At 63.7% G+C, this 108,937-nt stretch carries 120 protein-coding genes and 1 pseudogene (2 of these 121 cut by a window edge); 68 read left to right on the top strand and 53 right to left on the bottom strand.

Annotated features, from left to right (window positions below):
* Positions 1–362: the beginning of a beta-ketoacyl-[acyl-carrier-protein] synthase family protein gene (locus O7A60_RS01675; RefSeq protein WP_140715392.1), read on the bottom strand. It extends 847 nt beyond the left edge of the window; only the first 362 of its 1,209 coding nucleotides appear in the window; it begins with the start codon at positions 360–362; the stop codon falls past the left edge of the window.
* Positions 363–366: 4 nt separating this feature from the next.
* Positions 367–621: an acyl carrier protein gene (locus O7A60_RS01670; protein WP_027145432.1), complete on the bottom strand. Its 255-nt coding sequence runs from the start codon at positions 619–621 to the stop codon at positions 367–369.
* Between the two features lie 196 nt (positions 622–817).
* Here O7A60_RS01670 and O7A60_RS01665 point away from each other — a divergent pair, with 196 nt between their 5' ends.
* The 5 genes from O7A60_RS01665 to O7A60_RS01645 are packed head-to-tail and all read left to right on the top strand — an operon-like array spanning position 818 to position 3,182.
* Positions 818–1,660: an urease accessory protein UreD gene (locus O7A60_RS01665; RefSeq protein WP_337104729.1), complete on the top strand. Its 843-nt coding sequence runs from the start codon at positions 818–820 to the stop codon at positions 1,658–1,660.
* A 28-nt stretch (positions 1,661–1,688) separates the two neighbouring features.
* Positions 1,689–1,991 carry an urease subunit gamma gene (locus tag O7A60_RS01660; RefSeq protein ID WP_015314510.1) on the top strand — a complete coding sequence of 101 codons (303 nt, stop codon included), beginning with the start codon at positions 1,689–1,691 and terminating at the stop codon, positions 1,989–1,991.
* 10 nt (positions 1,992–2,001) lie between these two features.
* Positions 2,002–2,256 (top strand): DUF1272 domain-containing protein, encoded by a 255-nt coding sequence (locus O7A60_RS01655; RefSeq protein WP_140715396.1) that lies wholly within the window; start codon positions 2,002–2,004, stop codon positions 2,254–2,256.
* Between the two features lie 26 nt (positions 2,257–2,282).
* A complete protein-coding gene (locus tag O7A60_RS01650; protein ID WP_337104727.1) occupies positions 2,283–2,870 on the top strand; it encodes a HupE/UreJ family protein in 588 nt (195 codons plus the stop codon).
* 6 nt (positions 2,871–2,876) lie between these two features.
* A complete protein-coding gene (locus O7A60_RS01645) occupies positions 2,877–3,182 on the top strand; it encodes an urease subunit beta (protein ID WP_337104726.1) in 306 nt (101 codons plus the stop codon).
* Between the two features lie 74 nt (positions 3,183–3,256).
* Here O7A60_RS01645 and O7A60_RS01640 read toward each other — a convergent pair whose 3' ends face one another.
* Positions 3,257–3,751 (bottom strand): hypothetical protein, encoded by a 495-nt coding sequence (locus tag O7A60_RS01640; protein ID WP_027145427.1) that lies wholly within the window; start codon positions 3,749–3,751, stop codon positions 3,257–3,259.
* Positions 3,752–3,865: 114 nt separating this feature from the next.
* Complete coding sequence (locus O7A60_RS01635) at positions 3,866–4,243, bottom strand: hypothetical protein (RefSeq protein WP_140715400.1); 378 nt, start codon at positions 4,241–4,243, stop codon at positions 3,866–3,868.
* 167 nt (positions 4,244–4,410) lie between these two features.
* Here O7A60_RS01635 and ureC point away from each other — a divergent pair, with 167 nt between their 5' ends.
* The 9 genes from ureC to O7A60_RS01590 all read left to right on the top strand — a co-directional run bounded on the left by ureC (position 4,411) and on the right by O7A60_RS01590 (position 11,105).
* Positions 4,411–6,123, top strand: coding sequence for an urease subunit alpha (ureC, locus tag O7A60_RS01630; protein WP_415926793.1), 1,713 nt, complete (start codon positions 4,411–4,413; stop codon positions 6,121–6,123).
* Positions 6,124–6,214: 91 nt separating this feature from the next.
* Entirely contained in the window at positions 6,215–6,676 is a 462-nt protein-coding gene (locus O7A60_RS01625) for a DUF29 domain-containing protein (protein WP_337104725.1), read from the top strand.
* A 38-nt stretch (positions 6,677–6,714) separates the two neighbouring features.
* Positions 6,715–7,308 carry a hypothetical protein gene (locus tag O7A60_RS01620; protein WP_337104724.1) on the top strand — a complete coding sequence of 198 codons (594 nt, stop codon included), beginning with the start codon at positions 6,715–6,717 and terminating at the stop codon, positions 7,306–7,308.
* A gap of 44 nt (positions 7,309–7,352) precedes the next feature.
* Complete coding sequence (locus O7A60_RS01615) at positions 7,353–7,958, top strand: glutathione S-transferase family protein (protein ID WP_337104723.1); 606 nt, start codon at positions 7,353–7,355, stop codon at positions 7,956–7,958.
* Entirely contained in the window at positions 7,955–8,518 is a 564-nt protein-coding gene (locus tag O7A60_RS01610) for an urease accessory protein UreE (protein ID WP_337104722.1), read from the top strand. The genes O7A60_RS01615 and O7A60_RS01610 overlap by 4 nt, the downstream gene beginning before the upstream one ends.
* Complete coding sequence (locus O7A60_RS01605; RefSeq protein ID WP_337104721.1) at positions 8,511–9,182, top strand: urease accessory protein UreF; 672 nt, start codon at positions 8,511–8,513, stop codon at positions 9,180–9,182. The genes O7A60_RS01610 and O7A60_RS01605 overlap by 8 nt, the downstream gene beginning before the upstream one ends.
* The gene (locus tag O7A60_RS01600; protein WP_337104720.1) at positions 9,179–9,619 is read left to right on the top strand and encodes a DUF3995 domain-containing protein; all 441 of its coding nucleotides are present in this window, start codon (positions 9,179–9,181) and stop codon (positions 9,617–9,619) included. Before O7A60_RS01605 ends, O7A60_RS01600 begins: the two co-directional genes overlap by 4 nt.
* Entirely contained in the window at positions 9,616–10,257 is a 642-nt protein-coding gene (ureG, locus tag O7A60_RS01595; protein ID WP_140768391.1) for an urease accessory protein UreG, read from the top strand. Before O7A60_RS01600 ends, ureG begins: the two co-directional genes overlap by 4 nt.
* An 80-nt stretch (positions 10,258–10,337) precedes the next feature.
* On the top strand, positions 10,338–11,105 hold the full coding sequence (locus O7A60_RS01590; RefSeq protein WP_337104719.1) for a class II aldolase and adducin N-terminal domain-containing protein: 768 nt from the start codon (positions 10,338–10,340) through the stop codon (positions 11,103–11,105).
* 3 nt (positions 11,106–11,108) lie between these two features.
* On the opposite strand, the gene O7A60_RS01585 is transcribed toward O7A60_RS01590, so the two are convergent.
* Positions 11,109–11,741 (bottom strand): HAD family hydrolase, encoded by a 633-nt coding sequence (locus O7A60_RS01585; RefSeq protein WP_337104718.1) that lies wholly within the window; start codon positions 11,739–11,741, stop codon positions 11,109–11,111.
* A gap of 241 nt (positions 11,742–11,982) precedes the next feature.
* On the opposite strand from O7A60_RS01585, the gene O7A60_RS01580 reads away from it, so the two are divergent.
* Positions 11,983–12,942: a sugar-binding transcriptional regulator gene (locus O7A60_RS01580; protein WP_337104717.1), complete on the top strand. Its 960-nt coding sequence runs from the start codon at positions 11,983–11,985 to the stop codon at positions 12,940–12,942.
* Between the two features lie 23 nt (positions 12,943–12,965).
* Here the strand turns inward: O7A60_RS01580 and O7A60_RS01575 are convergent, their stop codons facing one another.
* Positions 12,966–13,151: a hypothetical protein gene (locus O7A60_RS01575; RefSeq protein WP_027145414.1), complete on the bottom strand. Its 186-nt coding sequence runs from the start codon at positions 13,149–13,151 to the stop codon at positions 12,966–12,968.
* 110 nt (positions 13,152–13,261) lie between these two features.
* On the opposite strand from O7A60_RS01575, the gene gcvA (O7A60_RS01570) reads away from it, so the two are divergent.
* The 9 genes from gcvA (O7A60_RS01570) (at position 13,262) to O7A60_RS01530 (ending at position 23,293) form a co-directional block, all read left to right on the top strand.
* Positions 13,262–14,167: a transcriptional regulator GcvA gene (gene gcvA, locus O7A60_RS01570; RefSeq protein ID WP_337104716.1), complete on the top strand. Its 906-nt coding sequence runs from the start codon at positions 13,262–13,264 to the stop codon at positions 14,165–14,167.
* 222 nt (positions 14,168–14,389) lie between these two features.
* Positions 14,390–15,700, top strand: a complete 1,311-nt coding sequence (locus O7A60_RS01565; RefSeq protein ID WP_027145412.1) for an ABC transporter substrate-binding protein — start codon at positions 14,390–14,392, stop codon at positions 15,698–15,700.
* Positions 15,701–15,823: 123 nt separating this feature from the next.
* Positions 15,824–16,696, top strand: a complete 873-nt coding sequence (locus O7A60_RS01560; protein WP_027145411.1) for a carbohydrate ABC transporter permease — start codon at positions 15,824–15,826, stop codon at positions 16,694–16,696.
* 11 nt (positions 16,697–16,707) lie between these two features.
* Entirely contained in the window at positions 16,708–17,532 is an 825-nt protein-coding gene (locus O7A60_RS01555) for a carbohydrate ABC transporter permease (protein ID WP_027145410.1), read from the top strand.
* A gap of 50 nt (positions 17,533–17,582) precedes the next feature.
* Positions 17,583–18,587 carry an ABC transporter ATP-binding protein gene (locus tag O7A60_RS01550; protein WP_027145409.1) on the top strand — a complete coding sequence of 335 codons (1,005 nt, stop codon included), beginning with the start codon at positions 17,583–17,585 and terminating at the stop codon, positions 18,585–18,587.
* Positions 18,588–18,597: 10 nt separating this feature from the next.
* Positions 18,598–19,368, top strand: a complete 771-nt coding sequence (locus O7A60_RS01545; RefSeq protein WP_337104714.1) for an L-iditol 2-dehydrogenase — start codon at positions 18,598–18,600, stop codon at positions 19,366–19,368.
* 164 nt (positions 19,369–19,532) lie between these two features.
* Positions 19,533–21,011, top strand: coding sequence for a mannitol dehydrogenase family protein (locus O7A60_RS01540; RefSeq protein WP_337104713.1), 1,479 nt, complete (start codon positions 19,533–19,535; stop codon positions 21,009–21,011).
* A gap of 15 nt (positions 21,012–21,026) precedes the next feature.
* A complete protein-coding gene (locus O7A60_RS01535; RefSeq protein ID WP_337104712.1) occupies positions 21,027–21,710 on the top strand; it encodes an HAD family hydrolase in 684 nt (227 codons plus the stop codon).
* On the top strand, positions 21,707–23,293 hold the full coding sequence (locus O7A60_RS01530; protein ID WP_337104711.1) for an FGGY-family carbohydrate kinase: 1,587 nt from the start codon (positions 21,707–21,709) through the stop codon (positions 23,291–23,293). Before O7A60_RS01535 ends, O7A60_RS01530 begins: the two co-directional genes overlap by 4 nt.
* 9 nt (positions 23,294–23,302) lie before the next feature.
* On the opposite strand, the gene O7A60_RS01525 is transcribed toward O7A60_RS01530, so the two are convergent.
* From O7A60_RS01525 to O7A60_RS01500, 6 genes are all read right to left on the bottom strand, one after another.
* Complete coding sequence (locus O7A60_RS01525) at positions 23,303–24,388, bottom strand: ABC transporter ATP-binding protein (protein WP_337104710.1); 1,086 nt, start codon at positions 24,386–24,388, stop codon at positions 23,303–23,305.
* Between the two features lie 3 nt (positions 24,389–24,391).
* On the bottom strand, positions 24,392–25,438 hold the full coding sequence (locus O7A60_RS01520) for an NAD(P)-dependent alcohol dehydrogenase (RefSeq protein WP_337104709.1): 1,047 nt from the start codon (positions 25,436–25,438) through the stop codon (positions 24,392–24,394).
* A gap of 15 nt (positions 25,439–25,453) precedes the next feature.
* Entirely contained in the window at positions 25,454–26,266 is an 813-nt protein-coding gene (locus tag O7A60_RS01515) for a carbohydrate ABC transporter permease (RefSeq protein WP_337104708.1), read from the bottom strand.
* Positions 26,263–27,129: a carbohydrate ABC transporter permease gene (locus O7A60_RS01510; RefSeq protein WP_337104707.1), complete on the bottom strand. Its 867-nt coding sequence runs from the start codon at positions 27,127–27,129 to the stop codon at positions 26,263–26,265. Before O7A60_RS01510 ends, O7A60_RS01515 begins: the two co-directional genes overlap by 4 nt.
* Positions 27,130–27,267: 138 nt before the next feature.
* On the bottom strand, positions 27,268–28,539 hold the full coding sequence (locus O7A60_RS01505) for an ABC transporter substrate-binding protein (protein WP_337104706.1): 1,272 nt from the start codon (positions 28,537–28,539) through the stop codon (positions 27,268–27,270).
* A gap of 241 nt (positions 28,540–28,780) precedes the next feature.
* Positions 28,781–29,698 carry an AraC family transcriptional regulator gene (locus tag O7A60_RS01500; RefSeq protein ID WP_337104705.1) on the bottom strand — a complete coding sequence of 306 codons (918 nt, stop codon included), beginning with the start codon at positions 29,696–29,698 and terminating at the stop codon, positions 28,781–28,783.
* A 234-nt stretch (positions 29,699–29,932) separates the two neighbouring features.
* Between O7A60_RS01500 and O7A60_RS01495 the strand changes: the two genes are divergently transcribed.
* The 3 genes from O7A60_RS01495 to O7A60_RS01485 all read left to right on the top strand — a co-directional run bounded on the left by O7A60_RS01495 (position 29,933) and on the right by O7A60_RS01485 (position 32,442).
* Positions 29,933–31,336, top strand: coding sequence for an MATE family efflux transporter (locus tag O7A60_RS01495; protein WP_337104704.1), 1,404 nt, complete (start codon positions 29,933–29,935; stop codon positions 31,334–31,336).
* Positions 31,337–31,868: 532 nt separating this feature from the next.
* Positions 31,869–32,156 (top strand): hypothetical protein, encoded by a 288-nt coding sequence (locus O7A60_RS01490; RefSeq protein ID WP_337104882.1) that lies wholly within the window; start codon positions 31,869–31,871, stop codon positions 32,154–32,156.
* 100 nt (positions 32,157–32,256) lie between these two features.
* Positions 32,257–32,442, top strand: coding sequence for a hypothetical protein (locus O7A60_RS01485; RefSeq protein ID WP_023781604.1), 186 nt, complete (start codon positions 32,257–32,259; stop codon positions 32,440–32,442).
* Between the two features lie 81 nt (positions 32,443–32,523).
* On the opposite strand, the gene O7A60_RS01480 is transcribed toward O7A60_RS01485, so the two are convergent.
* The 4 genes from O7A60_RS01480 to speB form a co-directional block, all read right to left on the bottom strand.
* A complete protein-coding gene (locus tag O7A60_RS01480; RefSeq protein WP_337104703.1) occupies positions 32,524–33,171 on the bottom strand; it encodes an amino acid ABC transporter permease in 648 nt (215 codons plus the stop codon).
* Complete coding sequence (locus O7A60_RS01475; protein ID WP_337104702.1) at positions 33,168–33,824, bottom strand: amino acid ABC transporter permease; 657 nt, start codon at positions 33,822–33,824, stop codon at positions 33,168–33,170. Before O7A60_RS01475 ends, O7A60_RS01480 begins: the two co-directional genes overlap by 4 nt.
* Positions 33,825–33,830: 6 nt before the next feature.
* Positions 33,831–34,640 carry a transporter substrate-binding domain-containing protein gene (locus O7A60_RS01470; protein ID WP_337104700.1) on the bottom strand — a complete coding sequence of 270 codons (810 nt, stop codon included), beginning with the start codon at positions 34,638–34,640 and terminating at the stop codon, positions 33,831–33,833.
* A gap of 80 nt (positions 34,641–34,720) precedes the next feature.
* Positions 34,721–35,782 (bottom strand): agmatinase, encoded by a 1,062-nt coding sequence (gene speB, locus O7A60_RS01465; protein ID WP_337104699.1) that lies wholly within the window; start codon positions 35,780–35,782, stop codon positions 34,721–34,723.
* A gap of 211 nt (positions 35,783–35,993) precedes the next feature.
* On the opposite strand from speB, the gene gcvA (O7A60_RS01460) reads away from it, so the two are divergent.
* The 8 genes from gcvA (O7A60_RS01460) (at position 35,994) to O7A60_RS01425 (ending at position 44,787) form a co-directional block, all read left to right on the top strand.
* Positions 35,994–36,965 carry a transcriptional regulator GcvA gene (gene gcvA / locus O7A60_RS01460; RefSeq protein ID WP_337104698.1) on the top strand — a complete coding sequence of 324 codons (972 nt, stop codon included), beginning with the start codon at positions 35,994–35,996 and terminating at the stop codon, positions 36,963–36,965.
* 118 nt (positions 36,966–37,083) lie between these two features.
* Positions 37,084–38,388, top strand: a complete 1,305-nt coding sequence (gene pncB / locus O7A60_RS01455) for a nicotinate phosphoribosyltransferase (RefSeq protein WP_337104697.1) — start codon at positions 37,084–37,086, stop codon at positions 38,386–38,388.
* A 3-nt stretch (positions 38,389–38,391) separates the two neighbouring features.
* On the top strand, positions 38,392–39,825 hold the full coding sequence (locus O7A60_RS01450) for a hypothetical protein (RefSeq protein ID WP_337104696.1): 1,434 nt from the start codon (positions 38,392–38,394) through the stop codon (positions 39,823–39,825).
* A gap of 158 nt (positions 39,826–39,983) precedes the next feature.
* Positions 39,984–41,288, top strand: a complete 1,305-nt coding sequence (locus tag O7A60_RS01445) for an ABC transporter substrate-binding protein (protein ID WP_337104695.1) — start codon at positions 39,984–39,986, stop codon at positions 41,286–41,288.
* 217 nt (positions 41,289–41,505) lie between these two features.
* Positions 41,506–42,387: a branched-chain amino acid ABC transporter permease gene (locus tag O7A60_RS01440; RefSeq protein WP_337104694.1), complete on the top strand. Its 882-nt coding sequence runs from the start codon at positions 41,506–41,508 to the stop codon at positions 42,385–42,387.
* The gene (locus O7A60_RS01435; protein ID WP_337104693.1) at positions 42,384–43,346 is read left to right on the top strand and encodes a branched-chain amino acid ABC transporter permease; all 963 of its coding nucleotides are present in this window, start codon (positions 42,384–42,386) and stop codon (positions 43,344–43,346) included. The genes O7A60_RS01440 and O7A60_RS01435 overlap by 4 nt, the downstream gene beginning before the upstream one ends.
* Complete coding sequence (locus O7A60_RS01430; protein WP_140508321.1) at positions 43,343–44,068, top strand: ABC transporter ATP-binding protein; 726 nt, start codon at positions 43,343–43,345, stop codon at positions 44,066–44,068. The genes O7A60_RS01435 and O7A60_RS01430 overlap by 4 nt, the downstream gene beginning before the upstream one ends.
* A complete protein-coding gene (locus O7A60_RS01425; protein WP_337104691.1) occupies positions 44,065–44,787 on the top strand; it encodes an ABC transporter ATP-binding protein in 723 nt (240 codons plus the stop codon). The genes O7A60_RS01430 and O7A60_RS01425 overlap by 4 nt, the downstream gene beginning before the upstream one ends.
* Positions 44,788–44,867: 80 nt before the next feature.
* Here O7A60_RS01425 and O7A60_RS01420 read toward each other — a convergent pair whose 3' ends face one another.
* On the bottom strand, positions 44,868–46,286 hold the full coding sequence (locus O7A60_RS01420; protein WP_337104690.1) for a sodium:proton antiporter: 1,419 nt from the start codon (positions 46,284–46,286) through the stop codon (positions 44,868–44,870).
* A gap of 34 nt (positions 46,287–46,320) precedes the next feature.
* The gene (gene pncA, locus O7A60_RS01415) at positions 46,321–46,935 is read right to left on the bottom strand and encodes a bifunctional nicotinamidase/pyrazinamidase (RefSeq protein ID WP_337104689.1); all 615 of its coding nucleotides are present in this window, start codon (positions 46,933–46,935) and stop codon (positions 46,321–46,323) included.
* Positions 46,936–47,266: 331 nt separating this feature from the next.
* Here pncA and O7A60_RS01410 point away from each other — a divergent pair, with 331 nt between their 5' ends.
* Genes O7A60_RS01410 through O7A60_RS01385 form a run of 6 tightly spaced genes read left to right on the top strand, consistent with a single transcriptional unit; the run spans position 47,267 to position 54,322 of the window.
* On the top strand, positions 47,267–48,121 hold the full coding sequence (locus tag O7A60_RS01410; RefSeq protein ID WP_337104688.1) for an FAD binding domain-containing protein: 855 nt from the start codon (positions 47,267–47,269) through the stop codon (positions 48,119–48,121).
* On the top strand, positions 48,118–50,871 hold the full coding sequence (locus O7A60_RS01405; protein WP_337104687.1) for a molybdopterin-dependent oxidoreductase: 2,754 nt from the start codon (positions 48,118–48,120) through the stop codon (positions 50,869–50,871). Before O7A60_RS01410 ends, O7A60_RS01405 begins: the two co-directional genes overlap by 4 nt.
* Positions 50,868–52,403, top strand: coding sequence for a 6-hydroxynicotinate reductase (locus O7A60_RS01400; RefSeq protein ID WP_337104686.1), 1,536 nt, complete (start codon positions 50,868–50,870; stop codon positions 52,401–52,403). The genes O7A60_RS01405 and O7A60_RS01400 overlap by 4 nt, the downstream gene beginning before the upstream one ends.
* Complete coding sequence (locus tag O7A60_RS01395; RefSeq protein WP_337104685.1) at positions 52,403–53,287, top strand: UPF0280 family protein; 885 nt, start codon at positions 52,403–52,405, stop codon at positions 53,285–53,287. Before O7A60_RS01400 ends, O7A60_RS01395 begins: the two co-directional genes overlap by 1 nt.
* Entirely contained in the window at positions 53,280–53,864 is a 585-nt protein-coding gene (locus tag O7A60_RS01390; protein ID WP_337104684.1) for an amino acid synthesis family protein, read from the top strand. Before O7A60_RS01395 ends, O7A60_RS01390 begins: the two co-directional genes overlap by 8 nt.
* Positions 53,861–54,322, top strand: coding sequence for a MarR family winged helix-turn-helix transcriptional regulator (locus tag O7A60_RS01385; RefSeq protein WP_337104683.1), 462 nt, complete (start codon positions 53,861–53,863; stop codon positions 54,320–54,322). The genes O7A60_RS01390 and O7A60_RS01385 overlap by 4 nt, the downstream gene beginning before the upstream one ends.
* Positions 54,323–54,368: 46 nt before the next feature.
* Here O7A60_RS01385 and O7A60_RS01380 read toward each other — a convergent pair whose 3' ends face one another.
* The 3 genes from O7A60_RS01380 to O7A60_RS01370 are packed head-to-tail and all read right to left on the bottom strand — an operon-like array spanning position 54,369 to position 58,230.
* Positions 54,369–55,337 carry a substrate-binding domain-containing protein gene (locus tag O7A60_RS01380; protein ID WP_015314453.1) on the bottom strand — a complete coding sequence of 323 codons (969 nt, stop codon included), beginning with the start codon at positions 55,335–55,337 and terminating at the stop codon, positions 54,369–54,371.
* Positions 55,334–56,647 (bottom strand): ABC transporter permease, encoded by a 1,314-nt coding sequence (locus O7A60_RS01375; protein ID WP_337104682.1) that lies wholly within the window; start codon positions 56,645–56,647, stop codon positions 55,334–55,336. The genes O7A60_RS01380 and O7A60_RS01375 overlap by 4 nt, the downstream gene beginning before the upstream one ends.
* Positions 56,644–58,230, bottom strand: coding sequence for a sugar ABC transporter ATP-binding protein (locus tag O7A60_RS01370; RefSeq protein WP_337104681.1), 1,587 nt, complete (start codon positions 58,228–58,230; stop codon positions 56,644–56,646). The genes O7A60_RS01375 and O7A60_RS01370 overlap by 4 nt, the downstream gene beginning before the upstream one ends.
* Before the next feature lie 219 nt (positions 58,231–58,449).
* On the opposite strand from O7A60_RS01370, the gene O7A60_RS01365 reads away from it, so the two are divergent.
* Positions 58,450–59,469, top strand: a complete 1,020-nt coding sequence (locus O7A60_RS01365) for a LacI family DNA-binding transcriptional regulator (protein WP_337104679.1) — start codon at positions 58,450–58,452, stop codon at positions 59,467–59,469.
* 52 nt (positions 59,470–59,521) lie between these two features.
* Here O7A60_RS01365 and O7A60_RS01360 read toward each other — a convergent pair whose 3' ends face one another.
* The 4 genes from O7A60_RS01360 to O7A60_RS01345 form a co-directional block, all read right to left on the bottom strand.
* A complete protein-coding gene (locus O7A60_RS01360) occupies positions 59,522–60,316 on the bottom strand; it encodes an inositol monophosphatase family protein (RefSeq protein ID WP_337104677.1) in 795 nt (264 codons plus the stop codon).
* Positions 60,317–60,396: 80 nt separating this feature from the next.
* The gene (locus tag O7A60_RS01355) at positions 60,397–61,398 is read right to left on the bottom strand and encodes an LLM class flavin-dependent oxidoreductase (protein WP_337104676.1); all 1,002 of its coding nucleotides are present in this window, start codon (positions 61,396–61,398) and stop codon (positions 60,397–60,399) included.
* Positions 61,395–62,228, bottom strand: a complete 834-nt coding sequence (locus O7A60_RS01350) for an arylamine N-acetyltransferase family protein (RefSeq protein ID WP_337104675.1) — start codon at positions 62,226–62,228, stop codon at positions 61,395–61,397. Before O7A60_RS01350 ends, O7A60_RS01355 begins: the two co-directional genes overlap by 4 nt.
* A 71-nt stretch (positions 62,229–62,299) precedes the next feature.
* Positions 62,300–63,478: an AI-2E family transporter gene (locus O7A60_RS01345; protein ID WP_337104674.1), complete on the bottom strand. Its 1,179-nt coding sequence runs from the start codon at positions 63,476–63,478 to the stop codon at positions 62,300–62,302.
* A 295-nt stretch (positions 63,479–63,773) separates the two neighbouring features.
* Between O7A60_RS01345 and O7A60_RS01340 the strand changes: the two genes are divergently transcribed.
* Positions 63,774–64,340 carry a carboxymuconolactone decarboxylase family protein gene (locus O7A60_RS01340; protein ID WP_337104673.1) on the top strand — a complete coding sequence of 189 codons (567 nt, stop codon included), beginning with the start codon at positions 63,774–63,776 and terminating at the stop codon, positions 64,338–64,340.
* A gap of 124 nt (positions 64,341–64,464) precedes the next feature.
* The gene (locus O7A60_RS01335; RefSeq protein WP_337104672.1) at positions 64,465–65,277 is read left to right on the top strand and encodes a helix-turn-helix domain-containing protein; all 813 of its coding nucleotides are present in this window, start codon (positions 64,465–64,467) and stop codon (positions 65,275–65,277) included.
* A gap of 56 nt (positions 65,278–65,333) precedes the next feature.
* On the opposite strand, the gene O7A60_RS01330 is transcribed toward O7A60_RS01335, so the two are convergent.
* Positions 65,334–66,395: an LLM class flavin-dependent oxidoreductase gene (locus tag O7A60_RS01330; RefSeq protein WP_337104671.1), complete on the bottom strand. Its 1,062-nt coding sequence runs from the start codon at positions 66,393–66,395 to the stop codon at positions 65,334–65,336.
* 221 nt (positions 66,396–66,616) lie between these two features.
* Here O7A60_RS01330 and O7A60_RS01325 point away from each other — a divergent pair, with 221 nt between their 5' ends.
* Complete coding sequence (locus O7A60_RS01325; RefSeq protein WP_015314444.1) at positions 66,617–67,045, top strand: DUF6481 family protein; 429 nt, start codon at positions 66,617–66,619, stop codon at positions 67,043–67,045.
* A 203-nt stretch (positions 67,046–67,248) separates the two neighbouring features.
* Here O7A60_RS01325 and sugE read toward each other — a convergent pair whose 3' ends face one another.
* Both sugE and O7A60_RS01315 read right to left on the bottom strand, forming a co-directional pair.
* Positions 67,249–67,563, bottom strand: a complete 315-nt coding sequence (gene sugE, locus O7A60_RS01320) for a quaternary ammonium compound efflux SMR transporter SugE (RefSeq protein ID WP_127278272.1) — start codon at positions 67,561–67,563, stop codon at positions 67,249–67,251.
* 201 nt (positions 67,564–67,764) lie between these two features.
* Positions 67,765–67,890 carry a hypothetical protein gene (locus O7A60_RS01315; RefSeq protein ID WP_023772267.1) on the bottom strand — a complete coding sequence of 42 codons (126 nt, stop codon included), beginning with the start codon at positions 67,888–67,890 and terminating at the stop codon, positions 67,765–67,767.
* A gap of 211 nt (positions 67,891–68,101) precedes the next feature.
* Here O7A60_RS01315 and O7A60_RS01310 point away from each other — a divergent pair, with 211 nt between their 5' ends.
* From O7A60_RS01310 to O7A60_RS01300, 3 genes are all read left to right on the top strand, one after another.
* Complete coding sequence (locus O7A60_RS01310; RefSeq protein ID WP_337104670.1) at positions 68,102–68,911, top strand: transglutaminase-like domain-containing protein; 810 nt, start codon at positions 68,102–68,104, stop codon at positions 68,909–68,911.
* A 119-nt stretch (positions 68,912–69,030) separates the two neighbouring features.
* The gene (locus O7A60_RS01305) at positions 69,031–69,984 is read left to right on the top strand and encodes a cation diffusion facilitator family transporter (protein ID WP_337104669.1); all 954 of its coding nucleotides are present in this window, start codon (positions 69,031–69,033) and stop codon (positions 69,982–69,984) included.
* Positions 69,985–70,107: 123 nt separating this feature from the next.
* Positions 70,108–70,512: a GFA family protein gene (locus O7A60_RS01300; protein ID WP_337104668.1), complete on the top strand. Its 405-nt coding sequence runs from the start codon at positions 70,108–70,110 to the stop codon at positions 70,510–70,512.
* A gap of 3 nt (positions 70,513–70,515) precedes the next feature.
* Here the strand turns inward: O7A60_RS01300 and O7A60_RS01295 are convergent, their stop codons facing one another.
* Complete coding sequence (locus tag O7A60_RS01295) at positions 70,516–71,766, bottom strand: DNA recombination protein RmuC (RefSeq protein ID WP_337104667.1); 1,251 nt, start codon at positions 71,764–71,766, stop codon at positions 70,516–70,518.
* A gap of 103 nt (positions 71,767–71,869) precedes the next feature.
* Between O7A60_RS01295 and def the strand changes: the two genes are divergently transcribed.
* From def to truA, 6 genes are all read left to right on the top strand, one after another.
* Positions 71,870–72,400 (top strand): peptide deformylase, encoded by a 531-nt coding sequence (gene def, locus O7A60_RS01290; protein WP_337104666.1) that lies wholly within the window; start codon positions 71,870–71,872, stop codon positions 72,398–72,400.
* Positions 72,401–72,472: 72 nt separating this feature from the next.
* Positions 72,473–72,760, top strand: coding sequence for a plasmid stabilization protein (locus tag O7A60_RS01285; RefSeq protein ID WP_337104665.1), 288 nt, complete (start codon positions 72,473–72,475; stop codon positions 72,758–72,760).
* A complete protein-coding gene (locus tag O7A60_RS01280; protein ID WP_337104664.1) occupies positions 72,757–73,182 on the top strand; it encodes a type II toxin-antitoxin system VapC family toxin in 426 nt (141 codons plus the stop codon). Before O7A60_RS01285 ends, O7A60_RS01280 begins: the two co-directional genes overlap by 4 nt.
* A 41-nt stretch (positions 73,183–73,223) precedes the next feature.
* A complete protein-coding gene (gene fmt / locus O7A60_RS01275) occupies positions 73,224–74,177 on the top strand; it encodes a methionyl-tRNA formyltransferase (RefSeq protein ID WP_337104662.1) in 954 nt (317 codons plus the stop codon).
* Entirely contained in the window at positions 74,174–74,680 is a 507-nt protein-coding gene (locus tag O7A60_RS01270) for a GNAT family N-acetyltransferase (RefSeq protein ID WP_337104661.1), read from the top strand. The genes fmt and O7A60_RS01270 overlap by 4 nt, the downstream gene beginning before the upstream one ends.
* 23 nt (positions 74,681–74,703) lie before the next feature.
* Complete coding sequence (gene truA / locus O7A60_RS01265) at positions 74,704–75,453, top strand: tRNA pseudouridine(38-40) synthase TruA (RefSeq protein WP_337104660.1); 750 nt, start codon at positions 74,704–74,706, stop codon at positions 75,451–75,453.
* Between the two features lie 32 nt (positions 75,454–75,485).
* Here the strand turns inward: truA and O7A60_RS01260 are convergent, their stop codons facing one another.
* The gene (locus O7A60_RS01260) at positions 75,486–76,118 is read right to left on the bottom strand and encodes a transporter (RefSeq protein WP_140715492.1); all 633 of its coding nucleotides are present in this window, start codon (positions 76,116–76,118) and stop codon (positions 75,486–75,488) included.
* A 2-nt stretch (positions 76,119–76,120) separates the two neighbouring features.
* Positions 76,121–77,314 carry a succinyl-diaminopimelate desuccinylase gene (gene dapE / locus O7A60_RS01255; protein WP_337104659.1) on the bottom strand — a complete coding sequence of 398 codons (1,194 nt, stop codon included), beginning with the start codon at positions 77,312–77,314 and terminating at the stop codon, positions 76,121–76,123.
* 125 nt (positions 77,315–77,439) lie between these two features.
* Between dapE and O7A60_RS01250 the strand changes: the two genes are divergently transcribed.
* Positions 77,440–78,477, top strand: a complete 1,038-nt coding sequence (locus O7A60_RS01250; RefSeq protein WP_337104658.1) for a 2-dehydropantoate 2-reductase — start codon at positions 77,440–77,442, stop codon at positions 78,475–78,477.
* On the opposite strand, the gene O7A60_RS01245 is transcribed toward O7A60_RS01250, so the two are convergent.
* From O7A60_RS01245 to dapD, 4 genes are all read right to left on the bottom strand, one after another.
* Positions 78,377–79,153 carry a hypothetical protein gene (locus O7A60_RS01245; RefSeq protein ID WP_337104657.1) on the bottom strand — a complete coding sequence of 259 codons (777 nt, stop codon included), beginning with the start codon at positions 79,151–79,153 and terminating at the stop codon, positions 78,377–78,379. The two genes, O7A60_RS01250 and O7A60_RS01245, sit on opposite strands and share 101 nt — an antisense overlap.
* An 85-nt stretch (positions 79,154–79,238) precedes the next feature.
* Complete coding sequence (locus O7A60_RS01240) at positions 79,239–79,622, bottom strand: DUF805 domain-containing protein (RefSeq protein WP_337104656.1); 384 nt, start codon at positions 79,620–79,622, stop codon at positions 79,239–79,241.
* Positions 79,615–79,977, bottom strand: a complete 363-nt coding sequence (locus tag O7A60_RS01235; RefSeq protein ID WP_337104655.1) for a DUF805 domain-containing protein — start codon at positions 79,975–79,977, stop codon at positions 79,615–79,617. Before O7A60_RS01235 ends, O7A60_RS01240 begins: the two co-directional genes overlap by 8 nt.
* A 72-nt stretch (positions 79,978–80,049) precedes the next feature.
* On the bottom strand, positions 80,050–80,904 hold the full coding sequence (dapD, locus tag O7A60_RS01230; protein ID WP_140508383.1) for a 2,3,4,5-tetrahydropyridine-2,6-dicarboxylate N-succinyltransferase: 855 nt from the start codon (positions 80,902–80,904) through the stop codon (positions 80,050–80,052).
* 142 nt (positions 80,905–81,046) lie between these two features.
* On the opposite strand from dapD, the gene O7A60_RS01225 reads away from it, so the two are divergent.
* A complete protein-coding gene (locus O7A60_RS01225) occupies positions 81,047–81,892 on the top strand; it encodes an LOG family protein (protein WP_337104881.1) in 846 nt (281 codons plus the stop codon).
* A 95-nt stretch (positions 81,893–81,987) separates the two neighbouring features.
* Here the strand turns inward: O7A60_RS01225 and O7A60_RS01220 are convergent, their stop codons facing one another.
* Complete coding sequence (locus O7A60_RS01220) at positions 81,988–82,692, bottom strand: pyrimidine 5'-nucleotidase (RefSeq protein WP_337104654.1); 705 nt, start codon at positions 82,690–82,692, stop codon at positions 81,988–81,990.
* A 161-nt stretch (positions 82,693–82,853) separates the two neighbouring features.
* Between O7A60_RS01220 and O7A60_RS01215 the strand changes: the two genes are divergently transcribed.
* Positions 82,854–83,615, top strand: coding sequence for a GGDEF domain-containing protein (locus O7A60_RS01215; protein ID WP_027143831.1), 762 nt, complete (start codon positions 82,854–82,856; stop codon positions 83,613–83,615).
* A gap of 217 nt (positions 83,616–83,832) precedes the next feature.
* Here the strand turns inward: O7A60_RS01215 and O7A60_RS01210 are convergent, their stop codons facing one another.
* Complete coding sequence (locus O7A60_RS01210) at positions 83,833–84,003, bottom strand: hypothetical protein (protein ID WP_337104653.1); 171 nt, start codon at positions 84,001–84,003, stop codon at positions 83,833–83,835.
* 94 nt (positions 84,004–84,097) lie between these two features.
* On the opposite strand from O7A60_RS01210, the gene O7A60_RS01205 reads away from it, so the two are divergent.
* On the top strand, positions 84,098–84,610 hold the full coding sequence (locus O7A60_RS01205; RefSeq protein ID WP_337104652.1) for a MarR family winged helix-turn-helix transcriptional regulator: 513 nt from the start codon (positions 84,098–84,100) through the stop codon (positions 84,608–84,610).
* Here O7A60_RS01205 and O7A60_RS01200 read toward each other — a convergent pair.
* The 3 genes from O7A60_RS01200 to O7A60_RS01190 all read right to left on the bottom strand — a co-directional run bounded on the left by O7A60_RS01200 (position 84,607) and on the right by O7A60_RS01190 (position 87,714).
* Positions 84,607–85,575, bottom strand: a complete 969-nt coding sequence (locus O7A60_RS01200; protein ID WP_337104651.1) for an amino acid ABC transporter permease — start codon at positions 85,573–85,575, stop codon at positions 84,607–84,609. The two genes, O7A60_RS01205 and O7A60_RS01200, sit on opposite strands and share 4 nt — an antisense overlap.
* Positions 85,572–86,876 (bottom strand): NAD(P)/FAD-dependent oxidoreductase, encoded by a 1,305-nt coding sequence (locus O7A60_RS01195; protein WP_337104880.1) that lies wholly within the window; start codon positions 86,874–86,876, stop codon positions 85,572–85,574. The genes O7A60_RS01200 and O7A60_RS01195 overlap by 4 nt, the downstream gene beginning before the upstream one ends.
* 73 nt (positions 86,877–86,949) lie before the next feature.
* Entirely contained in the window at positions 86,950–87,714 is a 765-nt protein-coding gene (locus O7A60_RS01190; protein WP_245262126.1) for a transporter substrate-binding domain-containing protein, read from the bottom strand.
* A 430-nt stretch (positions 87,715–88,144) separates the two neighbouring features.
* On the opposite strand from O7A60_RS01190, the gene O7A60_RS01185 reads away from it, so the two are divergent.
* Positions 88,145–88,591 carry an Lrp/AsnC family transcriptional regulator gene (locus tag O7A60_RS01185; RefSeq protein WP_198028776.1) on the top strand — a complete coding sequence of 149 codons (447 nt, stop codon included), beginning with the start codon at positions 88,145–88,147 and terminating at the stop codon, positions 88,589–88,591.
* Between the two features lie 65 nt (positions 88,592–88,656).
* Here the strand turns inward: O7A60_RS01185 and phhA are convergent, their stop codons facing one another.
* The gene (gene phhA / locus O7A60_RS01180) at positions 88,657–89,493 is read right to left on the bottom strand and encodes a phenylalanine 4-monooxygenase (RefSeq protein WP_337104650.1); all 837 of its coding nucleotides are present in this window, start codon (positions 89,491–89,493) and stop codon (positions 88,657–88,659) included.
* Positions 89,494–89,632: 139 nt separating this feature from the next.
* Here phhA and O7A60_RS01175 point away from each other — a divergent pair, with 139 nt between their 5' ends.
* The 3 genes from O7A60_RS01175 (at position 89,633) to O7A60_RS01165 (ending at position 92,340) form a co-directional block, all read left to right on the top strand.
* Positions 89,633–90,109, top strand: coding sequence for an Lrp/AsnC family transcriptional regulator (locus tag O7A60_RS01175; protein ID WP_027143838.1), 477 nt, complete (start codon positions 89,633–89,635; stop codon positions 90,107–90,109).
* Positions 90,110–90,218: 109 nt separating this feature from the next.
* Positions 90,219–91,772, top strand: a complete 1,554-nt coding sequence (gene bchE / locus O7A60_RS01170) for a magnesium-protoporphyrin IX monomethyl ester anaerobic oxidative cyclase (protein ID WP_337104649.1) — start codon at positions 90,219–90,221, stop codon at positions 91,770–91,772.
* Between the two features lie 109 nt (positions 91,773–91,881).
* A complete protein-coding gene (locus O7A60_RS01165; RefSeq protein ID WP_337104648.1) occupies positions 91,882–92,340 on the top strand; it encodes a RidA family protein in 459 nt (152 codons plus the stop codon).
* A gap of 27 nt (positions 92,341–92,367) precedes the next feature.
* Here O7A60_RS01165 and argB read toward each other — a convergent pair whose 3' ends face one another.
* From argB to O7A60_RS01150, 3 genes are all read right to left on the bottom strand, one after another.
* Positions 92,368–93,261: an acetylglutamate kinase gene (gene argB / locus O7A60_RS01160; protein WP_027143840.1), complete on the bottom strand. Its 894-nt coding sequence runs from the start codon at positions 93,259–93,261 to the stop codon at positions 92,368–92,370.
* A gap of 161 nt (positions 93,262–93,422) precedes the next feature.
* The gene (locus tag O7A60_RS01155) at positions 93,423–94,919 is read right to left on the bottom strand and encodes an amidase (RefSeq protein ID WP_337104647.1); all 1,497 of its coding nucleotides are present in this window, start codon (positions 94,917–94,919) and stop codon (positions 93,423–93,425) included.
* Positions 94,920–95,025: 106 nt separating this feature from the next.
* Positions 95,026–95,457, bottom strand: coding sequence for an SgcJ/EcaC family oxidoreductase (locus O7A60_RS01150; RefSeq protein WP_337104646.1), 432 nt, complete (start codon positions 95,455–95,457; stop codon positions 95,026–95,028).
* 183 nt (positions 95,458–95,640) lie between these two features.
* Between O7A60_RS01150 and O7A60_RS01145 the strand changes: the two genes are divergently transcribed.
* The 3 genes from O7A60_RS01145 to msrB all read left to right on the top strand — a co-directional run bounded on the left by O7A60_RS01145 (position 95,641) and on the right by msrB (position 97,670).
* Positions 95,641–96,180, top strand: coding sequence for a sigma-70 family RNA polymerase sigma factor (locus O7A60_RS01145; protein ID WP_337104645.1), 540 nt, complete (start codon positions 95,641–95,643; stop codon positions 96,178–96,180).
* On the top strand, positions 96,177–96,899 hold the full coding sequence (locus tag O7A60_RS01140; protein ID WP_337104879.1) for an anti-sigma factor: 723 nt from the start codon (positions 96,177–96,179) through the stop codon (positions 96,897–96,899). Before O7A60_RS01145 ends, O7A60_RS01140 begins: the two co-directional genes overlap by 4 nt.
* 267 nt (positions 96,900–97,166) lie before the next feature.
* Positions 97,167–97,670 carry a peptide-methionine (R)-S-oxide reductase MsrB gene (gene msrB, locus O7A60_RS01135; RefSeq protein WP_337104644.1) on the top strand — a complete coding sequence of 168 codons (504 nt, stop codon included), beginning with the start codon at positions 97,167–97,169 and terminating at the stop codon, positions 97,668–97,670.
* Positions 97,671–98,201: 531 nt separating this feature from the next.
* On the opposite strand, the gene O7A60_RS01130 is transcribed toward msrB, so the two are convergent.
* Positions 98,202–99,797: a DHA2 family efflux MFS transporter permease subunit gene (locus O7A60_RS01130; RefSeq protein ID WP_337104643.1), complete on the bottom strand. Its 1,596-nt coding sequence runs from the start codon at positions 99,795–99,797 to the stop codon at positions 98,202–98,204.
* A gap of 74 nt (positions 99,798–99,871) precedes the next feature.
* Entirely contained in the window at positions 99,872–101,062 is a 1,191-nt protein-coding gene (locus tag O7A60_RS01125) for an HlyD family secretion protein (protein WP_337104642.1), read from the bottom strand.
* Between the two features lie 127 nt (positions 101,063–101,189).
* Here O7A60_RS01125 and O7A60_RS01120 point away from each other — a divergent pair, with 127 nt between their 5' ends.
* From O7A60_RS01120 to O7A60_RS01110, 3 genes and pseudogenes are all read left to right on the top strand, one after another.
* Positions 101,190–101,909 carry a TetR/AcrR family transcriptional regulator gene (locus O7A60_RS01120; protein WP_337104641.1) on the top strand — a complete coding sequence of 240 codons (720 nt, stop codon included), beginning with the start codon at positions 101,190–101,192 and terminating at the stop codon, positions 101,907–101,909.
* A gap of 140 nt (positions 101,910–102,049) precedes the next feature.
* Positions 102,050–102,235, top strand: a pseudogene (locus O7A60_RS01115) (tetratricopeptide repeat protein); the annotation flags it as partial.
* A 138-nt stretch (positions 102,236–102,373) separates the two neighbouring features.
* Entirely contained in the window at positions 102,374–102,862 is a 489-nt protein-coding gene (locus tag O7A60_RS01110) for a tetratricopeptide repeat protein (protein ID WP_337104878.1), read from the top strand.
* A 69-nt stretch (positions 102,863–102,931) separates the two neighbouring features.
* Here O7A60_RS01110 and O7A60_RS01105 read toward each other — a convergent pair whose 3' ends face one another.
* From O7A60_RS01105 to yidC, 7 genes are all read right to left on the bottom strand, one after another.
* On the bottom strand, positions 102,932–103,492 hold the full coding sequence (locus O7A60_RS01105) for a hypothetical protein (RefSeq protein WP_337104640.1): 561 nt from the start codon (positions 103,490–103,492) through the stop codon (positions 102,932–102,934).
* Between the two features lie 140 nt (positions 103,493–103,632).
* A complete protein-coding gene (gene yihA, locus O7A60_RS01100) occupies positions 103,633–104,292 on the bottom strand; it encodes a ribosome biogenesis GTP-binding protein YihA/YsxC (RefSeq protein ID WP_337104639.1) in 660 nt (219 codons plus the stop codon).
* Positions 104,289–104,927 carry a CatB-related O-acetyltransferase gene (locus O7A60_RS01095; RefSeq protein WP_337104638.1) on the bottom strand — a complete coding sequence of 213 codons (639 nt, stop codon included), beginning with the start codon at positions 104,925–104,927 and terminating at the stop codon, positions 104,289–104,291. Before O7A60_RS01095 ends, yihA begins: the two co-directional genes overlap by 4 nt.
* A 355-nt stretch (positions 104,928–105,282) precedes the next feature.
* Complete coding sequence (locus tag O7A60_RS01090; RefSeq protein WP_027143854.1) at positions 105,283–105,843, bottom strand: fasciclin domain-containing protein; 561 nt, start codon at positions 105,841–105,843, stop codon at positions 105,283–105,285.
* Positions 105,844–106,058: 215 nt separating this feature from the next.
* Positions 106,059–108,026, bottom strand: coding sequence for a protein-L-isoaspartate(D-aspartate) O-methyltransferase (locus O7A60_RS01085; RefSeq protein WP_337104637.1), 1,968 nt, complete (start codon positions 108,024–108,026; stop codon positions 106,059–106,061).
* Positions 108,027–108,082: 56 nt separating this feature from the next.
* Positions 108,083–108,301 (bottom strand): hypothetical protein, encoded by a 219-nt coding sequence (locus tag O7A60_RS01080; RefSeq protein WP_337104636.1) that lies wholly within the window; start codon positions 108,299–108,301, stop codon positions 108,083–108,085.
* 486 nt (positions 108,302–108,787) lie between these two features.
* A protein-coding gene (yidC, locus tag O7A60_RS01075) for a membrane protein insertase YidC (protein ID WP_337104635.1) crosses the window boundary here: on the bottom strand, positions 108,788–108,937 show its end. Its footprint extends 1,671 nt past the window's final position; only the last 150 of its 1,821 coding nucleotides appear in the window; its start codon lies off the right edge, out of view; it ends in the stop codon at positions 108,788–108,790.

Below are 108,937 nucleotides of genomic sequence, written 5' to 3'. Positions count from 1 at the left end.
AGGATGGCGCGATAGTTCTCCTCGACTGTCTCGAACCCGCAGACGCCAACACCGACGATGGTGCCCATCCGATAAGTATTGTCCGCATGCGGGATCAATCCGGACTGCCGCATGGCTTCTTTCGCCGCGATCACCGCCAAGAGGCTGAAGCGATCCATCGACACCAGTTGCTTGCGCTCGATGCCGTGATCCGGCAGCGCTTTGATCTCGCAGCCGGTCTTGACCTTCAGGTCGTGCAGGAAGGGATTGTCGATCGGGCCGATCGCTGACCGGCCGGCCCGCATCTCGGCCCAGATTGCCTGCGCATTGGTGCCCAATCCGCACAACCCGCCGATGCCGGTAATGACGACGCGCTTCAGCATTCGGTCAGGCTTTTTTCGCGATCAGCGCGCGAACGGCCTCGACCATGTCGCCGACATTCTTCAGATTGCTCCAGGCATCGACCGTGTTCATCTCGATCTCGATGCCATATTGCTCCTCGAGGTCGAAGATGATCTCGGTCAGCTCCAGCGAATGGATGCCGAGCGCCGTCAATTCGGTCGTGGTGGTGATTTCCTCGCCGCCCGGCTCGGCATGGGCCTTGATCTTCTCGATGATGTCCGTTGCCAGCTGGTCAGCCATTCGGTTTCTTCCCCACTTGTCGTTTCCGACGCTGAACAGCGCCTTCTTGTCCTCGATATCAGGTCGCGATCTTCGCCTTCTACCCCCGCCAAGCGTTGCCTGACCGTACCAAGGTGGTTCCCTCTATAGAAACGGAAACGTCATCAAGCAACAAGCTATATGTCGACAAAAGCGCCACAGTGCTTAACCTGATGGCGTGGATACGATCAAAAATACGAAGTTCTCAGGTCAACCGGCCCAGCGCGCGGCGGGCAAGGCGCAGCTTGGTTGCGCCAGCATCGGCGGACGCACGCGGCTGCGGCGCCTCTATCAGGACGGCTCCGCCAAGATAAGGCTGCCGGCCGTTCCAGCCGGCCCGCTGGAGGCCGTCCTGATCAACACCGCCGGCGGGCTGACCGGCGGCGACCGTCTCGGTTGGGATGTCGATATCGGCGTGGATGCCAGCGCCGCGATAACGACCCAGGCCTGCGAAAAAGTCTATCGCGCCGCGTCGGACCATGCCGAAGTGCGGGTCAAGCTGACCGTGGGTGCGAACGGCAGCATCGCCTGGCTGCCGCAGGAAACCATCGTCTTCGACCGCGCCGCCTTCGCCCGCACATTGGATGTCGAACTCGCGGCTGGAGCCGAGGCGCTGGTGCTGGAAGCCACTGTCTTCGGCCGCCTGGCCATGGGCGAACGTGCCGCACAGGGCACTTTTCGCGACCGCTGGCGTGTTCGCAGGGAAGGAACCCTCATCCATGCCGAGGATTTCCGCATCGGACCTGCCATCGCCGACACCCTGGCCCGTCCGGCGATATCGGGTGGCGCGATCGCCGTGGCTACGCTGCTGCTGGTGTCGCCGCGCGCGGAAGCCTTGCTCGACCCGGTCCGGGAGATCATTGGCGACCGGGGTGGCGCCAGTGTCTGGACCGTGAAGACATCTGGCAAGCTTCTTGCGAGGCTTTACGCCGGGGACGGCTACCACCTGCGCCAGCGGCTGGTCCCGCTCGTCGAATTGCTCAACGGAAGGGCGGGGTTGCCCAAATTATGGTCACTGTGACTGTGTCCGCATCATTTCAGGAAGACGCATGAACCTGACGCCAAGGGAAAAGGACAAGCTGCTGATCGCCATGGCGGCGATCGTGGCGCGCAAGCGGCTCGAGCGCGGCGTCAAGCTCAACCATCCGGAGGCCATCGCGCTGATCACCGATTTCGTCGTCGAAGGCGCCCGCGATGGCCGCCCGGTGGCCGAGCTGATGGAGGCCGGCGCCCATGTCGTCAGCCGCGCGCAGGTGATGGAAGGCATTGCCGAGATGATCCATGACGTGCAGGTGGAAGCGACATTCCCCGACGGCACCAAGCTGGTGACCGTGCACGAACCGATCCGGTGAGGAGAGAGAAATGCTGGAGCTGCGCCCGAACTGCGAATGCTGCGACAAGGATTTGCCGCCCGAAGCGAAGGATGCGTTGATCTGCACCTTCGAGTGCACCTTCTGCGCGGGCTGTGTCGAAAACGTGCTTGGCGGCGTCTGCCCGAACTGCGGCGGCGATTTTACCGCCCGGCCGATCCGTCCCGCCGCGATGCTGAAGAAATATCCGGCTTCGACCAAACGCGTGCTCAAGGCCGAGGGCTGCGGCTCCCGCAAGGCCGCCTGACACCGCATAACGAAAGGCAAAATAAAATGGTCCCTGTCAAACGCCTGTGCCTCTCGGTGATCCTGCTCGTCGCGGCAGCCATGCCTGCCTACGCCCATGTCGGCATCGGCACGACCTCCTCCTTCATGGCCGGCTTCACGCATCCGCTGTCGGGTCTCGACCATATGACAGTGATGCTCGCTGTTGGCCTTTGGGCAGCCCTCAAGGGCGGCAAGGCGATCTGGGTTTGGCCGGCGGCGTTCGTCGGCGTCATGCTGGCCGGCGGTGCATTTGGCATGCTGCACGTGCCGCTGCCCTTCGTTGAGCCGGGCATACTGGCCTCCGTCGTGGCGCTTGGGCTGCTGGTGGCGCTGGCGATCGATCTCCCCGTTTCGGCCGGTGTGGCCATCATCGGCCTGTTCGCTCTGTTTCACGGCCATGCCCATGGCACGGAAGTGCCGGAAAATGCCGGCGGCCTCGAATATATGGCCGGCTTTGCCGTTGCCACCGTGCTGCTTCATGCAATCGGCATCGCCGCTGGTATGAGCCTCGGCCTCAGGTTCCGCGGTGTGGCCCGTATCGCGGGTGCCGCCTGCGCGGCGATCGGCGTCGGCCTCGCCTTCGGCGTCGTGTGAGATCCCATGATCCCCGGCGAAATCATTCCCGCCCAAGGCGACATCGAACTCAACAAGGGTCTGCCGACCGTCATCCTGAAAGTCGCCAATAGCGGCGACCGGCCGGTCCAGGTCGGCAGCCACTACCATTTCTACGAAACCAATGAGGCGCTGAAATTCGACCGCGAGCGCGCGCGCGGCATGCGTCTCGACATCGCCGCCGGCACCGCCACGCGCTTCGAACCGGGGCAGGAACGCGACGTCACGCTGGTGCCGCTCGGCGGCAAGCGCGAGGTCTATGGATTCCAGCAGAAGGTGATGGGCAAGCTGTGAGGGTGTCTCATGTGTGGTGCGCAAGGCCGGCGAATGGCTTCGGGGCAAGCCTGCACACAGGCGATGCCTTCGGCTCAGCCCGACGGCTTGGCGGCCGCATAGATCACGATCTTTCCGGGATCATCGAACTCCACGGCGAGCACATCATCGGCAAGCACGCGCCGCGACTCGATGGCATTGTAGAGCAGGGCGTTGGCCTCGATCTCCTTGCGCAGTTCCGCGACATCGTCCTGATGCTGCCTAACCTTGTTCTCGATGGCCGGCGGCGGGCCGCCCTCGCTGCGCGCCGCGTCGGTCAGGAACACGATATCGACCTTGTCGAGCTTGGACGTCTTACGCACCGTGCTGATGTTTTCGCGCGTGCGGTCGATCGCCGAATTGACCTTTCCGATCTCAGCGGTCGTCTTGGCCTCTTCCTGGTTGACCTGCGAGCCGACAATCCGGTCGACAGTCTCCGGGCTTTGAAGGCCCTGCGCGTTCAGCGCTGCCTGGGGAACGCTCGCCGCGACAAACGCAGCCGCGGCAACGGCGTGCAGCCAACGGGCATCGGGCAAGGTGGTGTCGGTCATCGTCCACTTTCGCGGTTTGTTTCGACGCTCAGGAAACGAAACGACTCCGGCCCTGCCACGGTTCCCGTCATGATTCGGCGGGCGGACCGGATACCGGCCCGCCACGCCGGGTCCTTAACTCGCTTTCTTGGTGATCAGGGTCAGCGCGCCATTCGGCTCCATGCTGGCCGCGACCACCTGAGCCGAGGTCATTCCCTTGGCCTGGAGCGCGGATTTCACCTTGGGGGTGGCGTCGATCGAACTGCGCAGTTTCTGCAGGCCGGCGTCACCACGCTGCGCGATCACCTGGTTGACCTGCGTCTGCGTGTCCTTCGGCAACTCGCTGATGTCGATGACGTTGACGCTCTGGATTGCTGGCGCGGCCTGCTGACCGCCAGGGGCGGCTGGAGCCGGCGTGGTCGGAGCGGGCTGTTGCGCGGGCTGCTGCTGGGCACTGGCGGCACCCGCCAGCATCAGGCTGGCGGCGGTTGCAAGAACTATCGTTTTGCGCATGGATTTTCCTTCCATCGATTTGGCAAACGGTCGCTTTGGGGTGGCGTCCCAACCTCAACCGCCAAATGGGATCAGAAGGTGTCGCCCAGCGGGTCATTGCGTGACCATTGGAAGGCGACAATGTGCAGACGGGCTTCGACTATACCGCATTTCGGGAGCAATCGCTGATGGCCAGACTAACCCGTGCCGCCTACGCCCAGATGTACGGCCCGACCGTTGGCGACAGAGTGCGGCTTGCCGATACCGAGCTGATCATCGAGGTCGAGAAGGACTTCACCATTCATGGCGAGGAGGTGAAATTCGGCGGCGGCAAGGTCATTCGCGACGGCATGGGCCAGAGCCAGGTTTCCCGTGCCCAGGGCGCGGTCGACACCGTCATCACCAACGCGCTGGTGATCGATGCAAGTGCCGGCATCTTCAAGGCCGATATCGGCCTCAGGGATGGCCGAATCACCGCAATAGGCAAGGCCGGCAATCCTGATACGCAGGATGGCGTCACTATCGTCATCGGTCCCGGCACCGAAATCATCGCCGGCGAGGGCAAGATACTCACCGCCGGCGGCTTCGACGCGCATATCCACTTCATCTGCCCACAGCAGATCGAGGAAGCGCTGATGTCGGGCATCACCACCATGCTCGGCGGCGGCACCGGCCCGGCGCATGGCACGCTGGCGACCACCTGCACGCCGGGGCCATGGCACATGGCGCGCATGATCCAGTCCTTCGACGCTTTCCCGATGAATATCGGCCTGTCGGGTAAAGGCAACGCCTCGCTGCCCGCCGCACTCGAGGAAATGGTGCTGGGCGGCGCTTGCTCGCTCAAACTGCACGAGGACTGGGGCACGACGCCGGCCGCGATCGACTGCTGCCTGTCGGTCGCCGACGACTACGACGTGCAGGTGATGATCCACACCGACACGCTCAACGAGAGCGGCTTTGTCGAGAACACGGTGGCGGCGATCAAGGGCCGCACCATCCATGCCTTCCACACCGAAGGTGCGGGTGGTGGCCATGCGCCTGACATCATCAAGGTCTGCGGCCTTCCCAACGTCATTCCGTCCTCGACCAACCCGACGCGGCCCTACACCGTCAACACGCTGGCCGAGCATCTCGACATGCTGATGGTCTGCCATCATCTGTCGCCGTCGATCCCCGAGGACATCGCCTTTGCTGAAAGCCGCATCCGCAAGGAAACCATCGCGGCGGAGGACATCCTGCACGACATCGGCGCCTTCTCGATCATCTCGTCCGACAGCCAGGCCATGGGCCGCGTCGGCGAGGTGGCGATCCGCACCTGGCAGACCGCCGACAAGATGAAACGCCAGCGCGGGTCGTTGCCGCAGGAGACCGGCGACAACGACAATTTCCGCGTCCGCCGCTATATCGCCAAATACACGATCAATCCGGCCATCGCCCACGGCCTCTCGAAGGAGATCGGCTCGATCGCGGTCGGCAAACGCGCCGACCTGGTGCTGTGGAACCCGGCCTTCTTCGGCGTCAAGCCGGACATGGTGCTGATCGGCGGCATGATCGCCGCCGCCCCGATGGGCGACCCCAACGCCTCGATCCCGACGCCGCAGCCGATGCACTACCGGTCGATGTTCGGCGCCTATGGCAAAGCCCGGACCAATTCGTCGGTGACCTTCGTTTCGAAGGCCGCGCTCGAATCAGGTTTGCACGGCAGGCTTGGCGTCGACAAGCAGTTCGTCGCCGTCGAGAACACGCGCGGCGGCATCGGCAAGCACTCGATGGTGCTCAACGACGCCACGCCCCATATCGAGGTCGATCCGGAAACCTACGAAGTTCGCGCCGACGGCGAGTTGCTGACCTGCGAGCCGGCGACCGTGCTGCCGATGGCGCAGCGCTATTTTCTGTTTTGAGCCTCACCGGTGCCCGCGCCAACAAGCCGTTTAAACGCGGCGCGCTTTAGGGCATTATGCGCATATGAATAGGATTGACCGTCTCAGGGCCATGACACCCTATGAAACAGACTACGCCCAGTGGTGCGCCGAGCAGGGTGCGTTGCTGCGCGAGGGTCGTCTCTCCGATCTCGACCGCGAGAACCTTGCCGAGGAGATAGAAAGCTTGGGGAGAAGTGACCGGAGAGAAATTCGCAGCCGGATGCGGGTGCTGATTGCACACCTCCTGAAATGGGAATTCCAACCTGGCCACAGATGCCACAGCTGGCAATCGTCGATTTCCGAGCAGCGTGTCTGGGTCGAAGGTATCCTCAAGGATAGTCCGAGTCTTCGTCGCTATCCCGCTCAAATCTTCGATCAGTCCTACAAAGACGCGTTGCCCATTGCCATTCAGGAAACCGGCCTGCGGAAATCGCAATTTCCCAGTGAGCCACCGTTCAATGCCAAGCAGGCGCTCGATGGGAGATTTTGGCCTGGCGGCCCCCTTTCGATGGATGATTTCCTGCGAGACTAGCAGCCTCTTTTTCCCCACCAGCGTTTCTTCCAAGATCCATGGCCACCGAAATAGCCTCCGCCCACGACATCTTCCCGCATATCCGCATCGTCATGGGCATGGTGATCGGGCTGGGCGTCGCCCGCCTGCTGTCGGGGGTAGCGCGCATCGTCCAGCATCCTGGCCAATATCGGCTCTATCCCGTGCATCTGGCCTGGGTCGCCTCGGTGCTGTTGATGCTGGTGCATTTCTGGTGGTGGGAGTTCGACCTCTACGCCATCGAAACGTGGACCTTTGGCAAATACCTTTTCATCATTTTCTACGCCATCACGCTGTTCCTGCTGTGCGCGCTGCTGTTTCCGGATTCGATGATGGACTACACCAGCTACGAGGATTTCTTCTATTCGCGCCGCGCCTGGTTCTTTGGACTGCTGGCGGGGAGCTACCTGCTCGACGTCATCGACACCCTGTTGAAAGGTCCGGAGCATTTCGCCCGCTTCGGCAACGAATATCTGTTCCGCACGCCGGTCTTCGTCGCGCTCTGCATCGCCGCGATCCTGGTGCGCGACCGCCGCTTCCACATCGCCTTCGTCGCGGCCGCGCTCATCTACCAGATATCGTTCATCCTGCGGCTCTTCGACACGATCGTATGACACCTCCCGATGATCTAGTGTTCCGGGGAAAGGCAGGTTCAACGATGTACAAGGCCGTCGGATCGCGCGGATCCCGGGTCAGCCGCGTCCTCTGGATGCTCGAGGAACTCGGGGAGCCCTATGAATTCATCGAGGTCAAGCTCCGCTCGCCGGAAGCCTATGCGCTCAACCCGTCGGGCAAGGTTCCGATCCTCATCGATGGCGAGCTGACGGTGACGGATTCGGCGGCGATCTGCGTCTATCTGGCGGAGAAGCACGCCGACAAGGGGATGGGCGCCAATCCCGGTCTCGCCGGCCGTGCCGAAATCGATTCCTGGATGCACTTCGCCCAGTCGGAGTTCGAAGCGCCGCTGTGGAACAAATTGCGCCACCGCTTCCTCCTACCCAGGGAAGTTCGGGTCGATGTCGGTCCTGCCGCGGCCTATGACTTCGCCACCGAGGTCAAGGCGCTGGACCGCCGGCTCGGCGACAGGCTGTTCGCGCTGGGCGACCGGTTCTCGGCTGTCGACGTGCTGCTCGGCGACATGGGCGGCTGGGCGCGTGCCGGCCGGTTCCCGATCGACTCCGACCGCGTCAACGCCTATTTCGACCGCGTGTTGTCGCGGCCTGCCCGTGCGCGGGCGCAAGCTAACGGAGGCTCCATGAAATGAAGCTCAACCTCAACACCGACTTCACCAAATTTCCGCGCGCCGTCTCGGTGCTGCCTGCGGGCAGTGTTGGAGTCACCGCGCCATCCGGCCGTGCGGTTCTCTCCCATGACGAGCGGCATCTGCGCCGCCGCGCCATCGAACTTGCCGACGGCAGCAAGGTGCTGGTCGACTTGCGCGAGCCTGTTGCCCTCAACGATGGCGACCGGCTCGTGCTGGAGGATGGCGGCCATATCGAGATCGTCGCGGCGCCCGAAGCGGTTTATGACATCCGCGCCCGCGATGCCGTGCATCTGACCGAACTCGCCTGGCATATTGGCAACCGCCATCTCGCCGCCGGCATCGAGGCGAACCGTATCCTCATCCTTCGCGACCACGTCATCAAGGCGATGCTGGAGGGGCTCGGCGCCACGGTGCGCGACGTCTCGGAACCGTTCAAGCCGGTCCGCGGCGCCTACTCCGGTGGGCATGGCCACGCCCACGCCGAGGCGCACAGCCATGGCCGCGGCGAATCCCATTCGCACAGCCACGCGCATTCGCATCACGATCATCATCATGACTGACCAGCCCTCCGGCATCGCCCTGCTGCGGCTGATGGCATGGCTGTCGCCGGCTTTTCCGGTCGGCGGCTTTGCCTATAGCCATGGCCTTGAGCGGGCGGTGCATGATGGGTTGGTGACCGATGCCGCTGGCCTTGCCGGCTGGCTGGAGACGCTGATCGAGATGGGTTCGGGCTGGAACGATGCCGTGCTGTTCGCCGAGAGCTGGCGCCGCGCCCGCGAAGGCGGCGATCTGGCCGAAGTCGCAGCACTGGCCGAGGCGTTGGCCGGCTCGCGCGAGCGCCACACCGAGACCATGCTACAAGGTGCGGCCTTTCTTAAGGCCGCCGCCGCCTGGCCCAATCCAGTGCTGGAGCGCTTGCCGGCCGAATGCGCCTATTGCGTCGCTGTCGGCACTGTCGCCGGCGGCAACGGCATTGCGCTGCAGGACGCGCTGTCCGCCTTCCTGCAAGCCTTCTTCTCCAATCTCGTCCAGGCCGCGATCCGGCTTGGCGTCATCGGCCAGAACGAGGCCACGACGCTGCTGGCAAGGTTCGAGTCGCTGGCGCTCTCGACCGCTGCCCGCGCGTCCCGCTCGATACCGGACGATCTCGGCGGCTGCGCCTTCATCTCCGACATCGTGGCGATGAAGCACGAAACCCAGTACTCACGACTGTTCCGCTCATGATCCTCCTCGCCTTCGTCCTCTCATTCGTCCTGCTGCTGATCACGGCCCTGCACGTCTATTGGGGCATAGGCGGCATCTGGCCGGGCAGGGATGCGGCGTCCTGCGCCCACGCCGTCGTCGGTTTTCGCGGCGTCGACGAAATGCCGACGCCATTCGCCAGTTTCGCCGTTGCCGCTTGCCTTGGCCTGGCAACGCTGTGGCCGCTGGCGCTCATCGGTTTCTTTGCCTCGCCGTTTCCAAGGGAGGGGCTTGCCGCCACGTCGATGCTGATCGGTCTGGTGTTCCTGGGGCGCGGTATCGCCGGTTTCACGCCCTGGTGGCGCCGGCTGGCACCCGAACAGCCTTTTGCGCGGCTCGATACCAATCTCTATTCGCCGCTGTGCCTGCTGATCGGGCTCGGCTTCGCGGTTCTTGCCATTATGGAGTTTCCGACATGACACAAGCGAACGGTCCTCTTCGTATCGGCATCGGCGGCCCTGTCGGTTCCGGCAAGACGACGCTCACCGAAAAACTCTGCAAGGCACTGCGCGACGAGTTTTCCATCGCCGTCGTCACCAACGACATCTACACCCGGGAAGACGCCATGATGTTGGCCCGGCTGCAGGCGCTGCCGGAGGACCGCATCGTCGGCGTCGAGACCGGCGGCTGCCCGCACACCGCCATCCGCGAGGACGCCTCGATCAATTTGCAGGCTATCGCCGAGCTGAACCGCAAATTTCCCGATCTCGACATCATCTTCATCGAATCCGGCGGCGACAACCTGGCCGCCACCTTCTCGCCGGACCTTGCCGACCTGACGCTCTATGTCATCTCGGTCTGCCAGGGCGAAGAGATCCCGAGAAAGGGCGGCCCGGCGATCACGCGTTCCGATTTCCTCATCATCAACAAGAGCGACCTGGCGCCCTATGTGAACGTCAATCTCGATGTCATGGAGAGCGACGCCGGCCGCATGCGCGGCAAGCGGCCGTTCGGCTTCACCGATCTTTCGCGCGGCAAGGGCCTGCAGGAGGTGATCGATTTCATCGTCGAGCACGGCGGACTGCGGACTGTTGGCGCCGCAAGCACGGCGGCATAGCTGGCGGTCTGCACCAAGCGAAAGCGGTTGCGGGCACCAGCGGAGCGCGGCATTCTTGCCGAAACCGGAGGATTTCTAGGATGAGCATTGCCCGCCTGCAGAAGGAAACGCTGACCAATCTGCCCTTCTACGAAGAGCGCGTCGATCTCGCATGCGCCTTCCGTTGGACGGCGCGGCTCAACATGCACGAAGCGGTGGCCAACCATTTCTCGCTGGCCGTCAACAACGACGGCACCAGGTTCCTGATGAACCCGAACCAGGTGCATTTCTCGCGCGTCAAGGCGAGTGACCTGATCGAAATCGACGCCAACGACCCCGACACGCTTTCAGGGCCGAATGCACCCGACCCGACGGCATGGGGGCTGCACGGAGCCGTCCATCGCAACGTGCCGCACGCGCGCTGCGTCATGCATGTCCATTCGATCCACGCCACCGTGCTGGCCTCGCTTGCCGACTCGACGATGCCGCCGATCGACCAGAATTCGGCGATGTTCTTCAACCGTCACGTCGTCGACGCGCATTATGGCGGGCTGGCCTTCGAGGAAGAGGGCGAACGCTGCTCGCAGCTTCTCGCCGACCCCAAGGTCAAGGTGATGGTGATGGGCAACCATGGCGTGCTGGTCATCGGCGACACCGTCGCCGATGCTTTCAACCGCATGTTCTATTTCGAGCGCGCCGCCGAGACCTACATCAAGGCGCTGTGGACCGGCCGGCCGCTGCGCACGCTCTCCGACGCGATCGCCGAGAAGGCGGCGAGCGAGATGGACGACTATCCAGGCCAGGCCGAACGCCATCTCGCCGAGTTGAAGGCGATCCTCGACGAACAGGAGCCGGCGTACCGGAACTGAGGGCTACAGTCCGAGCTGAGCCCGCAATTCCGCGGCGCTGTTGATAACGACCGCGCCGGGCGGTCCTTCCATCGGCTTTTCAGGCCAGAAGATGGTCTTCATTCCCGCCGCCAGGCCCGCCATGGCGCCCGGCCAGCTGTCGTCGACCGCGACGGCGTGCGCAGGATCGACCTCCGCCAGATAGGCGGCGCGCAGGAAAGGCTCGGCGTGCGGCTTGCCTTCGCGCACGTCGTTGCGGCTGATCGTCTTCATGCCGGGGTAAGTCAGCCCCACCATGTGCAGGTTGGCGTCGACGATCATCCGGTCCGAATTGGAGACCACCGCCTGCTGCACACCGAGCGCGCGCAGTTCGTTGAAGACCTCGATCGCGCCTGGGCGCGGCTTCAGCCCCTCGACCAGCGGCAGGTAATGCTCATATTTGTGAACGATCCATTCGTCGAAGGGCAGTTGCAGCGCGAACTCGTCGCGCATCATTTCGTAGACCGGCCAGGCGGCGACGCCGAGCACGCGCTCATGCAGATCGTCAGGCGGCGTGAGGCCGACATTGCGCATCGCTGCAATGAGGGCTGCCTCGTGCAGCGGTTCGCTGTCGACCAGCGTGCCGTCCATGTCCCAGAAAACCGCCTTCGGTGTCATGCAGCGCTCCTTTTTGCGATCCCTTAAAGGGTTTGCGACGGGAGATAAACTTTTAGCGGCCGCAGAACATGCCTTCCGATGAAAACGGAACCCGCCGGGCTTTCTCCAGCCGGATGATAGTGAAGAAAACTCCGCTGTATCGATGTAAGCATTTGCTCTTGAGATTGACAATTGCGCAGGCGGTCATTCCCTGCGAAACTGATATGACCGCCTGATGATCGGCGGTTTCGGGAGGCAGGACGTGAATACCCGGCAGGATGGCGGCACCAACAGGCTGGACGACGCGGCGCGCGCCGGCTGGCTATACTATGTTGCCGGCAACACACAGGACCAGATCGCCGCCACGCTCGGCATATCGAGGCAGACGGCGCAGCGGCTGGTGTCGCTGGCGGTGTCGGAAGGCCTGATCAAGGTCCGCGTCGATCATCCGATCGCCAACTGCCTGGACCTTGCCGCGCGGCTGAAATCGCGCTTCGCGCTCGACCTTGTCGAGGTGGTGCCGAGTGACCCCAGTTCATCCTCCACGACCATCGGCATCGCCGAAGCGGCGGCCGCCGAGATCGAGCGGCGGCTTCGGTCGCCGACACCGATCGTCATGGGCATCGGCACCGGACGCACGCTGAAGGCGGCGATCGAACAATTGCCGCCGATGGAATGCCCGCAGCACAAGGTGGTGTCCTTGACCGGCAACATCTCGCCGGATGGTTCGGCCGCCTTCTACAACGTCATCTTCACCATGGCCGACAGGGTCAAGGCGCGGTCCTTCCCGATGCCGCTGCCGGTCATCGCGTCCTCGCCGCAGGAGCGCGAGATGCTGCTCAACCAACCGATGATCCAGCCGACGCTGGCACTAGCCGCCGAGGCCGATGTCACCTTCATCGGCATTGGCGACCTTGGGCCGAAGGCGCCGCTCTACGAGGATGGCTTCATTTCCGAAAGCGAACTGAAAGCCCTGCAGAAGGCCGGCGGCGTCGCCGAAATCGTCGGCTGGGTGTTCGATCGCGAGGGCCGCATGATCGAGGGCATCACCAATGACCGGGTGTCGTCGGCGGCGCTGCCGTCGCGTGAGAAGTCGCTGGTCATTGCGCTTGCCATGGGCGAGCGCAAGCTGCCGGGTATCATGGCGGCCGTGAATCGCCGACTGGTCAATGGCCTCATCACCGACGAGCGGACGGCGGCCGCCCTGCTGGCCGGCATCTGACTCCTGCGATAAAGCCAACAAGGCTATTGGTGCCGGCCGAAAGGGTCGTTGCCGTCGAGAAAACCGAGGTCGCGCAGCAGATGCGGCGACAGGTCCCTGATATCAAGATGTGCCTTTTTTCTGGTCGCGAACCAGCCGAACCCGTCCACAAGCCACGAAATCCAGCGATGATCGGGAGCGGGAGTGCATTTTTGCTGCGCCATGGTCATGATCGTCAACCTTCGTTATCCTGAACCCGAATGACGGGTTAAGCATCAATGTCGGCCTTGCCGGCCGCCTTTGCCAATCGAACGTCGATAACGACCCATAAGGACGCCTTATGCCTGACCTCGGCGCGCCACAGCTTTCGCAACTCCCGCCGCTGCAGGCGATCCGGGTGTTCGAGGCGGTGGCGCGGCATCTTTCCTTCACCAAGGCCGCTGGTGAACTCGCCATGACGCAAGCGGCGGTCAGCTATCAAATCAAGGTGCTGGAAGAGCGCGTCGGCGCGCCGCTGTTCCTGCGCCGGCCGCGACAGATCGAACTCACGGAAGCCGGCCAACGCCTGGCGCCGGCCGTCAGCGAGGCCTTTGCCATTCTTAGCCAGGCCTATGCTGCGGCGCGCGGCGGCGCGGACGGGCTGCTATGTGTCACCACGGTGCTGACCTTTGCCTCCAACTGGCTGGCGCACCACCTCGGCGCGTTCCAGATCGCGCACCCGTCGCTTGCCGTGCGGCTCGAGACGTCGAGCCGGCTGACGGATTTCGCCCGCGAGGATGTCGACCTTGCCATCCGTTCGGGCGGTGGCAAATGGCCGGGGCTGGAAGCCCACAAGCTGCTCGATGCCGATTTCACGCCGATGCTGAGCCCGAAGCTCGCGGCGAGCATCGGCGGCATCAACGAACCGGCCGATCTGCTCAAGCTGCCGATCCTCGATCCCAGCGATATCTGGTGGACACAATGGTTCGAGGCCGCCGGCGTGCACAGCCATGACCTTGCCAAGCGTCCCGGCAGCAGCATGGGCGCGCAGGCCTATGAAGCCAACGCGGCCATATCGGGCCATGGGGTGGCGATCCTGACCAGGGCGCTGTTCAAGGCCGAACTCGCCGACGGCCGGCTCATCCAGCCGTTCGACCTGGTTGGCGACGACGGGCACGCCTACTGGCTGGTCTACCCCGAGGCGCGCCGCAACGTGCCCAAGATCCGCGCCTTCCGTGACTGGCTGCTGGCCGAGATCGCCTGCTGACCGCAGACCGGACAAGAAAACCACATCTCGTTCGAGAGGCTTTTGGCCCGTCGCCCGCACTCCAGGCGGCGACAATTCGAGCCCTGTCGCCAACCCTCCGTCGCCATTCGCCGGGTCGCGTGCTGCGCTGCAGCATCGAATCCGGCTTGACATAATTCACACCAAATGAATAATTGCTCACAGCCAAGGCAAATGCTCATCTTGGTTTATGGGAGGAATTTGATGAAACTTCGCACGCTCACCCTGGGCTTGTTGTCCGCCAGCGCGCTTGCGTTCGCCGCACACGCCGAATCCATCACCATCGCCACTGTCAACAATGGCGATATGGTCCGCATGCAGAAGCTGACCGACGACTTCACCAAGGCCAACCCCGACATTCAGCTCAACTGGGTCACGCTCGAAGAGAACGTGCTGCGCGAGCGCGTCACCACCGACATTGCCACCAAGGGCGGCCAGTATGACGTGATGACCATCGGCACCTACGAGGTTCCGATCTGGGCCAAGCAGAGCTGGCTCTTGCCGCTCGACAAGCTCGGCGACGACTACGACGCCAAGGATATCATCCCGGCCATCGCCGGCGGCCTCTCGGTCGACGGCAAGCTCTATGCCGCGCCCTTCTACGGCGAAAGCTCCTTCGTCATGTACCGCAAGGACCTGATGGAGAAGGCCGGCCTCAAGATGCCCGACGCGCCGACCTGGGACTTCATCAAGCAGGCCGCCGACAAGATGACCGATCGCGCCAGTGGCGTGAACGGCGTCTGCCTGCGCGGCAAGGCCGGCTGGGGCGAGAACATGGCCTTCCTGACCGCCATGTCGAACTCATTCGGCGCCCGCTGGTTCGACGAGAACTGGAAGCCGCAGTTCGATCAGCCCGAGTGGAAGAAGACGCTGCAGTTCTATGTCGACCTGATGAAGGCCGACGGTCCCGAGGGCGCCTCGTCCAATGGCTTCAACGAGAACCTGGCGCTCTTCCAGCAGGGCAAGTGCGGCATGTGGATCGACGCCACCGTGGCGGCGTCCTTCGTCTCAGACCCGAAGAACTCGACCGTCGCCGACAAGGTCGGCTACGCCCTGGCGCCCGATAACGGCCTCGGCAAGCGCGGCAACTGGCTGTGGGCGTGGTCGCTCGCGATCCCGGCCGGCACGCAGAAGGCCGACGCCGCCGAGAAGTTCGTCTCCTGGGCGACCAGCAAGCACTATGCCGAGCTCGTCGCGTCGAAGGAAGGCTGGGCCAACGTACCTCCGGGCACGCGCTCCTCGCTCTATGCCAATCCCGAGTACCAGAAGGCGGCTCCGTTCGCCAAGATGACGCTGGACTCCATCAACGCCGCCGACCCGACGCATCCGACCGTCAAGCCGGTGCCCTATGTCGGCGTGCAGTTCGTCGCCATCCCCGAGTTCCAGGGCCTCGGCACCACCGTCGGCCAGCTCTTCTCGGCGGCTCTTGCCGGTCAGTCGAGCGTCGACGATGCACTGAAGCAGGCCCAGGACGCCGCGACCGCGGCGATGACCGAGGGCGGTTATATCAAGTAAGGCTCCTCCCGGTGCCGAAAGCCGGCCGACGATCATGACCGGCAACGGCCGCCCGAAACCCAGTTCGGGCGGCCGCCTTCAACGCCTCTGATAATTCAGTTTGATCCTTGAAGGGTGACCGTCATGGCTACTCAGCAGACCCGTTCGCTTGCCCGATTTATGATGGCGCCATCCGTGGTGCTGCTGCTGGTCTGGATGGTTGTTCCGCTCGCTCTCACGCTGTGGTTCTCCTTCCAGCAGTACAATCCGCTTAATCCGATGCGCGATGGCTTCGTCGGCCTCTCGAACTACGCGCTGTTCTATTCCAACCCGGCTTTCCTGCAGTCGATCCTCAACACGCTTGTCCTGGTGGTCAGCGTGCTGCTGATCACGGTGATCGGCGGCATACTGCTGGCGCTGCTCATCGATCAGCCGATGTGGGGCCAGGGGATCGTGCGCATTCTCGTCATTTCGCCGTTCTTCGTCATGCCGCCGGTGGCAGCGCTGGTGTGGAAGAACATGATCATGCACCCGCAATATGGCGTCTTCGCCGACATAGCCCGCTTCTTCGGGGCGCAACCGATCGACTGGTTCGGGCAGCATCCGATGACGGCGATCATCATCATCGTCGCCTGGCAGTGGCTGCCTTTCGCGACATTGATCCTCCTGACCTCGCTGCAGTCGCTCGACGGCGAGCAGAAGGAGGCCGCCGAGATGGATGGCGCCGGCTTCATCAGCCGCTTCATCTATCTGACGCTGCCGCACATGTCGCGGGCGATTACCGTGGTCATCCTGATCCAGACGATCTTCCTGCTCTCCGTCTATGCCGAGATCCTGGTCACCACCAATGGCGGCCCGGGCTATGCCTCCACCAACCTGCCGTTCCTTGTCTACCAGAAGGCGTTGCTGGAGTTCAAAATCGGCCAGGCATCCGCGGGCGGTGTGATCGCCGTCATTCTCGCCAACATCGTCGCCTTCTTCGCCATGCGCGCCGTCGGCAAGAACCTGGACAAGTAAGGGAGGTCAAGATGGCACGCGCAGTCACTACCCAGCACAAGACAATCGCGACCGTCGCCGCCTGGATCGTCGCCCTGCTGATCTTCTTCCCGATCCTCTATACGATCATCACCTCGTTCAAGTCGGAACAGGAGGCGATCCAGGGCTTCAACCTGATCCCATCGGGGACCTTCGAAAGCTATGCCGAAGTCCAGGCGCAGAGCGGCTATTTCAAGTTCTTCCTGAACTCGGTGCTGCTCTCCGTCGGCTCGACCATCCTGGCGCTGCTGGTCGCCATTCCGGCGGCTTGGTCGATGGCGTTTTCGCCGACCAAACGGACCAAGGACATCCTGATGTGGATGCTGTCCACCAAGATGATGCCGGCGGTCGCCGTGCTGTTTCCGATCTACCTGATCTTCCGCAATCTCGGCCTGCTGGACTCGCGCATCGGCCTGATGGTCATGCTGATGCTGATCAACCTGCCGATCGTGGTGTGGATGCTCTACACCTACTTCCGCGAGATCCCCGGCGAGATCCTGGAAGCGGCCCGCATGGACGGGGCATCGCTGTGGAACGAGATCATCTACGTGCTGACGCCGATGGCGGTGCCGGGCATCGCCTCGACCATGCTGCTCAACATCATCCTGGCCTGGAACGAGGCATTCTGGACCATCCGGCTGACCACCACGGACGCGGCTCCGCTGACCGCCTTCATCAGCTCCTTCTCCAGCCCGCAAGGCCTGTTCTGGGCCAAGCTTTCGGCGGCCTCGACACTGGCCATCGCGCCGATCCTGATCATGGGCTGGTTCAGCCAGAAGCAGCTGGTGCGCGGCCTGACCTTTGGTGCGGTGAAGTAACGGAAATTGCCTGAAGCAATCGGCGAAAAATAGCTCTCGGGGAGGAAACCATGGGAAACATCACGCTCAAGAACGTCTCCAAATCGTTTGGATCGACGTCCATCATCCCCGGTCTCGACCTGGTGATCGAGAATGGCGAGTTCGTCGTCTTCGTCGGCCCGTCGGGCTGCGGCAAGTCGACATTGCTGCGGCTGATCGCCGGCCTCGAGGACACCAGCGGTGGCACCATCAACATCGATGGCCGTGACGTCACCGGCGAGGCGCCGGCCAAGCGCAAGCTCGCCATGGTGTTCCAGTCCTATGCGCTTTATCCGCACATGACGGTCGCCAAGAACATCGCCTTTCCGCTGAAGATGGCGGGCGAGGACCAGGCGACCATCGACAGGAAGGTGAAGGACGCGGCGCGCGTGCTGAACCTCACCAACTATCTCGAACGCCGTCCCGGCCAGCTCTCCGGCGGCCAGCGCCAGCGTGTCGCCATCGGCCGCGCCATCGTGCGCCAGCCCTCGGCCTTCCTGTTCGACGAACCGCTGTCCAATCTCGACGCGGCACTGCGCGGCACCATGCGGCTCGAGATCAGCGAGCTGCACCACCAGCTCAAGACGACAATGATCTACGTCACCCACGACCAGGTCGAGGCCATGACCATGGCCGACAAGATTGTCGTCTTGAACGCCGGCAACATCGAGCAGGTCGGCTCGCCGATGGAGCTCTACAAGACGCCGCGCAACCTGTTCGTCGCCGGCTTCATCGGCTCGCCGAAGATGAACCTGATCGAGGGTGCGCCGGCAGACAAATACCGCGCCAAGACGATCGGCATCCGGCCCGAACATATGCAGATCTCGACCACGGCGGGCGACTGGAAGGCGACCGTCGGCGTTGCCGAGCATCTGGGCTCCGACACGTTCTTGCATGTCCAGGCCGATGGCGTCGGACCGCTGACGGTGCGCGCCGACGGCGAACTGGCCGTGCATCATGGCGACACGATCTACCTTACACCCGACAAAGCCAAGCTGCATCGCTTCGGCGCTGACGGCAAGGCGATGGCCCAGTGAGGGTGGGGTAGTGAGGCTGAAAGGCAAATCGGCGCTGATCACCGGGTCGGCACGCGGCATCGGCAAAGCCTTCGCCGAAGCCTATGTGCGCGAAGGCGCCACGGTGGCGATCGCCGATATCAACCTGGAGGCGGCGCGCAAGACCGCGGCTGAAATCGGCGACCATGCCTATGCGCTAAAACTCGACGTCACCGACCAGGCATCCATCGATGCCGCGGTCAAAGCGGTGGAGGACAAGACCGGCGGCCTCGACATCCTGATCAACAACGCCGCTCTGTTCGACCTGGCGCCGATCGTGGAGATCTCTCGGGCGAGCTACGAAAAGCTTTTCTCCGTCAATGTCGCCGGCACGCTGTTCATGCTGCAGGCAGCCGCCCGCTCGATGATCGCGCGGGGGAAGGGCGGCAGGATCATCAACATGGCGAGCCAGGCCGGGCGTCGCGGCGAGCCGCTGGTCGCGGTCTACTGCGCCACCAAGGCCGCGGTCATCTCGCTGACGCAGTCGGCCGGGCTCGACCTGATCAAGCACCGCATCAATGTCAACGGCATCGCGCCCGGCGTCGTCGACAGCGACATGTGGGACGAGGTCGATGCCCTGTTCGCCAAATACGAGAACCGGCCGAAAGGCGAAAAGAAACGGCTGGTCGGCGAGGGCGTGCCGTATGGCCGCATGGGCAAGCCGGAAGACCTCGCAGGCATGGCCGTGTTTCTCGCCAGTGACGAGGCCGAATACATCGTCGCCCAGACCTACAATGTCGATGGCGGCCAATGGATGAGTTGAAAAGGACGAGTTGAGGGGGAAGGCGCTTCTCTCATTTCCTCCGGAGAGACGCCACGGGGGCGGATGAGGGGCAGCATACTGGAAAACCAGGTGCGGCCCCTCATCCTCGCCCTCCCGAAGGAGGCGAAACAGTCGGGCTGCAAATCGGCCAAAGGGTAAAGCAGATGACCGTGAAACTCTCTTCCTCGAGCCTCGCCGCGCTTCCGTCCAAGGTCGCAGGTCCGAACTATGACCGGTCGGCGTTGAAAGCCGGCATCGTGCATTTCGGCGTCGGCAATTTTCACCGCTCGCATCAGGCCGTCTATCTCGACGACCTGTTCGGTCAAGGCGTCGGTCATGATTGGGCGCTGGTCGGCGCTGGCGTGTTCGACGGCGAGAAGATCGGCCGCGGCAAGCTCGAAGAGCAGGACTGGCTGACCACTGTTGTCGAGCAGGACGAAGGCCACATGAGTGCCCGCGTCACCGGCGCGATGATCGATTTCCTGATGCCGGGCGACGCCGCCGGCATCATCGACCGGCTTGCCGACCCGGCAATCAAAATCGTATCGCTGACCATCACCGAAGGCGGCTATTTCATCGATCCGGCTTCCGGCGTGTTCAATCCGACCCATCCCGATATCGTCGCTGACGCACAGCCGGGCGCCACACCGAAAACCGTATTCGGCATCATCCTGGCCGGGCTGGCGCGACGCCGCCAGGATGGCATCGTGCCGTTCACCGTCATGTCCTGCGACAACATTCCCCACAACGGTCATGTCACGTCGGATGGGGTGATCGGTCTCGCCCGCCTGATCGACGAGGATTTGGCGAGCTGGGTCAGCGAACACGTCGCCTTCCCGAACGCCATGGTCGACCGCATCACACCGGCGACCAGCGACCGTGAGCGCAAGATCCTTGCCGATGATTTCGGCCTCGAGGACAATTGGCCGGTGTTCTGCGAGCCGTTCCGGCAATGGGTGCTGGAAGACCATTTCACCGATGGCCGCCCGCCGCTGGAAAAGGTCGGCGTGCAGTTCGTCAGGGACGTCGCCCCTTACGAGCTGATGAAGATCCGCATCCTCAATGGCGGCCACGCCACCATCGCCTATCCGGCCGGGTTGATGGACATCCACTTCGTCCATGAGGCGATGCAGGAGCCGCTGGTGCGCGGTTTCCTCGACAAGCTCGAGCATGACGAGATCATCCCGACAGTGCCGCCGGTGCCGGACACGGTGCTGGAAGATTATTACCAGCTCATCGAGAAGCGCTTCTCCAATCCCAAGATCGGCGACACGGTGCGCCGCCTCTGCCTCGACGGCTCCAACCGCCAGCCGAAATTCATCATCCCTACCATCGCCGACCGGCTGAAGGCCGGCAAAGGCGTTGCCGGTCTGGCGCTGGAATCGGCGCTGTGGTGCCGCTACTGCTTCGGCACGACAGACAGCGGGGCGGTCATCGAGCCCAACGACCCGAGCTGGGACCGGCTGCAGGCAACGGCAAAGGCGGCAAAGGACGCGCCCGCCGCCTGGCTTGCCATGGACGATATCTATGGCGATGTCGGCCGCGCCACGGCCTTCGTCGAGGCCTTCGTCCACGTGCTCAACGTGCTCTGGGCCAATGGCACGCGCGCCACGCTGATGCGCTACCTCGCCGGCAAGCTCTGAGAGCCAGCCGGCATCATGACGCCTGAACTGGTCATCTTCGACTGCGACGGCGTGCTGGTCGACAGCGAGGCGCTCTCCGTCTCGGCGCTGCTCGGCATGATCGAACTTGCCGGCGGCAGCGTCGGCGAAGACGCCGCCTACGAGCATTTCCTCGGCAAGAGCATGAAGAGCGTGCGCGAAATCCTTGGCCGCGACTTCGGCCTGGAGATCACCGATCAGCATCTCACCGCCATGCGCGTCGACCTCATGCGAAAGTTCCGTGAGGAGCTGAAGCCGATCGCCGGCGTCAAGGCGATGCTGCCGAAGCTCGGCCTGCCGTACTGCGTCGCTTCTTCCGGCACGCTGGAACGTATTCGTTACGCGCTCGACGTCACCGGCCTGCTCACGCTGATGGAGCCGCATCTGTTCAGCGCTGCCATGGTTGCCAGGGGCAAGCCGGCACCGGACCTTTTCCTCCACGCGGCCGCCGCCATGCGGGCGCAACCGCGAAATTGCCTGGTCATCGAGGACAGCCCGGCCGGCGTCGCGGCCGCGCTCGCGGCGGATATGCGCGTCTTCGCCTTCACCGGTGGCGCACACGCCAGCAATCCGGGATTGAAAGCGCGGCTTGCGTCGACCGAACCGGACTTTATATTCGCTGACATGCTGCAATTGCCCGATTTGATTGCAGGCCTGGGAGCGAGAGTTAGAGCATCTTGACGAAACAGTTTGTCTGCGCGGTCGATGTCGGCACCGGGAGCGCTCGCGCGGGCATTCTCGACGCCAGTGGTACCTTGCTTGGCCGCGCCGAGCGGCCGATCGCCATGAACCAGCCAAAGCCAGATCATGCCGAGCATGATTCACGCGATATCTGGGCCGCCGTCTGCACCGCCGTGCGTGCCGCGCGGGAAAAGGCCGGCGTCGCCGCCGAGCATATTGCCGGTATCTCCTTCGATGCCACCTGTTCGCTGGTCGTGCGTGACAGGCAGGGCGGCCAGCTCAGTGTGTCGACCAGCGGCGACAGGCGCTGGGACACCATTGTCTGGCTCGACCACCGTGCCATCGCCGAAGCCGACGAATGCACCGCGAGCGGCCACGAGGTGCTGAACTACATCGGCGGCGTTATGTCGCCCGAGATGGCGACGCCGAAGCTGATGTGGTTGAAGCGCAATCTGCCGAAGACGTGGAACGAAGCCGGCTATTTATTCGACCTGACCGATTTCCTGACCTGGCAGGCGACGGGCTCGCTGGCCCGCTCGCAATGCACGCTGACGGCGAAGTGGACTTATCTGGCGCACCAGGACACCGCGTGGCAGCGCGATTTCTTCGAACTCGTCGGCCTCGACGATCTTTTTGAGCACGGCAATCTGCCGGAGCGGGCCAGTCCGGTCGGCGCCGATATCGGTCCGTTGACGGCGCAGGCAGCGGCAGAACTCGGGCTGACCGAAAACTGCCGCGTCGGCGCGGGCGTCATCGATGCCTATGCCGGGGCGCTTGGCGTGCTCGGTGGCTTTGCCGGCGACGACCAGAATATCGGTCGCCATCTGGCGCTGATCGCCGGCACCTCATCCTGCGTCATGGCAATGTCGCCCGACCCGCAGCCTTTCGCCGGTGTCTGGGGCCCCTATTACGGCGCCGCACTGCCGAAGCTGTGGCTGTCGGAAGGCGGTCAGTCGGCGACCGGGGCGCTGCTCGACCATATCATCCGCTGGCACGGCGCCGGCGGCGAGCCGAATGCGGCCATGCATGCCAGGATCGCCGCGCGCGTCGCCGAACTGCGCGCCGCCGAGGGCGAGAGCCTTGCCGACCGGCTGCATGTGCTGCCGGATTTCCACGGCAACCGCTCGCCGCTTGCCGACCCACATGCCGTTGGCGTCGTCAGCGGGCTGACGCTGGATTCGTCCTTCGACAGCCTGTGCAAGCTTTACTGGCGCACCGCCGTCGGCATCGCGCTCGGCGTGCGCCATGTGCTGGAGGCGCTGAACGAGAACGGCTATCTGATCGACACGCTGCATGTCACCGGCGGCCATACCAAGAACCCGCTTTTGATGGAGCTCTATGCCGACGCCACCGGCTGCACGGTCGTAGAGCCGCTGGCCGACGAGGCGGTGCTGCTCGGCACCGGCATGGTGGCGGCGACCGCCGCCGGGCTTTTCCCCGATCTCAACGCCGCCTGCCTTGCCATGCAGCAGGGCGGCAAGACACGCGCCGCCAACCCGGCGGCCGGCGTCCGCTTCGATCGCGACTACCGGATTTTCCTGGAAATGCACCGGCAGCGGCAGATGCTTGACGCGATCCGGTAGGCTTTTGCGCTATTGCTTGCGCAGGGACGCGCCCGATGTCGCGTCGAACAGGTGAATGTCATTCTCCTCGAATGTATAGCGGACGGGAGCACGCACTACCGGGCAGTCGCGTGCCGGAACGAGCGCGCTGATCTCCTTGCCGCCGGAGCCGAATGTCACCAGCGCGTCATTGCCGTGGAATTCGATGAGATCGGCAGTGCCTTGCAATAGGCCGGTGGCGCCGGCACCGGCCGTCTTCAGGTCCGGGGGCCGGATGCCCAGCACGGCGCGATCGCCCGGCTGGAGATGAAAGCCCGCCCCGTCTATCGAAAGCACCGTCCCGGCGCCGGTCAGCGTCCAGCCGTTCCCGGCCCGGCCGACCGTCACCTCGACAAAATTCATGTTCGGCGTGCCGATGAAACCGGCCACGAAAATATTGCCCGGCCGCCCGTAGATTTCCGCCGGCGAGCCGATCTGCTCGATGATGCCATCCTTGAGCAGCACGATACGGTCTGCGAGCGTCATCGCCTCCAGCTGGTCGTGCGTGACATAGACGGTGGTGGTCTTCAGCGACTGGTGCAGCCGCGCGATCTCGACGCGCATATGGTTGCGCAATTTGGCGTCGAGATTGGACAACGGCTCGTCGAACAGGAACACCTTGGGCGTCTTGATCATGGCCCGCGCGATCGCCACGCGCTGCTGCTGGCCGCCGGAGAGTTCGGCTGGCTTACGGGCGAGATAGGGGTCGAGCCCAAGCGTCCTCGACACCGCTTCGACCCGCTTGCGGATCTCGGGCGCCGGAACCTTCTGGCGCCGCAGCCCGAAGGCGATGTTGTCGAAAATGCTCATGTGCGGATAGAGCGCGTAGTTCTGGAACACCATGGCGATGCCGCGGTCGCCCGGATCGAGGTCGTTGACCACCTTGCCGCCGATCGAGACCTCGCCGCCGCTGATGTCCTCCAGCCCCGCCAGCATCCTGAGCAAGGTGGACTTGCCGCAGCCGGACGGGCCGAGGAACACGACGAATTCGTGCTCCTCGATCGAGAGATTGAGATCGCGGATCACCGTGGTGGCGCCATAGGCCTTGTCGACATGGGAGCAAACGATCGCGGACATTGGTCAGCCCTTTTCTCCGGTAAGCAGGATCTGCAGCTTGACGTCCTGCGGGTTGCCTTCGGCCGCCCGTTCGAACGCCTCGATGCTGTCGGCGAAATCATAGGTTCCGGTGATCAGCGGCTTGAGGTCGACCTTGCCGGAGGCGATGAGCTGCAGGGCGCGGTCGAAGATGTTGGCATAGCGGAACACCGTCTCGATGCGGACTTCCTTCGAGATCGCCGCCGGCACGTTGAGGGCCACCGGTTCCACCGGCAGCCCGACCAGCACCACCGCGCCACCTGGTCGCACGACGTCGAAGAGATCGGCGAAAGCCTTGGGGCTGCCGCTCGCCTCGAAGACGATGTCGGCACCCCAATTGTCGGTCGCTGCCGCGACCGCATCGACCAGCGACTGCTCGCCGACATTGACCGGCACGATGCCGGCATATTGCGCGGCGATCTTCAGCTTGGGCGCGGAAAAATCGGAAATCAGCACTTTCGAACAGCCGCCGGCAAGGGCGGCAAGGGCGATCATGATGCCGATCGGGCCGCAGCCGACGACGACGGCGACATCGCCCGGGACGATGCGGGCGCGGCTAGCCGCCTGCATGCCGATGGCGAAGGGCTCGACCATCGCGCCCTCGGCGAAGGAGACATTGTCCGGCAGCTTGTAGGTGAAAGCGGCCGGGTGCACGGCATAGGGAGCAAGGATGCCATGCACCGGCGGGGTCGCCCAGAAAGTGACGTCGGGGTCGACATTGTAGATGCCGAGCTTTGTCGCGCGCGACGACAGGTTCGGCACGCCCGGCTCCATGCAGACGCGGTCGCCGACCTTCAGACTCCTGACATTGGCGCCGACCTCGACGATTGTGCCCGCAGCCTCGTGGCCGAGCACCATCGGCGCCCGCACGACATAGCTGCCGATGGCGCCATGCGTGTAATAGTGCACGTCGCTGCCGCAGACGCCGACCGTGTGGATGGCTATCCTGACATCGTCGGGTCCGACATCGAGCGGCAACGCGATCTCGCGCAGCGACAATTCACCTTTTTTCTCAAGCACCAAAGCCCGCATCGGGTAGTCCTCACTTCAAGTCTTTTTTTGCCGGAAAACAGAATTCAGGAAGCCGCTGAGCACGCCGAGGAACAGCAGCGGCGGCAGCGACAGGAGCACGACCGAGGCGTTGAGAATGCCCCACGGCACGTTCATGCCTTGCTGGGAGAGTTCGGAGGCGACGATCGGCAAGGTCTTGGCGTTGGAACTCGACAGCATCAGCGCGATCAGGAATTCGTTCCAGACCAGCACGAAGCTGAAGGCGACCGCGCCGATCAGCGAGCGCGCAGCCACCGGCAGCGCGATCCGCCAGAACACCGAATAGGCGCCGTAGCCGTCGACGAAGGCAGCTTCCTCGATCTCCTTCGGCACGCCCTGGAAAGCGGGGATCGCGAGCCACATGATCACCGAGATGGTGAGCAGCGAATAGGTGACGATCAGCGCCGGCAGCGTGTCGTAGAGACCGAGTTGCAGCCAGATCACCATAAGCGGGATCGCCACCGCCACCGGCGGCAGGAAGCGCAGCGACAGCACGAAGAACTGGATGTCGCCGGCCCAGCGGTTGGGATAACGCGCCACCGCGTAAGCCGCGGGCAAACCGAGCACGACGCCGATCAGTACGGCTGTGCCGCAAGCGACGACCGAATTGTAGAGGCCGGTGATGACGCTGTCGCGGCCAAGGATGTAGCTGATGTTGGCAAGCGTCGGCGTGAACACCAGGCGCGGAACGCGGGTGATGATATCGACGCTGTTCTTCAGCGAATTGAGCGCTGTCCACAGCAGCGGAAACACCGCGACGAAGCCGGCGAAGGCCAGGACGGCCTTGGCGATGATGCGGCCGGGCCTCATGCCTGCACCCGTTTCCACAGCATGGTGAAGGTGATGACGGTGGCGATCATCATCAGCACGGCCATGGCCGAGGCATAGGAAACCTTGCCGGATTCGATGAAGCCTTGCGAGAAGGCATACATGTCGAGCGTTTCGGTCGCGACCCCCGGCCCGCCCCGGGTCATCACATAAATCAGTTCGAAGGAGCGCAGCGACTCGATCATCTTGACGAACATCAGGCTGATCAGCGGCGCCTTCAGCATCGGCAAGGTGACATAGGCATGGATCTGCCAGCGCCGGGCATGGTCGAGCCGGGCCGCCTCGATCGGCTGCGGCGGCAAGGTTTCCAAGAGCTTCAGCACGATGACCGCGAAGAACAGGCCCCACTGCCAGACATCGACCGAAGCGACGGCGAACAGCGCCGTCGACGGCTTGGACAGCGGGTCGAAGATCAGCCCGCCGGTCAGCAGCCGGTAGGGGTAGGTGGCGATGCCGTAGAGCGGGTGGTAGGCGAACTTCCAGACGAAGGCCGCCGAGACGCGCGGCAGCAGCACCGGGATGATGAACAGCAGACAGTAGAGGTTGCGCAGGCGCGGCGAGGCGACCTCGAACATCAGCACGCCGAGCCCGATCGCGACGACCATCGTTGCGACGACGGTGACCACCTCCCACTTCACCGACACCCAGACGGCGTTGAGGAAGCGGCGGTCGGAGAACAGGTCGACAAAATTCGACAACCAGACCCAGGAATAGGCAGCCGAGCTCAGCTCGCGGTTCTGCAGCGCGATGATGATCGCGTAGAGCGTCGGCACCATCGACAGGATCAGCAGAATGACCAGTGTCGGCACGACAAAGGTGACCGGCAGGGATGAACGTCGAGGCATTGGTCTCAGGCCTTGCTGTGTCTCTGATATCTGGACATGGCGGAACCCGCGCGCGGGACAGGGCAGGCCCTCCTGCGACACACAGGTCGCGGCATTCCCAGGGAATGCCGCGAACCGCGCGCCGCAAGAGGGAGGGGCCTATTTCTTCACCAGCTCATTGGCGTAGGCCTCGAGCTCGTTGAGGCTGCCCTTGACGTCGGTGCGCGTGCCGGCAATCAATTCCTCGAGGATGATGCCCCAGCGGTCGCCGAGATCCGGCCAGCGCGGATCCTGCCAGAAGTTCACCGCCGTGACCTTGCCGGTTTCGGCAAGCGCCTGGCCGAGATCGGCGCCGTAGATATCGGCGAACTCCTTGCTGGACAGGATGCTGGTGCGGTTCAGCTCACCGAACTGGTGAGCGTCGAGCCGGCGCTTCTCATTTTCCTTCGAGGTTGCCCAGGCGATGAACAGGCCGGCGCATTTCTTCGAAGCGTCGTCGGCATTGGCCTTCGCTGCGATGGCGAGGCCATGGCCGTAACCGCCGCCGGGAAGCGGCGAGGGCGGAGGCAGGAAGCCGATCTTGCCGACCACTTGCGAGGTCTTCGGGTCGACCGCCATGCCCGAAAGCGGCGTCGATTCGACGAGGATCGCGACCTGGCCCGATAGGAAGGCGCCGGTCGATTCGTCCCAGCTGCCGGTCTGGGTCCCCGGTGCCGAATCCTTGAAAAGCTTCAGATAGGCCTCGGTCGCCTTGACGGCCGCGTCCGAATTGAAGGCCGGCTTGTCGCCGTCGAACCACTTGCCGCCATAGGCCTTGAAGAACGGCATCCAGCGCCAGACATTGGCGCCCGACCCGCGTGCGCCGCGCAGCGCGATGCCATACATGCCCTTGTCGGCGTTGGTCAGCTTCGGCACGTCGGCGATCAGCTCGTCCAGCGTCTTGGGCGGCTGGATGCCGGCGGCTTCCAGCACGTCCTTGCGGTAGACCATCAGGTCGCCGCCGCCGGTCAGCGGCGCGAACCAGACCTTGCCGTCATAGGTGGCGACCTTCTGGCGGCCCGGATCGAAGTCGGCATAGTCGTAGTCAGCCGGATAATAATCGGCCAGCGGCACGATCCACTTCGACGAGGCGAAAAGCGCCACATTGGCTTCATCGACATAGTAGACGTTGTAATTGCCGACGGTGGACGCGTCGGCGCGCGACTTGGCGCGGCGGTCGTTTTCGTTCAGATAATCGATCTTGAAGCTCGCGCCGGAGAGCTTCTCGAACTCGGCCTTGGAGTCCTCCAGAAGCGTCAGGCCATCGCGGGGCTGCGCCAGCACCTTGACCGGTGCCGAGCAGACCGGCGCCTGCGCCAGGGCTAGGGTTGAAACGGTAGTGGAAAGCACGAAAGCTGCGCCAAGGCTGGCCGCGAGCCGAACTGGTTTCATGATCTTTTCTCCTCCAGGAATACGTCGCAGGAAGCGCAGGTCCTCGGGTTACGCGATCCTCACCATCGCCCGAACGACATGCCACCCATCGCCAAAATGGGCAGTTGCGTTGGGCGACGCTAGAAGCCCCGTTGCAGCTGACTTGTACTTTTATGCATTGTGCAGCGCAAAAACCGGCGCACCCGTATGGAGCGCGTCACATGAGTATCGATCTGGTCCAAAACGATGATTCAGGATGCGCTTATGCGCGCATCGCCAGACGCTGCCGCGACAGCTTGCGATAGGATGACGGCGTCATCTTGTGCTTGCGCAGGAAGGCGCGGTTGAAGTTGGAGATGTTCATGTAGCCGACCTGGAAACAGATGTCGGTGATCGGGATATCGGTGTCGGCTAGGAGCTTGCACGCCTGCCACAGCCTGAGCTTGGCAAGATGGTCGCTGAAGGAGTTGCCGGTGTTCTTCTGGAAGAAGCGCGAGAAGGTGCTTTCGCTCATGCCGGCCAGCTCGGCCACCTCAGGCAGCTTCAGATCTTCGGCGAAATGCTGGAACAGATAGGTCAGCGTGCGCTGGACGATGTCTAGCGAGGCGGCGTCGAGAACCGGCTGGAAGTCCGGCGATGACAACAGCTCATACTCGTCGGTCCTGGCCAGCAGATCGACCAGTTCGAGGAACAGGCAGAACCGGGTCAGCCCTTGCACCGCGCCCATCCGCTCCATGAGCGCGGCGCCTTCAAGCGCGGTTCCGCCGTGGAAGACGATGCCGCGCAGAGACCGTTCCAGGAACGGCTCCAGTTCGCGCAGTTCGGGTAGCATGTCAGCCGACCCGCGCAGCCGCTCGGGATCGAATTGCAGCACGATGTCGCGGCCATCGATCAATTCGCCCGGCTGCACCGCGGTGACCCAGTCATGCGGCAGGCCGCCGCCGACGATGGTGAGGTAGCCCGGCCCGAACTCGCCGATATGGTCACCGACGAGGACCACGCCGGAGGATTTCCGCAGCAGATGGATCTCGTACTCCGGGTGGAAGTTCCAGACATTGCGCTCCCAGGGATAGTCGTCCAGTCGCCACAGGAAACTGTCGTTCGCCTCGGTGACGATATGCTCGAAGGAAGGCGCCGTGCGCGGGATCGCTGCCGTGTTCTTTCTGCGTCTGAACGCCATCCTGCCTCCCACAATTCGCCGGTTGCCGATGTCTGATCCGTAGCAGTCCCTGGCCGGCAAGGGAACGAGGCGGCGGTTCCCGGGCAAGGCGCTGGCTCAATCTGTTCTGACGCCTCCTCCCTTGCCTTCATGTCGCATTTCGTTCAATAGACGGCGCAAACGGTGCCATTTCGTGCCGTTGCTGTGCGGCTTCCGGGCGTGGCCCGACGCGCCGTGTTCTGAAAGAGCAGGACAATGTCTGCGATCGAAGCCGGCGCTCGCGCGCCGGAAAATCTTTGGCGTCGGGAAATCAGGGCGACGCTGGCGCTGGCCTGGCCGATGGTGCTGACCAATCTCGGCCAGACGGCGATGACCGCCACCGACGTCATGATGATGGGACGCCTCGGCGCGGACACGCTGGCCAGCGGCGCGCTTGGCGCCAACCTCTATTTCATGCCGCTGATCTTCGGCCTCGGCCTGATGCTGGCGACTTCGCCGATGATCGCCACCGAGCTTGGCCGCCGCCGCCATTCCGTGCGCGATCTGCGCCGCACCGTGCGCCAGGGCCTGTGGCTGGCGATTCTGATCGCCATCCCGATCTGGCTCGTGCTTTGGCAGGGCGAGGCCATTCTACTGGCCATGGGGCAGGAGCCCGCGCTGGCGCATCAGGCCGGCATCTACCTGCGCTGGCTGGAATGGGCGGTGCTGCCTTTCTACGGCTATATCGTGCTGCGTTCGTTCATCTCGGCGCTGGAGCGGCCGGGCTGGGCGCTGATCATCGTTTTCGTCGCCGTCGCCTGCAACGCCTTCTTCAACTGGCTGTTCATGTTCGGCAATCTCGGTGTGCCGGCCATGGGCATCGCCGGCTCCGGCCTTGCCACCTCGCTGTCCAGCACGCTGATGTTCGTCGGCATGGCTGTCGTGGTGATGCTGGAGAAGAAATTCCGGCGCTACCATCTGTTCGGCCGTTTCTGGCGGTCCGACTGGCCGCGCTTCAAGGGCCTGCTGCGGCTCGGATTGCCGATCGCCGGCATCCTTGCCTTCGAAGTGACGATCTTCAACGCGGCAGCCCTGCTGATGGGCCTGATCGACGCGGATTCTCTGGCCGCGCACGCGATCGCCATCCAGATCGCCTCGATCTCCTTCATGGTCCCGCTCGGCCTCAACCAGGCGGTGACGGTGCGGGTCGGGCTCGCGCATGGCGCCGGCAATCCCGAGGGCGTCTCGCGCGCCGGCTGGACCGCCTTCGTCATCGGCGTCTCGTTCATGGCGCTGATGGGACTGGTGATGGTGCTTTGGCCGCATCTCCTGATCAGCGCCTTCATCGACCTCGGCAATCCGGCCAATGCCAGGGTGATCGCGCTTGCCGTGTCGTTCCTGGTGTTTGCTGCCCTGTTCCAGGTCTTCGACGGCGCGCAGGCGGTTGCCGCCGGCATGCTGCGCGGCCTGCACGACACCAAGGTGCCGATGATCTATGCCGCGATCGGTTACTGGGGCGTCGGCCTGCCGCTTGGCGTGCTGCTCGCCTTCCATTTCGGCTTCCACGGCGTCGGCATCTGGATCGGCCTGTCGTCGGGACTGGCCGTGGTGGCGGCCCTGCTCCTGGCCCGCTGGCTGCGGCGCGACCGCATCGCGCCGTCGCTGGCGCTCGGGCACTGAACGCAAGACGGCCGTCGGTTCGGCGGTCGCTCGTCCCAACATTGTGGCGCATCAAATGGCGCCTTCAGAGCTGCCGCGAAACGACCGCTGGGCACGATGAGCCGACGCTTAGAACCGAGGAACGTCTCAATAGGGGCCGTGAGCAGACCGTCTGTTTTCGGGATGGCGGGACTAGAAAGCGGAAGAGCTGTTGCTGCGACCGACACGCCGGGAACAACGACGCCTGGCAGCATCTATCTGCGCAAAAGCCTGGATCGCATGGTTGTTGGTAGCATTTGGTGAGGCGGGAGGCTGCCGGACCCTGGCCGCCAATGCAGGGCACCTGAGCCTCGCGCTGCTCAAGGTCAGGTCGGCGGCTGGACGAGCAACGGCAGGACTTCGGTTCAGGCTGAGTCTCCGCGCCCTTTGCGTCCAAACTGCATTTCCGGAATAGAATTCCGCCTTTCGACGCAGGCGGGCAACCTTTCCTGCACGATGACGTTTCGAGAGATGATCGTTGCATACGATCGACGTAAATCGTGAGGAGATGAAAGTGACCTTCAAAATGCTCACTATGGGCGCGATGGCGCTCGCAATGATGACTGGCTCGGCGCTGGCTGGATCTGCTGGCGGCACCTCCGCGCTCGACGATCCGGCAAAGATGTCGCCGTTCTTCACCGATGCCGGCATGAAAACACTCAGGTCGGAAGCGGATTTCAAGACCTCATGGATGTCCATGAAGCCAGATGAACAGAAGGCGGTGTTGAAAGACTGCGGCGACACCACGATCAACAAGTCGCATGCGGATTTCTGCGCGATGGCCAAGAAGATGGGTGGCTGAATTTGCGCGAAAGGCGGCCGTTTCGCGCCGCCTTTTGGCCACAGACGCCGTTTGAAGGTACCGGTAAGAGCGCCTATGGTGCCTCGAATGGAGGCAGCGAATGGCGTTCACCGTTATTTGGTATGGAAGACAGGGCATCATCGACAAGGTGATCTTTGACGCCGAAAAGGTGGCAAAAGATCACGCAATCTCCATGTTTCAGACCCGAAGGGGTGACGAGGGGATCATTTGCGTTGAAGTTCGCAAGGACAATGGAACTGTCGTCTTCAGCCATGCTGAAAATTAGGATGGCTACTTACGCTCCAACAGCACACAGCTTCCCAGCTTCGGGTCGCGTCGATGTTGGTCAACACAAGATGCTTTCGGTTCAGCGCGCCGCCGCCCGCTTCTCCAGCGACCGCGCATATTGCGTCAGCGGAAAGCACATGACGAAGAAGATCAGCGCCACCAGCCCGTAGACCTTGAACGGTTCGAAGGTGGCGTTGTTGATGGCATTCGAGGTCCGCACCAATTCCTCGAAGCCGATGATCGAGGTCAGCGCGGTCGATTTGATCAGCTGCACCAGGAAGCCGACCGTCGGCGCGCGTGTGATCGAGAACGCCTGCGGCAGGATGATCAGCCTGAGTTCCTGCAGATAGTGCAGTCCGAGGCTGGCTCCGGCGTCCCATTGACCCAGCGGCAGCGCGTCGACACCGCTGCGCCAGATTTCGGCGAGATAGGCGCTGGCGAAGAAGGTCAGGCCGAGCACCGCCGCGGTCCAGGGCTCGATGCGCAGGCCGAGCATCGGCAGGCCGAAGAACATCAGGAAGAGCTGCATCAGGAGCGGCGTTCCCTGGAACAGGGCGATATAGCCGGAGGCAAGGCGCCGGCTCCATTTATTCTTGGCGATCCTGAAGAAGAGCACCGCCATTCCGACCAGCGCGCCGCCGACGAAGGCGGCCAGCGACAAAAGCACTGTCCAGCGGGCCGCAAGCAGAAGGTTGCGTACGATGTCCCAGAGCGTGAACTCGATCATGACACGCCCGCTCCGAGCGCGCGGCGTCCGCCTGACACCAGCAGCCGCCGCAAGGCCATTGACATCAAGAGATAGACCAGCGTCACGACGAAATAGGTCTCGAACGAGCGAAAAGTGCGCGCCTGCAGCATGTCGGCCTCATAGGTCAGCTCGCGCACCGCGATCTGCGACACCACGGCGGATTCCAGCATCATGATGACGATCTGGCTGGTCAGCGCGGGATAGATGATCTTGAGCGCCTGCGGCAGCACGATCTTGATGAATACCTGGCGCGGCCTCAGCCCGAGCGCCAGGGCCGCTTCCGTCTGCCCGTGCGGCACCGCGTCGAGCCCGGCGCCGACGATCTCGATCGTGTAGGCCGCCATGTTGAGCGTCATCGCCAGCATGGCGGCCAGGATCGGCTCAAGCCTGATGCCGAGGCTCGGCAGGCCGAAGAAGATGAAGAACAGCTGCACAAGGAACGGCGTGTTGCGCATCACCTCGACATACCAGCCGATGGCCCGGCGCAGCAGCGCGGGGCCGTTTCGCCGCCCGGCAGCACCGAGGATGCTGAGCAGCGTTCCCGCCAGCGTGGTGACGGCGATCAAAAGGATCGTCGTCGCCGCGCCGTGCGCGATGTCGCCTACGGCACCTGGAAGCCAGCCGAAGGCCACGGCAACTCAATCCTTGAGGTTGTCGGGGTTGAGCGGCGTCTTCAGCCAGGCCTTCGAGCTTTCGTCCAGCTTGCCGTCGGCCAACATCTTGGCGACGGCGTCGTTGACCGCCTTCTTGAGGCCGTCCTCATTCTTGTTGAGGCCGATATGCGAGGGCGAGGTCAGAAGCTGGAACTTCTGCTCGGGCTTGAGCACGTCCTGCTTGGCCAGCACCTGCGCGCCGACATCGTTGCCGACGACCATCAACTGGGTCTGGCCGGAGATGAAGGCCTGGATCACCGAATTGTAGTTGTCGAAGCGCTTTATGTCGGCCGATGCGGGTGCTGCCTCGGTGAGCGAGGTATCTTCCAGCGTGCCGCGATTGACGGCGATCGACTTGCCGGCGAGGTCTTCCTTGCCTTTGACCGACATCGCCGCCGGGCCGATGACCGCGATGTAATAGGGCGCGTAGGCGGCGGCGAAGTCGATGACCTGCTCGCGCTCCTTCGAGTAGCCGACGCTCATCAGGATATCGACCCGATGATCGTTCAAATAGGGGATGCGGTTCTGGCCGGTGACGGCGATCGGATTGAGCTTCACCTTGAGCGTGTCGGCGATGTACTGCGCGACATCCATGTCATAGCCCTTGAGGCTCATGTCGGCGCTGGCCGAGGAGAAGGGCGGGAAATCGGCGAAGACGCCGACATTGATGGTGCCGGCCTTGGTGATATCGGCCAGCGCGTCGGCATCGGCAGCCTGTGTGCCAAGGCCGAAACCTGCCGCGCCCAGGACCAGGACGGCGGCGATGGATGATTTGAATCTCGAGCGGATTGTCATTGTCATTCCCCTTCTGGAGGCTTTTTGATTGTTTGGATCGGCCGCCGGCTCCAGCGCGGCGGCCGCCTTGGCTTTGATCGTCAGGCGCCCTTGCTTGTGACGGCCGGGCTGAACACCATCAGGCTCAGGATCTCGAACAGCACCTGGGCGCCGGCATGCGCGGTGTTGGTGGTCGCGTCATATTGCGGCGCCACCTCGACGACGTCGCCGCCGACGATGTTCAGGCCCTTGAGGCCGCGCAGCAGTTCAAGCACTTCGCGCGTCGTCAGCCCGCCGACTTCCGGCGTGCCCGTGCCCGGCGCGAAGGCCGGGTCGACGCTGTCGATGTCGAAAGACACATAGGTCGGGCCATCGCCGACTATTCTGCGCGCCTTCTCGATGATGGCGGGAATGCCGAGCCCGGTCACCTCCTCGGCATGCACCACGGTCATGCCGGATTCGTAGGTGAACTCCCACAAATATTCGGCCGAGCCGCGGATGCCGATCTGGATGGTGCGCGTCGGATCGAGCACGCCATCGAGCACAGCGTTGCGGAACGGGCCGCCATGGTGGAATTTGGTCAGGTCGAACAGGCCGCTGGTGTCGCAATGGGCGTCGATGTGAATCAGGCCGACCGGCGCCTTCTTGCCGACCGCCTTCAGGATCGGGTGCGTGATCGAGTGGTCGCCGCCGACCGACAGCGGAATGACACCGGCGTCGACGATCTGGTTGATGCGCCGCTCGATATCCTCATGGCTGGTCTCCAGCCGGTAGCGGCTCTGGAACGGAACGTCGCCGATGTCGGCCACCCTGAGCTCATGCGTCGGCGCGCATTCCAGCACATGGTTGTAGGGGCCGATGCGCTCAATGGCCCGCAATGCGCGCGGTCCGAAGCGCGAGCCCGGCCGGTTGGTGACGCCAAGATCCATCGGCACGCCTGTTATCGCCACCTGCAGATCGCCGAAGTCCGGATTCTCGGCGGCGACTTCGCGGTAGGGCGCGGTGAGGAAGGTCGGGATGCCGGAATAGGGCGCCAGCCTAGTGCCGCTCTTGGAAAAAATCTTGTCCGCGACCTTGCGGAATTTCGGGTCGAACATTTCGCCGCCATGGCTCTCGCCATATTTGCGACGCAGCGCGTCGAGCTTGCCGCGATCGTATCCCATATCCGCTCCTCCTCAGCCGATGCAGTGTTGCCGGTCGGTGGCCTCGGGCGAACCGACCGTCATCCGGCCGGGCCGCTGTCCCGCTGGCTGTCCGCAGATTTCACGTCTTGATGTTGTCTTGGGGCAAAGTGTCCGGCAGCCGCTTTGAAAAAGCAATTGATATTGTTAAGGTGTTTTCTGTGAGAAAATCTCACAATGAAGCCGAGCATCCATGGCCAAGCGCTTGCCACCTCTCAACCCGCTGCGCGCCTTCGAGGCAACGGCGCGCCATGCCTCGTTGACCAAGGCGGCGAGCGAACTGAATGTCACCCATGGCGCCGTCAGCCACCAGATCAAGGCGCTGGAGCAATCGCTTGGCGTCAAGCTTTTCGAACGCGTCGGCCAGCGGGTCAAATTGACCCCGCACGGCGCCGAGCTCTTGCCTGCGGTATCGGTTGCATTCGACGGCATCGCCGCCGCCACGCAACGGCTGACCCGGCCGGCAAGCAGTGGCGCGCTGTCGGTGTCCTGCGTGCCGGCGCTGCTGCTTTTGTGGATGACGCCGAGGCTGGGCAGCTTCACCGCGCAATACCCCGACATCCAGCTGACGCTCATTCCCTCCAACGATCCCAGGGATATCCGGGCGCCGCATATCGATGTCTGCGTGCACTATGGCGATGGCAGCTGGGCCGATTGCTGGATGCGCAAATGGTCGGGCCTCGAACTATTTCCCGTGGTCAGCCCGACGCTGATCAACAACCGGCCGATCCGTAACGTTCGCGACCTCGCCGACCACGTCTTGCTGCATGGCGACGACGGCCGCGAGTGGCACACCTGGCTGGCCGCCGCCGACGCGCTGGACCTCGAGCGCGGCCGGCGCCATCATCTCGGCGATGCGCGCATGACGGCGGAAGCCGCCGTGCACGGCCATGGCGTGGCGCTGGGTGACTCTGTGACGGCAAGCGCGCTGCTGGCCAGGGGCATGCTGGTCGCGCCGTTCAGCCTGTCAGTGCCGGCGGTCGACGATTTCTATGTCGTTTGCCGCAACGAGATGCGGGCGACGCCGATCGTGCAGGTGTTCATGGACTGGCTGTTCGCCGAGAAGGCCGGGGATGACGGCCGCGCCGACGCCCCGGTGGCGGGCCGCCTCGTCACCCGCCGCAAACGTCCCGCGCTCAAGGTGATGGGTGGCAAACCCTCGTAGCCGCACGCAGGACTTTCTTTTTGTCGGGCCAGCCTGAAAGCGGGCAGCGTTTTGGCCAATTCGATGCTATGAGGCCTGTCGCTATTGTGGTGGCAGGCAGCGAAGGCGGTAACGAGACATGGCCAAGACCGATATTGCGCGGCGCGTCTACAACCACACCTGGAAGCTCGACCCGATCGTACGCAGCCTGCTCGACACCGACTTCTACAAGCTTTTGATGCTGCAGATGATCTGGGGCATGTATCCCAAGGTCGACGCCACCTTCTCCCTGATCAACCGCACCACCTCGGTGCGGCTCGCCGACGAGATCGACGAGGTCGAGCTGCGCGAACAGCTCGACCATGCCCGCACGCTGCGCTTCTCCAAGAAGGAGATGATCTGGCTGGGTGGCAACAATTTCTACGGCCGCAAGCAGATTTTCGATCCGGAATTCCTCGCCTGGCTGGAAGGTTTTCGGCTGCCCGACTATGAGCTTTCCAAGCACGACGGACAATACGAACTAACGTTCTCCGGCCCCTGGATGTACACGACGCTGTGGGAAATCCCGGCGCTCGCCATCATCAACGAACTCCGATCTCGCGCGGCCATGCGGGCCTATGGGCCCTTCGCGCTCGACGTGCTCTACGCCCGCGCCAAGGCCAAGATGTGGGCCAAGACCGAACGGCTGAAGGCGCTGCCCGGCATCCGCATTTCCGACTTCGGCACGCGCCGGCGCCATTCCTTCCTGTGGCAACGCTGGTGCGTGGAGGCGCTGAAGGAAGGCATCGGCGAAGCGTTCACCGGCACCTCCAACGTGCTGCTGGCCATGGACAACGACCTCGAAGCGCTCGGCACCAACGCGCATGAACTGCCGATGGTGTTCGCGGCACTCGCCAATTCGGAAAAAGAGCTGAAGCAGTCGCCCTATAAGGTGCTGCAGGACTGGCAGCGCTACTATGGCGGCAATCTGCTGATCGTGCTGCCCGACGCCTTCGGCACCGCTTCCTTCCTGCGCGACGCGCCGGACTGGGTCGCCGACTGGACGGGCTTTCGCCCCGACAGCGCGCCGCCGATCGAGGGCGGCGAAAAGATCCTGTCCTGGTGGCGCGAAAAGGGCAAGGACCCCAGGCAGAAGCTGCTGATCTTCTCCGACGGGCTCGAGGTCGAAACCATCGAGGAGACCTACCGCCACTTCAAGGGCAAGGTGCGCATGTCCTTTGGCTGGGGCACCAACCTGACCAATGATTTCGAAGGCTGCGCGCCGACCGAAACCAAGAGCCTCGACGCCATATCGCTGGTCTGCAAGGTCACCGAGGCCAATGGCCGGCTGGCGGTGAAGCTTTCCGACAATCCAGCCAAGGCGACCGGCGATCTCAAGGAGATCGAGCGGTATTTGAGGATTTTTGGGCAGAAGGATCGCGTGGAGCAACTGGTCAAGGTTTGAGGGATGGGCGGACTCTTGGACAGGTCGAGTTCCGTCGCCGTAGAGTTCCGTCGTCCGCCGTTGGCCGTATTCCTTGCAGCCTTCTGCGCCTCACCCTCCCCCGCCTTCGCTCACGCCTCCGACCGCGGCCACGTCCTGCTTCTCCCCACCGGCTACTACCTCATCGGCGGCGCCTTCGCTGTAGCAGCCAGTTTCCTCGTGCTGGCGCTGTTGCCACCCGCCTCCCTCGACCGTGTTTGGCGCCGGCGCCTGCCGCTATTCGCCTTCGGCGACAGCGCCCGCGCCACCATCAGCCTGATATCCTTTGCCGGCTTCGCAATTCTCATCGCCGCAGGCTTGCTCGGCAGCCGCGACCCCCTCTCCAACCCGCTGCCATTGGTGATCTGGACGCTGCTATGGGCCGGCCTGACCCTGCTGCAAGGCCTGCTCGACGATCTGTGGTCGTGGCTCAACCCCTGGTACGGCCCGTGGCGGCTGCTGTCGCGCGGCAGAAGCGATGAAGCGCAACTTCCGCAGTGGCTTGGCTGCTGGCCGGCCGTCGTTCTGTTCTTCGCCTTTGCCTGGTTCGAACTCGTCGACCCGGCGCCCGACGACCCGGCGCGGCTAGCCTTTGCCGCCGGCCTCTATTGGCTGCTCACCTTCATCGCCATGCGGGTGTTCGGCTACGACAAGTGGAGCCGCAGCGGTGAATTCCTCGGCATCTTCTTCTCGATAGTTGCCCGTTTCGCGCCGGTCGAGCGCGGCGACAAAGGCCGTCTTGCGCTGTGCTGGCCGGGCGCCAAGCTGCTCACGGCCGAGCCATTGCCCGCCAGCGGCATCGCCTTCCTGCTGCTCGCTTTGTCCTCGGTCTCCTTCGACGGCCTGTCGAAGACCTTTTTCTGGCTCGGCCTATTCGGCATCAATCCGCTGGAATTTCCCGGCCGTACGGCGGTGATCGGCAGCGGCAGCCTTGGCCTCGTCCTGGCATTCGTGCTGCTCGCGGGAGTGTTTCTGCTCGCCGTCCTCCTCGGTCAGCGCCTTGCCGGCAGCGATCGGCCTCTGGCTCAGGCAGCGGGCCTGCTGGTGTGGTCGATCGTGCCGATCGCGCTCGCCTACCATGTCGCGCACTATCTGACGGTGCTGCTGGTCGACGGCCAGTATGCATTGGCCTCCCTGTCCGATCCGTTCGCGCTGGGCTGGAATCTGTTCGGCGCCGCCGACATGCAGGTCGAAGCCGGCGTCGTAGCCGGCGCGGGTTCCGCGTGGTGGCTGTGGAATGTCCAGGCCGGCGCCATCATCCTTGGCCATGTGCTCGCGGTACTCGTCGCCCACGGCCTTGCCTGGCACCTGCATCCACAGCCTGCCCGCGCCGCGCTCAGCCAGTTTCCGCTCACCGTCTTGATGATCGCCTACACCATTTTCGGTCTCTGGCTGCTTGCCACGCCGACGGTCGGATGAGACAAGCCATTTCCTATGGGTCATACCCTGACGGAAAGCTCGCTTGCCAGGCCAAGCCTTTGGTGATTTAGTTTGTACACATGCAATTTTGCATCCTCTTGCCGAGGATGTTCGAGCCGCCTTATCGTTGGTCAAAACGCAAAAACAGGGGAACGAACGTGACTGACAAGAACGGATTTTTCGACCTCTCAAAAACCACACTCACCCGCCGCACCGCGCTGAAGGGGATCGCCGCTGGCGCCGGCCTCGCCATGGCGCCCGGTTTCGTCCGTTATTCCCAGGCGCAAAGCTCCGCGCCGATCAAGATTGGCTTCCAGTCGCACCGCACCGGTATCGGCGCCGCCTATGGCCGCTGGTACGAGAAGACCACCGCCGCCGCCATCAAGGCGATCAATGCCGCTGGCGGCATCAACGGCCGCCAGGTCGAGGTGATCATCGAGGATGACGGCACGGATCCCGGTCGCGGCGCCGAGGTGGTCGGCAAGTTCGCCACGCAGCACAAGACCGACATCGTCTTCGGCACGCTGTTCTCGCACGTCGTCATCGGCTCGGCTCCGGCCGCCGGCGAAGCCAAGATGCCCTATTTCGTCGTCAGCGAAGGGCATCACGTCGCCTCGACCAAGCTCAACCGCTACGTCTTCCAGCCCGGCATCACCGATGTGAAGAGCCAGATCAAGTCGATGGCGCCGTGGATCGCGGCCAATGCCGGCAAGAAGGTGACGCAGATATTCCCCGATTTCGCCTTCGGCTACGACCATCGCGATTACCTGCCGCCGGCGCTGAAGGCGCAAGGCGCCGAGGTGATCGCGCAGATCGCCATTCCGCCGACGGAGAGTTCCTTCACCAAATACTTCCCGCAGATACCGGCCGAGACCGAGGTGATTTACCACGTCATGGTCGGTCCGGCGGTGCTCACCTTCGTAAAGGAGCTCGGCGAGTTCTACGGTTCGAACCGGCCGCAGCTGTTCGGCTTCATCGATTCGCTCGAAGCCGTCGACATCAACAGCCCCGGCCTCGAATTCCTCGACGGCAGCCATTTCTGGGAAGGCTCGCCGCGCTACGCCCAGCCCGATGACACCGAAGCGCAGAAAGCCTATCGCGCCGCCGTCGGCATCGACGACAATGGCGCCGCCGTCGGCGACCCCAAGGACGTCTCCACCGCCGCGCACATGTTCGGTTGCTGGGAAACGCTGTACGTCGTCAAGAAGGCGATGGAAGGCGCCGGCTACAAGGGACCGGAAGATCGCGCCAAGCTGGTCGAGGCGACCGAAGCGCTGAAGGAATTCGCCGAAGGGCCGGAGCATCCGCAAGGACCAAAAACCTTCAACGGCAAGATCCACCAGTGCTTTGGCATCCAGAACATCTCCAAGATCGAGGGCGGCAAGCTGAAGGTCGTCCACAAGACCAAGATCGAGGACGGGCTTTACGAAGCCGAAGGGGATTACACGACGCAGGCGCTGTGAGCGAAGCTGTTTTAGCGGCGTGAGCGCCAAGCCAACCTCCTCTGTCCTGCCGGACATCTCCCCCGCAAGGGGGGAGATTGGCAGTTCGTGCGCCGGCATTTATCTCCCGACGCTGGCTATTGGCGAAACCAATCGTGACACCCGATTTCCCCCCTTGCGGGGGAGATGCCCGGCAGGGCAGAGGGGGGTGCCTCGCGCATCCGCTGGTGCCTAACCAATGCACTTCGGCCCCCACCTCCTCCTCGCCGCCTTCGAAGGCCTCGTCACCTCGGCCGTGCTGGCGCTGACCGCGCTTGGCTTGTCGCTGGTGTTCGGCGTCATGCGTGTCGTCAACGTCGCCCATGGCGAGTTCTTCATGCTCGGCGCCGTGCTTGCATGGGCGATCACATCGGCAATCGGCGGCCACCCGGCCCTCGGCTTCCTGGCGGCGCTGGTGATTGCGCCGCTGATCGTCGGCGCCATCGCGCTGGTCGCCGAGCGGCTGGTGCTGCGCCGGCTCAATTACAATCCGGAAGCCACCATCGTCGCCACCATCGGCATGCTCTACATCATCCAGCAGCTGGCGCTGACTTTCTATGGTCCCGAGGCGCGACCCGTCGAGCCGCCTTTCAGCTACCGCATCCTTTTGCCGTGGTTCGGCTATTCCGGCTACAAGCTGTCTGTTGTCGCCGCATCCGCTCTCTTGTTGATAGCGACATGGCTTGTGCTGACGCGCACGAAAATCGGCCTGATCATGCGTGCCACGCAATATGACAGCGAAACGGCGCGGGCCTTCGGCATCCCTGTCGGCCGTGTCTATGGCGGCGTCTTCGCGCTCGGCGCCATGCTGGCGGCCATCGCCGCGGTGCTGATCGTGCCGATCAGCCAGGCGCACTACCTGATGGGGCAGGACCCGCTGCTGCTGTCCTTCATCGTGGTCATCATCGGCGGTCTCGGCTCGCTGCGCGGCACCGTCGTCGCCGCCGTGCTGATCGGCCTGTCCGACGGCATCATCTCGATGTTCTTCTCGCCGACGTTGGCCAAGATCATCGCCACGCTGCTGGTCGCCATGGTGCTGGTGTTCCGGCCGCAAGGCCTGTTTGGGACGGCATCGCGATGAGCGAAGCTTCGCCGGCAAAGGCGTACGCGCTGCACCTCGGCGCGATTGCCCTGCTCTTCCTGCTGAGTTTCCTGCTGCCGGAGTATTATCACGGCCTGCTCGCCCGCATCATGGTGCTGGCGGTCTTCGCCATGGGCTACAACATGCTGTTCGGCTATGTCGGCCTGCTCAGCCTCGGCCATGCCATGTTCTTTGGCGCCGGGCTTTATGGTGCCGGCCTTGCGGTCATCCAGCTCGGCTGGAGCGTGCCGGCGGCATTCGCCGCGGGTCTCGGCTGTGGGGCCGTTCTCTCCCTGATCATCGGCCTCTTGGCGCTGCGCACCACGGGCGTCGCCTTCATGATCGTCACCATGATGTTCGCCCAGGTGTTTTATCTCGCCATCCTCTATTTCGCGGCCTGGACCGGGGGCGACCAGGGCATGGTCGTGCCGCAGCCGGCGCGTGTCCTCACTTTCGGCGGAACCTCGCTCGACCTCACCGATCCGACCGTGCGCTACATGAGCGCGCTGACGCTGTTCTCGCTCGTGCTTCTGATGATGCTCGCCATCGTCCGCTCCCGCTTTGGCCGCGTGCTGGTCGCCATCCGTGAAAACGAAGAGCGCACGAAGATGCTGGGCTACGACACCTTCTCCAACAAGCTCGCAGCCGTCGTCGTCTCCGGCACGATCTGCGCGGCGTCCGGCGCCGCCTACGCGCTGCTGTTCGGCTATGTCGGCTCGAGCTTCGCCTCGGTGCAGTATTCGATCCTGCCGCTGCTGTGGGTCCTGCTCGGGGGTGCTGCCACAACGCTTGGACCGCTGATCGGCACGCTGTTCATGTACTATGTCATCGACGTCACCAGCGGCTACACATCGACCTATCTGCTGATCGTCGGCATCGCGTTGATCCTGCTTGTGCTGTTCTTCCCGAAGGGCATTCTCGGCAGCATCCGCCAGCGCTGGCTCGGGTGGTTGCCATGACGCCGCTTTTGACCACCAAGGGTCTGTCGCGCAATTTCGGCGGCCTGCGCGCCGTCGACAGCGTCGACTTCACCCTGATGCCCGGAGAAATCCGCGCCGTCATCGGCCCCAACGGCGCGGGCAAGACCACCTTCGTCAGCCTTGTCAGCGGCCGCATCCAGCCCTCTTCGGGGGCGATCCTCTTCGACGGCGCCGACATCACCGGCCTGCCGGCCTATGTCAGGGTCCGCCAGGGCATCGCCTACACATTCCAGATCACCAGCGTCTTCGCCAACCTCAGCGCCTATGACAATGTCGCGCTGCCGGTGCAGCGCACGCTGAGCGACGGCCGCTCGAAGGGTGCGGTACGGGCCGGCGTCATGTCGGCGCTCGAACGCACCGGGCTGGCCGGCCGCGCCCATATGCCGGCCGGGCAATTGTCCTACGGCCATCAGCGATTGCTGGAAGTGGCGATGGGCCTGGCGCTGAAGCCGCGCCTGCTGATCCTCGACGAGCCGACGCAAGGCCTGGCCGATAGCGAGATCGATAATTTCATCGAGCTGGTGCGCGACATCGCCAAGAACGCCACCGTGCTGCTGATCGAGCACAACATGCCTGTCGTCATGCAACTCGCCGACCGCATCACCGTCTTCAACGCCGGCAGGATCCTGGCCGAGGGCACGCCGGAAGCGATCCGCGACAACGCCGCGGTGCAGGACGCCTATCTGGGGACGGCCCCATGAGGGAGACGAGCAAGACCGATGCACTGATGATCTCGGGGCTGGACTGCTTCTATGGCGCGGTCCAGGTGCTCTACGGGCTCGATCTCGTGCTGAACAAGGGCGAGGTGCTGTGCCTGTTCGGCCGCAACGGCGCCGGCAAGACGACGACGCTGAAGGCGATCATGGGCCTGGTTCCAGCGAGTGCCGGCTCGATCAGGCTCGCCGGGCAAGAATTGACCGGCCTGCCGGCGCATGAAGTGCCGAAGGCCGGCATCGCCTACGTGCCGCAGGGAAGGCGGCTGTTCGCCGAGATGACGGTGGCCGAGAACATCGAGATCGGCCTGATGGCGCGCGGCAAGGGCAAGGCGACGCGCGAGAACGTCCTCGATCTCTTCCCGCTGCTGCGCCAGCGGCTGCGGCAGCGCTCGGGCACCTTGTCCGGCGGCGAGCAGCAGATGCTGGCCATGGCGCGGGCGCTCTGCCTCGAGCCGCAGGTGCTTTTGCTCGACGAGCCGACCGAAGGGTTGATGCCGTCGATGATCGCCAAGATCCGCGAGACGGTGTCGAAGCTGCGCGAGATGGATGTCTCCACCATCCTGGTCGAGCAGCGGGTCGACGCCGTGCTGTCGGTCGCCGATCGAGTCTCGTTCATCGAGAACGGCCGCAACCGCGAGACGGTCGAAGTCGAGACCCTGCGCGCCGACCCGTCGGCGGTCAGGCGTTATGTCGGTGTCGGCTGACGGGAGCAATTCCAGGAAAGGTGTGCAGCAGTTTCCGGAAAAAGCGCGTAGCGCATTCCCTTGGGAATTGCGTCGAATATCTAGCCGAAGAACAAAAAACCCGCGATCAAAAAGGTCGGGATCAGCACCAGCCCGGACCACAGCATGTACCCGAAGAAGCCCGGCATTTTGACGCCGCGATGCCTGGCAATGGCATAGACCATGAAATTGGGTGCGTTGCCGATATAGGTGTTGGCCCCCATGAACACGGCACCCGCTGAGATCGCGGCAAGCGTCGAGGCGAACTCGGTCATCAGGTGCTGAGGGTCGCCGCCCGCCAGCTCGAAGAACACCAGATAAGTCGGCGCATTGTCGAGGAAGGACGACAACGTCCCGGTCAGCCAGAAATAGGCGAGGTCGTTTGGCGTTCCTTGCGCCGAGGTGACGAGCGCGACAAGCGGCGCCAGCGCGCCGTCATGGCCGGCCCTCAAAATGGCGACGACCGGAACGATGCAGGTGAAGATGCCGGCGAACAATTTGGCCACTTCCGCGATCGGACCCCAATTGAAGCCGTTCGCTTCGCGGTGGCTCTTATAGGAGAGGGGAAGCGATAGCAGGGCCAGCGCGAGGATGATCGCGTCGCGTATAAGGTTCTGCAGCTCGAGACCGACGCCGAACACCAAAAAGCTCACGCCCGGTCTCCAGGCCGCCGACAGCAGGATGGCGCCGATCACACCGGCCAACAGTGGAAGGTTGGCCAGGCCGCGCAGGCGCACCTTCGTATCCGGGGTCGGATCCTTGATCTTCGGCGCGCCGGCCTCGCGCCGATGCAGGATGAGGTCGATCGCCAGGAACGCCGCCAGCACGACGACGCCGACGAACAGCGTCTCCCGGTAGAGGTTGGTGGTCGTCCAGAAGAAATCGACGCCGCGCAGGAAGCCGACGAACAGCGGCGGGTCGCCGAGCGGCGTCAGCGAGCCGCCAATGTTGGACACCAGGAAAATGAAGAAGATGACGACATGGGCATTGAAACGCCTGTTGTCGTTGGCGCGCAGGATCGGCCGGATCAGGATCATCGAGGCGCCGGTCGTGCCGATCACCGAGGCAAGCAGCGCCCCGACGATCAGCAGTCCGGCATTGACCAGCGGTGTGCCGTGAATATTGCCGGCAAGCAGGATGCCGCCCGAAATCGTGTAGAGCGCAAACAGCAGGACAATGAACGACATGTATTCGGTGAGCAGCGCGTGCAGCACCGCCTCGGTTGCCGCCGGGGCGCCGAAGGCGACCGCGAGCGGCACGATCACCAGCGCCGCCCACAAGGCGGTGATCTTGCCGTAGTGGTGTTCCCAGACATGGTGGAACAGCAGGGGCCCGGTGGCGATCGACAGGAGCAGCCCGGCAAAAGGCAGCGCCCACCAGAGCGACATCGTGGCGCCAGGCAGGCCGTGTTCTTCGGCCGCGAAGGCCGATACCGGAAACAGCATCGCGACGACGATCGCACCGGCCGTCCCGATCGCCATCGGCAAAGATCCCCTTCTGCCCCCCACGGTGCGGTCAGCCGGACGTGTGATCTTCGAGCGTCACGCCGGCATCGCGCATTTTCGCCAGCATTGTCTCGAGCGATCCATTGAGATCGATGCCACGGCAGGCATCGAGCCTGACCGTGGTTCTAAAACCCTGTTTGACCGCATCCAGCGCCGAGAAGGCGACACAGAAATCGGTCGCCAGGCCGACCAGGGTCAGCGTGTCGATGCCGCGCTCCCGGAGATAGCCGGCGAGCCCGGTCGGCGTCGTGTGATCGTTCTCGAAAAAGGCGGAGTAGCTGTCGATGGCGGGACGAAATCCCTTGCGGATGACGAGTTCGGCCTTTGTCCACGCAAGGCCGGAATGGAAATCCGAGCCGAGACTGCCCTGAATGCAATGGTCCGGCCACAGCGTCTGTGGACCGTATGGCATCTCAATCGTCGAAAAGGGCTGCGCGCCGGGATGGCTGGAGGCAAAGCTGGAATGGCCGGCAGGGTGCCAGTCCTGCGTCAGCACGACATGGTCGGTTCGCCGGATCATGTCATTGACCAGCGGCACGATCTCGTCGCCGCCGGCCACCGCCAGCGCGCCGCCCGGGCAAAAATCGTTCTGCAGGTCGATGACAACGAGCGCTTCGTCGGCCATGGGGTTTCCTTCCTGTCAGGCTAGGGCTCGGGCTCCGAACGAGGGGCTCGGCGAAAGAAAAAGCCGCTGGCGCGACCGGAGGGAGAAACTTGACCAGATGGCGGGCCGCGTCAACCTCCAGCGGCATAACAAATGCGTGGCGATGCCAGCCACATGAGTACCGGCGTAAACTCTGGCTTTGACAATTTCCGCCGTCTTGATATCATTTGCATACGAATGAATTTGCCGGATTGAAACCGGCAAGATATTCCCGGGGGTAAGCTCCTTGGGAGGGCCGGTTTCGGGAAAGGCCCATTTTATTGGGAAGGCCCATCTTGTTGGAAGGCAAAGCGTGATCCGTTACGCGAAACCCACCACGGTCGACGAGGCGCTCGCGCTGCTTGGCGAGGGCGCCTGGCGTATCCTTGCGGGCGGCACGGATTTCTATCCGGTGCAAGGCAGCAAGCCGTTTCGCGACAATGTCCTCGATATCAACGGCCTGACAGCTCTGCGCGGCATCGCCGAGACCGGCAGTCACTGGATCATCGGCGCGCGCGCGACCTGGACCGACATCATCCGCCATCCCTTGCCCCCGGCCTTCGATGCGCTGAAACAGGCCGCGCGCGAGGTCGGCTCGGCGCAGATCCAGAACGTTGCCTCGGTCGCTGGCAACCTCTGCAATGCTTCGCCGGCCGCCGACGGCGTGCCGGGATTGCTCGTGCTCGACGCCGAGGTCGAGCTGCGCTCGGCGGCGGCGACACGCCATCTGCCCTTGTCGGAGTTCATCCTGGGCAACCGCCGTACGGCCTTGCAGCCTGGCGAGATGGTGATGGCCATCCGCGTGCCGAAACCCACCGGCACATCGGCCTTCGTCAAGCTTGGCGCCCGGCGCTATCTCGTCATCTCCATCGCCATGGTGGCGGTGCGTCTGGTTGTCGAGAATGCCACTGTCGCGGATGCGGCCGTCGCCGTCGGCTCCTGTTCCGCCGTTGCCAGGCGGCTTGCCGGTATCGAGGCGGCGTTGCGCGGGCTTCCCCTGGATGCCGGGCTTGTTGCCGCGGTCCGTTCGGCGCCGATGGCTGAGCTGTCGCCGATCGCCGATGTGCGCGGCAGCGCCGAATACAGGCTGGACGCGGTGCGCGAGATCGTTGCCCGCGCCGTGCTCGAGGCCGCTGGAAAGCCGGCAGGCGACAAGGTGGCCGCATGAGCATGGATCGCGCCGATATCGCCCTCACGGTCAATGGCGCCGCCGTCTCGGTCAACGTGCCGCCGCTGCGCCGGCTGTCCTCGGTGCTGCGCGATGAATTGCGGCTGACGGGAACAAAGGTCGGCTGCGACGCCGGCGACTGCGGCGCCTGCACGGTGCTGGTCGACGGCGCCCCCGTCTGTGCCTGCCTGATGCCGGCGGCCTCCGCTGCCGGCACCGCGGTGACGACGGTCGAGGGCCTCGCCAATGGCCGGCTGTCGGCGCTGCAAGCCTCGTTCCTGGCGCATGGCGCCGCGCAATGTGGCATCTGCACGCCGGCACTGCTGGTAGCGGCAACCGCGCTGCTGGACACGAAACCCAGGCCGACCGAGACCGAGGTGCAGGATGCGCTGGGCGGGATCCTCTGCCGCTGCACAGGCTACCGGAAGATCATCGCGGCGGTGATGGAGGCTTCCCACCAGGCCGCGAGCCTGGATTTCCGTCTGCCTCGGTCCGGTCACGCCATCGGCGCGTCACCGGTCAGGCTCGACGGTGTACCAAAAGTGACCGGGGCCGAGAAATTCGGTGGCGATTCTTTCCCGGCCGATGCGCTTGCCGTGCTGGTGATCCGCTCGCCGCATTATCATGCCGGCTTCGCCTTCGGCGACATCGATGGCTGGGCAAGCAGCCGTCCCGGTATTGCGGGTGTTTTTACGGCCGCCGATATCCCGGGCAAGAACTGCTTTGGCGTTATCGGCCCGTTCGCCGACCAGCCGGCGCTGGCCGAGGGCGTTGCCCGGCTTCGCGGCGAGGCGGTCGCCCTGGTCGCCGGCGAGCGCGAGGCGATGCTCGATCTCGATCTGTCGGATTTCCCTGTCCGCTGGACCGAGCTGCCACATGTTCTCCAGCCTTGCGACGCGCAGGCCGCAGGTGCGGCGCTGATCCACGAAAGCCGCCCGGCCAATTTGTTGACCAAGGGCTTCGTCGAACGCGGCGATCCTGAGTTAGCACTTGCCAGTGCGGCCTTCACCGCGAGCGGCACGATCGACACCTCCTATGTCGAGCACGCCTATATCGAACCGGAAGCCGGCTATGCCTATCTCGACGGCGACACGCTGGTCGTCGTCGGCTGCACACAGGCGCCCTATATGGACCGCGACCAGACGGCGAAGGTGCTTGGCCTTGCCGTCGACAAGGTGCGCATCGTGCCGACCGCGACCGGCGGCGGCTTTGGCTCCAAGCTCGACGTTTCCCTGCAACCTCTCATCGGCCTTGTGGCGCTGAAGACCGGGCGGGCGGCGGCGCTCGCCTACACCCGCAACGAATCCATGATGTCGACCACCAAGCGCCATCCGGCGCGGATGAAGGCCACCATCGGCGCCGACGCCGACGGTTACGTCACCGGCATGGTCTTCGAAGGCGATTTCAACACCGGTGCCTATGCCAGCTGGGGGCCAACGGTCGCCAACCGCGTGCCGGTGCACGCCTCCGGCCCCTATGCGACGCCGAACTACCGCGCCGAGGGCCGCGCAATCCACACCCATGGCCCGATTGCCGGGGCCTTCCGTGGCTTCGGCGTGCCGCAGGCGACGATCATGCAAGAGACGCTGTATGACGAACTCGCCGGCAAGCTCGGCATGGACCGGCTCGACTTTCGCCTGAAGAACTGTCTTCGGAACGGCTCCGAAACGGTTACCGGGCAGCTTCTGGAGTCTGGCGTCGGCATTGCCGAATGCCTTCAAGCGCTGCGGCCGCATTGGACGCGGGCGACGGCCGATGCGGATGCTTTCAACAGTGCCGGTATCGATAGAAAGCGTGGCGTCGGCATCGCTTCGTGCTGGTATGGCTGCGGCAACACATCGCTGCCCAATCCGTCGACCATCCGGGTCGGCATCGCGGCCGACGGCGCGGTCATCCTGCACCAGGGCGCGGTCGATATCGGCCAGGGCTCCAACACCGTCATCACGCAGATTTGCGCCGACGCGCTCGGCCTGCCTCTGGAAAAATTCCAGTTGAAGAGTGCCGATACCGCGATCAGCCCCGACGCCGGCAAGACTTCGGCCTCGCGACAGACTTTCGTGACCGGCAAGGCGGCCGAGAAGGCGGGCCGCGCCCTGCGTCAAACAATCCTGCGCTTTGCCAATGTCTCGGACAAGGCTTCCCTTCAACTGGATGGCCCGGCGATCGTCATCCGTGAAGGCGAGGCGACGCGCCGTATCGATCTTGCCTCGCTCGAAATGGACGCCGACGACTTCGTCTTCCGCGCCGAGGAGACCTATGACCCGCCGACGCTGCCCCTCGATGCCAAGGGCCAGGGCAAGCCCTACGCGGTCTATGGCTATGGCGCGCAGATCGCCGAACTCGAGGTCGACCTCAAGCTCGGCACGGTCAAGCTGATCAGGATCATCGCCGCGCATGATGTCGGCAAGGCGATCAATCCGCTGCTGGTCGAGGGCCAGATCGAAGGCGGCATCGCGCAAGGTATCGGCATGGCGCTGATGGAAGAATACATACCCGGCCGCACCGAGAACCTGCACGACTATCTCATCCCGACCATTGGCGATGTGCCGCCGATAGAGACCATCCTTATCGAGGTCCCCGATCCTGAAGGGCCATTCGGCGCCAAGGGCCTGGGCGAGCACGTGCTGATCCCGACGGCGCCGGCGATCCTCAACGCCATCCGTCACGCCACCGGCGTGCTCGTCACCAAGGTGCCGGCAACGCCAAGCCGCATCCTGGCGGCCATCCGCGAGAAGGAGGCACGCACATGAGCGAGCTTGCCGAACGCTTCGAAACCCATGATCCCGGCGAGAAGCTGGTGGCGGAAAAGATCCGCTGCGATGCCTGTCCCGTCATGTGCTACATCGCTGCCGGCCGCACCGGCGCCTGCGATCGCTATGGCAATGTCGCGGGCCGGATCGTGCGCATGGACCCGCTGACCATCCTGGACCATGCGGCCGAGACCGGCGCCGCCATGGTGCCCTTTGTCGCCGAGGGCGAGCAGTGGGACGGCGAACTCATCAACACCGGCCGCCGCTTCGTCACGGCAATCGGCGCCGGCACCACCTATCCCGACTACAAGCCCGCTCCCTTCATCGTCAGCCAGGAAGTCGAGGGCGTCGATCTCGTCACCGTGGTCACCGAGGGCATCTTCTCCTATTGCGGCGTCAAGGTGAAGATCGACACCGACCGCCATATCGGACCCGAAACGGCTATTGTGCGGGCCGAGGGTGAGGCGATCGGCCATGTCACGACGGGAGAATACGGCTCGCAGATGCTGTCGCTGGGCGGCGTGCATCATCTGACCGGCGGCTCCAAGGGGGAAGGCCGCGCTACCTGCGACGCGCTGCTCAATCTGTGCAACCGCAAACCGGTGGAGCTCAGCATAGACGGCGGCGCCACGGTCGTTGTCGAAGCCGGCAAACCGCCCGTCATCGACGGCAAGCAGGAACATCGCATGCGCGTCGGCTGCGGCTCGGCGACCATCGGCATGTTCGCCACGCAATGGCGCGGGCTGGTCGACGAGGTCGTGGTGGTCGACGACCACATCACCGGCGTCGTCTCCGAACACCAGGCGGGAAAGGTGCTGGGCTGGCAGGATACCGGCATCAAGATCATCGGCCGCCGGTCGACACCGGGCCGTTATTTCAAGGTCTCGGAGCCAGGCCTAGGCTGGGGCGGCACCAGCATTTCCGATCCGCTGTCGATCCTCGGCGAGTGGAATGCCAAGAAGGGCGCGCGCCCGGGCCTGTCGCTGCTGATGGTTTCGACCACCGGGGAGCAGTTCGCCTATTACGAGCTCGACGACGAGCTGAAGCCGGTGCAGAAGCCGTTTCCGGAGCGGCTGCGGAAATCCGTCAACCTGATCGAGGAGAATTGCGAGCCGGCCTTGTGCACCGTGCTGTTCATTGGCGGCGCCGGTGGCTCGCTGCGTGCCGGCGTCACCGAAAACCCGGTCAATCTCACCCGCTCCGTGCAAGGCCTGACCACCTACGTCACCGTGGGCGGCGCGCCGGTCTATGTCTGGCCGGGCGGCGGCATCACATTGATGGTCGATGTCACCAGAGTTCCGGAAGGCGCCTTCGGCTATGTGCCGACGCCGGCGCTGGTGGCGCCGATCGAATTCACGCTGCGTCGCGACGACTATGTCAGGCTCGGCGGCTACGAGGCCGAAATCCGCAGCGTCGCGGACATCGTCGCCAAGGGTGGCGAGTATCTCAATCCCCGGCGCGGCACGGGTGCTGCAACCCAAAATCCATGGCCGCCACTGGCGCAGTTGCGCCGTGCGGGGGGAGCCGGATGATGGAAGGCCCGCAAGCGCATTGGCTGCAGGACGGCAAGCGGCTGCATCTCAACCATGGGCCGATCGACCTGATCGTCGAGGCCTTCGGCGAGGCCGACGAGTGTCGTGCCGCCTATGCCCAGGCCGTCGCGCGTTTCCAGACGATCCTGATCGAGTTGGTCGAGGAGCTTCCCGAACTGCGCCTTCCTGCATTCTTCCTGGCGCCGCGCGCCTTCGCCGGCCCGACGGCGCGTCGCATGGAAGCAGCCGTCATGCCCCTGGCGGAATGCTTCATCACCCCGATGGCGGCCGTTGCCGGATCGGTAGCCGACGAAATGATCGCCACGCTGCTTGCAGGCCGCAAGCTCGATCGCGCCTATGTCAACAATGGCGGCGACAGTGCCATCCATCTCGACAACGGCCGGTCGATGGGATTGGCGGTCGCCGGCACCGGCAACGGCATGGCCGACCGGATCACGATCCGCGCGGAAGATGGCGTGCGTGGTGTCGCAACAAGCGGCTGGCGTGGCCGCTCCTTCTCGCTTGGCATTGCCGATGCCGTCACCGTGCTCGCGCGAACCAGCGCCGAGGCCGACGCGGCGGCGACGCTCATCGCCAACGCGGTGGACCTGCCCGGCAATCCCGCCATCAGGCGCATCCCCGCACGCGAGCTGTCGCCCGACAGCGATCTTGGCGCGCGGCTGGTGACACAAGGCGTCGGCACGCTTGCACCTGATGAGGTGGTGCGGGCGCTGGACAATGGTCTTGCCGTCGCCGAAGATTTTCGTCGGCGCGGCCTGATTGCCGCATCGGCGCTGTTTCTTGGCGGGGAAGCCCGTATCAGCGGCTCCGTTGCACTGGCCGCGTCCAACAAGCATGAACCGGAGGAAGTTGCCCATGCCTGAATTTCCGATCCGCAAGATCGCGGTGCTGAGCGAAGAGATCTTTCACGAAGGCGGGCCAGTCGCAGAAGTGCCGCGCCGGCGTGCCGCCGCCATGGCCGTGGTCAGGAACCCGTTCGCGGGGCGCTATGTCGAGGACCTGCAAAGCGCCATGGACGATCTGAAGCCGCTCGGCCTGCTGCTCGCCGACCGGCTGATCGCCGCACTCGGCGGCGACATCAAACAGATTGACGGTTACGGCAAGGGCGCCATCGTCGGCACGGCTGGCGAACTGGAACATGGTGCGCTGTGGCACGTGCCGGGCGGCTACGCGATGCGCGAGCGGCTGGGTGATGCCAAGGCGATCGTGCCCTCGGCCAAGAAGGTCGGCGCCTTCGGCTCAAAGCTCGACGTGCCGCTCGGCCATATCAATGCCGCCTATGTGCGGAGCCATTTCGACGCCATGGAAGTGGGCATCAGCGACGGCCCGCGTCCTGACGAGATCCTGTTCTGCCTCGCCATGACCTGCGGCCCTCGCGTCCATAACCGCATGGGTGGCCTCGCGGCGGACGACATAAAAGCCTGGGACGGGCTGCGGTGAGCGGCGGGGACAATCTGCTCAAGCTGGTCGAGGCCGAAGAGGCCGACGATCACGACTACCTCCTGCAGGAACAGGTCGGCTTCATCCTGCGCAAGGCGCACCAGCGCCATGTCTCGATCTTCGCCGCCCGTATCGCCGATCTGACGCCGCCGCAATTCGCGGCCCTGGCCAAGCTGCGCGACGTTGGCGAGACCTCGCAGAACCAGCTCGGCACGCTGATCGCCATGGATGCGGCGACGGTAAAGGGCGTCATCGACCGGCTGAAGGCGCGTGGCTTTGTCGAGCTTTCCAGGCATGAAGTCGACAAAAGGCGGCTGCTGGTCAACCTGACGGCCGAGGGCCGCGACGCGATCGAGCGCCTGATCCCGCTTGCAAGGGAGATCACGCAGGAAACGCTGGCGCCGCTCACGGCCAAGGAGGCCGCCACTTTCATGAAGCTGCTGGCGAAGCTGGCGTAGATTGATTCTGCCGGGCGCCATCAGCGCCCGGCAGAAGAGCATCGCCTCAGAGACCGTTGTCCTTCAGCACTTGGGCGGCGTTTTCCTTGGTGATCTTCTGCGTCGGCAGAGTGATGGTCTTTTCCACCTTCTCGCCGTTGAGGAACTTGATCGCCTGGCGCAAGCCTTCCGCACCTGGGGTGACATAGGTGAACGTCGCCGTCAGCTCACCCTTGTTCACCATTTGCACGCCTTCGTTGGGCAGGCCGTCGATGCCGATGAACTTGATGTCCTTCTCGCGGCCGACATCCTTGGCGGCGAGATAGGCGCCGTAGGCCATCGGGTCGTTATGGCCGTAGACGAGATCGATCTTCTCGTTGGTCTTCAGCGCGTTGGCCATCAAATTGTAGGCCTGGTCCTGCTTCCAGTCGCCCGACTGCTGGTCGAGCAGATATTTGATGCCCGGCTCCTTGTCGGTGAATTCATGGAAGCCGTCATGACGGTCATGCGCCGGCTGGGTGCCCATGCCGCCCCAGATCTCGACGACATTGCCTGCCGCCTTGCCCTTGCCGCCGAGCAGTTCGACGGCATATTCACCGGCCGCACGGCCGATCAGCTTGTTGTCACCGCCGACGAACTGCGTGTAGTCCTTGGTGTCGACATTGCGATCGAGCACGAAGACCGGGATCTTGGCGTCGATCGCCTGCTGCACGACGCCGGTCAGGCCAGCCGATTCCTTCGGCGATACCAGCAGCGCGTCGACCTCCTGGCGGATCAGGTTTTCGACGTCGGCGACCTGCTTCTCGGTCTTGTCCTCGCCATCGGTGATGATCAGCTCGACCTCCGGATGCTTGGCGGCCTCGGCAATGATGTCCTTGTTGAACTGGGCGCGCCAGGGCTCGATGGTGGTCACCTGCGAGAAGCCGATCTTCCACTTCTTATCCTGGGCGAAGGCATGGCCGGTGGAGAGCAGTGCCGTGGTGGTCAGCAATGCCGCGCCGAGTGCGGCAAGCTTCAGCATGTCACGTCGTTTCATTTCTTGTTTCCTCCGAGATTGAGAGACGGTGTCTCTTGCGACGGCCGTTTTGCGGCGGCCGTTTCCTTGTGCGCCGCTCCAGGCAGGCGCAGATAGGCCAGCAGATCACCGGCATTGCGCTCCTGCACGAGCACGGTGCCGATGATGATCATCCCCTTCAGCACCAGCTGAAGGTTCGAATTGATGTTGTGGAGCTGCAATATGTTGGAGAGCAGCCCGAAGATCAGCACGCCGCAGAAGGTGCCTATCAGGCTGCCGCGTCCACCCATCAGGCTGGTGCCGCCAATGACCACGGCGGCGATGGCGTCGAGCTCCAGCCCGGCGCCGGCGTCGGGCTTGCCTTGTCGGTACTGCGCCACGTAGAGCACGGCGGCAATACCGGCGAGCAGGCCTGATATGGCGTAGGTGGCGATCTTGACGCGCCCGGCGGCGATGCCGGAAAGCCGGGCCGCCTCCTCATTGCCGCCGATGGCATAGACATAGCGGCCGAACGGCGTGAAGCGCAGCACCGCGCCATAGATGACGATGGCGCCGAGGAAGAACAGGCCGGGCATGGGGATGACGCCGAACACCAGCGAGCGCAGCAGCTCGAAGTCGGCGGTGGCGTTGGAACCGGTATAGACCGGCAGCACGGCATTGTTCTGGCCGGCGGTGAGCCGGGCGATGCCGAGCGCCGTCACCATCATCGCCAGCGTGACGATGAAGGGTTGCAGCCGTCCGCCGACGATGATGAAGCCATTGATGGCGCCGAACAGCAGGCCGACGCAGGGCGCCACCAGCAGCACACCGAGAACACCGAATTTGGGCTCGATCTGCGGCAGCAGGTACCAGAGCGAAAGGCAGCACAGGACGACGCCGACGATTGCGGGCGTGACCAGGCCACGAGCGGTGTCCAGCCTGACATCGCGCGCGGCGGCATCCGCGCCGGCGCGGGATTTCTCCAAATTGAGGAACATGAAGCGCGTGACGACGATGCCGAGGCACAGCGCGACCAGCGCAACGGTCGGCACGCCCAGCACGACGCCGGGCGTCACGCCGGGAACCGTCAGCAGCATGGCGCACACCACAGAGCAGATGGCCATCAGCGAACCGACGGAAAGGTCGATGCCGCCGGTGATGATCACCGCCGTCATGCCGGTCGCGATCAGCCCGGTGGTCGACACCTGGCGCAGCACGTCGAGAAGATTGCCATAGGACAGGAAGATGTTGTTGCCCTTGGAACTCACCGGCGAGCCGAGAACGCCAATCAGGAAGATGGCGATCAGGCCCCAGTAGAGCTTGGTGCGGGACAGGAGTTTCAGTGCGGTCATGCGGCGGGTCTCGATAGGGTCCGGCGCGGCGCCGCGAGGCGCATGATGGCCTCCTCGCTCGCCGCGTCGCGGGAAAGGATGCCTGTCTGGCGGCCATCGGCCATCACCAGGATGCGGTCGGAAAGATGCAGCAATTCCGGCAGCTCGGAGCTGATGACGGCGATGGCAAGGCCATCGCGCGCCAGCCGGAAGATGAGGTCGTAGATCTCGCGCTTGGCGCCGACATCGATGCCGCGCGTCGGCTCGTCGAGCAACAGCACCCTCGGTCCCGTCGCCAGCCACTTGCCGATGACGACCTTCTGCTGGTTGCCGCCCGACAGCGTGCCGGCGGGCTGGTCGATGTCCCGGCAGCGGATGCCGAGCGCCTTGACCGCCTGCCGCGCCAGCCCCTGTTCGCCGGCCAGCGAACGGATGCCGAAGCGGGCCAGCGCGCCGACCAGCGGCAGCGCCACATTGTCCGATATCGAGGCCTGCAGATGCAGGCCTTGCGTCTTGCGGTCCTCGGTGACCAGCGCGATGCCCAGCCGCCGCGCGTCGCGTGGTGAGCGGATATCCACCGGCTGGCCGTCGAGCCTGATCTCGCCGCCGGCACGGCCATCGCTCGCGCCGAAGATCGCTTCCATGATCTCGGTGCGGCCGGAGCCCAGCAGGCCGCCAATGCCCAGAATCTCTCCGGCGGCCAGATCGAAGCTGACGCCGCCGATCACCTGCCGCCAGCCCTGGCGGTCGGGTTTCGACAGCGACAGGTCGCTGACCGAAAGCACGGTCCTGCCGCCGGGATCCCGCTCGTCGTGGGAGGATGCGAGCAGGTCCCGTCCGACCATCGCCGAAATGATGGCATTCTCGTCAAGCTCGGCCATCGGCCGCGTCAGCACATGGCGTCCATCGCGGAAAACGGTGACGCGGCCGGCCAGATGCATGACCTCGTCGATGCGGTGCGAGATGTAGACGATGGCGACGCCGCTATCGGCAAGCTGGCCGATGATGCGGAACAGCCGCTGGCATTCGGCCGGCGACAGCGCCGAGGTCGGTTCGTCCATGATCAGCATGCGCGCCGACATCGACAGCGCCTTGGCGATCTCGACCAGTTGCTGTTCGCCGACACGCAAGGCACCGACGCGTGCGTCCGGATCGAGTTCTATGCCGAGCCGCTGCAGGAGGGCGCTTGCCGCGCGGCTGCTCGCCTTGCGGTCGACGATCAGTCCCGCGATCAGCTTCTCGCGGCCGAGAAAGATGTTATCGGCTACGCTCAGTTCCGGCACCAGGTTGAGTTCCTGGTGGATGATGGCGATGCCCGCGTCCTCGGCATCGCGCACGCCGGCGAAGCTGACCGGCCGGCCGTCGATACTGACCGTGCCTTCGTAGCTGGTATAGACGCCGGACAGGATCTTCATCAGCGTCGACTTGCCGGCGCCGTTCTCGCCCATCAAGGCATGGACTTCGCCGCGCCGCAATTCGAAGCCGACGTCGACCAGGGCGGCGATGCCGCCAAAACTCTTGGAAATATGCTCGGCACTCAGAACGATGTCCGGGCGATCCCACGCCGCACTGCGCGTCGAGGAAAGGGAATTGTTCTGTTCCATGACAATAGCGGCCTCCCTTCCGTCCTCGTCAGCTACGCGAACGCTAATCTAAACGTTTCGATCATGTCAAGCCGATATGGGGGTGGCGCAACTTTGATGCATTTCGATTCTTGCCTAAAACGGCAAGATTCCGTAGGTATTGGCGGCAAGGGGTGGCGAAACGTTTCGAAAATGACAGCGGCAGGGCGAAAAAAACAGCGCAAATCCACCGCACCCACCATGCTTCACGTGGCTGAAGCGGCGCGTGTCTCGGTCGCCACCGTGTCGGCGCTGATCAACGGCACGGCGACCGTCAGCCCCGAGCTCAGCGCCCGCATCGAGCAGGCGATCCGCGATATCGGCTACAAGCGGAACGCCATCGCCCGCAGCCTGAAGATGGGCACGACGCGCACCATCGGCCTGACCGTTCCGCACATCACCAACCCCTTCTTCACCGATGTCGTCTCGGTCATCCAGCAGGCCTTCGACCGCGCCGGTTACGCCGTCATGCTGTGCTGCACCGACGAGGATTTGAACACCCAGGACGATCAGATCAGGCTGCTGCTCGACCGCATGGTCGACGGGCTGATCGTGGCGCGCGTCGGGGACGGCGCGATCCTCAAGCGGATCGTCGCCGACGCCAATGTGCCGGTCGTGCTGATGGATCGTCTGTGTGAGGGCGTCGACACCGACGCCGTGGTTCTCGACAACCAGCGCGCGGTGTTCGACGCCATGAGCTATTTGATCAATCTCGGCCACCGCCGCATCGGTTACATTACCGGCACCTCGGACATTTCACCCATGCATGACCGCATGACCGGATATCGCGAGGCGCTCCAGGCCGCCGGCTTGCCCGTGGCCGAAGAGCTGGTTCGCTCCGGCAATTTCCACGAGATCGACGGCTACAACGCAACCATGCAGCTGCTGTCGCTGCATGACCGGCCAAGCGCGATCTTCTCGGCCAACAACCCGATGGTGATCGGAACCATGAAGGCGATCCGCGACATCGGGCTGTCCTGTCCGGAGGATATTTCGGTAGCCTGCTTCGACGATTTTCCCTGGTCCGACGTGTTCCAGCCTCAACTGACCACGGTGGCGCAGCCTGTGCAGGCGATCGGCGAACAGGCGGCCAATCTGCTGCTCGACCGTCTCGCGGGCAACCGGGATGCGCCACCGCGCATGCTCGTCCTCAAGGGCCGGCTGATGATCCGCAACTCATGCCGGCCGCTGGGCGCGGTGGTGCACAGCGTGAGTGCCTAAATGCCGAAAACGTGAAGCGGTTTTCGGATAACGTCGTGCTTCCTGAGATTGATCAGGACGTGAAAACACCAGAACACAGTTCCTGCAGTTTCGAAAAGACGCCCCTGCCGCCCGTGATGACCTGTGTGCCGCTCTGCAGCACCGTCTTCGGATCCGCCTTCAGGATCGTGCCGCCGGCTTCCTCGATCAGCAGCATGCCGGCCACGCAGTCCCACGGGTTCATGTGTTCTTCCACATAGCCGAGCAGCCGCCCCGAGGCGACATAGGCAAGCATCAGCGCGCCGGACGCGTTGCGGAAGAAGACGCCGCCCTCGGCCAGGATTTTCTTGATCAGCACGGCGATGTTTTCGGCCTCCGCCCGGTTTGAGAAGCCGGTGCCCACCGAGCCCTCTTCCAGGCTGGCCGCCGCACTTGTCTTGACCGGCCTGCCGTTGACGAAGGCGCCGCCGCCCAGCCTTCCGTGGAAGGTCTCGCCGGTCGACGGTTCGTGGATGACGCCGACGATCGTCTCTCCATCACGGGCGCAGGCGATCACCACGCACCAGGCCGGAATGCCGCGGACGAAATTGGCGGTGCCGTCGATGGGGTCGATCACCCAGACATGGCCTGTCGAGCCGGCGACCGAGGCGTGCTCCTCGCCGACGATGCCGTCTTGCGGATAGTCGGCGGCGATTGCCGCGCGGATGAACAGCTCGACCTCGCGGTCCGCCTGCGAGACCAAATCCTGATGGCCCTTGCTTTCGATGGTCAGGCTGTCGAGATCGCGGAAATATTTCAGGCCGAGTTCGCCGGCACGCCGCGCCAGATCAATGGCAAACTGCTCGCGTCTATCGAGATCATGGGGCAAGGCAAGGCTCGCTGTTGCGAAGGATACCCGCATTTAGCAGAGCATCGACGTCGGCAAAAGCGGCTGGCGGCTTATTCGCTTCAGGCGGCCTGTGACAGAGATTTGTGAGCCTCGGCTAAAATCTCGAACGACCGCACACGGGCGGCATGATCGAAGATCTGCGCGGTGACCATCAGCTCGTCGGCACCGGTACGGCGCACGAAGGCATCGATGCCCGGGCGGACCGTTTCCGGCGAGCCGACGACGGCGCAGGACAGCGCCTGGCCGAGCATGGTCTTGGCCATCGGGTCGAGATCGCGATCATAATTCTCGACGGGCGGCGGCAATCGTCCGGGCCTGCCGGTGCGCAGATTGACGAAGGCCTGCTGCAGCGAGGAGAACAGCAGCCGTGCCTGGGCGTCGGTGGGTGCTGCAAAGACGTTGAGGCCGAGCATGACATGCGGCTTGTCGAGTTGCTCGGACGGCTGGAAGCGCGAACGGTAGATGTCCAGCGCGTGGTCCAGTTCCGCCGGCGCGAAATGCGAGGCGAAGGCGTAGGGCAGGCCGAGCATGGCGGCGAGCTGCGCGCCGTAGAGGCTCGACCCAAGAATCCAGATCGGCACCGTCTGGCCTTCGCCGGGCACGGCGCGCAGGCGCTGGCCCTCCTCGGCGGGCAGGAAATACCCCATCAGCTCGACGACATCCTGCGGGAAATTGTCGACGCCGGCCTCGAGGTTGCGGCGTAGCGCCCGCGCCGTGTTCATGTCGGTGCCGGGCGCCCGGCCGAGGCCAAGATCGATCCGGCCGGGAAACAAGGCGGCCAGCGTGCCGAACTGCTCGGCGATCACCAGCGGCGCATGATTGGGCAGCATGATGCCGCCGGCGCCGACACGAATGGTCTTGGTGCCGCCGGCGACATGGGCGATGACGACAGCCGTTGCCGCACTGGCGATGCCTGGCATGTTGTGGTGCTCGGCCAGCCAGTAGCGCTTGTAGCCGAGCCGCTCGGCGTGGCGAGCGAGATCGAGCGAATTGGCAAGCGAGTGCGAGGCATCGCTGCCTTCGACGATCGGCGACAGGTCGAGAACGGAAAGTTCGGTCATATGCTGGTCTCCACGATCTTCTTCTCGCGCACCCGGACCTCGAAGGCCGTGCGGTCGGGAATGGTGACGCCGAGCTGGCCTTCCAGCGTGTCGGCAAGCTCGGCGGCAGTGGCGATATGCTTCTGCTCGGTGCGGCCATCGATGTGATGGATGGACAGGCGATCGCCGCGCAGCCCATAGCGCCGGTCGGGCGCGGCGCGCGCCGCCGAAACCGAGGTCAGGAAATGCGATGCCGGATTGGTCGACAGGAAATAATTGGCGACGGAATAGTCGACCTCATATTGCGGCTGCAGGTCGAAGCGATACAGCGAGCGCCAGTCGCCGCCGATGGCGGCCTGCAGGCGAAAGTGATCGCCGGTTTCGGCGATGCGGAACGTTTCATGCGGGGTCGTCTGTTCGAGGCCAGGCTCGAACAGCAGCGGGGCGGTCAGGGTCAGGCCGCCGAAGCCGACATCGGCTATATAGGTCCGGCCATCGAGCTCGACGCGCAAAAGCATATGGCTGCGCGCAGTGATCGCGTCCTCGCTCTGACCCCAGAGCACACGCGCGGCAAGGCCACCGACCTCGAAGCCAAGCGCCTTCAGCGCGTGCATGAAGAGGAGATTGTGCTCGAAGCAATAGCCACCACGCCCGGCGAGGACGATCTTGTCCTGCAGCGATGCGGCGTCCAATCGGACCGGGCGCCCCAGAAACGGATCCATGTTCTCGAAGGGGATCGCCTGCGGATGCAGGAAATGAAGCGTCTTCAACGTGTCGAGCGAAACATCCCTGGACCCGGCATGGCCGATCCGGGCGAAATAGGCGTCGAGATCAAAGGGAGCGTCGTTCATCGGGAAGGGGCACCGGGCACTGATCGGGCGGATATAGGCATTCGAACCCGCCGCAGCAAACCGTACGCCGGTTAGCCGGCGACCGTGCCGTCCTGCTCGTCGGTTTCCTCCTCGATGACCGCCGTATGTTGGGCGGCGAGAAAATTGCCGACATGGCTAAGGCTCTCGAAATGGTCGCAGAACACCTTGACGACGACCAGCAGTGGCACCGCCATCAGCGCGCCGACGAAGCCCCACAGCCATGACCAGAATGCGATGGCGATGAAGATCGCCACGGCGTTGATCTCAAGCCGCCGCCCGACCACCATCGGCGTCACGAACTGGCCTTCGATGATGTCACACAACACCAGGAAGGCAGGCGCCAACAACGCATAGGCGATCGTGTCGAAGCTGATCAGCGCGATGACCGTGACCAGGACAAGCGTGATCATGGCCCCGACATAGGGCAGGAAATTGAGCAGGGCGGCCGCCGCGCCCCAGACCAGCGGATTGGGCATGCCGAGCGCCCACAAGCCGAGGCCGATGACCGTGCCGAGGCCGGTGTTGATGATGGTGACGGTGAGCAGGTAGTGCGAGATTTCCCGCTCGACATCGTAGACGACGCGCAGCGCCCGCTTCTTCTCGGTGAGGCTGGCGAAGGACTGGATGATCTTTTCGTAGAACATCGTGCCCGAGGCGAGCAGGAACAGCGACAACACGAAGATGATGGTCAGGGTTGTTCCGGCCGACAGAATGTTGCTCGCCGCCGATGAGAGGAAGCCCGACTGCGCTACCGCGACCTTTTGCACACCCGGTTCCTGCGATGTCTCGGTCAGCCCTTCGATCTGGTGCGCGATGTCCATGATCCTCTCGACCGGCCGCCGCAACTGCGCCAACCGTTCGGTCAGTTGCTGGCCGATGGACGAGGTGTTGTTGATGAGGTCGATGACGGGGCCACTGAGCACATAGCCGGCGCTCGCGAAGACGATGATGGACACAAGCACCAGAAGCGTCGCCGAAACCACTTCGGGAATGCCGCGCTTGCGCAGCAGCCGCACGATCGGCGTCAATGTCAGCGTCAGCAGGAAGGCCAGCATGACCGGCATGAAGAAGGCACGCGCAAAATAGAGCGCATAGACAGTCATGAACAGGAAGATGCCGATGAGCAGCGAGCGCATCAGGCGCGTATCGGCCCGCGCATCGGAGCGCGTCGCCACACGCTCGTCAGCTTCGGCAACGCCTGCGCCCAAAGCAGCGGATTCGGCTTTCATCGTGGTCCCTCGGCGGCACACCACAACTGATGCAATCCGCACACGGAAAACGCCGGCACGGCTTCAAGGTTCCGTTAGCCGGCAGCGATGGCACGGCCGTCGTTGCGGGGTCCTGCCGCCGATAGCTCAACGGACGGCTCGGCTGCGAGTGTTCCGTATTACATGCCGTGTAATTGAGTCCGGGCACGTGGCGGGCCTAGTACGGGAGCAGGCCTTCGCCACCGTGGGATCGCAAGGCTGGCGCGGCGAGGATATCGCCGCGCGATCACGCCCTACCCTGAAAGAGGACACCACGATGCAAAGATTTACCCTTCAAACAACCGAGTCGGCGCCGGAGAAATCCAGGCCAGCGTTGAAGGCGCTTGAGGAGAGGTTTGGCTTTCTTCCGAACGTCATGGCGACGATGGCCAACAATCCGGTTCTGCTCAACGGTTTCGTCAGCAGCTTCGGCAGTTTTCACGGCGGAAGCTTCGACGAGATCGAGAAGCAGGTGCTGCTGCTGACCAACGCGGTCACCATCAAATGCCCCTGGACCGTCGCCGCGCATTCGACATTCGCCATCGAGGACGGGATTGCCGAAAGCGAAGTCAAGGCGATCCGGGATGGCAGGGTGCCGTCGGACCCGAAATATGCGGCACTCTCGGCGCTGACGAGGACGCTGATCGAAAACAAGGGAAACGTGAGCGATGCGGACATCGATGCGTTTACTTCGGCGGGCTATTCGAAGGCCCAGATCCTGGAAGTGGTAACCGGTGTCGGCGTCTCCACCATGGCGGCGACCACCACCAACATGGCTGGCACGCCGATCGAGGAACGCTTCCAGCCGCAGGCATGGTCTCCCGCCGCCGCGATGGCGGCCTGACCCGATCGACGGCGCATGGACCGGCTGGTGCCATGCGCCGTCGAGCAATACTTGATCGCATCGGCGTGTATCGTTCGAGGGACTGCGAGGACAGCGGGCTATGAAGACAAATCCCGGAACGGCCATGACACCCGACCTGGGCACGCTCTTGCGTTACTGGCGCGATGTGCGTGGCAGAAGTCAGCTTGATCTATCTCTCGATACCGGCATTTCGCAAAGGCAGATCAGTTTCATTGAAAGCGGACGCAGCGTTCCCGGCCGCGAGACCTTGATGGCGATCGCCCGGGCGCTCGATGTCCCTTTGCGCGAGCGCAACGCCTTGCTTCTGGCGGCAGGCTACGCGCCGATGTTTTCCGAAGGCGCCTGGGATTCCGTGGAAATGAAGAGCGTGACCGATGCCCTGACGCGCATCTTGCGGCAGCATGAACCCTATCCGGCGCTGGTCATGGACCGGTACTGGAATGTGCTGATGACCAACGAAGCCGCGCCGCTCTTCTTCGGCTGTTTTCTCGACATGGCCGCTCGTGAAGGGCCGCGCAACATGCTCCACCTCATGTTCGATCCCGAAGGCATGCGCCCGTTCGTCGCCAATTGGCCTGACGTGGCGCGGAGCCTGTTCGAGCGGGTCTATCGCGAATCCATCGGCCGCGTCGTCGACGAAAAGACCAAGGAGTTGCTGGCGGCGCTGCTCGCCTATCCGGACGTGAACAGTGATTGGAAAAATCCGGTGGCGATCGGCTTCATGCCGGTCATTCCGCTCGGCTTCATCAAGGACGGTCGCCGCCTGAACTATTTTTCGATGGTCACCACGGTGGGTACCCCCCAAACCGTCGCCGCCCAGGAACTGCGCATCGAGTGCATGTTCCCGGCCGACGAGGCGACCGAAATCCATCATGCCGCGATGATGGATACGGCCTCGCACCGGGCAATGCGATAAGCAGGCCTATCCGAGGGCCCATGGAACAAGGTCCTGTCCTTGCGGAGCCATTAAGTTCACGCGACAGGCGCCGCTACGGCCGGCGCGGGTTTCGCCGTTTCCTTGCGCACTACCGGCGCCACCTTGGTGCCGTAAAGCTCGATCGCTTTCATGATCTTGGCGTGCGGCATGGCGCCGATCGACATTTGCAAGAGGAAGCGGTCGTTGCCGAAGATCCTGTGCTGGGCGACGATCTTTTCCGCAGCCTGCTCCGGACTGCCGACGAACAGGGCGCCATTGGGACCACGCGACTGGTCGAAATGCGCGCGCGATGTCGGGCCCCAGCCGCGCTCTCGACCGATACGGTTCATCACTTCCGCCTGCGGGCCGTAGAAGTCGTCCGCCGCCTGCTCGGTCGTCTCGGCGATGAAGCCATGCACGTTGATGCTGGTGGCCAACCCTGCCGGATCGCTGCCGGCCAGCTTGGCTGCCTCACGGTAGATGTCGAACAGCGGCGCGAAGCGCGCTGGCTCGCCGCCGATGATGGCAAGTGCCAGCGGCAGGCCGAGCGCGCCGGCGCGGGCGGCCGATTGCGGCGTTCCGCCAATGGCGATCCAGACCGGCAGCCTGTCCTGGAAGGGCCTGGGATAGATGCCGCGATCGTTGATCGGCGCGCGCAGATTGCCTGACCAGGTCACCTTCACCTGATCGCGGATGGCGAGCAGCAAGTCGAGCTTTTCGGCGAACAGCTCGTCATAGTCTTCGAGATTGTAGCCGAACAGCGGGAAGGATTCGATGAACGATCCGCGCCCGGCCATGATCTCGGCGCGGCCGCCCGACAACAGGTCGAGCGTGGAAAACTGCTGAAAAACGCGCACCGGATCGTCGGAGGACAGGACGGTGACCGCGCTGGTCAGTCTGATGCGCTTCGACCGCTCCGCCGCCGCGGCCAAAGCCACGACCGGCGCCGAGGCGGCATAGTCCGGCCGATGGTGTTCGCCGAGGCCAAAGACATCGAGGCCGACCTGGTCGGCCAGTTCGATCTCGTCGATCAGGTTGCGCAGCCGCTCATGCGGGCCGATGGCGCCGGGACCCGGCACAGGGCTCACATCGGCAAAAGTGTAGAGGCCGAGTTCCATTTGGATGTCATCCCAGTGTGTTGATTGTCGCGCTAGACCTAGCGACCTGTCCGCCACGCCGCCAGAGGGCGGCTGGTGAACAGTGCATGTCGATTTCGGCGTGAAATGCGTCTCCCCGGTGCAACATCCCGGAATTTCATGGCTGGCATGCCGTTTTGGCGCTTGAACTCCCGGTTTTCGCGCGTATGTAAGCGTCGCGAATAGACTTCAAGGAAGTGGACTTGGCTATCTACAGGGAAAAAGACATTTTCGAGCGGCGCAATGCCGCGACCGAGGCAAAGAAGGCGCTTCTGGAGCGCTTCAAGTCAAAGCCGGCAGCAGACGATCCTGCGGTGCTGGCACGACAGGCCGAACGCAAGGCGATCCTTGCGGCTCGGGAGATCCGCGAGGCCGAGAAGGCCAAGCTGAAGCAGGAAAAGCTGGCACGCGAGGCGATTGAGAAGGCCGAGCGTGAGGCCGCAGCCGAAGCGGCGCGCATTGCCGCCGAAGAGGCAGCGCAAGCGGATGCCAAGCTTCGGGAAGCCGAAGAGAACGAGCGTATTGCTCGTTTGCTTGCCGATGAAGCCGAGCGCAAGGCAAAGCGCGACGCGCGCTATGCGGCACGCAAGCAGCGCACCGGCAGGACACCTCCCGGCTTTACGGGTCGCTAAGAGCGCACTCGCCGCGACGGATGATGAACAAGGGACGCGCCAAGGCGCGGCCCTTTTCGCGTTTGTCCATATTGCCCACCGGAAGCCCCTGCATTCCTGGATGTCGGCTTGACGTCCAGGGATGTCGCTTGACATCCAGGGATGTCGGTTTGTCGTCCAGAGATGTCGGCGTGATCGAAACCGTCTGCCGGCGGACGGGCCGTTCAAGCCGCGAATTTCAGCCCCATGATACCGCAGACGATCAACGCGATGCAGCCGAGCCTGATCGCTGTGGCGGGCTCACCCAGCAGCCAGATGCCGAGCAGCGCCGTGCCGACGGTGCCGATACCGGTCCACACCGCATAGGCGGTGCCGACAGGCAGCGCCTTCAGCGCCAGGCCGAGCAAGGTGAGGCTGACGATCATCGACGCGACCGTGAGCACGGTCGGGACAAGCCTGGTGAAGCCGTCGGTATATTTGAGGCCGATCGCCCAGCCGATTTCGAACAGGCCGGCGAAAAACAGAAACGTCCAGGACATCGCAACGCTCCACCGGAACATCCAGCCTCTCCGGCCTCGGATGCTCAGTCGACATGGCGGGTCGTCCCGACCGAATTTTTCGGAAAGTGCGAGGTCGTCCCCGCGTCGTCGACATAGGGCTGTCCGAACGCCCGATCAACACGTGCCGGCGGCATTGTCGAATGCCGCCGGTGAAGTCCCGCCCCGTCGGGTTGCCGAGACTTACTTTTCCTTGATCCTCATTGCCTTGACCGGCGGCGCCTTCAGGGCCGGAGCGGCTACAGGCTTCTTGGCGTCTTTCTTTGGTTTGCGGGCTTCCTTGCCTGCCTTCATCGCACCTTTGGCCATGATTCGTTCCTCCTGTTGCGGGAGACGGAGTGAAACAAGACAAACGCCGGACTGCAAGAGGCTAGTGCTTGCTGCCAACGCCGGCAGGCCGCTTTCAACCGGTTTCTAATTTGCTCGTAAACCCGGGCGGTCCATGCCATGGTTGTCTTCGCACTGCAGCATCGACCCGTGCACCGCCGGGTGATCGTCAGGCAGGCCGGTCAGGACGACAATGCGGATCCACATCGGCTGCGAGATGAGCTTCGACTTTCCGCAGGAGACGCCGCTCATCGCAATGCTCAATGTCCATTATTCCCGCGCTTCCGATCTTGAGCGCCCGGATTTTCTGACCTCCAGCCCGCCGGTGCCGATTGAAAGTTATCGCGACAGTTTCGGAAACTGGTGCAACCGGTTCGTCGCTCCGCCCGGGCGTTTCACTTTCGGTACCGATGCGGTGATCCGCGACCCCGGCACATTCGAGATGGGCGAGCTGATGGCGTGGCAGCACGAGGTGCGCAACCTGCCGGCGGAAACGCTCCTGTTCCTGCTGCCCAGTCGGTTTTGCGAAAGCGACCTCCTGGCAAGCGAGGCATGGCGGCTGTTCGGCCATACGCCGCCCGGCATCCCGCGCGTGCAGGCGGTGTGCGATTTCGTCCACAACCACATCGCCTTCGACTACGGCAACGCACGGGTGACGCGCACCGCCGCGGAAGCCTGGCGTGAACGGAGTGGCGTGTGCCGCGATTTCGCGCATCTCGCCGTCACATTCTGCCGGGCACTCAATATCCCGACGCGCTACTGCACAGGCTACATCAGCGACATCGGCATGCCGAAGCCCTGGGCGAGCATGGATTTCTGCGCCTGGATGGAGGTCTACCTCGGCGGCCGCTGGCACGCTTTCGATCCGCGCAACAACGCGCCACGTATCGGCCGCATCCTGATCGCCTCGGGCCGTGACGCGGCGGACGTGCCGCTGACCCATATTTTCGGGCCAGGCACGCTTGCGGGCTTCAAGGTATGGACGGACGAAATCCAGGAATAGCTGGCATTGTTGCCAGCAGGTTTCGAAGACGTTGAACGACCCGACGATTGGCGCGTTGTGATGGCTGTGCAGCTCCGCGGCAGGGCCGCTACATTGTACCTCAAGGAGGATAGACCTGCATGGCAGGGCATGGCGGCTCCAGAACGGTCATCTATGCGGCGCTCGCCGGCAATCTCGCCATAGCGCTGACCAAGTTCGCCGCGGCCTTTTTCACCGGCAGTTCGGCCATGCTGTCGGAAGGCGTGCATTCGCTGGTCGATACCGGTAATGGCGGCCTGCTGCTTTACGGCATGCACCGGGCCGCACGCCCGGCCAGCCCCACCCATCCGCTCGGCCACGGCCGTGAACTCTATTTCTGGAGCTTCATCGTCGCCCTTCTGGTCTTCGCGCTGGGCGCCGGCGTGTCGTTCTACGAGGGCATCATCCACATCATGGCGCCGGAACCGGTCGCCAACGTCAAGGTGAACTACGTCGTTCTCGGCCTGTCCTTCCTGTTCGAAGGCAGTTCCTGGCTGGTGGCGCTGAAGGAATTCCGCAAGCAAAAGGGCAAGCAAGGCTGGCTGGAAGCCGTGCAATCGAGCAAGGACCCGAGCGTCTATACGGTGCTGTTCGAAGACAGCGCGGCCCTTCTCGGCCTGACGGTTGCCTTTGCCGGCATATTGGCGGCGGAGATTTTCGAGATGCCCGAACTCGACGGCGCCGCCTCGATCGGCATCGCGCTCATCCTCGGCGCGACAGCGATCTTCCTGGCGCGTGAAAGCAAGGGCCTGCTCATCGGTGAGCCGGCCTCACCCGAAGTGCAGAGGAAGGTGCTGGCGATCGTCCAGCAGGATCCGGCGGTGCAGCGGGCGAACGGTGTGCTGACCGTGCATTTGGGACCGGAAGAGATCGTTGCCGCCCTGAGCATCGAATTCGAGGACCATCTGGCGGCGCCGGACATTGAGGCCTGCGTCGAGCGTCTCGAGGCCCGGCTAAGGAAGGAAATGCCTGAGATCACGCGGCTGTTCGTCAAGCCGCAGACGTCAGGCACCTGGGAAAAGCGGCGCAAGCTGATCGAATCCGCGTCCGGATAGAGTTTGGCCATGATCCGAAAATCCCCTCTTCCCGATCATGCCTTGGCCCCTGGACCAGCGCCGCGCCGTTGCTTCGCGTCGCCGCGCCGCTAAGATTACCTGATCGATGTTGGAGGAATGACGATGAAGATCGACGGCGGTTGTCATTGTGGTGCCATCACCTATGAGGCGGAGGTCGATCCGGAAAAGACCTCGATCTGCCACTGCACCGATTGCCAACAGCTGACCGGTACGGCCTTTCGCGTCACTGTTCCCGCGCAGGAAGATCACTACCGGATCACCAGGGGCGCGCCGAAAATCTATATCAAGACCGTGGCGAGCGGCGCCAAGCGCGCCCAAGGTTTCTGCGGCGAGTGCGGCTCGCATCTCTACGCAACGTCGGTTGGCGACGGCCCGAAGGTCTACGGCATCCGCGTCGGTACGGCGCGGCAGCGCCAGGACCTGGTTCCGAGACACCAGAAATGGCACCGCTCGGCGCTGCATTGGCTTCCGGAATTCGAGGGCATGACGACAGTGGAGGAGCAGTAGCGTTCAGTCGTCGCCTTCGACGACCCTCAGCCTCAGCTGTCCCGTCTTGGAATCGGCCACGCGCGGTGCGGCCTCAACCTTGGCGCCGCCGTGTGGGGCGTCGGGCTCGCCTTCCCCGAATTCCAGCGCCTCGATCTTCTGGCCGCGCCTGGTCACTTTCGAGGTCGAGACGAGGATGTCTTCGATGTCCTTGGCCGACTGGCCGAAATGGCCCTGCAATTTGCGCACCCGCTCGTCGACACGCTGGACGTCTTCCATCAGCCTGATGACTTCGCCCTGGATCAGATGCGCCTGTTCGCGCATGCGGGCATCCTTGAGGATCGCCTGGATGACCTGGATCGACAGCATCAGCAGCGAAGGCGAGACGATGATGACCCGGGCGCGGTGCGCCTTCTGGACAACCGCTTCGAAATTCTCATGGATTTCGGCGAACACCGATTCCGACGGCACGAACATGAAGGCCGTGTCCTGCGTCTCGCCCTGGAGCAGGTATTTTTCCGAAATGTCGCGGACGTGGACCTCGATGTCGCGGCGAAAGGCCTGGGCCGCGACCTTCTGCAGGTCGGCCCCGTCGGCGGCGCGGATGGCGTTCCAGGCTTCCAGCGGAAATTTGGCATCGATGGCAAGCGACGGCGCGCCGTTCGGCATTTTCACCAGGCAGTCCGGCCGGCTGCCGTTCGACAGCGTCGCCTGGAATTCATAGGCGCCATGCGGCAGGCCGTCGGCGACGATCGCCTCCATGCGTGACTGGCCGAAGGCGCCGCGCGTCTGCTTGTTGGAGAGGATGGCCTGCAGCTGCACGACCTGGCCGGCCAGCGACTGGATGTTGCCTTGCGCGGTGTCGATGACCGCCAGCCGCTCCTGCAGCTTCGCCAGGCTCTCATGCGTGGATTTGGTCTGCTCGGTCATGGTCTGGCCGATGCGGCCGGTCATGGCGTCGAGACGCTGGCCGATCGATTGCGTCAATTCGGCCTGCCGGGCGCCGAACACTTCGGCAATAGCCCCCATGCGGCCCTGCATTTCCGCCTGCGCCTGCAAAATACCAGCCATGCGTGTCTCGGCGTCGCGGGCATGGTCGGCGGCTTCCGCGGCAGCGCCCGCGCGCGCCTTGGCCGACCGCCACAGCGCAGCGACGAGCGCCACGAACAGACCGAGAAACAGCAATGCGCCGAAGGCCAGCGCGTGGCCGAGCGTGATTGTCGAGGCGCCGAGCCGTACGACAGGCTCCGAAAGGATGGTGCTCAGATCATTCATATGGACAGCATAGCCGATTCGGCAGGCTGGCACAGATCAAAACGTGAACGAGGCTCAGGCCTACCGGTTGACGCCTTTCTTTTGAGGTCTTAGGTGAAACCCCATGCCGATCAAGCCGCTCATCATCCTTCCCGACCCCATCCTGCGCCAGGTTTCCAAGCCGGTGGAGCGCGTCGACGCGCCCTTGCGCAAACTGGCCGACGACATGCTGGCGACCATGTATGACGCGCCCGGCATCGGGCTGGCGGCTATCCAGATCGGCGAACCGCTGCGCATGCTGGTGATCGACCTCGCCAAGGAAGACGAAACGCCGGCGCCGCACGTCTTCATCAACCCGGAGATTCTCGAAAGCGCCGAGGCGCGGTCCGTCTACGAGGAAGGCTGCCTGTCGATCCCCGATTACTATGCCGAGGTCGAGCGCCCGGCCTCGGTGCGGGTCAAATATCTCGACCGCGACGGCACGCCGCAGGAGATGGAGGCCGAAGGGCTGATGGCGACCTGCCTGCAGCACGAGATCGACCATCTCAACGGCGTGCTGTTCATCGACCACATCTCGAAGCTGAAGCGCGACATGGTGGTGAAGAAGTTCAAAAAGCTCGCCAGGGACAAGGCGCCAGGCAAGCTGGCGGGATAGGGCACCGAGCGCAGAATCCATTGAGCAACAATCTTCGCTGTGATATCATTGATATCAACATTGGAGAATTGCATGGGCGATATGCTGATCAGGGACGTCCCCGAGCCGTTGAAACGAGAAATCGAACAGGCCGCACGAAGCGGCGGCCAGAGCCTATCGGGAAAAGCAATCGATCTGTTACGCAAAGGCATGGTCGCCGAAAAGGAGGCCAAGCCAGAGCCCGGTCTGTCGGCATGGGACAATATACGCTCCGCATTCGCGACGGAGAATGCGATCGACGACGAATTCGCCGAGATCATGGACAAGATCGAAGCGGATAGAAAACGCGACTTTGGGCGCCCGTCCGAGGATTTCGAGTGATCGTCCTCGACACCAACGTCATTTCCGAAACGAGCAGGACGGCACCCGATGCGAACCTGGTCGAATGGTTTCGCAAACAGGAGTTGCTCGACCTGTACCTGTGCGGCCCTGTCGTCATGGAGCAATCCTTCGGTGCCGAACGATTTCTGAACAAGACCGGCTCCGATCGCCATGTCCGTGCTCTCGATCACCTGATCTCGAAGCAGTTCTCCGGTCGCGTCGTGGAATTTGCTGGTTCTATCCCTCGCCTTGCCGGCAAGCTCCGAGCGACGCGGGAACGGCTCGGGCGCCCAATCAGCCTTGCTGATGCCATGATCGCCGCGATCTGTCTCGCGCATGACGCCACGTTGGCAACCCGCAATGTTCGCGACTTCGACGGGCTTGACCTTAAGCTCGTAAACCCGTTTGAAACGAGTACCTGAGCCGGGTCACGGCAAGGCAGGAACAAGGCCGCAAAAGAAAAATGCCCCTTCGCGTCATCTTCATGGGCACGCCGGAGTTTTCGGTGCCGACGCTGCGTGCCATCGCTGAAGCCGGACATGAGATAGCAGCTGTTTATACGCAGCCGCCGCGCGCCGCAGGCCGGCGCGGGCTGGAGTTGACGCCGTCCCCCGTGCAGCGCGAGGCCGAGCGGCTGGGTATCGAGGTACGCACGCCGACATCGTTGAAGGGCGAGGCCGAACAGGCCGCTTTTGCCGCCCTTGGCGCCGATATCGCCGTGGTCGTCGCCTATGGCTTGCTCCTGCCCAAGGCGGTTCTGGAGGCACCCCGGCTTGGCTGCGTCAACGGCCACGCTTCGCTTTTGCCGCGCTGGCGCGGCGCGGCACCCATCCAGCGCGCCATCATGGCCGGCGACACCGAGACCGGCATGATGGTGATGCGCATGGAGGAGGGCCTCGACACCGGTCCGGTGGGATTGGTTGAAAAATGCGCCATCCACCCCGATATGACAGCCGGCGATCTGCATGATCGGTTGATGAGTGTTGGCGCTGCCCTGATGGCGGAAGCGCTGGCACGGCTGGAACAGAACATCCTGACGTTTACCGCGCAAGCGGCCGAAGGGGTGACTTACGCCAGGAAAATCGATAAATCCGAGACGCGCGTGGAGTGGACACGGCCCGCGGCCGAGGTCCACAACCACATTCGTGGCCTGTCGCCCTTTCCTGGCGCCTGGTCCGAGATTGACATTGGCGGCCGCATCGAACGGCTGAAACTGCTTCGCTCGACGCTATCCGAAGGCCTGTCGCTTTCGGAAGATTTGGGCGAGTCGGGAGGAATTCTCGATGACCGGCTGACGGTCGCCTGCGGAAAAGGCGCGATCAGGGTGGTCGAAGTTCAACGTGCGGGCGGAAGGCCCGCTGCCGCGTCGGAGTTCCTGCGCGGAGCCAAGATCGAAAAAGGACTGAAATTCTCATGAGCATGATGTCGATACGCGCGGCGACGCCGCGGGACCGCGAGGCCATTCGCCTCGTCGAAGAACACGCATTCGGCCAGCAGACGGAGGCCGGACTGGTCGACGCGTTGGTGACCGGCGGTGACGCCGTCGTCGAACTGGTGGCGGAAGAGGACGGCCAGGCCGTTGGCCACATCCTGTTTTCGCGGCTGTTCGTGCAGAACGGCGGCAACAGTTTTGCCGCCGTGGCGCTTGCCCCGCTGGCGGTGGAGCCGTCTTTTCACGGCTCCGGCATCGGCGGCGCGCTGATCCGCGAGGCCCATATCCGGCTCAGGGATGCCGGCGAGACGCTGGCTGTCGTGCTGGGCGATCCGGCCTATTACGGCCGTTTCGGCTATAGCCATGCCCGGGCTGAAAAGTTCGAAAGCGAATACCAAGGCGAAGCGCTGCAGGCGCTGGCCTGGGGCGACGCACCCGAAGCCGGCAGACTGGTCTACGCCTCCGCCTTTACCGCTCTCGCCGCCTAGGCGAGGGCGTATAACCGACCGGCATGCCGCGTTTTCGCCTCGATATCGAATATGACGGCAGCCTGTTTGCCGGCTGGCAGCACCAGGCCGACCAGCCTTCGGTGCAGCAGGCGATCGAACAGGCGATCGAGAAATTCTGCGGCGAGGCGGTCCGGCTGCGCGCCGCCGGCCGCACCGATGCCGGCGTGCACGCGACCGCGCAGGTGGCGCATGTCGACCTTGCCAAGGCGTGGCCCGACGACAAGGTGCGCGATGCCATCAATGCACACCTGCAGGTGGCCGGCGCGCGCATCGTCATCCTGAAGGCCACGATCGCCCCGGACGATTTCGATGCCCGTTTCTCGGCCATCGGCCGGCACTATCTCTACCGCATTCTCAACCGGCGGGCGCCCTCGGCGCTGGAGAAGGGTAAGGTGTGGTGGGTGCCGAAGCGGCTCGATGCCGCCGCCATGCATGAGGCGGCGAAGCTCCTGCTCGGCCGGCACGACTTCACCACCTTCCGCTCCACCCAGTGCCAGGCCAACAGCCCGGTCAGGACGTTGGAGCGGCTCGATGTGAGCCGGACGGGCGACGTGATCGAGGTGAGAGCCTCGGCGCGGTCCTTCCTGCACAACCAGGTGCGCTCCATGGTCGGCTCGCTCAAGCGGGTCGGCGACGGAAGCTGGACATCAGGCGATCTCAAGACCGCGCTCGAGGCGCGAGACCGCGCCGCCTGCGGTCAGGTAGCGCCGCCCGATGGACTTTTCCTGATAGGCGTCGATTATCCCGGATAGAACACGGTTCTATCCCGGATAAGAGCCTCGCTCTATCCGGGATAGAGCCCGGAAAGGCTCTGGGCCCCGACATCGTCCGGTACGCTGATCCCAAGCAGCATCTGCAGCCCGAACAGCGCCAGCAGCGAAGCGATGAACATGCCGACGAAAACGGCGGTGCCGACCGCCGCGCCCCTGCCGATCGTGGCGGTGGTCATGCGCCAGGTCAGCACCATCGACAGGGAAAACAACAGCAGCGACACCAAGCTCGCGACCTGGCTTGTCGACGACAGGAAAAGCCTGATCAGCGCCGATGGCAGCATCAGCCAGGCTGTAATGGCCGAAGCCCAGTTGCTGGCGACGACATAGTGGACGAAGCGCCCGCCGATGCCGGCGCGCGGCGCCACCAAGGCGAGCGCGACCAGCGGCAGCACCCAGGAGCCGATATCGACCGTCGCCAGCCGCACCAGCATGCTGAAGCGGCCGGCGAAGGCATCGGGATCGCTGATCTCGTTGGCGATGCCGACCCAGCCGACGATCAGCGCCGGTGCCGCGACGATGATGGCGAAGAACGAATTCCAGAAACCGTCGGCCGACAGGTCGAGCAGGCGCAATCCGTCGACCTTGCCGAGCATCAGCCGCCAGGCGCCGGTCAGCGAAGCTTGGGTTTCGTCCGCGGTAAGCATGCTCAGCCCTGTCCGAACCAGTCGTCGATGAAGCGCTGGTAGATCCGCGTCAGCGTTTCCAGATCGGCGATGGCGACGCGCTCGTCGACCATGTGCATGGTCTTGCCGACCAGGCCGAATTCCACCACCGGGCAATAATCCTTGATGAAGCGCGCATCCGATGTGCCGCCGGAGGTGGACAGCGCCGGCGTTTTGCCGACCACCGCCTTGACCGAGCCGCTCAGCGTCTCGACCAGCCTGTCGTCGCGGGTCAGGAAGACATGGCTCGGCCGGTCGCGCCAGACCAAGTCATAGTCGACCGGCGTCTTCTTGCCCGGCCGGTATTTCTTGCGCCCCGCGGCCTGATCGAGGCGGTTGTGGATTTCCGCCTGGACCGTCTCGGCCGTCCAGCTGTCGTTGAAGCGGATGTTGAAGGTGGCGGTCGCCTTGGCGGGAATGACGTTGGTGGCCGGGTTGCCGACATCGATGGAGGTCACCTCCAGGTTGGTCGGCTGGAAATCCTTGGTTCCCTTGTCGAAGACGGGATGCAGCAAGGCGTCCACCAGGCTCATCAGGCCGCGCACCGGATTGTCGGCAAGCTGCGGGTAGGCGGCATGGCCCTGGCGGCCATTGACGGTGATGCTGCCCGACATCGAGCCGCGCCGGCCGATCTTGATCATGTCGCCGAGCGTGTCCGGATTGGTCGGCTCGCCAACGATCGAAGCGTCCCACCTTTCGCCTTTGGACGCGGCCCATTCGAGCAGCTTGACCGTGCCGTTGATGGCCGGACCTTCCTCGTCGCCGGTGATCAGCAGCGACACCGAGCCCTTCGGGCCGCCATTTGCCTCGACATGGCGCGCCACCGCGGCGATGAAACAGGCAATGCCGCCCTTCATGTCGACGGCGCCGCGGCCATACATCTCGCCATTGGCGATCTCGGCGGCGAAAGGCGGATGCGTCCAGGCGGCTTCGTCGCCGATGGGCACGACGTCGGTATGGCCCGCGAACATCAGATGCGGGCCGTTGCCGGAGCGCCGTGCATAGAGGTTCTCGATATCGGGCGTGCCGTCCTCGGAGAACACCGGCCGATCGACCAGAAAGCCGAGCGGTTTCAGCATAGCCTCCAGCGCGCTCAGGGCGCCGCCTTCGGCTGGCGTCACCGAGGCACAGCGGATGAGAGAGACGAGGTTTGCGGCGGGGTCAGTCGGCAGCGTCATGGCAAAAGCGATAGTCGAAAGCGAAAGGCCTGTCACTGCCAGACATAGGGCCAAGCCAATGGCCGACGATACCGCCGACATTATGGTTTTCGTGTCGTATAGTTCTGGCCGACGCGGGGTAAGAGATGGCAAACAGCGAAAAGAGGATCGTCATTGCCGGCGCCGGCAGCATTGGCTGTTATGCCGGCGGCTGCCTGGCGCTCGCCGGGCGGCGGGTTGTCCTGCTCGCCAGACAGCGCGTCGAGGCAGCGCTGCGGCAGGGCGGATTGCGCGTCGGCGACCTCGACGGCCGCGATCGCCTGATCAAGCCGGAAGCGCTTGCGGTCACCACCGATCCTGCCGCCGTCTTGCCGGAGGCCGACGTGATCCTGGTCACTGTCAAGAGCGGCGCGACGCAGGATATGGCAGCACTCATCAAGGCCCATGCCCGTCCGGATGCCGTGGTCGTGAGCCTGCAGAACGGCGTCGACAATGCCGACAGGCTGCGCGCGGCGCTTGGCCGGCAAACGGTGCTGGCCGGCATGGTGCCGTTCAATGTCGTGCAATCAGCCGATGGAGAGCTGCCGCTGCGCGTCCACCGCGCCAGCGACGGAAAGGTGATGGTCGAAGATGCCGGCCTTGCCGGCCTTCTCGACGTCGAAGGTCTCGCGGTCCAAGCGCATGGCGACATGAAGGCCGTGCTGTGGGGCAAGCTTCTGATGAACCTGAACAATGCGCTGGTGGCGCTGTCAGGCCTTCCGCTGGCAACCGAACTCGCCGACAGGCGCTGGCGGCTGATCCTCGCCGACCAGATCGACGAAGCGCTGCGGGCCATGAAGGCCTCCGGCGTCGAGCCGGCGCGCATCGCCGGCCTGCGCCCGGCGCTGCTGCCGAAGGTGCTCAGGCTGCCCGACTGGCTGTTCAAATTGCTGGCGCGGCGCATGCTGGCGATCGACCCCGAGGCGCGCTCGTCGATGTGGGACGATCTTCGGCGCGGCCGGCCGACCGAGATCGGCGACCTGCAGGGTGCTGTTTTGCTGCTCGCTGAAAAAGCCGGCACGCCGGCGCCGACGGTCCAGCGGATCAGCGCCCTGGTGCGCGTGGCGGAAGCCGAGCGGCTCGGCTCGCCGGGCCTGGCGCCGGAGAAGGTTGTGGCGCCTCCGGCCGGCCGTCGATCAACGTGATCTTCTGCCAGATTTTGCGCGACAGGTTGGACGCCAGGTTCTCGACGTCGTTGACGCCGTCGATGACGACGGCGTCATTGACGGACTGGGCGAACAGCGCCGCGATCTTGCCGGTGATGGACAGCATTTCGGAGCAATAGTCGAGATAGCGCGCGAGATCCGCGGCATTGGTGATGCGGGCCGGCGAATGCGAGGTCGGTTTGAAACTGGCCGACAGCGCCGCCGGATCCTTGGTGAGCTGATGCATGTCGATGACGTGGATCAGCGAACGCAGGCCGTGCAACTGGCGAAACACCCGCTTGCGCTTGATGCGCTCCTCGGTGCGGGTCAGGGCGAGGAAGCCGAGCACGGCGAGGATGATCATGTTGATCGTGGCTTCGATGCCTTGCACCGACTGCACCGCGTCGTCAGCCTGGGAGATGTGAATGAGGGGCAGGATGGTGCCGACGAAGACGAAGATCAGCCCACCGCCGATCACGGCTGCGACAATGATGCCACGCAGCCACCAGATCGGCGCTTCCAGGGCCTTGGCGGCCTTGGCCAGATCGCGCGACAACGACACCAGTTCGGCGGCGACGCCGCGCAACCCGGCGTCCGGGAAACGGTCAGCCACGCGGCCTTCAAGCCGCTCGGCGGTTTCGATGATCAGTTTCGGATCAAGCGTGCGATAGCGCATGGCGAGATATCCGATCGGCCCCCTTATCGGCCCCCTTAGAGCGTGATGCCGAAAAGTGTGAAGCGGTTTCGGACGACATCATGCTCTATTTCTTTAATTCAGCCGGCTCGTTGGTGCGCCGGCCGTAGCGGTTGGGCCCAGGCTGCCCTGGAAACAGGCACAACAAAAGGAAGGCGACGATCGAGACGACCGGCACGAACAGGATCAGCGCGGCGATGCCCGGCTTGTCGAGGTCGTGCAGCCGCTTCACCGCCAGCGCGATGTTCGACCACAGCGAGGCGATGAAGGCGATGAAGAAGATGAACGACCACATGTTGCTCTCGGCCGAGCCCTCCGGCACCAGCGTGAAGCGGTACAGCGGGAACGCCTGGATGATGGCGACGAGCAATCCGCCGAGAAAATAGGCCGCGCGGCTGACGCGGCCCGAGGTCTTGAAGAAAAGCCAGTTGAGATCCGATCTTTCAGGCAAGCGGGTCCGATCCATATTGATTGGCACCCCTGGTGCCTTCGAGGATGCCGAGTTCGACCAGCAGCCAGATGCCGCCGATGACGGGTACGAAGCCGATCAGCGTCCACCAGCCCGACTTGTTGCGGTCGTGCCAGCGTTTGGCATAGAGGGCAATCGCGAAATAGATCGATGCCAGCGCGAAGAGGATGCCGATGATGCCGATCTGGGCACCGCTGGCCGTGGTGAAACGCGTGCCGGGGATCGCATCGAGAATGAAAGCAATAACGCCGATAACGATGAATACGCCGATGCCAGCCCAGAACTTGCCCCGGTTGATGCGACCGTCAAAGCTTGTGAGCAGATATTTCCAGTCCATGTCACCCCTCCATGTTGAACCAGCGCGACCGATCGTCGCGCCGGCGGAAGGTGCACCTGCCCGGCTGAAAGATCAATCGCGCAGCAACTCGTTGATCGAGGTCTTGGACCGGGTCCTGGCGTCGACCCGCTTGACGATGACGGCGCAATAGAGGCCTGGGCCCGGTTCGTTGTTGGGAAACGCCTTGCCCGGCATCGATCCGGCGACGACAACGGAATTCGGCGGCACCTCGCCGTAGAAGACCTCGCCGGTGGCGCGGTCGACGATCTTGGTCGATTGGCCGATGAAGACACCCATGCCGAGCACCGAGCCTTCGCGCACGATGCAGCCCTCGACCACTTCGGAACGCGCGCCGATGAAGCAATTGTCCTCGATGATGGTGGGGCCGGCCTGCATCGGCTCCAGCACGCCGCCGATGCCGACGCCGCCCGAAAGGTGGACATTCTTGCCTATCTGGGCACAGGAGCCGACCGAAGCCCAGGTATCGACCATGGTGCCGCTATCGACATAGGCGCCGACATTGACGAAGGACGGCATCAAGACGGCGCCGGGCGCGACATAGGCCGAACGGCGCACGATCGATGACGGCACGGCGCGGAAGCCCGCCTTCTCGAAATCGACGGCGCTCCAGCCGTCGAACTTGGACGCCACTTTGTCCCACCACACGGCCTCGCCGGGGCCGCCCTTGATGATCTCCATCGGATTGAGCCGGAAGGAGAGCAGCACGGCCTTCTTCAGCCACTGGTTGACGTGCCATTTGCCGTCGGCCTGCCGCTCGGCGACGCGGGCGGTGCCGCGGTCGAGCAGGTCGAGTGCCGACTGGATGGCGTCGCGCACCTCGCCGCGGGTCGCGGTCGAAATGGCGTCGCGTTCCTCGAAGGCCCTGTCGATGGTCTTTTCGAGGCTCGCCAGATCGGGCTTCGACATGAATTTGCTCCATTACCAAGCTGTTAAGGGCTGCGCCTTAACCTGTTTAAAAGTCGCGCGGACCCTATGTTAAGGCTCAATGGGGGTCAATCGCGGCTGCGTCACGGGACGACGCAAGTAAAGGAATGGACGGGTGGATTCGATGACTCCCATGGAAAAGGCGGGATGGACGCCGCTGCCGCATTCGGACGAGGATCTGGAGCGGTCGAAAAGCGTGCCGGACACGCCGCAGACGCGGGCCGAAACCTACCGCCTGGCCTGGAACGATCCCGACTTCATGACGCGGCGCGAATTGCGAGCGGTCAGGCTGCAACTGGAACTGCTGAAGCCGGAAATGATCCTGGCCGAGCGCGGCATCCGTTCGACGGTGATCCTGTTCGGCGGCGCGCGCCTGCCCGAACCGGGCGGCGAGGCCTGGGCCGCCAAGAACGAGACGCAGAAGAAGAACCTCGAGGAAAACAGCAAATATTACGAAGAGGCGCGCAAATTCGCCCGCCTCTGCTCGCAGCAGTCGGCCACGTCATATTATCGCGAATATGTCGTGGTGACCGGCGGCGGGCCTGGCGTGATGGAGGCGGGAAACCGCGGCGCCGCCGATGTCGGCGCGCCGTCGATCGGGCTCAACATCGTGTTGCCGCACGAGCAGGCACCGAACCCCTATGTTACGCCGGAGCTCTGCTTCAACTTCCACTATTTTGCCATCCGCAAGATGCACTTCGTCATGCGCGCCAAGGCCGTGGCGGTATTTCCCGGCGGCTTCGGCACGATGGACGAGTTCTTCGAGACGCTGACGCTGATCCAGACCGGGCGCATGGAGCGCGTGCCGGTGATCCTGTTCGGCAAGTCCTTCTGGAAGCGGGCGATCGACCTCGACTTCCTCGCCGAGCAAGGCACCATCAGCCCGGGCGATCAGGACATCATCGATTTCGTCGACACAGCCGACGAAGCCTGGAGCATCATCGGCCGCTTCTACAAGCTAGGGGAATAGAAATTGAGGGAACTGGGAAATGGGAAATGAAGAGGAACTGGGGAAATGAAGAATTGAAGAAATGAGGGGCATGGTCTTGCGTCCCGACCAATTCCTCAATTCCTCACGACTATGGTCGTGAGGAACGTGGCGAGATCGTCGGTGACGAAATCGACGTCATCCTCGTTGGCCGGGTCGCGTTCCCAGATTTCCGAGAAGGTCGGCTCGAAATTGCGCGGCACCACGAGAACCGTGGTCATGCCCAGCGACTTCGGCACGGAAAGGTTGCGGGCGAGATCCTCGAACATTACCGCATTGTGGCCGGTGACGGCGTGCAGTTCTGCGAACTTCTCGTAGGTCTGGCGCGCCGGCTTGGGGTTGAGGCCGGCGGCGACGATATCGAAGATGTCATCGAAATGCTCGAGGATGCCGAGCTGGCGCGCGGTGCGCTCGGCGTGTCTGCGGTCGCCATTGGTGAAGATGAACTTGCGGCCGGGAAGCTGGCGGATGGCGGTGCCGAGAACGGGATCGGGCACCAGCCACGAATAATCGATGTCATGGACCTTCTCGAGGAAGTCGTCGGGATCGATGCCGTGGCGCGTCATCAGCCCGTTCAGCGTCGTGCCGTATTCGCGATACAGCTCCTTTTGCAGCTTGCGCGCCTCCTCGCGCGGCAGCGCCAGCAGTTCCCCGACATAGGCGGTCATCTTGACGTCGATCTGCGAGAACAGATTCGAGTGGTGCGGATAGAGCGTGTTGTCGAGGTCGAATACCCAGTCGGTGACATGGGCGAAGCGGGCGGGGTCGGGAAGCGTGGTCATGCGCTCCTTATGGCATGAAACAGGGATTCTGAAAGGGACTTTATCCACAACTTCTGCGCGTTGAAGTTGCAGAAATAGCTTCACGATTCAAATTTTATGCATCCCGGAAAGATAGCCTTCAGGGCTTGCTGGCACAGAGACAGTCCTGTGGGGAGCCTGCGATGAACAGCATTATTCTCAAAGCCGCCGCCATCGCCTTCGCCTCCGTCGCGGCCTCTCTCCTGCTGACGTTGATCATCGTGCCAGCCATGGGGTTTCCGGTCACCCGCACGATCTGGCTGACATCGACGCTCTGTCCGCTGGTCCTTGCCTGGACGGCATGCGCCGGCACGTTCTGGCAGAGCGACAGGCTGAAGAACGCCCATCGCGAACTTGCCCGTGCCCATGCCCAGCTCGCCGCCGCGCACCGCCGCCTGGCGGAAAAGGCGAGCCGCGACGACATGACCGGCATGCTCAACCGGGAGAGCTTCTTTGCCGCGCTGGACGGCTCCCGGCGCAAGTCCGACCGCGGCGCGCTGCTGATCATCGACGCCGATCATTTCAAGACGATCAATGACAATTTCGGCCACCTGACGGGCGACGACGCGCTGCTGTTGATCGCCAGCGCCATCGAGCGCGGCGTGCGCGGCGGCGACGTGCTCGGCCGCATCGGCGGCGAGGAGTTCGGCGCGTTTCTGACCGGAGCCACGGAAGAGGAGGCCAAGCGCGTTGCCGAACGGATCCGCCGCGAGGTCGAGCTGATCCGCTTCCGGCCTGTCGATGAACGGACCATCCCGTTGACGGTCAGCATAGGCGGCACCGTTTGCGGCGAGGATGTCAACGTATCGGAGCTGATGCGCGCCGCGGACCGGCGTCTCTACCAGGCCAAGCATGCGGGCCGCAACCTGACGATCCTGGGCACGGATATCTCGGCCGCCGCGTGAGTTGATCACGAATGACTGCCGGCCGTCGCAACGAGGCAGGCGGCCAGCAACCTCAATGGTGGGCGCCAGGGTGAGGAACGAACCTTTGCTCGGGCGTCGCGCGATCTTGCCTCGATCAGGTAGACGCCAACTGTTTGCCGACGAAGCATGGCGCAAGAGTCTGACCGGCGACGCCGGCCAATGATGGTGACAGGCAATGCCTCGGTGGCGGCGGCCATCATTGCAGGCCGTAGATGGCGATGCGCACCAGCACAGCGGCGGCGGCCAGCGACACCAGCAGGATGCCGACGCCGATGGGCGAGCCCCAGCCATACCACTCCATCGCCAGCTTGGCGTATTTGAACTCTTCCTCAGCCGAGAGAGGCGTATGCTGTTGGATCGGGCTCATTTTCCACTCCTCGTTGGCGGCCGACCCTTGCCTATCGCAAGCCGCGGCCGCATATTGCTATAATGGTCTAAATGTTAGACAGATTGATAGTTAGATGATCGAAATAAATTCGTCAAGCGAAGATCGCACCGAACTAGTCGCCGCGATCGGACTTGCCATCATGCAGTGGCAGGACGCGACGCAGGCCTATGACGAGGCGGTGGGGGCGAGACTCGGCCTCAACATGGCTGAGCGCCATTGCATTGGTTTGCTCCATGGCGGCCCGCAATCGGCCGGTGCGATCGCGGCCGCGACCGGGCTGACGCCGGCCGCGGTGACGGCGCTGATCGATCGGCTGGAGGCGCGCGGCCTGTTGACGCGCAAGCGCAACCTCGAGGACAGGCGCAAGGTGGTCATCGAGGCAACGGAGGCAACACGGGAGCTGTCGGCGCGATATTACGGCGCCATCGCGCGGGAAGGCGAGAAGGTCATTGCCACGTTCAGCGACGCCGAGCTTGCCACCATTCGGCGCTTCATCACCGCCGCGCTCGACCTGCAACGCGACCAGCTCGAGAGGTTGAAGACCGAGGCGCCACAAGCGCGCCGATTTGAATCGTCAATCGCCTAGCGTTCCGATCGGCCGAAGCGCCGTTCGAGATAGGCCTGGCCGAATTCCAGCGCGATCGACAGGATCCAGTAGATCATGGAGGCGGTGATCAGCATCTCGATGTGGCGGAACTCCGTCTGACCCATCGTGCGGGCGAGATACATGATCTCCCAGACGCCGACGACCGATACCAGCGAGGAATCCTTCAGCATGGCGATGAACTGGTTGCCGGTGGGCGGAATGATGACGCGCATGGCCTGCGGCAGGATGACCAGCGCCATGGTCTGGCCGGGACTCAGACCGAGCGCCGTTGCGCCTTCGCTTTGGCCGCGCGGAATGCTTTCGATGCCGGCGCGGAATATCTCGGTCATGTAGGCGCCATAACACAGCGACAGCGCCACGATGCCGGCCGGCACCGCGCCGATCACGTAGCCGACCTGCGGCAGGCCGAGATAGATGATGTAGATCTGCATCAGCAACGGCAGGCCGCGAAACAGCGACGTGTAGAAGGTGGCCAGTCCGTAAACGATGCCGTTGCCGGTCAGTTTGGCGATGGCGCCGACAAGCGCGATCAAGGTCGCGATAAGGATCGAGATCGCCGAAATGTAAAGCGTCGTGGTAACGCCCTGGGTGATCAGGAAGCCGACCTTCCTGGCGATGAAGGCAAAGGAGAGGTCGAAGGAATAGAAGAACAGCATCAGCAGCGCGAACAGCTCGATCCAGACGCCGGCGATCTGCTGGCGTCGGGGCAGGAGCAGCAGCAGCTTGCAGTTCACCAGCACCAGGAGCGCGATCAACACGGCCGAGAGGGCGCGCGACAGGGCTGGGTTGGCATGCAACCAGTCGGATGCAAGCGGCATCAACGAGCCGATCCAGCTCGACTTGATACCCATGGCGTAGAGGGCCGCGGCGAGCAGCGCCGGAAAAAGCGCCGCCGCGGCGTGGCGAACGAGCCCTGGATAGGAGAGCATCAGCCTGCCGATCATGCCGTCACCTTGTCCTTGGCGGTGGCGCGGCGTTCCCGCCACCAGTCCTGCGCCTGCAGTTTCCAGTAGGTGAGCTGCGCGGCGGCCAGGCCGGCGTTGCCGCCGGCCCAGCTCAGCCCGAACGGCGCGAACTGCCGGTACCGGTCCGAAGCGCCCAGAATGCCCTCCGCGACAATCTTTCCGGCAATCGCCGTGGTGTTGAGGCCATGGCCACCGAAAGCGGTGCAGTACCAGACGCCTGATCGCAGCTCTCCGATCTGGGGCATCAGATGCCGGGCGTAGGACATCAGCCCGGACCAGGCCAGCTCGGTCCTGAGGCCGGCAAGCTGCGGGTAGGTGCCGACCATCTCGCGGCGCAACTCGTGCGCCAGCGCGTCGGCGGAAGCGGCGCGCGTCGTGATGCGCCCGCCCCACAAAAGGCGATTGCCACCCTCGACCAGGCGATAATAGTCGCCGGCCCGCCTGTTGTCGCCGACGGCATCTGTCGTGGCCACGGCTTGCGCTATGAGGCGGGGAGCCGCCTCGGAAACCATCACATAGGTCGCGATGGGCAGAAAGGCGCGGTAGAGCTGGCCGAACACCGGGCCGGTATAGCCGCCGGTCGCGAGCACGATCTGGGGTGCCCGAAGCGTGCCCTGTCTGGTGCGAAGCATCTTTTGCGACCCCGAGAGATCGCATTCTACGACCTCCGAGCTTTCATGGATTTTGCCACCCAGGCGCTCGATCTCGTCAGCCAGGCAACGCAGATAGTTCAGCGGATGAATGTGAAAGGCGTTCGGGTCGCGCAGGCCCTGGTGGTAACGGACGGACTTCAGCACCGCACGGATGTCTTCTCTATCGAGATACTGAAGTTCATAGCCATGGTCGCGGGCCATCTGGTCGGCATAGGCCTTCAGCGCATCGCCGTCGTCGTAGCGCAAGACGCTGAGCAGGCCGGCACGCGGCAGGGCGGCCGATATTCCGAGCGTCTCGATGGTGTCGCGCACGAATTCCACGCCTTCGATCGACAGCCGATGCAGGTCGCGCGCCGCCTCCCCGCCGACCCGTGCGGCGATATTGTCGCCGCCGGTGGCAAAGCCGGGCGTGACGAAACCGCCATTGCGGCCCGAAGCGCCGAAACCGACGACCTGGGCTTCCAGCACGGCGACGTGCAGTCCGGCGCGCGCCAGCTGCAGCGCTGTCGTCAGCCCGGCCAGTCCGGCGCCGACGACGGCCACGTCACATTGCGCCTCGCCTTGCAGCGGAGGCCTCGTCTTCCGGTCGGTCAGAGTGCGGGCGTAGTAGGTGTCCGGATAGGCCATCGATGACTTTGCGGTGAGGGGCATGCGTTTGGTGTTCCCGCCGGCTGCCGAGGGACAGCCGGCGGGAATGACTTTACTTGGCGCTGTAGTCCTTGCCGTACCACTTCGTGGTCAGCGCGGCGAGCGTGCCGTCCGTTTTCATCCCGGTGATGATGCCCGCGACCTTTGCGGTCCACTCGGGATCCTTCTTCTCGGCGATGACGACGAGCGGCTCGCGGAAAGCGTACTCGCCTTCCAGGATCTTCACGGGATAGCCGTTCTTGATGGCATTCTGCGCCGTCTGCTCCGGGGCGATCACGGCGTTCAGGCGCACGCCGTCGCCAAGCCGCAGGTCATCGAAGGGAAGCATGGAATCCGCATAGGTGCGGATCTCGCCCGGCTCGAGCTTGTATTCGATGGGAGCCAGGCCTGGTGCGTCGATTTCGAGCTTGCGGCGGATGAAATCCTCCGACGTGGTAGCCGTCTCGACGCCGATGATCTTGCCGTTGAGATCGGCGACCGATTTCGCGCCGCTGTCCTTGTGCAGGACGTAGACATAGGGGCTGTAATAATAGATGCCGACAAAGTCGATCACCTTGGAACGGGCTTTCGTCGGCGTGACCGATCCGACGCCGAGGTCGTAGCGTCCCTGCCAGCGCCCGCCGGTCAGCGTCGCCCAATCGGGCGTTTCGAACGAGACCTCGACGCCAAGCCGCTTGCCGATCTCGCGCGAGACATCGATGTCGAATCCGGCGAGTTCGTTGCTGTCGTTGAGAAAGCTCTGTGGTGGCCAGGCCGCGTTGGTGGCGATGACCATCGCCTTTTTCGACGTGACGCGGTCCAGGGTTTCCCCCGCCATGGCAGCCGTTGTGATCGCGAATGTCGCTGCGGCAAGAACGGCCAAATCGAGTAGCTTTTTCAAAGTTATCCCTCCCTTGTGTTTGAAACTGATAGGATGCTTGACGTCGGATCTCAGCGCTTTCAGCCACAGCTTCAACGCGGACCGGTTTCGGTTTGTGCCCACCACAGCCGAAGCTGGTTCCCCTGATGGACCGGCGTTTGTGACCCCAGACAGTCAGGTCGCAAAAGGAAGGGTTCTACCCGGCGAAATGCGGGATAATGGCGATCGCGCAGTCATTGCGTGCCTTGAGACGGCAAAGTGCCGGATATGTTCGCTTTGTTCCGTCCACGCCGGCCCGTCTTCCGGATTGTCGCGGGGGCTGTTCAGCCGATAGGATCGCGCGGCGGGTGTGATGGTTGCAACGCGGATCGAGCGAGAGGATTTGTTTGTGGAATTGACCGAGAAGGATCGTCAGCTGCTCGCGCTGATGCAGAAGAATGCGCGTGAGCCGGTCGCGTCACTGGCACGTCAGCTCGGCGTATCGCGGACAGCGTTGCAGGAGCGGATCCAGAAGCTGGAGGCCGGCGGCATCATCGAAGGCTATACCGTGCGGCTGACCAAGGCGGCGGCCCAGAACGCCGTCCACTGTTTCACGCTCGCCGCCCTGAACAACAAGAGCTATCCGGACGTCTCCAGAAAGATCAAGGCGATGCCTTCGATCCAGGCGGTCTACGCCATAACCGGCGAATGGGACCTGATCATCCACCTTGCCGCCGAGACGCTCGAGAAGCTGAACCGGGAGGTGAATGCGCTGAATGAAATCGGCGGCGTCATCAAAACCGCTTCCCATGTGGTGATGGAGACGAAGTTCAACCGGACCATCTACGCATTGTAGGAGGTGGCGGGATGTCCGGCGGCGGTGGAGAACGCTCCGCCAGCCGGGGCCGCCATGCAGTCGGACTAGACCGTCGCCGGGTCGAGCGCCGGCTGGCTCTTGCGGCGCGCGACGATCGCCTCGAAATCCGCGGTCTGGAAGGCATCGCGCAAGGCGTCGAAGGACGGCAGCACGAAATAGGCGCGCTGGAACTTGTCGATCTCGTAGCCGGTGCGCATCACCGTCTCCAGGTCGAACGGCACATGGTGGGCCTCCGTGCTCTCGACCGCGAACTGCAACTCGGTGAACGACGACATCAGCCCGGCGCCAAACGCCTTCAGCGGCTGGCCGGCCTCCTGCATCAGGCCGTATTCGGCCGTGTACCAGTAGAGCCGGGTGATCATCTCGTCGCCGCCGAGCGCGATGATGTCGCCGGCCTTCTTGCCATACATCTGAATGAAGTCGGCGAACACCGGCTGCGACAGCACCGGCACATGGCCGAAGAAGTCATGGAACATGTCCGGCTCGACGATGTAATCGAGTTCCTGCCTGGTGCGCAGCCAGTTGGTGACCGGGAAGCGGCGGTTGGCGAGGTGATCGAAGAAGGGGGCGGCCGGAATGAGGCCGGGCACGGCGACGATTTCCCAGCCGGTCAGCTTGCGCAGCTTGGCGCTGACGTCCTCGAAATCGGGGATGCGATCGAGAAGGCCGAGCTTCTCGACGCCATCGAGGTAGGAGTGGTGGGCGAGCTTGCGCGTCAATTTGGTCTGGCGGTCGCACAGCGTGCGCCACACCGCCTGCTCCTCGGCCGAATAGTCATAACCCTGCGCCACGGTAAAATCGGCGCGGCATACCGAGTAGTCACCACGCAACCCCTGCGCCGCGCAGTCGCGGGCATATTCGGCAACGCTCATCGTCGTCATGGTTTTTCTCCTCGCAAATCATCAATGGCTAACGTAAGCGGAGCGTAACCGGATCTGCCGAGGCAAATCGGTTTTGATGATGGACCGCTTGCCACATTCGGGATAACATTCACTCATAATCCGCATGAGAGGAGTAAAAATGCCTCAATTCGACGATTTCGAAATCAGGATGCTCGATGTCCTGCAACGCGACGGGCGCAAGCCCGTCTCCGAGCTGGCGCAGGAGATCGGCCTCTCCACGACGCCCTGCGCGCGGCGCTTCGAAGCGTTGCAGGAAGCCGGCATCATCAAGGGATTTGCCGCAATGATCAGCCGCCGCGCGGTCGGCCTGATGGTCGAGGTGTTCATCCAGGTGCGCCTCGTCAGCCATAGCGACGGCTCGCCCGAAAGCTTCATCGCCGCGGTGCAGCGCATGGACGAGGTGTCGTCGTGCTGGACGATGACCGGCGACCACGATTTCCTGCTGCATGTCATGGTGCCGTCGGTCGACGAGCTCAACGCCTTCGTCATGCACCGGCTGATGCGGCTCGACGGCGTGCGCGACGTCCACACGCAACTGGTGCTGCAGAACATCAAGGGACCCGGCCACGTGCCGCTCGCGCATCTCAGGCGCTGATGCTATTCCTCGTTTTTGCGGAAAAGCTGCAAGCAAACTGCTGAAACGGGCCCATCGGGCGGCGCTATCGCCGGCCAGCATGCGCGGACCAACTCCCTGGAGGTCCGCCATGAACATCGTCCTGATCAATCCGCCGCACACAGCCATCGGCAGCCGCGTGCCCGACGATCATTTGCCGCCGCTTGGTCTTCTGGCGATCGGCGGCCCGCTGATCGACGCCGGCCACGAGGTGCGGCTCGTCGATGCCGAGTTCGGGCCGATGCCGCTCGCCTCGGTCGTCGCGGAAGCCCTGAAGGACTGCCCCGACTTCGTCCTGATCGGCCATTCCGGATCGACCTCGGCGCACCCGACCGCCTTGTTGATCGCCGGGATGATCAAGGCGCGCGAGCCGGCGACGATCATCCTCTACGGCGGCGTGTTCCCGACCTATCACTGGCGCGACATCCTTGCCGAAACCGCCGTTTTCGACTTCATCGTGCGCGGCGAGGGCGAGGCGACCGTGGTGGCGCTGGTCGAGGCGGTTGAAATGCGCCAACCGCCGGCAAGCGTTGCCGGCATCGCCTATCGCGACGATCTCAATCGTCCCATCGCCACGCAAGCGGCGATGACCATCGCCGACCTCGACGCCTACCGCGTCGGTTGGGAACTGATCGACCACCGCAGGTACAGTTACTGGGGCGGCAAGCGCGCCGTGGTCATGCAGTTCTCGCGCGGCTGCCCGCATCTGTGCAACTATTGCGGCCAGCGCGGTTTCTGGACCCGCTGGCGGCATCGCGACCCCGTCAAGTTCGCCAAGGAGATCGCCTGGCTGCACCGCCAGCACGGCGTCGAGCTGATCAACCTCGCCGACGAGAACCCGACCGTCTCGAAGAAGGCCTGGCGCGCTTTCCTGGAGGCGATGATCGCCGAGGACGTGCCGGTGCTGATCGTCGGTTCGACTCGCGCCGACGACATCGTGCGCGACGCCGACATGCTGCACCTTTACCGCAAGGCCGGCGTCATCCGCTGGTTGCTCGGCATGGAGAACACCGACGAGCAGACCTTGCAATTGATCCGCAAGGGCGGCAGCACCTCGTCCGACCGCGAGGCGATACGGCTGCTGCGAAGGCACGGCATCCTGTCGATGGCGACCTGGGTGGCCGGCTTCGAGGATGAAGGGTTTCGCGATCTCTGGCGCGGCTTTCGCCAACTCATCGCTTATGACCCGGACCAGATCCAGGCGCTCTACGTGACGCCGCATCGGTGGACGCCGTTCTTCCGCATCGCTCGCGACCGCAGGGTCATCCAAAGGGACGCCCGCCTGTGGGACTACAAGCACCAGGTGCTGCACATGAGCCGGCTCAAGCCGTGGATGCTGTTCTTTTCGGTCAAGCTGATCGAACTGGCGGTGCAGTCGCGGCCGAAGGCGCTGGCGCGCATCCTGTTCCATCCCGACCCCGAGCAGCGGCATTCGATGCGCTGGTACACAAACATGGGCCGCCGCGTCTGGTTCCGCGAAGTCTGGGGTTTTCTGGTGACAGACCGCCGGGTGAAAGGCGGCCCGACGCTCGCCGAATTCTGGGGCGCGCCGCAGGACGCCGAGGAGGAATCGATGATCTTCCAGCGTCCGGCGAAGAGACCTGCAACGGTGCCTGCCGTTGTGCTGCATGCGGCGCTCGAGTAACGCGCTTTCGCGTCCTGCCGCCGCGGGCCCGACCCGTCCCGCCCTGGCCGCCAGCGGTGCACGCTCTAATTCCTCGCGATCGGACGATGGTGACTGGCAGGAGGAAGCGATGGACCTTGTCACGCATAAGAAGATGAAGGGCGGCCGGCTTATGCCTTGGGGCAAAGGCACCGTCGTGACCGGCGCCAAGGGATATGTCTTCCTTGCCGGCAATACGGGCACGGCCGAGAACTATGATCCGTCGAGCGGCAAGGGTGGCGCCGTTGGCGACGCGGCGACGCAATGGCGCTCCATTCTGACGAACATCAAATCGGACCTGGAAGAACTCGGCAGTTCGCTCGAATATCTCCTCAAGATCACACAGTACGTCAAAGGGCCGTTTCCAGACGGCGGCGCGCTGAGCTCGCCCAACTTCCGGCTGGACGTCATGGACGAATTCTTCGCCGAGCACTACCCGAAGCACTGCAGCTACAACAATCCGCCGCCATCGGAAGTGATCGGGGTTGCAGCACTTGCGCATCCCGATCTCGTCATCGAGATCGTGGCCGTCGCCGCTCTGCCGGACTGAGGACGCCAGGCGCCGAAGGGCAAAATATCAGGGCACGATCAGTGTGCCGGCGCCGTGTTCGGTGAAAAGTTCGAGCAGCACCGAATGCGGCGTCTTGCCGTTGAGGATGACGACGCCTTCGACGCCGCGCTCAATGGCCTCGATGCAGGTCTCGACCTTTGGGATCATGCCGCCCGAGACCGTGCCGTCCTTGATCAGCGCCCTGGCCTCGGCGACCGTCAGCTCGTCGATCAGCTTCTTGTCCTTGTCGAGCACGCCCGGCACGTCGGTGAGGAACAGGAGGCGCGAGGCCTTGCAGGCACCGGCAATGGCGCCGGCGAAAGTGTCGGCGTTGATGTTGTAGGTGTGACCGTCGCGGCCGGGCGCCACCGGCGCCAGCACCGGGATCATTTCGGAGCGTGCCAGAAGGTCGAGTAGCGTGCGGTCGACCTCGACCGGTTCGCCGACGAAGCCGAGATCGAGCACACGCTCGATGTTGGAATCGGGGTCGATCATGGTCTTGCGCGCCTTTTCGGCGAACACCATGTTGCCGTCCTTGCCGCACAGGCCGATCGCCCATTCGCCCTCGGCATTGATCAGCGCGACGATCTCCTTGTTGATTGACCCGGCCAGCACCATCTCGACGATCTCGACCGTCTTCTGGTCGGTGACGCGCAGGCCGCCCTCGAATTTGGATTCGATCCCCATCTTGGCCAGCATGGCGCCGATCTGCGGGCCGCCGCCATGGACGACGATCGGGTTGACGCCGGACTGCTTCAACAGCGCGATGTCGCGGGCGAAAGCCTTGCCCAGTTCGAGATCGCCCATGGCATGGCCGCCATATTTCACCACGACCGTCTTGTGCTCATAGCGCTGCATGTAGGGCAGCGCGCGCGACAAGAGGGCGGCCTGCATTTCGGCGGTGGCGGCGACGTCCGTCATCGGCGTGGTTCCCTGGCTTCTGGTTCTATGCATGCCGTTGTCCCAAACCGCTGGGCACTTTCGGCGACATGCATCAGGTGGAGACGGCGGCGTCTTAGCGGCAATTGACGCGAGCCGCAAATGGCATTGCTGTCATATTCGAGCGGTTCACGATGTCGTCATTATGACGGCACCATCAGCGGCGCCCGCCGCGTCAGCCAGCCCGAGATTTTCTCCATCTGCGCGGCGAGCGACAAAAGCGTTTCCTCGTCGCCCGGACGGCCGGCGGCCTGGATGCCGAGCGGCAGGCCGGCATCCGTGACATGGACGGGGAGCGCGATCGACGGCTGGCCGCTGACATTGTGGATCGCGGGCCAATGCGTGAACCAAAGGCTATTGTCCATCAGCTGGCCGAACAGTGGTTTGATCTTGAGCAAGGAGGTGAGGTGAAGCTTGTCGAGCAGGTTTTCGATCAGTTCATCGGCGTTTTTGGGATCCATGGCACCGCAGGCGAGCGGCGGGTGGGCGATGACAGGCATCAGCACCGCATCATAGCGCGCGGTCTCCTCGATCAGTTGCCGCGAGGCGGCGTGCAGCCGCTGCAGGCCGGCATAGGTCTCGCCGGCCGAGACCATTTCGCCCAACCGGCCGAGCACCCGCGTGGCGCGCTCGATGTCGCCCGTCACGGAACGGCCGACGCGCAGCGCTTCGGCCCGCAGCGAGCCGGCGACGGCGGAGGCGACAGTCGTGCAGAAGTCGGCGAAGAAATCACGGCCGATGAAAGGGAGTTCGATATCCTCGACCGAATGGCCGCCTTCGCGGGCGAGCGCCACGGCAATGTCGAGCGCCTTGAGCGTCTCGGCCGAAATCGGCAGGCCAAGCGGCGACTTGCGGTACACCGCCAGCCTGAGCTTGCCGGGATCGCGCGCGGCGGCAGCGGCGAATGTGCCCTTTGGCGGCAGCGCGGCATAAGGCGCCAGCGTGTCTGGACCATGGGTGAGGTCGAGCAGCAGCGCGCAGTCGCGCACCGAGCGGGTGACGGCGTGATCGACGACCATGCCGTACCAGCTTTCGCTCACCAGCGGCGACAGCGGGACGCGGCCGCGCGAGGTCTTGAGGCCGACGAGCCCGCTGCAGGCCGACGGCACGCGGATCGAGCCGCCGCCATCCGAGGCGTGCGCCACCGGCACGACGCCGGCGGCGACCAGCGCTGCCGAACCGCCCGACGAGCCGCCGGTGGTGTGGCCGGTATTCCAGGGATTGCGGGTGATGCCGAAGGCTTTGGATTCGGTCATCAGCCGCAGCCCGTGCTCGGGCGACGTCGAGGTGACGATCGGGATCAGCCCGGCCGCGAGATAGCGCTCGGTCATCACCGAGTTGAAATCGGGCACCCAGGCCGGAATGCGGCTGCCGCCATGCGACGGCACCCCTTTGATGGCGATGCCGAGATCCTTGATGGCAAAGGGCACGCCGGCCAGCGGCAAGGAACGGTCGATGCTCTTCGCGCGGGTCCGTGCGGACTCATAGAGCGGCTCTGCCGTTGCATTGATTTCGGGGCGGGTGGCCTCGGCACGGGCGATCGCCGCCTCGGTCAAGTCGATCGCCGACAGTTCACCCTTGCGCACCAGACCGGCAAGACCGGTTGCGTCTTCTTCCCACAGGATCCGTTCGACCGACATGCGCGCTCCCCCCACCTCCGCCAAGCTAGCCAGCGGCGATTCCCTTGGCAATCCAGGCCGATAGTGTCTCAGTTTGGAATTTGAGCGGCGACTTTTTGTAAGTCGGCTATCTTCCAGCGTTGGGAGGGGGAGCAATCGCCCCCGGAACGATGTCGGTGTTTTGGGCAACCTTTATCCGCCAGCCCACCTGTTCTTCCTTCACAACCAGAAGCAGAATGCCTTCTCGTGTTCCGGCGGATGAGCCGTCCGGAGTGGATGCGCCGGTCAGGATCCATGTATAGTGCACTGATGCAAGGCCCGAGGATAATTCAACAACCGACGAGACAACACCCTCCAATCGGCTGTCACGAAACATGGCTTCATGAGTTGCGCGGTGCGCCTGTTCGATCTCGGTGCGGTTCTTCCACCACATGCCCACGACGTTGACGAAATTTGCGTCGTCGGTGAACAACGCTGCGAAGTCGTCCATATCATGTCTGTTCCAAGCATCGGCAAAGGCAGTGGCGGCATCCTCAGGTTTGGCGACCACCAATCCCATGACAAATCTCCGTTGCTTTCCGCCAAAGCGTAGCATGTCGGGGTCATCGCCTCAAATGCGATCGCCGCCTTTTGAATTTCAAACTGGGACACTGACTCGAGGCATGGTGCGGAAGCCCGAACTTTAGGTGCATGGAATATTTCGGGCGTTGCAAACACAACGCATTTGCCTAACTTGGCGCGCATGACGCCGCAGGACATCACCAAGCTGATCGTCCGGACTTCGATGAAGGATCGGGCCGCATTCGACCTGCTCTACCGGCAGACCAGTGCGAAACTTTTCGGCGTTTGCCTTCGTGTATTGAACGACCGGGAAGATGCGGAAGAAGCGCTGCAGGAAGTCTTCGTCAAGATTTGGACGAAGGCGGACCGTTTTGCTGTCTCCGATCTGAGCCCGATCTCCTGGCTGGTGGCAATCGCGCGCAATCATGCGATCGATCGCATCAGGGCGCGGCGCAAGCCTGCCGTCGATATGGATGCCGCGCTCGAGGTGGCCGATCCGGCGCCGGGACCTGAAGCGATGGCGGTGGCGGGCGATGAATTCGGACGCATCCACCACTGTCTCGATGAATTGGAAACGGACCGGGCGGCGGCCGTCCGCGGTGCTTACCTCAAGGGCGAAAGCTATGCCGAACTGGCGGCACGCCATGGCGTGCCGTTGAATACGATGCGTACCTGGCTGCGCCGCAGCCTGATGAAACTCAGGGAATGTCTGGAAAGATGACGCTGGCAGAGGACAACGGACCGGAACGTGGGGGCGACGACCTGTTCGCCGCCGAATACGTTCTTGGCGTTCTGTCGGCGGAAGAGCGGCAGATAGCATCCAAGCGCATCGGTTCCGAAGCCGATTTCGCGCGGCTCGTCGACGATTGGGAAGTTCGCCTGTCGTCGCTGGCCGCAGCCTATCCGGAAATCGAGCCGCCGGGTTCGGTGAAGCCGGCGATCGATCGCCGGCTTTTTTCGTCGACATCGGCTACGTCACCTCAAGTACCCGCCGGCCTGTGGTCCAGCCTCGCCTTCTGGCGCGGCCTTGCGGCGGCCGCTGTCGCTGCGCTGGTGCTCTACATCGCCGTCCCCTATCTCAACCCACCGGCCTCGCAGCCGCAGACGCGCCTTGTCGCCTCGCTCGCGGCCGACGGCAGCGACGTCAAATATCTGGCCGTCTACGACGCTGCCCGCCACGATGTCGGTCTCTCTCTCGTCTCTGGCGAACGCGCCGCCGGCAAGGACTTCGAACTGTGGATGATCGAGGGCAAGAATGCTCCGGTCTCGATGGGCGTCATCCCGGCCGGCCAGACCGCGCATGTGCCCGTTGCGCCGGCGGTGCAGCAGAAACTCGCGCGGGGCGCCGTGCTGGCCGTCAGTCTCGAGCCTGCCGGAGGCTCGCCGACCGGCCAGCCGACCGGGCCCGTCGTCGCCGCGGGCGACTTGAAGGGCATCTGATCGACCCGTTCGGACAGGGTTCTGCTCCCGAAAACGTGATGGAGCCGAAAATGTAACAAGGAGCTTGCCGCGGACGAAACAGCAGGCAAGAGCCCTCCGTCGATCGCGTCGTCTCGCTCCCGTGATCCGCAGTCGACACGCGTGCTCCGCGCCGCCGACGGTCAACCGTGTACGGCGCGGAGTCTCGTTTCAGGGGCAACCGTCACCGGCTTTTGACTTTCGGGCGGCGGCATAGTTTGGCAAAACAGACGACAGGAGGAACTGGTCATGAACCGTCGCGACTTTCTTTTGAGCGGTGCCGCCGCTATCGGCGTCGTCGGGGCCGCGGCAACGATGCTGCGCATGGGCAGCCCGCAGGCCGCGCAAGCCGCCGAAAAATTCGAGGTCACCAAGACCGACGACGAGTGGAAAGCCATCCTGTCGCCGGCCGCCTTCGACGTGCTGCGCAAGGAAGGCACGGAGTATCCAGGCACCAGCCCGCTGCTCAACGAACACCGCAAGGGCATCTTCGTCTGCGCCGGCTGCGACCTGCCGGTCTATCCCTCTGAGACGAAATTCGATTCCGGCACTGGCTGGCCGAGCTTCTGGCAGGAGATCGCCAATGGCATCGGCAAGACCGAGGACCGGTCGCTGGGCATGACCCGCACCGAAGTGCATTGCCGCCGCTGCGGCGGCCATCTCGGCCATGTCTTCGACGACGGTCCGGCGCCGACCGGCCTGCGCCACTGCATCAACGGGGTGGCGCTGACCTTCAAGCCCGCCACCGCCTGACAAGATGGGTTCTACGTTTCAGGGAAACGCAGAGCTGCCCTATTGCTGGCCTAGATGCTCGAGATAAGTTGAAAGGCCAGAGTGATCGTTACGACAATTGGTAAAACCGCGCCTAGCACCATCATGGCAAGGATGCAGTGGAACCGGACAGGCTGGGTCTCTCGGGAAATGTTGCCGGTGCGTTGGCTGACAACACCGGCTGCAAACCATCCGCGCAAGTTCGCCAAACAAGCACGAACCCACAATGGACAGCCGATCACGCACGCCACCAGCAAAATGCCAAGAACCCAAGTCTCCATTAAAATAAGATATCCGCAGATGTTTTAATCATTCGTGCTGGCTGCATCCGGCTTTCACTCAATTCGAGCTTAACGGCCAGCTGCTGAATATCCAGTTTGTCTTGGAATTACGCCAGGACCAAGCGGATATAAAAAACTCCGGGCTTTGCGGCCCGGAGTTTTTTGCGTGGTTCGGAGTTTTCGGGCGTGGACTGGAGGAGCTTCCCGAAAACCGCTGCCACGGTTCCTTGCTTCAGTGCCCGCCGCCTCCGCCACCACCGGGCGCGCCCGGCTTCCTGATCAGCATGGTGAAGAAGCCCAGCGTCCCGAACAGTACGGTCAGCAGATAGAACACATCCATGAAGGACAGCAGCGCCGCCTGCTGGTGGACCATGCCCGACAGCTTGGAGATCGCCGCGCTTGTGGCATCCAGGCCGGTGGTCTGCTCGAAATTGAGCGTCATGTTCTGCAGCTTGGTCTGCGCGGCGGCGCTGCCCCACTGCACGTGCTCGGAGAGCCGGGCATAGTGGAAGGCATTGCGATCGATCAGCACGGTGTTGATGATGGCAAGACCGACGGCGCCGCCAAGGTTGCGGGTGAGGTTGAACAGTCCGGACGCGTTCTTCAACCGGTCCGGCGGCAAGGTGCCGAGCGCGATATTGTTGATCGGCACCATGCACAGCATCATCGAGCAGCCGCGCAGGATCTGCGGGATGAGCAGCTCGTAAAAATCCCAGTCGGCGGTCAGATGCGTCATCCACCAGGTGCCGGTGGCGAAGCCGAACAGGCCGATCATCATCATCAGCCGCAGATCCATCTTGCTCGACAGGATGCCGGAGATGGGCGCGGTGAAGAACATGGCCAGACCGCTTACGAACAGCGCTTCGCCGATCATCATCGAATCGTAGCCGCGGATGCGTCCGAGGAAGACCGGGTAGAGATAGGTCAGGCCATAGAGGCCGATGCCGATGACGAAGGAAAACAGCGAGCCGAAGGCGAAATTGATGTTGCTGAAGGCTTTGAGGTCGACGATCGGTTCCTCGGCCGTGAAGACACGCCAGAAAAAGATCACCGCGCCGATGGTCATGACGATGGCGCAGATGAACACGGCCTGGTCCTGCAGCCAGTCGTTGTTCGGACCCTCCTCTAGCACATATTCCATGCAGCCGAGGAAGGCGGCCATGCCGGCGAGGCCCCACCAGTCGAACTTCGAGAACAGCTTGAGATTGGGCTTGTCGAAATCGATCAGCGACCAGGCCGCGGTCGCGACCAGAATGCCCGGTACGACATTGACCAAGAACAGCCAGTGCCATGAAAAGGCGTGGCTGATATAGCCGCCGACGGTCGGGCCGATGGTCGGCGCCAGCGTCGCCACCAGGCCGATCATCGGCGAGACGATGGCGCGGCGCGAGGGCGGGAAGATGGTGAAGGCCGCCGCAAAGACACTCGGGATCATGCCGCCGCCGATGAAACCCTGCACGGCGCGGTAGACGATCATCTGGTCGATGTTGGTGGCGGTCGCGGCAAGGGCGCTGGCCGCGGTGAAGCCGGCGGCCGCGACGGTGAACAGCACGCGCGTCGACAGCATCCGGCTGAGGAAGCCCGACAGTGGGATCATGACCACCTCGGCGATCAGATAGGCCGTCTGCACCCACGGTATCTCGTCGGAGCTGGCGCTGAGGCCGGCCTGGATCTCGGCCAGCGAGGCCGAGACGATCTGGATATCCAGGATCGCCATGAACATGCCGAACACCATCGCCAGGAAGGCGATGATGCGTCGGGTCGAGATGGTGTCGGGCGCGGCCGGTATCGCCGGCGGCGATCCTGCGGTGATAGTTGCGGTTGCCATGTCCTGAGCCTCCTTGAGGCAGGCCGGGCGGCTCGGTGCTTCAATCAGCCACCAAGCCGCCCTCCGAAAAGCGATTAGTTACTGGTCGGGGCAGGCGCGGTGCGGCTGTCGACGGCGACGACGACGCTCAAGCCGGCGCGCAGCTTGCCGGTTTTCAGCGCGTCGGCCGGCACCTCGATGCGGACCGGCACGCGCTGCACCACCTTGGTGAAGTTGCCGGTCGCGTTTTCCGGCGGCAGCAGCGAGAACACCGCGCCTGACGCCGGCGCCAGCGAGGAGACGGTCCCCTGGATGGGGTGGCCATCGATGGCGTCGACCGAGATGTTGACCTTTTCCCCAGGCACGAGCCGCGCAAGCTGCGTCTCCTTGAAATTGGCGACGATATAGAGCTTGTCCATCGGCACGACCACGGCGAGCTTCTGGCCGGGGCTGACCAGATCGCCCTGTTCGACGGAGCGGTTGCCGACGACGCCGTCATACGGCGCCTTGAGCACGGTGAAGGAGAGATCGCGCGCGGCCTTGTCGCGGCCAAGCTGCAGCGATGCCAGCGTGCTGGCGGATTCTGCGCGCTGCGCCTCGAGCACGCCGATATTGGCCTGCGCGGCGGCGATCTGCGCATCGGCGCCGACGAGCGCGGCCTTGGCCTGGTCGAGCGCGGTCTGGGCGTCGTCCAGCTGTGCCTGCGTGCCGACATGCGTCTTGACCAGTTGCGCGGCGCGCTGCTGCGCACGGCCGGCATTGTCGGCGGCGGCCTGGTCGGCGACCTTCTGCGCCTGCGCCTGCTGCAGGGAGGCCTGCGCGGCCTTGGTCTGCGCGTCGATGCGGTCGAGCGTCTTGGCCAGCGTGGCGATCTGCGCCTCGGCCTGGGCAACGGCGATCTTGTAGTCGCCGGCATCGATCGTTAGCAGCGGATCGCCGGCCTTCACCTGCTGGTTTTCGCTGACCAGGATCCGATCGACATAGCCGGAAATTTTTGGCGAGACGAACGACATGTCGGCCTGGACATAAGCATCGTCAGTCGAGATCATGAAGCGGCCGGTGGTCCAGTAATCATAGCCGTACCAGGCGCCGCCGCTCAAGAGGGCAAGGCCGATAATCGGCAGCAGGAAAGAGCGTACCGAGCGCTTCTTCTTGGCCGGAGCTTCAGCCTCTGGCGGCGGTGCGACTGCCGGCTGGACATGCACATCCGGCGCTTCCGTCGCCGGGGCGACCTTGGCGTTGGGAAAAGGGCGGACTTCGGCGGTGGCGGGCGTGTTCGAGGACATGACATCTCTCTAATGTTATAATACTGAACCGTTCGGTTCGATCCGGCCGTTGACATAGCGCGTAAAGAGGACCATATCAAGGGGCAATCGAACCGGTTGGTTCGAATTATTTCGAGGTGCGACTTATATGGGTGAGATCGTGGGCAACGCCGACATCGACGCGTGCGAAGACCTGCTGGAAGGTCTGCGCCGCGGCCGGCCGGCGGCTGGACAGGACCCGGTCAAGCGCAGCCAGATCATCGACGGCGCCCGTCGTGTCTTCATTGAAAAGGGCTTCGAGGCCGCCTCGATGAACGACATCACGCGCGAGGCCGGCGTCTCCAAGGGCACGATCTATGTCTATTTCGCCAACAAGGAAGAGCTGTTCGAGGCGCTGATCGAGGAAGAGCGCGGCACCATCTTCAAGAACATGTACGACATGCTCGAACGCGCCGACGACCTGCGCCAGACGCTGATCAAGTTCGGCAAGGTGCTGTCCATGAAGATCACCTCCGCCAGGGTCATCCAGGCGCAGCGTACGGTTATCGGCGCCTCCGACAGGATACCGGACATGGGGGCCCGATTTTACGAACGCGGGCCCAAGCGCGGCCATGACAAGGTCGTGACATTCCTCAATGCCGCCATCGAGCGCGGCCTGCTCGAGATCGAAGATGTCGACCTCGCCGCCTATCAGTTCACCGAATTGTGCCTGGCCGGTCTTTTCCGGCAGTGCATCTTCGCCTACCGCACGAAGGCCCCGACCCAGGACGAGATCGACCACATCGTCAGGTCGGGCGTCGACATGTTCCTGAAAGCCTACGGCACCGAAAGGCTGGCAGAGGGAGAAAAGACCTTACATTCATCCTGACAGGATTCTCCGAAACGGCCGTCCATTTTTTTGCGGAGGCCGGCTTGACCTCAAGGCGCTGAGCGTCGACGTCTGGATCTGGGTAGAACTGGTCATTCCGCGGGAATGGTTCTCGTTCGCGAGTGTGAAGGCAGATCGGGATGGGCGTTCCGAAGCTCCAGAATGAGATGCGACGCATCGTGGCGGACTTCAACGCCGGTCGCCACGAGCAGGCACGGCTGCTTTGCGAGGAGGCTCTTCGCCAGGCGGCGGACGACCCTGCCCTCAACCACCTCATGGCCGCCGTTCTTTTCGCCAAGGGAGAGATTTCGGGAGCCCGCGCCCATATTCAGGCAAGTCTGGCGATCCGGGCTGACAACGCATCCGCTCAATTGCTCGCCGGTCGCTTGGCGCGGGCGGCACGGGATTTTGACCAAGCGCTGTTCCATTTCTCACGCGCGGCCGAATTGTCGCCTGGCGCCGCTGTGCTCATCGAGCAGGCGCGAACACTTGATGAGGCGGGCGACCGGGCCCAGGCGCTCGATCTGTGGCGACAGGTAACACTTGCCGATCCCTTGTCGGCGGAGGCGGCAGCGCGTTTGGGCCGCATGCTGTTCGAGGACGGAATGCCCGCCGATGCGGCACCTTTGCTGGAGCGGGCAGTAAAGGGAAACGCGCCTGCATCGGCGTGGTTCGACCTCGCCCTTGTCAGGCAGGATCTGCATGATCATGTGGGGGCAGCGGCCGCCTATCGCAAAGCGCTGGAGATACGCCCCGACAACGCCGAGGCGGCGGTCAATCTGGGGATAGTGCTTCAGGAAGTGGGCGACATGGACGCCGCGATCGAGGCCTATCGAACAGCCTACGAGCAGCGCGCCACAACCTTCGGCATCATCGCGATGGCCCTGACGTCAGCGCCGCACGGCAAGCTTTGGATCGATCGCGAAACGTTGAAGGGCTTGCTTGGAGGTTAGCGGGCGCGCTTTACGCGAAACTGCTTCCGGTAGACGCCGGGTTCGGCAAGAACATCGGCGACGGTTTTTTCATAGGAGGCCTTGCGCTCGGCATCGAAGCTTTCGAAGACAAGTTCGGGCGCGGCGCGCGGCACGGGAAAGCACTGCGCAACCGGTGTGCCCTTCGCCAGCACGCCGGAAAAACCCTGGTCGGTCCAAATCGCCGGGAAATTGATGCCGGCGGTCCTGGAAGTGATCTGAATCGACGACACCAGTCACCAGGCGGAAAGGAAGATCATCGCGGTTGACCGGATGGGTGGCGAAGAGGGACCAGCCTTCCTCCAGCTCGATCGTCCAGAAACTGTTGAATTTTATGGCCGCCAGCCCATTCGACAACGGTGCGCCGGCGAGCTGTTCGGCGACATGGAAGCTGAGCGGCGAACGCGGGTGGCCCTTCGTTGACGGCTCGGCGATGTCCCACCGCCATTCGAAGGCTCCGTTCTCAACGGTCACGTCGCATGGCAGCAGGATCATGAAGCCATGCGTCATGGCATCGACGAAGGGCGGACACTGTTTTACCGTCCTGATCTCTCGCCCATGGATTTCCGAATAGGCTTTCGGAGGCATCTTGCGGAGCCAGTCGGGCAGCACGCCGCGCGCGGGAACCGGCCGGGGCAGCATTTCGGCAAGGGCGGGATCACAACGAAAAACGATACGCATCCGGTTGCCCTCGAACGGCATTGCGATGTTGACGGATTGCCAGGGCGCGGTCAACGGATCGCGCAGGACGACTAGCCGCCATTGGCCGCAAGCACGATCGCGGCCTGCAGTTCCTCGAGGCCTTCGCCTTTTTCCGATGAGGTCGCCAGCACGAACGGAAACGCCGCCGGCCGCTTCTTGATCTTGGCCAGCGTCTCCTCGATCAGCCGCGGCACGCCGGCGGCCTTGATCTTGTCGGTCTTGGTCAGCACGATCTGGTAGGACACCGCCGCCTTGTCGAGCAGCGACAGCACCTCGTCGTCCTTGGCCTTGATGCCGTGGCGGGCATCGATCAGCACGTAGACCCGCTTCAGCGTGACCCGGCCCTTGAGATAATCGAAGACCAGCTTCGTCCACTCGTCGACCTTCTCCTTGGGCGCCGTGGCGTAGCCGTAGCCCGGCATGTCGACCAGCGCCATTGGCGGCAGGTCGGCGCCCTCGCCGGAAAACCCGTCCGGCACGAAATAGTTGAGCTCCTGCGTGCGCCCTGGCGTGTTGGAGGTGCGCGCCAGCCCCTTCTGTTTGACCAGGGCATTGATCAGCGACGACTTGCCGACATTGGAGCGGCCGGCAAAGGCGATTTCGGGCGGCCCTTCCGGCGGCAGGAACTTCATGGCCGGCACACCACGGATGAAGATCCACCCGCGCGTGAACAGGTCGGTGCCGATCGCGGTGCTGTTGGGAACGTTCAAGCTGCTGCCTCCAGAAGAGAGATATCGGCGCCCCTGATGGCGTCGAGGTTGCGGCCGACCTTGTCCACCGGCCAATCCCACCATGCCACCGCCAGCAGCCGCCGGATCGTCCTGTCGTCGAAACGCATCTTGACCACTTTCGCCGCGTTGCCGGCGACGATCGCATAGGGCGGCACATCGTGCGTCACCACCGATTTGGCGGCGACGATGGCGCCATGGCCTATTTCCACGCCAGGCAGGATCACCGCCTCCATGCCGATCCAGACATCGCTGCCGACCACGGTATCGCCGCGCACTTCCTTCGACCAGGTCGCCGGGTCAAAACCGTTTTCCCAGCCATGACCGAAAATGTTGAACGGATAGGTCGAAAAGCCGGACATGGCGTGGTTGGCGCCGTTCATGATGAAGCGTGCGCCTTCGGCGATGGCGCAGAACTTGCCGATGATGAGCTTGTCGCCGATGAAGGTATAGTGATGCAGCACGCATTTTTCGGCGAATTTGTCCGGTCCGTCCGGGTCGTCATAATAGGTGAAGTCGCCGATCTCGATATTCGGCGCTGTGACCAACGGTTTCAGGAAGCCGACGCGCGTGTGCATGGGGATCGGGTGCTTGATGCCGGGGTCGGGTCCGTTCATGTGGGTTCGTCCGGGAACTGGCAGACAGACGCATCCGTAACCGGAGGCGTCTGCTCAAAATAGCGTGATCCGCCCTATAGCACCAATCGGCCGGGGAGCGAGTCTTCCGTGGCGGACAAGCTGATTTGTCGCCGCGGCGGATCACGATCGGGTTGGACAGCGCGCCTGTAGAAACCACTGCCCTGATAGACCTGAACGTTCGACGCTCCGGGCGGCAGCACGAAGGTGTGAGGGACGACAGGACCCCGGCCTCGCCGATAGGGCTTCCCAAGAAACATGGCACCCGTCATGAGGCGGGGATGGCGGACCGAGAAAGCCCCAACGACCCGCCAGCGCCCCTTTTCGCCGGAAGCCGCTACTTCGGCAACAGGACCTTGTTGACGACGTGGATGACGCCGTTCGACTGGTTTACGTCGGGGATCGTCACCTTCGCCTCGCCGCCGGACTCGTCCATGATGTAGAGCTTGCCTTTCTTGATCTCGGCGGTGAGCGTGTCGCCCGAGACGGTCTTCATCTCGTATTTGCCGCCCATCGCCTTGGCCTTCTCCATCATCTCGGCGCCTGAAATCTTGCCGGCCACGACATGCGCGGTCAGCACCTTGGTGAGCTTGTCCTTGTTCTCGGGCTTGAGCAGCGTGTCGACCGTGCCGCTCGGCAGTGCCGAGAAGGCTTCGTTGGTCGGGGCAAAGACGGTGAAGGGGCCAGCGCCCTGCAGCGTGTCGACCAGGCCGGCCGCTTTGACGGCGGCGACCAGCGTCGTGTGGTCCTTCGACTTGACCGCGTTCTCGACGATGTTCTTGGTGGCGTACATCGGCGCGCCGCCGACATTCGGGTTCTTGGCATAGGCGGGAGCGGAAATCGCCATGCCGGCGACGAGGGCTGATATGGCGATGGTCCTGAATGTGGGCAAGCGCATGTGGTCTTCCTCCGGGTGAGGGCTGATCGGAATTGATAGCCTTTGGAAACGCACAAGCAGTCACGCCGCGCGAGCGCTTTCAGTTTCGCCGATCACGGGAACGTGAACGGATGCCCGCCCCAGAGAAAAAGCCCGGACGAGCCAGGCGCTTTCGACAGGCCGTGCGGTTGAGGACAGTCTGACCCGCCAATGCACCGTCATCGAGTTCAGGACATTCAGATGCCGAACGGAAATGTATCCGGTATCTTGCCGGTGCTGTTGGCCGACATGCTGAGCGGTGTAACCGCGGACGTTTGATCGAACCAGACGAAGGCGTCGAACTGGCGGGAGACGGACGAGTCCATGTAATGGCTGAGCCGTTCGGTCTCCGGCCGGTAGATGACGCCGATATAGCGTTCCGGCCTTGGTGCCGCCAGATCGTCGCCGAGCTGGCCATGGCGCCCAAAATCCAGCAGGAACGATGGTTTGCCGCTGTCGTGACACAGTCGCTCGAAGCTGTTCGGCAGCGAAGGATTCACGTCCTTCACCTCCATCTCACCGTCCCAATCCGAGGCACAGGCGACAGTACCGGTATCTGTTCCGAAGCCGATCAGCGCCGTCCGCCCACCGAAGCGTTCCCGGCAGAGCTGGCCGATGTTCAACTCGTCGCGGACGGTACCCATGACGGTATGCCGCGCGTCGCCGATATGCGAGTTATGCGCCCACACCACGGCCTTCGAATCCGGTCCATGCGCTTCGAGAAGCTGATCGAGCGTTTCGAACATGTGCCGATCGCGGAGGTTCCAGGTCTCGGCGCCGCCATAATACATTACGCGGTAGTACCGCTCGGCCGATGCGACCAGACGTGCACTCTGTTTGGCGTCGAGCAGAGCGCCGTCGCCTTCGGCCATGGATCGCTCGAACAGATCCATGCACTGTCGCACCACGGCCTCTTCGCAGGTTCTGTAGCCCGGCCGCAGCGCCGCGCGCCCGTAGGTGGTGGGCTCGTTCTGCCAGGGCATCAGACAGCCATAGCGCTCGCGCGCGACGGCGGCCGCTTCGGGATCGACCTTGTCTAGGTAGGCAAGCACCGTGGCGATCGAGCCGCTCATATTGTAGAGATCGAGTCCGTAGAAGCCTGCCTTTGCGTGATCGGGCACGTCCCGATTGTACTCATGGAGCCGGCCGATGAATTCGGACACCTCGGTGTTGCGCCACATCCAGGTCGGGAAGCGCTGGAACGGCTGCGCCTCCGACTGCCGTTCCTCTGCGCGCACATACCGGTTGATCTGTGCTGCATCCGGCCAGTCCGCCTCGACGGCTACGATGGTGAACCCGTGTCGCTGGAGGAGGCGTCGGGTGACAGCCGCGCGGGCACGATAGAATTCCGAAGTGCCGTGGCTGGCTTCCCCGAGCAGGACGACGCGCCGGCTGCCGAACCGGTCGAACATTGCGCCGAAGGCCGGATCGTCGATCGGCGGCAAATCTTCGGCCGCCCGCGCGATTTGCCGCGGCAAAGGAGGAGGGCGTACCTCGCGCGCCGACGGCGCGTTTTCGTCGTGCCCGCCATGCTCGCCGATCAGCGGCACGAACATGACGCCACCGAGGTCCTCCTCCTCGAACTTGTTTGCCGCAATCCGCGTGAGGCGAACGAGGCGCTGCGAGTAAGGGTCCTCACCGACCGGAATGATCAGCCTGCCGCCGATCTCCAACTGCTCCTGCAAGCTAAGGGGAATGGACTTGCCGGCGGCCGCGACGACGATAGCGTCGAAGGGTGCCTTTTCCTGCCAGCCTTTCGTGCCGTCGCCGACCCTGACCTCGATGTTCCGGTAACCGGCGGCATTGAGCCGCCGTTCCGCCTGTTGCGCGAGCGATCGATGCCGCTCGACGGTGAAGACGTGTTCAGCAAGTTCGGCCAGTACGGCTGCCGCGTAGCCCGAGCCGGTGCCGATTTCCAGCACGCGATCGGTCGCCTCGATCTCGGCCATCTCAGCCATTTTCGCCACGATGAAGGGTTGCGAGATCGTCTGTCCGCTGCCGATCGGCAGCGGGCTGTCCTCATAGGCGAATTCCTCAAAACCCGCGTCGACGAATTGCTCCCGCGCGACCCGGCGCAACGCATTCAGAACCCGTTTGTCATGCACACCGCGGCGCGCGATGTGCGCCTCCACCATCCGATGCCTGGCGTGCTCGAAATCCAGCATGACAGCCTCCAATCAGGGCGATCCTCTGCACGTTCGACGCCGGTCGTGCCAGGCTCCTATTCGTTGGTTCGCCCGGTCTGCCGGGGATTGACCCCGCCTTGCGGCGTGGTGTCGTTATCGACATCTCCCGTGAAAGTGTTCTCGCCGTCCAGTTCCTCGTCCTCGTCGAGAAGATTGCCACCCTTGATCGTGCCCCTGGAGGCGCCAATTCCCGGATTCTGCTTCAAATCCTTGTCGGAGGGCTTGCGTGTCTTTGGGTGAATGTTGCTGCTCATCGGAATGCCTCGCTGCAAGTAGCATGATGAGGTCGATCCGCTGCACTGCCTTGAATTTGGACAGGCGCGTCGACCTGATCCTCCCCACGCGGGAGCTTTAGGAAGCCTTTTGCGCGAACTCTTGAACGCAGGATAAGTTCCATGGGGGCAATCCGGCAGCAGCGAGGTTCGGCTGGTTCGCCAGCAATGACGGGAGGCCACGAAAATGCCGGTTCGGTCCCTGGTCCCTATCGCGTGCCGGATCACGGCATCGCACGCTGCATCACTGAAACTAATGCATGTCGCCCGGAAGTGTCCTCGGTTCCGGGATAACGACATGCATAAAATCAGAAGTTTACAGCAGCGCGGGCGAATCCTATTCGCGCGACACGCTGTAAACGGCTGAGCCCTGTGGAACACAGGACCCAGCCGTCAAATCCACCCCTGTCTAAACCGTCCACTTACGTTCAGTCTACCGGGCGGCTCTTTTTGCCAAAGAGGCGCCGGCTATTCCGCCGGCGAGGGTTTCTTGCGGAACAGCGCCACCAGATTGTCCCAGAGTTCGATCTTGGCGCCCTGGCGCTTCATGATCACGCCCTGCTGCAGGATCGACAGCGTGTTGTTCCAGGCCCAGTAAATGACCAGACCCGCCGGGAA

The sequence above is a fragment of the Mesorhizobium salmacidum (SeqCode) genome, from assembly GCF_037179605.1.
Lineage (GTDB): Bacteria > Pseudomonadota > Alphaproteobacteria > Rhizobiales > Rhizobiaceae > Mesorhizobium > Mesorhizobium salmacidum.
Note: the sequence above shows the minus strand (reverse complement) of the source record. Positions and strands in the feature narration are given on the sequence as shown.

What these genes read in the sequence shown, in the direction of transcription:
- O7A60_RS01670 (WP_027145432.1), bottom strand. Translation starts at nt 621, where the DNA reads ATGGCTGACCAGCTGGCAACGGACATCATCGAGAAGATCAAGGCCCAT.
- O7A60_RS01660 (WP_015314510.1), top strand. Translation starts at nt 1,689, where the DNA reads ATGAACCTGACGCCAAGGGAAAAGGACAAGCTGCTGATCGCCATGGCG.
- O7A60_RS01655 (WP_140715396.1), top strand. Translation starts at nt 2,002, where the DNA reads ATGCTGGAGCTGCGCCCGAACTGCGAATGCTGCGACAAGGATTTGCCG.
- O7A60_RS01650 (WP_337104727.1), top strand. Translation starts at nt 2,283, where the DNA reads ATGGTCCCTGTCAAACGCCTGTGCCTCTCGGTGATCCTGCTCGTCGCG.
- O7A60_RS01645 (WP_337104726.1), top strand. Translation starts at nt 2,877, where the DNA reads ATGATCCCCGGCGAAATCATTCCCGCCCAAGGCGACATCGAACTCAAC.
- O7A60_RS01640 (WP_027145427.1), bottom strand. Translation starts at nt 3,751, where the DNA reads ATGACCGACACCACCTTGCCCGATGCCCGTTGGCTGCACGCCGTTGCC.
- O7A60_RS01635 (WP_140715400.1), bottom strand. Translation starts at nt 4,243, where the DNA reads ATGCGCAAAACGATAGTTCTTGCAACCGCCGCCAGCCTGATGCTGGCG.
- ureC (WP_415926793.1), top strand. Translation starts at nt 4,411, where the DNA reads ATGGCCAGACTAACCCGTGCCGCCTACGCCCAGATGTACGGCCCGACC.
- O7A60_RS01625 (WP_337104725.1), top strand. Translation starts at nt 6,215, where the DNA reads ATGACACCCTATGAAACAGACTACGCCCAGTGGTGCGCCGAGCAGGGT.
- O7A60_RS01620 (WP_337104724.1), top strand. Translation starts at nt 6,715, where the DNA reads ATGGCCACCGAAATAGCCTCCGCCCACGACATCTTCCCGCATATCCGC.
- O7A60_RS01615 (WP_337104723.1), top strand. Translation starts at nt 7,353, where the DNA reads ATGTACAAGGCCGTCGGATCGCGCGGATCCCGGGTCAGCCGCGTCCTC.
- O7A60_RS01610 (WP_337104722.1), top strand. Translation starts at nt 7,955, where the DNA reads ATGAAGCTCAACCTCAACACCGACTTCACCAAATTTCCGCGCGCCGTC.
- O7A60_RS01605 (WP_337104721.1), top strand. Translation starts at nt 8,511, where the DNA reads ATGACTGACCAGCCCTCCGGCATCGCCCTGCTGCGGCTGATGGCATGG.
- O7A60_RS01600 (WP_337104720.1), top strand. Translation starts at nt 9,179, where the DNA reads ATGATCCTCCTCGCCTTCGTCCTCTCATTCGTCCTGCTGCTGATCACG.
- ureG (WP_140768391.1), top strand. Translation starts at nt 9,616, where the DNA reads ATGACACAAGCGAACGGTCCTCTTCGTATCGGCATCGGCGGCCCTGTC.
- O7A60_RS01590 (WP_337104719.1), top strand. Translation starts at nt 10,338, where the DNA reads ATGAGCATTGCCCGCCTGCAGAAGGAAACGCTGACCAATCTGCCCTTC.
- O7A60_RS01585 (WP_337104718.1), bottom strand. Translation starts at nt 11,741, where the DNA reads ATGACACCGAAGGCGGTTTTCTGGGACATGGACGGCACGCTGGTCGAC.
- O7A60_RS01575 (WP_027145414.1), bottom strand. Translation starts at nt 13,151, where the DNA reads ATGACCATGGCGCAGCAAAAATGCACTCCCGCTCCCGATCATCGCTGG.
- gcvA (WP_337104716.1), top strand. Translation starts at nt 13,262, where the DNA reads ATGCCTGACCTCGGCGCGCCACAGCTTTCGCAACTCCCGCCGCTGCAG.
- O7A60_RS01565 (WP_027145412.1), top strand. Translation starts at nt 14,390, where the DNA reads ATGAAACTTCGCACGCTCACCCTGGGCTTGTTGTCCGCCAGCGCGCTT.
- O7A60_RS01560 (WP_027145411.1), top strand. Translation starts at nt 15,824, where the DNA reads ATGGCTACTCAGCAGACCCGTTCGCTTGCCCGATTTATGATGGCGCCA.
- O7A60_RS01555 (WP_027145410.1), top strand. Translation starts at nt 16,708, where the DNA reads ATGGCACGCGCAGTCACTACCCAGCACAAGACAATCGCGACCGTCGCC.
- O7A60_RS01550 (WP_027145409.1), top strand. Translation starts at nt 17,583, where the DNA reads ATGGGAAACATCACGCTCAAGAACGTCTCCAAATCGTTTGGATCGACG.
- O7A60_RS01540 (WP_337104713.1), top strand. Translation starts at nt 19,533, where the DNA reads ATGACCGTGAAACTCTCTTCCTCGAGCCTCGCCGCGCTTCCGTCCAAG.
- O7A60_RS01535 (WP_337104712.1), top strand. Translation starts at nt 21,027, where the DNA reads ATGACGCCTGAACTGGTCATCTTCGACTGCGACGGCGTGCTGGTCGAC.
- O7A60_RS01525 (WP_337104710.1), bottom strand. Translation starts at nt 24,388, where the DNA reads ATGTCCGCGATCGTTTGCTCCCATGTCGACAAGGCCTATGGCGCCACC.
- O7A60_RS01520 (WP_337104709.1), bottom strand. Translation starts at nt 25,438, where the DNA reads ATGCGGGCTTTGGTGCTTGAGAAAAAAGGTGAATTGTCGCTGCGCGAG.
- O7A60_RS01515 (WP_337104708.1), bottom strand. Translation starts at nt 26,266, where the DNA reads ATGAGGCCCGGCCGCATCATCGCCAAGGCCGTCCTGGCCTTCGCCGGC.
- O7A60_RS01510 (WP_337104707.1), bottom strand. Translation starts at nt 27,129, where the DNA reads ATGCCTCGACGTTCATCCCTGCCGGTCACCTTTGTCGTGCCGACACTG.
- O7A60_RS01505 (WP_337104706.1), bottom strand. Translation starts at nt 28,539, where the DNA reads ATGAAACCAGTTCGGCTCGCGGCCAGCCTTGGCGCAGCTTTCGTGCTT.
- O7A60_RS01500 (WP_337104705.1), bottom strand. Translation starts at nt 29,698, where the DNA reads ATGGCGTTCAGACGCAGAAAGAACACGGCAGCGATCCCGCGCACGGCG.
- O7A60_RS01495 (WP_337104704.1), top strand. Translation starts at nt 29,933, where the DNA reads ATGTCTGCGATCGAAGCCGGCGCTCGCGCGCCGGAAAATCTTTGGCGT.
- O7A60_RS01485 (WP_023781604.1), top strand. Translation starts at nt 32,257, where the DNA reads ATGGCGTTCACCGTTATTTGGTATGGAAGACAGGGCATCATCGACAAG.
- O7A60_RS01480 (WP_337104703.1), bottom strand. Translation starts at nt 33,171, where the DNA reads ATGATCGAGTTCACGCTCTGGGACATCGTACGCAACCTTCTGCTTGCG.
- O7A60_RS01470 (WP_337104700.1), bottom strand. Translation starts at nt 34,640, where the DNA reads ATGACAATCCGCTCGAGATTCAAATCATCCATCGCCGCCGTCCTGGTC.
- speB (WP_337104699.1), bottom strand. Translation starts at nt 35,782, where the DNA reads ATGGGATACGATCGCGGCAAGCTCGACGCGCTGCGTCGCAAATATGGC.
- gcvA (WP_337104698.1), top strand. Translation starts at nt 35,994, where the DNA reads ATGGCCAAGCGCTTGCCACCTCTCAACCCGCTGCGCGCCTTCGAGGCA.
- pncB (WP_337104697.1), top strand. Translation starts at nt 37,084, where the DNA reads ATGGCCAAGACCGATATTGCGCGGCGCGTCTACAACCACACCTGGAAG.
- O7A60_RS01450 (WP_337104696.1), top strand. Translation starts at nt 38,392, where the DNA reads ATGGGCGGACTCTTGGACAGGTCGAGTTCCGTCGCCGTAGAGTTCCGT.
- O7A60_RS01440 (WP_337104694.1), top strand. Translation starts at nt 41,506, where the DNA reads ATGCACTTCGGCCCCCACCTCCTCCTCGCCGCCTTCGAAGGCCTCGTC.
- O7A60_RS01435 (WP_337104693.1), top strand. Translation starts at nt 42,384, where the DNA reads ATGAGCGAAGCTTCGCCGGCAAAGGCGTACGCGCTGCACCTCGGCGCG.
- O7A60_RS01430 (WP_140508321.1), top strand. Translation starts at nt 43,343, where the DNA reads ATGACGCCGCTTTTGACCACCAAGGGTCTGTCGCGCAATTTCGGCGGC.
- O7A60_RS01425 (WP_337104691.1), top strand. Translation starts at nt 44,065, where the DNA reads ATGAGGGAGACGAGCAAGACCGATGCACTGATGATCTCGGGGCTGGAC.
- O7A60_RS01420 (WP_337104690.1), bottom strand. Translation starts at nt 46,286, where the DNA reads ATGGCGATCGGGACGGCCGGTGCGATCGTCGTCGCGATGCTGTTTCCG.
- pncA (WP_337104689.1), bottom strand. Translation starts at nt 46,935, where the DNA reads ATGGCCGACGAAGCGCTCGTTGTCATCGACCTGCAGAACGATTTTTGC.
- O7A60_RS01405 (WP_337104687.1), top strand. Translation starts at nt 48,118, where the DNA reads ATGAGCATGGATCGCGCCGATATCGCCCTCACGGTCAATGGCGCCGCC.
- O7A60_RS01400 (WP_337104686.1), top strand. Translation starts at nt 50,868, where the DNA reads ATGAGCGAGCTTGCCGAACGCTTCGAAACCCATGATCCCGGCGAGAAG.
- O7A60_RS01395 (WP_337104685.1), top strand. Translation starts at nt 52,403, where the DNA reads ATGGAAGGCCCGCAAGCGCATTGGCTGCAGGACGGCAAGCGGCTGCAT.
- O7A60_RS01390 (WP_337104684.1), top strand. Translation starts at nt 53,280, where the DNA reads ATGCCTGAATTTCCGATCCGCAAGATCGCGGTGCTGAGCGAAGAGATC.
- O7A60_RS01380 (WP_015314453.1), bottom strand. Translation starts at nt 55,337, where the DNA reads ATGAAACGACGTGACATGCTGAAGCTTGCCGCACTCGGCGCGGCATTG.
- O7A60_RS01375 (WP_337104682.1), bottom strand. Translation starts at nt 56,647, where the DNA reads ATGACCGCACTGAAACTCCTGTCCCGCACCAAGCTCTACTGGGGCCTG.
- O7A60_RS01370 (WP_337104681.1), bottom strand. Translation starts at nt 58,230, where the DNA reads ATGGAACAGAACAATTCCCTTTCCTCGACGCGCAGTGCGGCGTGGGAT.
- O7A60_RS01365 (WP_337104679.1), top strand. Translation starts at nt 58,450, where the DNA reads ATGCTTCACGTGGCTGAAGCGGCGCGTGTCTCGGTCGCCACCGTGTCG.
- O7A60_RS01355 (WP_337104676.1), bottom strand. Translation starts at nt 61,398, where the DNA reads ATGACCGAACTTTCCGTTCTCGACCTGTCGCCGATCGTCGAAGGCAGC.
- O7A60_RS01350 (WP_337104675.1), bottom strand. Translation starts at nt 62,228, where the DNA reads ATGAACGACGCTCCCTTTGATCTCGACGCCTATTTCGCCCGGATCGGC.
- O7A60_RS01345 (WP_337104674.1), bottom strand. Translation starts at nt 63,478, where the DNA reads ATGAAAGCCGAATCCGCTGCTTTGGGCGCAGGCGTTGCCGAAGCTGAC.
- O7A60_RS01340 (WP_337104673.1), top strand. Translation starts at nt 63,774, where the DNA reads ATGCAAAGATTTACCCTTCAAACAACCGAGTCGGCGCCGGAGAAATCC.
- O7A60_RS01335 (WP_337104672.1), top strand. Translation starts at nt 64,465, where the DNA reads ATGACACCCGACCTGGGCACGCTCTTGCGTTACTGGCGCGATGTGCGT.
- O7A60_RS01330 (WP_337104671.1), bottom strand. Translation starts at nt 66,395, where the DNA reads ATGGAACTCGGCCTCTACACTTTTGCCGATGTGAGCCCTGTGCCGGGT.
- sugE (WP_127278272.1), bottom strand. Translation starts at nt 67,563, where the DNA reads ATGTCCTGGACGTTTCTGTTTTTCGCCGGCCTGTTCGAAATCGGCTGG.
- O7A60_RS01315 (WP_023772267.1), bottom strand. Translation starts at nt 67,890, where the DNA reads ATGGCCAAAGGTGCGATGAAGGCAGGCAAGGAAGCCCGCAAACCAAAG.
- O7A60_RS01310 (WP_337104670.1), top strand. Translation starts at nt 68,102, where the DNA reads ATGCGGATCCACATCGGCTGCGAGATGAGCTTCGACTTTCCGCAGGAG.
- O7A60_RS01305 (WP_337104669.1), top strand. Translation starts at nt 69,031, where the DNA reads ATGGCAGGGCATGGCGGCTCCAGAACGGTCATCTATGCGGCGCTCGCC.
- O7A60_RS01300 (WP_337104668.1), top strand. Translation starts at nt 70,108, where the DNA reads ATGAAGATCGACGGCGGTTGTCATTGTGGTGCCATCACCTATGAGGCG.
- O7A60_RS01295 (WP_337104667.1), bottom strand. Translation starts at nt 71,766, where the DNA reads ATGAATGATCTGAGCACCATCCTTTCGGAGCCTGTCGTACGGCTCGGC.
- def (WP_337104666.1), top strand. Translation starts at nt 71,870, where the DNA reads ATGCCGATCAAGCCGCTCATCATCCTTCCCGACCCCATCCTGCGCCAG.
- O7A60_RS01285 (WP_337104665.1), top strand. Translation starts at nt 72,473, where the DNA reads ATGGGCGATATGCTGATCAGGGACGTCCCCGAGCCGTTGAAACGAGAA.
- fmt (WP_337104662.1), top strand. Translation starts at nt 73,224, where the DNA reads ATGCCCCTTCGCGTCATCTTCATGGGCACGCCGGAGTTTTCGGTGCCG.
- O7A60_RS01270 (WP_337104661.1), top strand. Translation starts at nt 74,174, where the DNA reads ATGAGCATGATGTCGATACGCGCGGCGACGCCGCGGGACCGCGAGGCC.
- truA (WP_337104660.1), top strand. Translation starts at nt 74,704, where the DNA reads ATGCCGCGTTTTCGCCTCGATATCGAATATGACGGCAGCCTGTTTGCC.
- O7A60_RS01260 (WP_140715492.1), bottom strand. Translation starts at nt 76,118, where the DNA reads ATGCTTACCGCGGACGAAACCCAAGCTTCGCTGACCGGCGCCTGGCGG.
- dapE (WP_337104659.1), bottom strand. Translation starts at nt 77,314, where the DNA reads ATGACGCTGCCGACTGACCCCGCCGCAAACCTCGTCTCTCTCATCCGC.
- O7A60_RS01250 (WP_337104658.1), top strand. Translation starts at nt 77,440, where the DNA reads ATGGCAAACAGCGAAAAGAGGATCGTCATTGCCGGCGCCGGCAGCATT.
- O7A60_RS01245 (WP_337104657.1), bottom strand. Translation starts at nt 79,153, where the DNA reads ATGCGCTATCGCACGCTTGATCCGAAACTGATCATCGAAACCGCCGAG.
- O7A60_RS01235 (WP_337104655.1), bottom strand. Translation starts at nt 79,977, where the DNA reads ATGGACTGGAAATATCTGCTCACAAGCTTTGACGGTCGCATCAACCGG.
- dapD (WP_140508383.1), bottom strand. Translation starts at nt 80,904, where the DNA reads ATGTCGAAGCCCGATCTGGCGAGCCTCGAAAAGACCATCGACAGGGCC.
- O7A60_RS01225 (WP_337104881.1), top strand. Translation starts at nt 81,047, where the DNA reads ATGACTCCCATGGAAAAGGCGGGATGGACGCCGCTGCCGCATTCGGAC.
- O7A60_RS01220 (WP_337104654.1), bottom strand. Translation starts at nt 82,692, where the DNA reads ATGACCACGCTTCCCGACCCCGCCCGCTTCGCCCATGTCACCGACTGG.
- O7A60_RS01215 (WP_027143831.1), top strand. Translation starts at nt 82,854, where the DNA reads ATGAACAGCATTATTCTCAAAGCCGCCGCCATCGCCTTCGCCTCCGTC.
- O7A60_RS01210 (WP_337104653.1), bottom strand. Translation starts at nt 84,003, where the DNA reads ATGAGCCCGATCCAACAGCATACGCCTCTCTCGGCTGAGGAAGAGTTC.
- O7A60_RS01205 (WP_337104652.1), top strand. Translation starts at nt 84,098, where the DNA reads ATGATCGAAATAAATTCGTCAAGCGAAGATCGCACCGAACTAGTCGCC.
- O7A60_RS01200 (WP_337104651.1), bottom strand. Translation starts at nt 85,575, where the DNA reads ATGATCGGCAGGCTGATGCTCTCCTATCCAGGGCTCGTTCGCCACGCC.
- O7A60_RS01195 (WP_337104880.1), bottom strand. Translation starts at nt 86,876, where the DNA reads ATGGCCTATCCGGACACCTACTACGCCCGCACTCTGACCGACCGGAAG.
- O7A60_RS01190 (WP_245262126.1), bottom strand. Translation starts at nt 87,714, where the DNA reads ATGGCGGGGGAAACCCTGGACCGCGTCACGTCGAAAAAGGCGATGGTC.
- phhA (WP_337104650.1), bottom strand. Translation starts at nt 89,493, where the DNA reads ATGACGACGATGAGCGTTGCCGAATATGCCCGCGACTGCGCGGCGCAG.
- O7A60_RS01175 (WP_027143838.1), top strand. Translation starts at nt 89,633, where the DNA reads ATGCCTCAATTCGACGATTTCGAAATCAGGATGCTCGATGTCCTGCAA.
- bchE (WP_337104649.1), top strand. Translation starts at nt 90,219, where the DNA reads ATGAACATCGTCCTGATCAATCCGCCGCACACAGCCATCGGCAGCCGC.
- O7A60_RS01165 (WP_337104648.1), top strand. Translation starts at nt 91,882, where the DNA reads ATGGACCTTGTCACGCATAAGAAGATGAAGGGCGGCCGGCTTATGCCT.
- argB (WP_027143840.1), bottom strand. Translation starts at nt 93,261, where the DNA reads ATGACGGACGTCGCCGCCACCGCCGAAATGCAGGCCGCCCTCTTGTCG.
- O7A60_RS01155 (WP_337104647.1), bottom strand. Translation starts at nt 94,919, where the DNA reads ATGTCGGTCGAACGGATCCTGTGGGAAGAAGACGCAACCGGTCTTGCC.
- O7A60_RS01150 (WP_337104646.1), bottom strand. Translation starts at nt 95,457, where the DNA reads ATGGGATTGGTGGTCGCCAAACCTGAGGATGCCGCCACTGCCTTTGCC.
- O7A60_RS01145 (WP_337104645.1), top strand. Translation starts at nt 95,641, where the DNA reads ATGACGCCGCAGGACATCACCAAGCTGATCGTCCGGACTTCGATGAAG.
- O7A60_RS01140 (WP_337104879.1), top strand. Translation starts at nt 96,177, where the DNA reads ATGACGCTGGCAGAGGACAACGGACCGGAACGTGGGGGCGACGACCTG.
- msrB (WP_337104644.1), top strand. Translation starts at nt 97,167, where the DNA reads ATGAACCGTCGCGACTTTCTTTTGAGCGGTGCCGCCGCTATCGGCGTC.
- O7A60_RS01130 (WP_337104643.1), bottom strand. Translation starts at nt 99,797, where the DNA reads ATGGCAACCGCAACTATCACCGCAGGATCGCCGCCGGCGATACCGGCC.
- O7A60_RS01125 (WP_337104642.1), bottom strand. Translation starts at nt 101,062, where the DNA reads ATGTCCTCGAACACGCCCGCCACCGCCGAAGTCCGCCCTTTTCCCAAC.
- O7A60_RS01120 (WP_337104641.1), top strand. Translation starts at nt 101,190, where the DNA reads ATGGGTGAGATCGTGGGCAACGCCGACATCGACGCGTGCGAAGACCTG.
- O7A60_RS01095 (WP_337104638.1), bottom strand. Translation starts at nt 104,927, where the DNA reads ATGAACGGACCCGACCCCGGCATCAAGCACCCGATCCCCATGCACACG.
- O7A60_RS01090 (WP_027143854.1), bottom strand. Translation starts at nt 105,843, where the DNA reads ATGCGCTTGCCCACATTCAGGACCATCGCCATATCAGCCCTCGTCGCC.
- O7A60_RS01085 (WP_337104637.1), bottom strand. Translation starts at nt 108,026, where the DNA reads ATGCTGGATTTCGAGCACGCCAGGCATCGGATGGTGGAGGCGCACATC.
- O7A60_RS01080 (WP_337104636.1), bottom strand. Translation starts at nt 108,301, where the DNA reads ATGAGCAGCAACATTCACCCAAAGACACGCAAGCCCTCCGACAAGGAT.